The 114,272-nt window shown below is 69.9% G+C and carries 104 protein-coding genes and 4 tRNA genes (2 of these 108 cut by a window edge); 27 read left to right on the top strand and 81 right to left on the bottom strand.

Features of this window, described 5'->3' with window-relative positions; genetic code table 11:
* The 31 genes from rpsC to OHA21_RS42140 form a co-directional block, all read right to left on the bottom strand.
* Positions 1-442: the 5' portion of a 30S ribosomal protein S3 gene (gene rpsC / locus OHA21_RS42290; RefSeq protein WP_328464967.1), read on the bottom strand. It extends 416 nt beyond the left edge of the window; 442 of the gene's 858 nt are visible here — the first part of the coding sequence; its start codon is at positions 440-442; its stop codon lies beyond the left edge, outside the window.
* Entirely contained in the window at positions 442-885 is a 444-nt protein-coding gene (rplV, locus tag OHA21_RS42285; RefSeq protein ID WP_328464965.1) for a 50S ribosomal protein L22, read from the bottom strand. The genes rpsC and rplV overlap by 1 nt, the downstream gene beginning before the upstream one ends.
* A 37-nt stretch (positions 886-922) precedes the next feature.
* Positions 923-1,204: a 30S ribosomal protein S19 gene (rpsS, locus tag OHA21_RS42280; RefSeq protein WP_014440726.1), complete on the bottom strand. Its 282-nt coding sequence runs from the start codon at positions 1,202-1,204 to the stop codon at positions 923-925.
* A 12-nt stretch (positions 1,205-1,216) separates the two neighbouring features.
* A complete protein-coding gene (rplB, locus tag OHA21_RS42275) occupies positions 1,217-2,056 on the bottom strand; it encodes a 50S ribosomal protein L2 (RefSeq protein WP_328464960.1) in 840 nt (279 codons plus the stop codon).
* A gap of 14 nt (positions 2,057-2,070) precedes the next feature.
* Complete coding sequence (gene rplW, locus OHA21_RS42270) at positions 2,071-2,373, bottom strand: 50S ribosomal protein L23 (protein WP_106315557.1); 303 nt, start codon at positions 2,371-2,373, stop codon at positions 2,071-2,073.
* Positions 2,370-3,020 (bottom strand): 50S ribosomal protein L4, encoded by a 651-nt coding sequence (rplD, locus tag OHA21_RS42265; protein ID WP_328464957.1) that lies wholly within the window; start codon positions 3,018-3,020, stop codon positions 2,370-2,372. The genes rplW and rplD overlap by 4 nt, the downstream gene beginning before the upstream one ends.
* Positions 3,017-3,670, bottom strand: coding sequence for a 50S ribosomal protein L3 (gene rplC / locus OHA21_RS42260; RefSeq protein WP_328464955.1), 654 nt, complete (start codon positions 3,668-3,670; stop codon positions 3,017-3,019). The genes rplD and rplC overlap by 4 nt, the downstream gene beginning before the upstream one ends.
* A gap of 10 nt (positions 3,671-3,680) precedes the next feature.
* Positions 3,681-3,989, bottom strand: a complete 309-nt coding sequence (rpsJ, locus tag OHA21_RS42255; RefSeq protein ID WP_007073037.1) for a 30S ribosomal protein S10 — start codon at positions 3,987-3,989, stop codon at positions 3,681-3,683.
* Between the two features lie 375 nt (positions 3,990-4,364).
* Complete coding sequence (gene tuf, locus OHA21_RS42250; RefSeq protein ID WP_328464953.1) at positions 4,365-5,558, bottom strand: elongation factor Tu; 1,194 nt, start codon at positions 5,556-5,558, stop codon at positions 4,365-4,367.
* A gap of 130 nt (positions 5,559-5,688) precedes the next feature.
* The gene (fusA, locus tag OHA21_RS42245; protein ID WP_328478889.1) at positions 5,689-7,785 is read right to left on the bottom strand and encodes an elongation factor G; all 2,097 of its coding nucleotides are present in this window, start codon (positions 7,783-7,785) and stop codon (positions 5,689-5,691) included.
* 84 nt (positions 7,786-7,869) lie between these two features.
* On the bottom strand, positions 7,870-8,340 hold the full coding sequence (gene rpsG, locus OHA21_RS42240; protein ID WP_196415138.1) for a 30S ribosomal protein S7: 471 nt from the start codon (positions 8,338-8,340) through the stop codon (positions 7,870-7,872).
* A 1-nt stretch (position 8,341) separates the two neighbouring features.
* On the bottom strand, positions 8,342-8,716 hold the full coding sequence (gene rpsL, locus OHA21_RS42235; protein WP_014440718.1) for a 30S ribosomal protein S12: 375 nt from the start codon (positions 8,714-8,716) through the stop codon (positions 8,342-8,344).
* A gap of 432 nt (positions 8,717-9,148) precedes the next feature.
* On the bottom strand, positions 9,149-9,700 hold the full coding sequence (locus tag OHA21_RS42230) for a hypothetical protein (protein ID WP_328464950.1): 552 nt from the start codon (positions 9,698-9,700) through the stop codon (positions 9,149-9,151).
* Positions 9,701-9,766: 66 nt separating this feature from the next.
* Positions 9,767-10,081: a hypothetical protein gene (locus OHA21_RS42225; RefSeq protein WP_328478887.1), complete on the bottom strand. Its 315-nt coding sequence runs from the start codon at positions 10,079-10,081 to the stop codon at positions 9,767-9,769.
* A 101-nt stretch (positions 10,082-10,182) separates the two neighbouring features.
* The gene (locus OHA21_RS42220) at positions 10,183-14,073 is read right to left on the bottom strand and encodes a DNA-directed RNA polymerase subunit beta' (protein ID WP_328464948.1); all 3,891 of its coding nucleotides are present in this window, start codon (positions 14,071-14,073) and stop codon (positions 10,183-10,185) included.
* 89 nt (positions 14,074-14,162) lie between these two features.
* A complete protein-coding gene (gene rpoB, locus OHA21_RS42215; RefSeq protein ID WP_328464946.1) occupies positions 14,163-17,603 on the bottom strand; it encodes a DNA-directed RNA polymerase subunit beta in 3,441 nt (1,146 codons plus the stop codon).
* Between the two features lie 573 nt (positions 17,604-18,176).
* Positions 18,177-18,560, bottom strand: a complete 384-nt coding sequence (gene rplL, locus OHA21_RS42210) for a 50S ribosomal protein L7/L12 (protein ID WP_328464944.1) — start codon at positions 18,558-18,560, stop codon at positions 18,177-18,179.
* 54 nt (positions 18,561-18,614) lie between these two features.
* Positions 18,615-19,160, bottom strand: a complete 546-nt coding sequence (gene rplJ / locus OHA21_RS42205) for a 50S ribosomal protein L10 (protein ID WP_328464942.1) — start codon at positions 19,158-19,160, stop codon at positions 18,615-18,617.
* A 274-nt stretch (positions 19,161-19,434) separates the two neighbouring features.
* Positions 19,435-20,133 carry a hypothetical protein gene (locus OHA21_RS42200; RefSeq protein ID WP_328464940.1) on the bottom strand — a complete coding sequence of 233 codons (699 nt, stop codon included), beginning with the start codon at positions 20,131-20,133 and terminating at the stop codon, positions 19,435-19,437.
* On the bottom strand, positions 20,130-20,873 hold the full coding sequence (locus tag OHA21_RS42195; RefSeq protein ID WP_328464938.1) for an ATP-binding cassette domain-containing protein: 744 nt from the start codon (positions 20,871-20,873) through the stop codon (positions 20,130-20,132). Before OHA21_RS42195 ends, OHA21_RS42200 begins: the two co-directional genes overlap by 4 nt.
* 74 nt (positions 20,874-20,947) lie before the next feature.
* Positions 20,948-21,667: a 50S ribosomal protein L1 gene (gene rplA, locus OHA21_RS42190; RefSeq protein ID WP_328464936.1), complete on the bottom strand. Its 720-nt coding sequence runs from the start codon at positions 21,665-21,667 to the stop codon at positions 20,948-20,950.
* A 77-nt stretch (positions 21,668-21,744) separates the two neighbouring features.
* Positions 21,745-22,458 (bottom strand): transcription termination/antitermination protein NusG, encoded by a 714-nt coding sequence (gene nusG, locus OHA21_RS42185; protein ID WP_328464934.1) that lies wholly within the window; start codon positions 22,456-22,458, stop codon positions 21,745-21,747.
* Positions 22,459-22,501: 43 nt separating this feature from the next.
* The gene (gene secE / locus OHA21_RS42180; RefSeq protein WP_328464932.1) at positions 22,502-22,882 is read right to left on the bottom strand and encodes a preprotein translocase subunit SecE; all 381 of its coding nucleotides are present in this window, start codon (positions 22,880-22,882) and stop codon (positions 22,502-22,504) included.
* A gap of 107 nt (positions 22,883-22,989) precedes the next feature.
* Positions 22,990-23,062 (bottom strand) — tRNA-Trp (locus OHA21_RS42175).
* Between the two features lie 81 nt (positions 23,063-23,143).
* Positions 23,144-23,539 carry a MaoC/PaaZ C-terminal domain-containing protein gene (locus OHA21_RS42170; protein WP_328464930.1) on the bottom strand — a complete coding sequence of 132 codons (396 nt, stop codon included), beginning with the start codon at positions 23,537-23,539 and terminating at the stop codon, positions 23,144-23,146.
* Positions 23,539-23,988, bottom strand: a complete 450-nt coding sequence (locus OHA21_RS42165) for a MaoC family dehydratase N-terminal domain-containing protein (protein WP_328464928.1) — start codon at positions 23,986-23,988, stop codon at positions 23,539-23,541. The genes OHA21_RS42170 and OHA21_RS42165 overlap by 1 nt, the downstream gene beginning before the upstream one ends.
* A 72-nt stretch (positions 23,989-24,060) precedes the next feature.
* On the bottom strand, positions 24,061-24,228 hold the full coding sequence (rpmG, locus tag OHA21_RS42160; protein ID WP_014440704.1) for a 50S ribosomal protein L33: 168 nt from the start codon (positions 24,226-24,228) through the stop codon (positions 24,061-24,063).
* A 106-nt stretch (positions 24,229-24,334) separates the two neighbouring features.
* Positions 24,335-24,407, bottom strand: a tRNA-Met gene (locus OHA21_RS42155).
* A 48-nt stretch (positions 24,408-24,455) separates the two neighbouring features.
* Positions 24,456-24,528 (bottom strand) — tRNA-Thr (locus OHA21_RS42150).
* A gap of 94 nt (positions 24,529-24,622) precedes the next feature.
* Complete coding sequence (locus tag OHA21_RS42145; protein WP_328464926.1) at positions 24,623-27,151, bottom strand: putative bifunctional diguanylate cyclase/phosphodiesterase; 2,529 nt, start codon at positions 27,149-27,151, stop codon at positions 24,623-24,625.
* A gap of 59 nt (positions 27,152-27,210) precedes the next feature.
* Positions 27,211-27,351, bottom strand: a complete 141-nt coding sequence (locus OHA21_RS42140) for a hypothetical protein (RefSeq protein WP_328464924.1) — start codon at positions 27,349-27,351, stop codon at positions 27,211-27,213.
* Positions 27,352-27,606: 255 nt separating this feature from the next.
* On the opposite strand from OHA21_RS42140, the gene OHA21_RS42135 reads away from it, so the two are divergent.
* Positions 27,607-27,939 (top strand): hypothetical protein, encoded by a 333-nt coding sequence (locus OHA21_RS42135; RefSeq protein WP_328464922.1) that lies wholly within the window; start codon positions 27,607-27,609, stop codon positions 27,937-27,939.
* Here OHA21_RS42135 and OHA21_RS42130 read toward each other — a convergent pair whose 3' ends face one another.
* From OHA21_RS42130 to OHA21_RS42120, 3 genes are read right to left on the bottom strand one after another with little or no spacing between them, the layout of a single operon-like run.
* Positions 27,940-28,749, bottom strand: a complete 810-nt coding sequence (locus tag OHA21_RS42130) for a sulfurtransferase (protein WP_328464920.1) — start codon at positions 28,747-28,749, stop codon at positions 27,940-27,942.
* 16 nt (positions 28,750-28,765) lie between these two features.
* Entirely contained in the window at positions 28,766-29,053 is a 288-nt protein-coding gene (locus OHA21_RS42125) for a hypothetical protein (RefSeq protein ID WP_328464918.1), read from the bottom strand.
* 30 nt (positions 29,054-29,083) lie between these two features.
* Complete coding sequence (locus tag OHA21_RS42120; protein ID WP_328464916.1) at positions 29,084-29,575, bottom strand: YajQ family cyclic di-GMP-binding protein; 492 nt, start codon at positions 29,573-29,575, stop codon at positions 29,084-29,086.
* Positions 29,576-29,722: 147 nt separating this feature from the next.
* Here OHA21_RS42120 and OHA21_RS42115 point away from each other — a divergent pair.
* Positions 29,723-29,806: transfer RNA gene (locus OHA21_RS42115), tRNA-Tyr, on the top strand.
* A gap of 246 nt (positions 29,807-30,052) precedes the next feature.
* Entirely contained in the window at positions 30,053-31,810 is a 1,758-nt protein-coding gene (locus OHA21_RS42110; RefSeq protein WP_328464914.1) for a hypothetical protein, read from the top strand.
* Here OHA21_RS42110 and OHA21_RS42105 read toward each other — a convergent pair.
* From OHA21_RS42105 to OHA21_RS42045, 13 genes are all read right to left on the bottom strand, one after another.
* Positions 31,799-32,473: an MOSC domain-containing protein gene (locus OHA21_RS42105; RefSeq protein WP_328464912.1), complete on the bottom strand. Its 675-nt coding sequence runs from the start codon at positions 32,471-32,473 to the stop codon at positions 31,799-31,801. The genes OHA21_RS42110 and OHA21_RS42105 overlap by 12 nt on opposite strands.
* The gene (locus OHA21_RS42100; RefSeq protein ID WP_328464910.1) at positions 32,470-33,312 is read right to left on the bottom strand and encodes a GNAT family N-acetyltransferase; all 843 of its coding nucleotides are present in this window, start codon (positions 33,310-33,312) and stop codon (positions 32,470-32,472) included. The genes OHA21_RS42105 and OHA21_RS42100 overlap by 4 nt, the downstream gene beginning before the upstream one ends.
* A 39-nt stretch (positions 33,313-33,351) precedes the next feature.
* Positions 33,352-34,365: an LLM class flavin-dependent oxidoreductase gene (locus OHA21_RS42095; protein WP_328464908.1), complete on the bottom strand. Its 1,014-nt coding sequence runs from the start codon at positions 34,363-34,365 to the stop codon at positions 33,352-33,354.
* A 50-nt stretch (positions 34,366-34,415) separates the two neighbouring features.
* Positions 34,416-35,657, bottom strand: a complete 1,242-nt coding sequence (locus tag OHA21_RS42090) for an MFS transporter (protein ID WP_328464906.1) — start codon at positions 35,655-35,657, stop codon at positions 34,416-34,418.
* Positions 35,658-35,805: 148 nt separating this feature from the next.
* Complete coding sequence (gene htpX / locus OHA21_RS42085; protein ID WP_328464904.1) at positions 35,806-36,681, bottom strand: zinc metalloprotease HtpX; 876 nt, start codon at positions 36,679-36,681, stop codon at positions 35,806-35,808.
* A 488-nt stretch (positions 36,682-37,169) separates the two neighbouring features.
* Positions 37,170-38,807: an NADH-quinone oxidoreductase subunit N gene (locus tag OHA21_RS42080; RefSeq protein WP_328464902.1), complete on the bottom strand. Its 1,638-nt coding sequence runs from the start codon at positions 38,805-38,807 to the stop codon at positions 37,170-37,172.
* Positions 38,804-40,357 (bottom strand): complex I subunit 4 family protein, encoded by a 1,554-nt coding sequence (locus tag OHA21_RS42075; RefSeq protein WP_328464901.1) that lies wholly within the window; start codon positions 40,355-40,357, stop codon positions 38,804-38,806. The genes OHA21_RS42080 and OHA21_RS42075 overlap by 4 nt, the downstream gene beginning before the upstream one ends.
* The gene (locus OHA21_RS42070) at positions 40,354-42,288 is read right to left on the bottom strand and encodes an NADH-quinone oxidoreductase subunit 5 family protein (RefSeq protein WP_328464899.1); all 1,935 of its coding nucleotides are present in this window, start codon (positions 42,286-42,288) and stop codon (positions 40,354-40,356) included. The genes OHA21_RS42075 and OHA21_RS42070 overlap by 4 nt, the downstream gene beginning before the upstream one ends.
* Positions 42,285-42,602, bottom strand: a complete 318-nt coding sequence (nuoK, locus tag OHA21_RS42065; protein ID WP_328464897.1) for an NADH-quinone oxidoreductase subunit NuoK — start codon at positions 42,600-42,602, stop codon at positions 42,285-42,287. The genes OHA21_RS42070 and nuoK overlap by 4 nt, the downstream gene beginning before the upstream one ends.
* Positions 42,602-43,123 (bottom strand): NADH-quinone oxidoreductase subunit J family protein, encoded by a 522-nt coding sequence (locus OHA21_RS42060; RefSeq protein WP_328464895.1) that lies wholly within the window; start codon positions 43,121-43,123, stop codon positions 42,602-42,604. Before OHA21_RS42060 ends, nuoK begins: the two co-directional genes overlap by 1 nt.
* Positions 43,120-43,746, bottom strand: coding sequence for a NuoI/complex I 23 kDa subunit family protein (locus OHA21_RS42055; RefSeq protein WP_328464893.1), 627 nt, complete (start codon positions 43,744-43,746; stop codon positions 43,120-43,122). The genes OHA21_RS42060 and OHA21_RS42055 overlap by 4 nt, the downstream gene beginning before the upstream one ends.
* A 55-nt stretch (positions 43,747-43,801) precedes the next feature.
* Positions 43,802-44,758, bottom strand: coding sequence for an NADH-quinone oxidoreductase subunit NuoH (gene nuoH, locus OHA21_RS42050; protein WP_328464891.1), 957 nt, complete (start codon positions 44,756-44,758; stop codon positions 43,802-43,804).
* A complete protein-coding gene (locus tag OHA21_RS42045; RefSeq protein WP_328464889.1) occupies positions 44,758-45,450 on the bottom strand; it encodes an NADH-quinone oxidoreductase subunit C in 693 nt (230 codons plus the stop codon). The genes nuoH and OHA21_RS42045 overlap by 1 nt, the downstream gene beginning before the upstream one ends.
* Positions 45,451-45,597: 147 nt before the next feature.
* Here OHA21_RS42045 and OHA21_RS42040 point away from each other — a divergent pair, with 147 nt between their 5' ends.
* Together OHA21_RS42040 and OHA21_RS42035 are read left to right on the top strand one after the other, a co-directional pair.
* A complete protein-coding gene (locus OHA21_RS42040; RefSeq protein WP_442874995.1) occupies positions 45,598-46,143 on the top strand; it encodes an RNA polymerase sigma factor in 546 nt (181 codons plus the stop codon).
* Complete coding sequence (locus tag OHA21_RS42035; protein WP_328464887.1) at positions 46,140-47,114, top strand: hypothetical protein; 975 nt, start codon at positions 46,140-46,142, stop codon at positions 47,112-47,114. The genes OHA21_RS42040 and OHA21_RS42035 overlap by 4 nt, the downstream gene beginning before the upstream one ends.
* Position 47,115: 1 nt before the next feature.
* Here the strand turns inward: OHA21_RS42035 and OHA21_RS42030 are convergent, their stop codons facing one another.
* Positions 47,116-48,417: a DUF2252 domain-containing protein gene (locus tag OHA21_RS42030; RefSeq protein ID WP_328464885.1), complete on the bottom strand. Its 1,302-nt coding sequence runs from the start codon at positions 48,415-48,417 to the stop codon at positions 47,116-47,118.
* A gap of 24 nt (positions 48,418-48,441) precedes the next feature.
* Between OHA21_RS42030 and hemC the strand changes: the two genes are divergently transcribed.
* On the top strand, positions 48,442-49,362 hold the full coding sequence (gene hemC, locus OHA21_RS42025; RefSeq protein ID WP_328464883.1) for a hydroxymethylbilane synthase: 921 nt from the start codon (positions 48,442-48,444) through the stop codon (positions 49,360-49,362).
* A 381-nt stretch (positions 49,363-49,743) separates the two neighbouring features.
* Here hemC and OHA21_RS42020 read toward each other — a convergent pair whose 3' ends face one another.
* The 4 genes from OHA21_RS42020 to OHA21_RS42005 form a co-directional block, all read right to left on the bottom strand.
* Positions 49,744-50,649 (bottom strand): DUF559 domain-containing protein, encoded by a 906-nt coding sequence (locus OHA21_RS42020; protein ID WP_328464881.1) that lies wholly within the window; start codon positions 50,647-50,649, stop codon positions 49,744-49,746.
* Between the two features lie 77 nt (positions 50,650-50,726).
* Positions 50,727-51,266, bottom strand: a complete 540-nt coding sequence (locus tag OHA21_RS42015; RefSeq protein WP_328464879.1) for an NADH-quinone oxidoreductase subunit B — start codon at positions 51,264-51,266, stop codon at positions 50,727-50,729.
* Between the two features lie 737 nt (positions 51,267-52,003).
* Complete coding sequence (locus tag OHA21_RS42010) at positions 52,004-53,416, bottom strand: pyridoxal phosphate-dependent decarboxylase family protein (protein WP_328464877.1); 1,413 nt, start codon at positions 53,414-53,416, stop codon at positions 52,004-52,006.
* The gene (locus OHA21_RS42005) at positions 53,413-54,750 is read right to left on the bottom strand and encodes an MFS transporter (protein ID WP_328464875.1); all 1,338 of its coding nucleotides are present in this window, start codon (positions 54,748-54,750) and stop codon (positions 53,413-53,415) included. Before OHA21_RS42005 ends, OHA21_RS42010 begins: the two co-directional genes overlap by 4 nt.
* A 48-nt stretch (positions 54,751-54,798) precedes the next feature.
* Between OHA21_RS42005 and OHA21_RS42000 the strand changes: the two genes are divergently transcribed.
* On the top strand, positions 54,799-56,190 hold the full coding sequence (locus OHA21_RS42000; protein WP_328464873.1) for a gamma-glutamyltransferase: 1,392 nt from the start codon (positions 54,799-54,801) through the stop codon (positions 56,188-56,190).
* A 4-nt stretch (positions 56,191-56,194) separates the two neighbouring features.
* Here the strand turns inward: OHA21_RS42000 and OHA21_RS41995 are convergent, their stop codons facing one another.
* Positions 56,195-57,118, bottom strand: coding sequence for an NAD-dependent epimerase/dehydratase family protein (locus tag OHA21_RS41995; RefSeq protein WP_328464871.1), 924 nt, complete (start codon positions 57,116-57,118; stop codon positions 56,195-56,197).
* A gap of 105 nt (positions 57,119-57,223) precedes the next feature.
* Between OHA21_RS41995 and OHA21_RS41990 the strand changes: the two genes are divergently transcribed.
* Positions 57,224-57,901, top strand: a complete 678-nt coding sequence (locus OHA21_RS41990) for a TetR/AcrR family transcriptional regulator (protein ID WP_328464869.1) — start codon at positions 57,224-57,226, stop codon at positions 57,899-57,901.
* Here the strand turns inward: OHA21_RS41990 and OHA21_RS41985 are convergent.
* Positions 57,898-58,200, bottom strand: coding sequence for an MGMT family protein (locus OHA21_RS41985; protein ID WP_328464867.1), 303 nt, complete (start codon positions 58,198-58,200; stop codon positions 57,898-57,900). The genes OHA21_RS41990 and OHA21_RS41985 overlap by 4 nt on opposite strands.
* A gap of 62 nt (positions 58,201-58,262) precedes the next feature.
* Between OHA21_RS41985 and proB the strand changes: the two genes are divergently transcribed.
* Both proB and OHA21_RS41975 read left to right on the top strand, forming a co-directional pair.
* Positions 58,263-59,375 (top strand): glutamate 5-kinase, encoded by a 1,113-nt coding sequence (proB, locus tag OHA21_RS41980; RefSeq protein ID WP_328464865.1) that lies wholly within the window; start codon positions 58,263-58,265, stop codon positions 59,373-59,375.
* Positions 59,376-59,422: 47 nt separating this feature from the next.
* The gene (locus tag OHA21_RS41975; RefSeq protein WP_328464863.1) at positions 59,423-60,664 is read left to right on the top strand and encodes a glutamate-5-semialdehyde dehydrogenase; all 1,242 of its coding nucleotides are present in this window, start codon (positions 59,423-59,425) and stop codon (positions 60,662-60,664) included.
* A 6-nt stretch (positions 60,665-60,670) separates the two neighbouring features.
* On the opposite strand, the gene OHA21_RS41970 is transcribed toward OHA21_RS41975, so the two are convergent.
* The 6 genes from OHA21_RS41970 to OHA21_RS41945 form a co-directional block, all read right to left on the bottom strand.
* A complete protein-coding gene (locus OHA21_RS41970) occupies positions 60,671-61,474 on the bottom strand; it encodes a prenyltransferase/squalene oxidase repeat-containing protein (RefSeq protein ID WP_328464861.1) in 804 nt (267 codons plus the stop codon).
* 135 nt (positions 61,475-61,609) lie between these two features.
* A complete protein-coding gene (gene moeZ / locus OHA21_RS41965; protein ID WP_328464859.1) occupies positions 61,610-62,791 on the bottom strand; it encodes an adenylyltransferase/sulfurtransferase MoeZ in 1,182 nt (393 codons plus the stop codon).
* Between the two features lie 108 nt (positions 62,792-62,899).
* On the bottom strand, positions 62,900-64,285 hold the full coding sequence (locus tag OHA21_RS41960; protein WP_328464857.1) for a DUF3152 domain-containing protein: 1,386 nt from the start codon (positions 64,283-64,285) through the stop codon (positions 62,900-62,902).
* 1,882 nt (positions 64,286-66,167) lie between these two features.
* Positions 66,168-67,106 (bottom strand): DUF3152 domain-containing protein, encoded by a 939-nt coding sequence (locus OHA21_RS41955; protein ID WP_328464855.1) that lies wholly within the window; start codon positions 67,104-67,106, stop codon positions 66,168-66,170.
* A 162-nt stretch (positions 67,107-67,268) separates the two neighbouring features.
* A complete protein-coding gene (locus tag OHA21_RS41950) occupies positions 67,269-68,231 on the bottom strand; it encodes an alpha/beta hydrolase (RefSeq protein ID WP_328464853.1) in 963 nt (320 codons plus the stop codon).
* Positions 68,231-70,117, bottom strand: coding sequence for a Daple (locus tag OHA21_RS41945; RefSeq protein ID WP_328464851.1), 1,887 nt, complete (start codon positions 70,115-70,117; stop codon positions 68,231-68,233). Before OHA21_RS41945 ends, OHA21_RS41950 begins: the two co-directional genes overlap by 1 nt.
* A gap of 268 nt (positions 70,118-70,385) precedes the next feature.
* Here OHA21_RS41945 and OHA21_RS41940 point away from each other — a divergent pair, with 268 nt between their 5' ends.
* The 3 genes from OHA21_RS41940 (at position 70,386) to OHA21_RS41930 (ending at position 73,473) form a co-directional block, all read left to right on the top strand.
* Positions 70,386-71,045, top strand: coding sequence for a TetR/AcrR family transcriptional regulator (locus OHA21_RS41940; RefSeq protein WP_328464849.1), 660 nt, complete (start codon positions 70,386-70,388; stop codon positions 71,043-71,045).
* A gap of 37 nt (positions 71,046-71,082) precedes the next feature.
* On the top strand, positions 71,083-71,307 hold the full coding sequence (locus tag OHA21_RS41935) for a DUF3107 domain-containing protein (RefSeq protein WP_196419642.1): 225 nt from the start codon (positions 71,083-71,085) through the stop codon (positions 71,305-71,307).
* A gap of 246 nt (positions 71,308-71,553) precedes the next feature.
* Entirely contained in the window at positions 71,554-73,473 is a 1,920-nt protein-coding gene (locus OHA21_RS41930) for a DEAD/DEAH box helicase (RefSeq protein ID WP_328464844.1), read from the top strand.
* 280 nt (positions 73,474-73,753) lie between these two features.
* On the opposite strand, the gene OHA21_RS41925 is transcribed toward OHA21_RS41930, so the two are convergent.
* The gene (locus OHA21_RS41925) at positions 73,754-74,053 is read right to left on the bottom strand and encodes a DUF2470 domain-containing protein (protein ID WP_328464842.1); all 300 of its coding nucleotides are present in this window, start codon (positions 74,051-74,053) and stop codon (positions 73,754-73,756) included.
* A complete protein-coding gene (locus OHA21_RS41920) occupies positions 74,050-74,691 on the bottom strand; it encodes a biliverdin-producing heme oxygenase (protein WP_328464840.1) in 642 nt (213 codons plus the stop codon). Before OHA21_RS41920 ends, OHA21_RS41925 begins: the two co-directional genes overlap by 4 nt.
* Before the next feature lie 64 nt (positions 74,692-74,755).
* Between OHA21_RS41920 and OHA21_RS41915 the strand changes: the two genes are divergently transcribed.
* Positions 74,756-75,892 carry a class I SAM-dependent methyltransferase gene (locus OHA21_RS41915; RefSeq protein ID WP_328464838.1) on the top strand — a complete coding sequence of 379 codons (1,137 nt, stop codon included), beginning with the start codon at positions 74,756-74,758 and terminating at the stop codon, positions 75,890-75,892.
* Here OHA21_RS41915 and OHA21_RS41910 read toward each other — a convergent pair.
* Positions 75,889-77,016, bottom strand: coding sequence for a hypothetical protein (locus tag OHA21_RS41910; RefSeq protein ID WP_328464836.1), 1,128 nt, complete (start codon positions 77,014-77,016; stop codon positions 75,889-75,891). The two genes, OHA21_RS41915 and OHA21_RS41910, sit on opposite strands and share 4 nt — an antisense overlap.
* Positions 77,009-77,221, bottom strand: a complete 213-nt coding sequence (locus OHA21_RS41905) for a heavy-metal-associated domain-containing protein (RefSeq protein ID WP_328464834.1) — start codon at positions 77,219-77,221, stop codon at positions 77,009-77,011. The genes OHA21_RS41910 and OHA21_RS41905 overlap by 8 nt, the downstream gene beginning before the upstream one ends.
* A gap of 292 nt (positions 77,222-77,513) precedes the next feature.
* Here OHA21_RS41905 and OHA21_RS41900 point away from each other — a divergent pair, with 292 nt between their 5' ends.
* Entirely contained in the window at positions 77,514-77,969 is a 456-nt protein-coding gene (locus OHA21_RS41900; protein WP_328464832.1) for a GNAT family N-acetyltransferase, read from the top strand.
* Between the two features lie 105 nt (positions 77,970-78,074).
* Here OHA21_RS41900 and OHA21_RS41895 read toward each other — a convergent pair whose 3' ends face one another.
* Positions 78,075-80,222, bottom strand: a complete 2,148-nt coding sequence (locus OHA21_RS41895; RefSeq protein ID WP_328478883.1) for a RecQ family ATP-dependent DNA helicase — start codon at positions 80,220-80,222, stop codon at positions 78,075-78,077.
* Between the two features lie 532 nt (positions 80,223-80,754).
* On the opposite strand from OHA21_RS41895, the gene OHA21_RS41890 reads away from it, so the two are divergent.
* Positions 80,755-81,156, top strand: a complete 402-nt coding sequence (locus OHA21_RS41890) for a hypothetical protein (RefSeq protein WP_328464830.1) — start codon at positions 80,755-80,757, stop codon at positions 81,154-81,156.
* A 165-nt stretch (positions 81,157-81,321) separates the two neighbouring features.
* On the opposite strand, the gene OHA21_RS41885 is transcribed toward OHA21_RS41890, so the two are convergent.
* The 11 genes from OHA21_RS41885 to OHA21_RS41835 form a co-directional block, all read right to left on the bottom strand.
* The gene (locus OHA21_RS41885) at positions 81,322-82,047 is read right to left on the bottom strand and encodes an SDR family NAD(P)-dependent oxidoreductase (RefSeq protein ID WP_328464828.1); all 726 of its coding nucleotides are present in this window, start codon (positions 82,045-82,047) and stop codon (positions 81,322-81,324) included.
* Between the two features lie 30 nt (positions 82,048-82,077).
* Complete coding sequence (locus OHA21_RS41880) at positions 82,078-84,054, bottom strand: serine/threonine-protein kinase (protein WP_328464826.1); 1,977 nt, start codon at positions 84,052-84,054, stop codon at positions 82,078-82,080.
* A 64-nt stretch (positions 84,055-84,118) separates the two neighbouring features.
* Entirely contained in the window at positions 84,119-85,615 is a 1,497-nt protein-coding gene (locus OHA21_RS41875; protein ID WP_328464824.1) for a fused MFS/spermidine synthase, read from the bottom strand.
* Between the two features lie 51 nt (positions 85,616-85,666).
* Entirely contained in the window at positions 85,667-86,104 is a 438-nt protein-coding gene (locus tag OHA21_RS41870; protein WP_328464822.1) for a deaminase, read from the bottom strand.
* Between the two features lie 46 nt (positions 86,105-86,150).
* On the bottom strand, positions 86,151-87,155 hold the full coding sequence (locus OHA21_RS41865) for a coiled-coil domain-containing protein (protein ID WP_328464820.1): 1,005 nt from the start codon (positions 87,153-87,155) through the stop codon (positions 86,151-86,153).
* Between the two features lie 63 nt (positions 87,156-87,218).
* A complete protein-coding gene (locus tag OHA21_RS41860; RefSeq protein ID WP_328464818.1) occupies positions 87,219-87,992 on the bottom strand; it encodes an SDR family NAD(P)-dependent oxidoreductase in 774 nt (257 codons plus the stop codon).
* Between the two features lie 9 nt (positions 87,993-88,001).
* Positions 88,002-88,811 (bottom strand): inositol monophosphatase family protein, encoded by an 810-nt coding sequence (locus OHA21_RS41855; RefSeq protein WP_328464816.1) that lies wholly within the window; start codon positions 88,809-88,811, stop codon positions 88,002-88,004.
* Positions 88,804-89,256: a response regulator gene (locus OHA21_RS41850; RefSeq protein WP_328464814.1), complete on the bottom strand. Its 453-nt coding sequence runs from the start codon at positions 89,254-89,256 to the stop codon at positions 88,804-88,806. The genes OHA21_RS41855 and OHA21_RS41850 overlap by 8 nt, the downstream gene beginning before the upstream one ends.
* Positions 89,253-90,848, bottom strand: a complete 1,596-nt coding sequence (locus OHA21_RS41845) for a sensor histidine kinase (RefSeq protein ID WP_328464811.1) — start codon at positions 90,846-90,848, stop codon at positions 89,253-89,255. The genes OHA21_RS41850 and OHA21_RS41845 overlap by 4 nt, the downstream gene beginning before the upstream one ends.
* Complete coding sequence (locus OHA21_RS41840; protein ID WP_328464809.1) at positions 90,845-92,041, bottom strand: PP2C family protein-serine/threonine phosphatase; 1,197 nt, start codon at positions 92,039-92,041, stop codon at positions 90,845-90,847. The genes OHA21_RS41845 and OHA21_RS41840 overlap by 4 nt, the downstream gene beginning before the upstream one ends.
* Before the next feature lie 91 nt (positions 92,042-92,132).
* The gene (locus OHA21_RS41835; protein WP_328464807.1) at positions 92,133-92,489 is read right to left on the bottom strand and encodes a hypothetical protein; all 357 of its coding nucleotides are present in this window, start codon (positions 92,487-92,489) and stop codon (positions 92,133-92,135) included.
* Between the two features lie 75 nt (positions 92,490-92,564).
* Between OHA21_RS41835 and OHA21_RS41830 the strand changes: the two genes are divergently transcribed.
* Entirely contained in the window at positions 92,565-94,916 is a 2,352-nt protein-coding gene (locus OHA21_RS41830) for a M28 family peptidase (protein WP_328464805.1), read from the top strand.
* Positions 94,917-94,933: 17 nt separating this feature from the next.
* On the opposite strand, the gene OHA21_RS41825 is transcribed toward OHA21_RS41830, so the two are convergent.
* The 3 genes from OHA21_RS41825 to OHA21_RS41815 form a co-directional block, all read right to left on the bottom strand.
* Complete coding sequence (locus OHA21_RS41825) at positions 94,934-95,218, bottom strand: Smr/MutS family protein (protein ID WP_328464804.1); 285 nt, start codon at positions 95,216-95,218, stop codon at positions 94,934-94,936.
* 11 nt (positions 95,219-95,229) lie between these two features.
* Complete coding sequence (locus OHA21_RS41820) at positions 95,230-95,601, bottom strand: tetratricopeptide repeat protein (protein WP_328464803.1); 372 nt, start codon at positions 95,599-95,601, stop codon at positions 95,230-95,232.
* A gap of 76 nt (positions 95,602-95,677) precedes the next feature.
* Positions 95,678-95,863 (bottom strand): hypothetical protein, encoded by a 186-nt coding sequence (locus OHA21_RS41815; protein WP_328464802.1) that lies wholly within the window; start codon positions 95,861-95,863, stop codon positions 95,678-95,680.
* Positions 95,864-96,016: 153 nt separating this feature from the next.
* On the opposite strand from OHA21_RS41815, the gene OHA21_RS41810 reads away from it, so the two are divergent.
* The 7 genes from OHA21_RS41810 (at position 96,017) to OHA21_RS41780 (ending at position 105,955) form a co-directional block, all read left to right on the top strand.
* The gene (locus tag OHA21_RS41810; protein WP_328464801.1) at positions 96,017-96,754 is read left to right on the top strand and encodes a response regulator transcription factor; all 738 of its coding nucleotides are present in this window, start codon (positions 96,017-96,019) and stop codon (positions 96,752-96,754) included.
* Position 96,755: 1 nt separating this feature from the next.
* A complete protein-coding gene (locus tag OHA21_RS41805; RefSeq protein ID WP_328464800.1) occupies positions 96,756-98,324 on the top strand; it encodes a sensor histidine kinase in 1,569 nt (522 codons plus the stop codon).
* 204 nt (positions 98,325-98,528) lie between these two features.
* Complete coding sequence (locus tag OHA21_RS41800) at positions 98,529-99,593, top strand: 3-deoxy-7-phosphoheptulonate synthase (RefSeq protein ID WP_328464798.1); 1,065 nt, start codon at positions 98,529-98,531, stop codon at positions 99,591-99,593.
* 87 nt (positions 99,594-99,680) lie between these two features.
* The gene (locus OHA21_RS41795; RefSeq protein WP_328464796.1) at positions 99,681-101,741 is read left to right on the top strand and encodes a glycosyltransferase family 39 protein; all 2,061 of its coding nucleotides are present in this window, start codon (positions 99,681-99,683) and stop codon (positions 101,739-101,741) included.
* A gap of 255 nt (positions 101,742-101,996) precedes the next feature.
* Positions 101,997-103,211, top strand: coding sequence for a bifunctional glycosyltransferase family 2/GtrA family protein (locus OHA21_RS41790; protein WP_328464794.1), 1,215 nt, complete (start codon positions 101,997-101,999; stop codon positions 103,209-103,211).
* A 231-nt stretch (positions 103,212-103,442) separates the two neighbouring features.
* Positions 103,443-103,730: a DUF3040 domain-containing protein gene (locus tag OHA21_RS41785; RefSeq protein WP_328464792.1), complete on the top strand. Its 288-nt coding sequence runs from the start codon at positions 103,443-103,445 to the stop codon at positions 103,728-103,730.
* Between the two features lie 68 nt (positions 103,731-103,798).
* Positions 103,799-105,955, top strand: a complete 2,157-nt coding sequence (locus OHA21_RS41780) for an MMPL family transporter (RefSeq protein ID WP_328464790.1) — start codon at positions 103,799-103,801, stop codon at positions 105,953-105,955.
* 55 nt (positions 105,956-106,010) lie between these two features.
* Here the strand turns inward: OHA21_RS41780 and OHA21_RS41775 are convergent, their stop codons facing one another.
* Complete coding sequence (locus tag OHA21_RS41775) at positions 106,011-110,801, bottom strand: ExeM/NucH family extracellular endonuclease (protein ID WP_328464788.1); 4,791 nt, start codon at positions 110,799-110,801, stop codon at positions 106,011-106,013.
* Between the two features lie 210 nt (positions 110,802-111,011).
* A complete protein-coding gene (locus tag OHA21_RS41770) occupies positions 111,012-112,313 on the bottom strand; it encodes a hypothetical protein (protein WP_328464786.1) in 1,302 nt (433 codons plus the stop codon).
* A 12-nt stretch (positions 112,314-112,325) separates the two neighbouring features.
* Here OHA21_RS41770 and OHA21_RS41765 point away from each other — a divergent pair, with 12 nt between their 5' ends.
* From OHA21_RS41765 to OHA21_RS41755, 3 genes are all read left to right on the top strand, one after another.
* Positions 112,326-113,210 carry a hypothetical protein gene (locus OHA21_RS41765; protein ID WP_328464784.1) on the top strand — a complete coding sequence of 295 codons (885 nt, stop codon included), beginning with the start codon at positions 112,326-112,328 and terminating at the stop codon, positions 113,208-113,210.
* A gap of 99 nt (positions 113,211-113,309) precedes the next feature.
* Positions 113,310-114,098, top strand: coding sequence for an aminoglycoside N(3)-acetyltransferase (locus tag OHA21_RS41760; protein WP_328464782.1), 789 nt, complete (start codon positions 113,310-113,312; stop codon positions 114,096-114,098).
* A 137-nt stretch (positions 114,099-114,235) separates the two neighbouring features.
* Positions 114,236-114,272, top strand: partial view of a TIR-like protein FxsC gene (locus OHA21_RS41755; protein WP_328464780.1) — the 5' end (the start) only. Its footprint extends 1,190 nt past the window's final position; only the first 37 of its 1,227 coding nucleotides appear in the window; its start codon is at positions 114,236-114,238; the stop codon falls past the right edge of the window.

Here is a 114,272-nt window from a genome sequence, read left to right as displayed (position 1 = left end):
CCTTGCAGATCGGGTTCTTCATGGCCGACTGCATGGCCTTGCGCATCGCCCGGCGGAAGCTGACCCGGCTGGACAGCTGCTCGGCGACGCCCTGCGCCACGAGCTGAGCGTCCGACTCGGGGCTCTTCACCTCGAGGATGTTCAGCTGGACCTGCTTGCCGGTGAGCTTCTCGAGCTCGCCGCGGATCCGGTCGGCCTCCGCACCCTTACGGCCGATGACGATGCCCGGCCGGGCGGTGTGGATGTCGACCCGAACCCGGTCGCGGGTCCGCTCGATGTCCACCTTGGAGATGCCGGCGCGCTCAAGGCCCTTGGACATCATGCGGCGGATCTTGACGTCCTCGCCGATGTAGTCCTTGTAGAGCTTGTCCGCGAACCAGCGGCTCTTCCAGTCGGTGGAGATGCCGAGGCGGAACCCGGTGGGGTGAACCTTCTGACCCATTACTCGGCACCCTCCGTGCTCTGGGACTCGGCCTGCGGCGCCGCCTTCTTGGCGGCGGCCTTCTTCGCCGGGCGGGCCACCTGGACCGCCTCGACCGCGATGGTGATGTGACAGGTGCGCTTGCGGATCCGGTACGCACGGCCCTGCGCCCGCGGACGGAACCGCTTCAGCGTCGGACCCTCGTCGACGAACGCCTCGCTGACGAGGAGAGCGTCGGGGTCGAGCCGCTCGTTGTTCTCCGCGTTCGCGATGGCGCTGGCGAGCACCTTGTAAACCTGCTCGCTGGCGGCCTGCGGCGCGAACTGCAGGACGGTGAGCGCCTCCTTCGCGGGCAGACCGCGGACGAGGTTGACCACCCGGCGCGCCTTGTTCGGCGAGATGCGCACGTGCCGCGCAACCGCCCGCGCGCCCGGAAGCACCGGAGCGTCGCCCTTAACTGGCATCGCTGTAGCTCCTAATTCCTCTAATCCGTGTATCTGCTTAGCGACGACGGCTCTTGCGGTCGTCCTTCTCGTGACCCTTGAACGTGCGGGTCAGAGCGAACTCGCCGAGCTTGTGCCCGACCATGGCTTCGGTGATGAACACCGGGACATGCTTGCGCCCGTCGTGCACGGCGATCGTGTGCCCGAGCATGTCGGGGATGATCGTCGAGCGCCGCGACCAGGTCTTGATGACGTTCTTCGAGTTCTTCTCGTTCTGGACTTCCACCTTCTTGATCAGGTGGTCGTCGACGAACGGGCCCTTTTTCAGGCTGCGAGGCATCTTCTACTCCCGTTACCCGCGCTTGCGGGTGGCGTAGCGGCGGCGAACGATCAGCTTGTCGCTCGGCTGGCCCTTGCGACGGGTACGGCCCTCGGGCTTACCCGCCGGGTTCACCGGGTGGCGACCACCCGAGGTCTTACCCTCACCACCACCGTGCGGGTGGTCGATCGGGTTCATGGCGACACCACGGACGGTCGGGCGCTTGCCCTTCCACCGCATACGGCCGGCCTTACCCCAGTTGATGTTCGACTGCTCGGCGTTGCCGATCTCGCCGACCGTCGCGCGGCAGCGGATGTCGACGCGACGAATCTCACCGGAAGGCATACGCAGCGTGGCGTAGGCGCCCTCACGGCCGAGCAACTGGATACCGACGCCGGCCGAACGGGCCAGCTTGGCGCCACCGCCGGGACGAAGCTCCACACCGTGGACCGTCGTACCGACCGGGATGTTACGAAGGGGCAGGTTGTTGCCCGGCTTGATGTCCGCGCCGACGCCCGACTCGACCCGGTCGCCCTGCTTGAGGTCCTTCGGCGCGAGGATGTAGCGCTTCTCGCCGTCGGCGTAGTGCAGCAGAGCGATGCGGGAGGTGCGGTTCGGGTCGTACTCGATGTGAGCGACCTTGGCCGGCACGCCGTCCTTGTCGTTCCGCTTGAAGTCGATCAGCCGGTACTGCCGCTTGTGGCCACCGCCCTGGTGCCGCGTGGTGATGCGGCCGTGGACGTTGCGACCACCCTTCTTGGGCAGCGGAACCAGCAGAGACTTCTCCGGCGTCGACCGGGTGATCTCGGCGAAGTCGGCGACGCTGGAGCCACGACGGCCCGGCGTGGTCGGCTTGTACTTACGGATTGCCATGATTCACAAACCCCTTAGCTGACCGGGCCGCCGAAGGCCTCGATACGGTCACCGTCAGCCAGCTTCACCATCGCGCGCTTGGTGGCCTTGCGCTGCCCCCAGCCGGAGCGGGTGCGCTTGCGCTTGCCCTCGCGGTTCGCGGTGTTCACGGTCAGCACGCGGACGTTGAAGATCTGCTGGATCGCGATCTTGATCTGGGTCTTGTTCGCGTCCGGCCGGACCTCGAACGTGTACCAGTTCTGGTCGAGAACGCTGTAGCTCTTCTCGGAGACCACCGGGGCGACGATGATGTCGCGCGGGTCGGCGATCGTGCTCACTTGTCGCCCTCCTCGGACTTCTCGGCGGAACCGCCCAGGAACTCGTCGAGCGCAACCTTCGTGAAGACCACCTCGTCGGCGACCAGCACGTCGTAGGTGTTCAGCTGGCCGGCCTCGATGAGGTGCACGGTCGGCTCGTTGCGCAGCGACACCCAGTTCAGCTCGTCCTGGCTGTCCAGAACGACGAGAACCTTGGTGGTCTGGGCGACCTTGCGCAGCGTCGCGACGGCGGCCTTGGTCGACGGCTTCTCGCCGCTGACGAAGGACTCGACGACGAACACGCGGCCGTCCCGGGCCCGGTCCGAGAGGGCGCCACGCAGCGCGGCAGCCTTCATCTTCTTGGGGGTCCGCTGGCTGTAGTCGCGCGGCACGGGGCCGTGCACGACGCCACCACCGGTGAACTGCGGCGCGCGGATCGAGCCCTGACGGGCGCGACCGGTGCCCTTCTGCTTGTACGGCTTCTTGCCGCCGCCGGCGACCTCGCCACGAGTCTTCGCCTTGTGCGTACCCTGCCGGGCCGCGGCGAGCTGCGCCACGACGACCTGGTGCATCAGCGGGATGTTCGCCTGGACGTCGAAGACGTTGGCGGGCAGGTCGACAGAGCCGGCCTTGTTGCCCTCAGCGTTGATCACGTCAACCGAGCTCACTTGGCACCGCCCTTCTTCTTCGCCGCGGTACGGACCAGGATCAGCGCGCCCTTGGGACCGGGCACCGCACCCCTGACCAGGATCAGGTTGCGCTCGGTGTCGACCGCCTGGATGACCAGGTTCTGCACGGTGAAGCGCTTGCCACCCATGCGACCGGCCATCTTGACGCCCTTGAAGACGCGGCCGGGGGTCGCGCAGGCGCCGATCGAACCGGGCGAGCGGTGCTTGCGCTCGACACCGTGGCTGGCGCGCAGACCGTGGAAGCCGTGCCGCTTCATGACACCGGCGAAGCCCTTGCCCTTGGTCTTACCGGTGACGTCGATCGGCGTACCCGCCGCGAACGCCTCGACGGTGACTTCCTGGCCGAGCTCGTACTCGCCGGCGTCGGTGGTGCGCAGCTCCACGATGTGGCGCCGCGGCGACACACCCGCCTTGGCGAACTGGCCGCTCTCCGGCTTGTTGACCTTCCGCGGGTCGATCGCGCCGTACGCCAGCTGGACCGCGGAGTAGCCGTCCTTCTCATCGGTACGGACCTGGGTCACGACGCAAGGGCCGGCCTGCACCACGGTTACCGGGACGACCTTGTTGTTGTCCCAGACCTGGGTCATGCCGAGCTTGGCGCCCAGGATCCCCTTTACTTGCCTGTCCATTGTCCGGTCCCTACAGCTTGATCTCGATGTCGACGCCAGCCGGCAGGTCGAGGCGCATGAGCGAGTCGACCGTCTTCGGAGTCGGGTCGATGATGTCGATCAGACGCTTGTGCGTGCGCATCTCGAAGTGCTCGCGCGAGTCCTTGTACTTGTGCGGCGAACGGATCACGCAGAAACGGTTGATCTCCGTGGGCAGCGGCACCGGGCCCGCGACCTGCGCCCCGGTACGCGTCACCGTCTCGACGATCTTCCGCGCCGAGGAGTCGACGACCTCGTGGTCATAGGCCTTGAGCCGGATGCGGATCTTCTGTCCCGCCATGGTGGCTTCTGTTTCCTTCTCTCGATGCCGCTACGTGCGAAAGCGGGTGGCCTCCGCAGCCCGCAGGACCGTTGATCCTGCGTTGTCCGACCCCCGCGGTCGGGCGTGTCGCGCCTTGTCTCAGAATGCTGGGCACTCTGATTCCGCCCCAGTTGCCTGAAGCGGATCGATCGCGGGGATCTAAGGGTGTCGGGCGGCGAAGAACCACACCCGGACACCCGGCGAGGGTGGGTAACTGAACGAGCAGTGTTACCTGCCGACCGTCACCCACCCCGCGCGGACGCAACCTGACTAGTATGCCGGATTCTCTCCGGCAACGCTAATCGGGGTCACCGCGATGACGGCCGTCACAGCAATCGCTGTGACGGCCGGCTATCACTTGTTGATCTTCGTGACCGTTCCGGCGCCGACGGTGCGGCCACCCTCACGGATCGCGAACTTCAGGCCCTGCTCCATGGCGATCGGCTGGATCAGCTTCACGGACATGGAGGTCGAGTCGCCCGGCATGACCATCTCGGTGCCCTCGGGCAGCGTGACGACACCGGTGACGTCGGTGGTGCGGAAGTAGAACTGCGGCCGGTAGTTCTGGAAGAACGGGGTGTGCCGGCCACCCTCCTCCTTGGAGAGGATGTAGACCTGGCCCTCGAACTCCGTGTGCGGAGTCGTGGTGCCCGGCTTCACGACGACCATGCCGCGCTCGACGTCCTCGCGCTTGATGCCGCGGAGCAGCAGACCGACGTTCTCACCCGCGCGGGCCTCGTCGAGCAGCTTGCGGAACATCTCGATGCCGGTGCAAACGGTCTTGGTCGACTTCTCGCGGATACCGACGATCTCGACCTCCTCGTTCGGCTTGAGGATGCCGCGCTCGGCGCGACCGGTCACCACGGTGCCACGACCGGTGATCGTGAAGACGTCCTCGATCGGCATGAGGAACGGCTTCTCGGTCTCACGCTCGGGCTGCGGGATCGCGGTGTCGACCGCGTTCATCAGCTCCATGAGCTTGCCGGTCCACTCCGGGTCGCCCTCGAGCGCCTTGAGCGCCGACACGCGCACGACCGGCAGGTCGTCGCCCGGGAACTCGTAGGTGCTGAGCAGCTCGCGGACCTCGAGCTCGACGAGCTCCAGGAGCTCCTCGTCCTCGACCATGTCGCTCTTGTTCAGGGCGACGACGATGTACGGAACGCCGACCTGGCGGGCCAGGAGGACGTGCTCCTTGGTCTGCGGCATCGGGCCGTCGGTGGCGGCCACGACCAGGATCGCGCCGTCCATCTGGGCAGCACCGGTGATCATGTTCTTGATGTAGTCGGCGTGGCCGGGGCAGTCCACGTGCGCGTAGTGACGCGCCGCGGTCTGGTACTCGACGTGCGCGATCGAGATCGTGATGCCGCGGGCCTTCTCCTCCGGCGCCTTGTCGATCTCGTCGAACGGGGTGTACGGGTTCAGCTCGGGGAACTCGTCGTGCAGGACCTTCGTGATGGCCGCAGTCAGCGTCGTCTTACCGTGGTCGATGTGACCAATGGTGCCGATGTTGACGTGCGGCTTAGTCCGCTCGAACTTCGCCTTCGCCACTGGTGTCCTCCTGTGGACTGATCATTACTTTTCGCCCGGCACGCCGATAAGGCGCTCAGGACTCTGTCGACTGCTCGTGCACGTGCGGCCCTCGACGGACCGCACGTGCCTCATCGATCAAGCTCAGATGTCAGGCACCTGTCGCTTTGGCGATGATCTCCTTCGCCACGTTCTGCGGAACCTCGGCGTAGGAGTCGAACTGCATGCTGTAGCTCGCCCGGCCCGCAGTCTTCGACCGAAGGTCGCCGACGTAGCCGAACATCTCCGACAGCGGAACGAGAGCCTTGACGACGCGAGCGCCGTGGCGCTCCTCCATCGACTGGATCATGCCACGCCGGGAGTTGAGGTCGCCGATGACGTCACCCATGTTGTCCTCAGGGGTGGTGACCTCAACGGCCATCATCGGCTCCAGGAGAGCGGGGTCGGCCCGACGGGCCGCTTCCTTCATCGCCATGGAGCCGGCGATCTTGAAGGCCATCTCGGAAGAGTCGACCTCGTGGTACTGACCATCCAGGAGCGTGAACTTCACACCCACCAGCGGGTAGCCGGCGAGCACGCCGTACTGCAGGGAGTCCTGCGCGCCCGCGTCCACCGAGGGGATGAACTCCTTGGGGATCCGGCCACCGGTGACGGCGTTCACGAACTCGTAGGTCGGGCCGTCGGCGTCGAGCGGCAGCGGCTCGACCTTGACGATGACCTTCGCGTACTGACCCGAGCCACCGGTCTGCTTCTTGTGGACGTAGTCGATCTTGTCCACCGTGCCACGGATGGTCTCGCGGTACGCGACCTGCGGCTTACCGATGTTCGCCTCGACGCTGAACTCGCGGCGCATGCGGTCCACCAGGATGTCCAGGTGGAGCTCGCCCATGCCGGCGATGATCGTCTGGCCGGTCTCCTCGTCGTTGAAGACGCGGAAGGTCGGGTCCTCCTCGGCCAGGCGCTGGATCGCGGTGCCCAGCTTCTCCTGGTCCGACTTGGTCTTCGGCTCGATGGCCACCTGGATGACCGGCTCGGGGAAGGTCATCGACTCGAGGATGACCGGCTTCGCCGGGTCGCAGAGCGTGTCACCGGTCGTGGTCTGCTTCAGACCCTGGACGGCGATGATGTCGCCGGCCTGCGCGGTGTTGCGCTCCTCACGCTTGTTCGCGTGCATCTGGTAGATCTTGCCGATCCGCTCTTTGCGGTCCTTGGTGGAGTTGATCACCTGGGTACCGGTCTCGAGCGTGCCCGAGTAGACGCGGACGTACGTCAGCTTGCCGAGGTGCTTGTCGGTCTGGATCTTGAAAGCCAGCGCCGAGAAGGGCTCGTCGTTCGACGGCTTACGCAGCAGCGGGGTCTCACCGTCGGTCGCGGTGCCCTCGATGGCCGGGATGTCCAGCGGCGACGGCAGGAACTCGACGACGGCGTCCAGCATCGGCTGCACACCCTTGTTCTTGAAGGCCGAGCCACAGAGCACCGGGTTGGCCTTGCTGGCGATCGTGGCGCGCCGGATGGCGGCCCGGATCTCGTCGACCGACAGCTCCTCGCCCTCGAGGTACTTCTCCATCACGGCGTCGTCGACGTCCGCGAGGGTCTCGATGAGCTTCTCGCGCCACTCGGCCGCGGAGTCGGCGAGGTCCGCCGGGATCTCCTCGATCGCGTAGTCCTCACCCTTCTGGGTCTCCCCACGCCAGGTGAGCGCGCGCATCTCGATCAGGTCGACGACGCCGATGTGGTCACCCTCGAGCCCGATCGGGATCTGGAGGACCAGCGGGGTGGCGTTCAGCCGGTCGATCATCATCTGCACGCAGCGGAAGAAGTCGGCACCGGTCCGGTCGAGCTTGTTGACGAAGCACATCCGGGGAACGTTGTACTTGTCGGCCTGACGCCAGACGTTCTCGGTCTGCGGCTCGACGCCGGCAACACCGTCGTACACCGCGACCGCACCATCGAGCACACGCAGCGACCGCTCGACCTCGACCGTGAAGTCGACGTGGCCGGGCGTGTCGATGATCTGGATCGTGTGACCCTTCCACTCGCACTTGGTGGCGGCGGAGGTGATGGTGATACCGCGTTCCTGCTCCTGCTCCATCCAGTCCATGACGGCAGCGCCCTCGTGGACCTCACCGATCTTGTACGTGATGCCGGTGTAGAACAGGATCCGCTCAGTCGTCGTGGTCTTACCAGCGTCGATGTGCGCCATGATGCCGATGTTGCGTACCTTGGCGAGCGCGTCTGCGGCGGCCACTTCCATCCCTACTTTTCTTCGTCGTCGTCTCGTGGACCGGTACGACTGCCGTGGCCCGGCGGATGCCGGGCCCGCAGCAGGGTCTTACCAGCGGTAGTGCGCGAAGGCCTTGTTGGACTCCGCCATCTTGTGGGTGTCCTCACGCCGCTTCACCGCAGCGCCGAGGCCGTTGCTGGCGTCGAGCAGCTCGTTCTGAAGGCGCTCGATCATGGTCTTCTCGCGGCGGGCCTTGGAGTACTGGACCAGCCAGCGCAGGCCGAGAGTGGTCTGCCGCGGGGTACGGACCTCGACCGGCACCTGGTAGGTCGCGCCACCGACACGGCGGCTGCGGACCTCGAGGGTCGGCTTCACGTTGTCCATCGCGCGCTTGAGGATGACCACCGGGTCGGTGCCGCTCTTCTCGCGGCAGCCCTCGAGGGCGCCGTACACGATGCGCTCGGCGAGCTGACGCTTTCCGCCGATGAGGATCTTGTTGACCAGCTGCGTTACCAGCGGGGAGTTGTACACCGGGTCTGCGACCACAGGGTGGCGCGGAGCGGGTCCCTTACGCGGCATGTCAGCTCTTCTCCTTCTTCGCGCCGTAACGGCTGCGGGCCTGCTTGCGGTTGCGGACACCCTGGGTGTCCAGCGAACCGCGGACGATCTTGTAGCGGACGCCCGGGAGGTCCTTAACACGACCGCCACGCACGAGCACGATCGAGTGCTCCTGCAGGTTGTGGCCGACGCCCGGGATGTACGCCGTGACCTCGATCTGGCTGCTGAGCTTCACACGAGCGACCTTGCGCAGCGCAGAGTTGGGCTTCTTGGGGGTGGTGGTGTACACGCGCGTGCACACGCCGCGCCGCTGAGGACTTCCCTTCAGCGCCGGCGTCTTCGTCTTGCTCGTCTTCGCCTGGCGGCCCTTGCGGACCAGCTGCTGGATCGTGGGCACCGGGTTTCTCCGCTCCCTTCGGCCGCTTCCTGTTTACGGCCGCACCGTGTTTTTCTGCCTCTGTGTGCCGGCCCCTCCCGGATGGGAAGGTCCCGCACCCGCGGTCGGGCGTGTCGTCCGGCTCACGGTCCCGCCGCGCGTGAAGGTCACACGCATCGGGTCTTGTTCTCTCTGTGCCTGGAGTTCTCACCGAACTCCCGGCCGTCGTGCCGCAATACCCGTCGTACCTACCGATTCGGGTGCACGCACGAGTTGCCCGGGCTAGCCCGGGCACGAGGGGAAAGCGTACCCACCGCAAGCACCCAGGTCAAAACGAGGCCATGCTTCACTAATTGGCCGGGGCTCCCACGATGGACATCTCCGTATACCAGTGTACCGGGTAGCCCAGCGCGACATCGTCGCGGTGCCGGATCCCGATATCGCGCAGGCCGATCACGACACCTGCAACACCAATCCCAACAACAACGCGAGCAAACCGATTCCCGCACCGATCCCGCCGCAGATGATCCCGGCGATACCCAGGCCCCGTCCGGTGAAACGCACCCGGCCGGTCTGGCCGGAGCGGCGGATCTGCCGCAGCGCGATCACGCCGGCGGTGATCGCCCCGCCGCCGGCGAGCACGCAGAGCAGTGTGAACGCGCCGGTCACCAGCGCTCCCCAGTCCTCCCCGCCGCCGAGCAGGCCGAAGCAACCGGCCACGAACGACACCAGGATGGCGCCGATCCCGGCGACCAGTGAACCGATCGCCAGACCCGAGGTGATCGGGGGAACACGTAGCTGGGCCAGGCCGAACTCGGTCCCGCCGACCATGTCGACCCGCTCCAGCTCCCAGCTCGCGGAGGGCGGCGGCACCATCGGCGGCTGCGCGAACTGCTGGGGAGCGCCGTACGGCGGGGGGCCGAACTGCGGGGGCGGCACCTGGCCGGGATGACCGCCCGGCTGGTGCGGGGGCGGCGGGTAGGCGGTCCCCGGGTACTGGGTCATAGGGAAAGCATGTCACCCGTACGAGCCGGCGCGCAGCCCGGCCGAGGCGGCGCCGGGTGGGCGGGATCAGTCCGTGCCGGGCGCGAAGTCCTGTCCGCCGGGGACCGTGGCCAGGTGCAGCAGGCCGGCAATCACAGCCACCACCAGCGATGTCAGGGCCAGCACCAGGGCGGCCCAGGCGAGTTTGCGGCCGCGGCGCAGCCACACCGAGCCGGTCAGGTAGCCATCCGCCGCGTACGCCTCCCGGTGACTCTGCCGGGCCAGCAGCAGAGCGATCGTGGCCGGAATCACGCCGCCCAGGAAGACCGCGGTGAGCAGCCCCACCAGGCCGAGCGCGAAGACGGCACGGGCCTTCGTGGCCGGCACCGGCTCCGGATCCATCGGATGGCGGGTAGGCACCGCAGGAAGCGTCACCCGGCCATTCTAGAAAGCCCGATGGGGCGGCCGCGCCATGCGCGACCGCCCCATGTGGAGAGCAACCCTTAGCGGTACGACCCGAAGTCGAAGTCGTCCAGCGGCACAGCCTGCCCGCTGGCCGGCCCGAAGCCGTAGTCGGTCTCGGGGTACCCGGTCATCGAGTACACCTTGGCCTTGGCCTCCTCGGTCGGCTCGACCCGGATGTTGCGGTACTTGGAGATACCGGTACCGGCCGGGATGAGCTTACCGATGATGACGTTCTCCTTGAGGCCCACCAGCGAGTCGCTGCGCGAGTTGATCGCAGCGTCGGTGAGCACCCGGGTGGTCTCCTGGAAGGAGGCCGCCGAGAGCCAGGAGTCGGTCGCCAGCGAGGCCTTGGTGATACCCATCAGCACCGGACGACCGGCGGCGGGCTCGCCACCCTCGCCCACGAGCCGGCGGTTCTCCGACTCGAAGAGCGCCCGGTCGACCAGCACGCCCGGCAGGAACTCGGTCGCGCCGGAGTCGATGACCGTCACCCGCTTGAGCATCTGGCGGATGATGATCTCGATGTGCTTGTCGTGGATGAGCACACCCTGCGAGCGGTAGACCTCCTGGACCTCACTGGTCAGGTGGACCTGGACCGCGCGCGGACCCATGATGCGCAGCAGCTCGTGCGGGTCGATGGTGCCCTCGGTGAGCTTCTCGCCGACGTTGACGTGGTCGCCGTCGTGGGCGCGGAGCTTCACCCGCTTCGAGATCTTGTCGTACACGATCTCGTCGCTGCCGTCGTCCGGGATGACGATGATCTTCCGCGAGCGCTCGCCGTCCTCGATCCGGATGCGTCCGGGGGTGTCGGCGATGGGCGCCTTACCCTTCGGCACACGGGCCTCGAAGATCTCCTGGACACGCGGCAGACCCTGGGTGATGTCCTCACCCGCGACACCACCGGTGTGGAAGGTACGCATCGTCAGCTGCGTACCGGGCTCACCGATGGACTGGGCGGCGATGATGCCGACCGCCTCGCCGATGTCGACCGACTTGCCGGTCGGCAGCGAACGGCCGTAGCAGGCCGCGCAGACGCCGAGCTTCGACTCACAGGTCAGCACGCTGCGCACCCGGACGTTCTCCACGCCCGCGGCGACCAGCTTGTCGACCAGGATCGAGTTGAGGTCGTCACCACGCGACACCACACGGTTGCCGTCGGCGTCGTCGATGTTGTCGGCCAGCGTACGGGCGTGGACACCGGTCTCCGCGTGCGTGTGCACGACCAGGGTGCCGTCCGGCTCCCGCTCGCCCACCTGCATCGGGATCGCGCGCTCGGTGCCGCAGTCCTCCTCGCGGATGATGACGTCCTGCGAGACGTCCACCAGACGCCGGGTCAGGTAACCCGAGTCGGCGGTACGCAGCGCGGTGTCGGCCAGACCCTTACGGGCACCGTGCGTGGAGATGAAGTACTCCAGCACGGTCAGACCCTCGCGGTACGACGAGGTGATCGGCCGCGGGATGATCTCACCCTTGGGGTTGGCCACCAGACCACGGATCGCGGCGATCTGCCGGAGCTGGAGGAGGTTACCGCGGGCGCCGGAGTTGATCATCACCCAGAGCGGGTTCTCCTGCGGCAGCGCGGTCTCCATCTCCTTGGAGATCTCGTTGGTCGCCTTGGTCCAGATCTCGATGAGCTCGCCGCGACGTTCCTCGGCGGTCATCAGACCACGCTGGTACTGCTTGTCGATGCGGTCGGCCTCGACCTGGTAGCGGGCCAGGATCTCCGGCTTGCGCGGAGGACCGATGACGTCGCCCATGCCGATCGTCACACCGGACCAGGTGGCCCAGTGGAAGCCGGCCTCCTTGAGCGCGTCCAGGGTCGCGGCCAGGGCGACCTTGGGGAAGCGCTCGGCGAGGTCGTTGACGATCGCCGACAGCTGACCCTTGCGGATCTCGTAGTTCACGTAGCGGTAGCCCGGGGGCAGCGTCTCGTTGAAGATGACGCGGCCCAGGGTGGTCTCGACCAGGACCGGGTCGCCCTCGGTCCACTCCTCCGGCGCGACCCACGGCTCGCCCTTGGCGCCGTTGTCCACCCCGACGACCTCGCGGAGCCGGAGCTTGATCGGAGCCTGCAGGTGCAGCTCACCGTTGTCGTACGCCATCCGCGCCTCGGCGTCCGAGCTGAACACCCGGCCCTCGCCCTTGGCACCGGGCGTGAGGTGGGTCAGGTGGTACAGCCCGATGACCATGTCCTGGGTGGGCATGGTGACCGGCTTGCCGTCGGCCGGCTTGAGGATGTTGTTCGACGACAGCATCAGAATCCGGGCCTCGGCCTGAGCCTCGGCCGACAGCGGCACGTGGACCGCCATCTGGTCACCGTCGAAGTCCGCGTTGAACGCGGTGCAGACGAGCGGGTGGATCTGGATCGCCTTGCCCTCGACCAGCTGCGGCTCGAAGGCCTGGATGCCCAGACGGTGCAGGGTCGGAGCACGGTTCAGCAGAACCGGGTGCTCGCTGATGACCTCTTCCAGCACGTCCCACACGACCGGACGCTGCCGCTCGACCATCCGCTTGGCGGACTTGATGTTCTGCGCGTGGTTCAGGTCCACCAGGCGCTTCATCACGAACGGCTTGAACAGCTCCAGCGCCATCTGCTTCGGCAGGCCGCACTGGTGCAGCTTGAGCCGGGGGCCGACGACGATGACGGAACGACCGGAGTAGTCGACCCGCTTGCCGAGCAGGTTCTGCCGGAACCGGCCCTGCTTGCCCTTGAGCATGTCGGAGAGCGACTTCAGCGGGCGGTTACCCGGACCGGTGACCGGCCGGCCACGACGGCCGTTGTCGAACAGCGCGTCGACGGCCTCCTGGAGCATCCGCTTCTCGTTGTTCACGATGATCTCGGGCGCACCCAGGTCGATCAGTCGCTTGAGGCGGTTGTTCCTGTTGATGACCCGGCGGTACAGGTCGTTCAGGTCGGACGTGGCGAAGCGGCCACCGTCGAGCTGCACCATCGGGCGCAGGTCCGGCGGGATGACCGGGACGCAGTCCAGGACCATGCCGAGCGGCGAGTTGCGGGTGTTCAGGAACGCCGCGACGACCTTGAGCCGCTTGAGCGCCCGGATCTTCCGCTGGCCCTTACCGGTGCGGATGATCTCCCGAAGGTTCTCCGCCTCGGCGTCCAGGTCCATGTTCTCGAGCAGGGCCTTGATGGCTTCGGCGCCCATGCCACCGGTGAAGTACTCACCGAAGCGGTCGCGCAGCTCGCGGTAGAGCAGCTCGTCGGTGACCAGCTGCTTGCTGTCCAGCTTGCGGAAGGTGTCGAGCACCTCGTCGAGGCGGTCGATCTCGCGCTGGGCCTTGTCCCGGATCTGGCGCATCTCGCGCTCGCCGGCTTCCTTGACCTTGCGGCGCACGTCGGCCTTGGCACCCTCGGCCTCGAGCTCGGCCAGGTCCTGCTCCAGCTTGGCGGCACGCTTCTCGATCTCGGAGTCGCGTCCGTTCTCGGACTGGCGCTTCTCCGCGAAGATCTCGTTCTCGATGGTGGACATGTCACGGTGACGCGACTCGGCGTCAACGCTCGTGACCACGTACGAGGCGAAGTAGATGATCTTCTCGAGGTCCTTGGGGGCAAGGTCGAGCAGGTAACCGAGCCGGCTCGGCACACCCTTGAAGTACCAGATGTGCGTGACCGACGCGGCGAGCTCGATGTGGCCCATCCGCTCGCGGCGGACCTTGGACCGGGTCACCTCGACGCCGCAGCGCTCACAGATGATGCCCTTGAACCGGACCCGCTTGTACTTACCGCAGTAGCACTCCCAGTCCCGCTGCGGACCGAAGATCTTCTCGCAGAAGAGTCCGTCCTTCTCGGGCTTGAGGGTGCGGTAGTTGATCGTCTCGGGCTTCTTGACCTCGCCGTGCGACCACTGCCGGATGTCGTCAGCGGTAGCAAGGCCGATACGCAACTCGTCGAAGAAGTTGACGTCGAGCACTTGGTCTATCCCTCGTGTTTCGTTGCTCGGGTGAATTCAAGGCCGGCGGAGTGGTCCCCGGTGTGTGAAACACCGGGGACCACTTTCCGTCAGATCTCTTCGACGCTGCTGACGCCCTCGTTCGGGCGCCGGGACAGGTCGATGCCGAGTTCCTCCGCGGCCCGGAAGACCTCGTCGTCCGTCTCACGCATCTCCAGGGCCACACCGTCGCTGGACAGCACCTCGACGTTCAGGCACAGCGACTGCAGCTCCTTGAGGAGCACCTTGAAGGACTCCGGGATTCCCGGCTCCGGGATGTTCTCGCCCTTGACGATGGCCTCGTAGACCTTCACTCGGCCCAGGACGTCGTCGGACTTGATGGTGAGCAGCTCCTGCAGGGCGTACGCCGCCCCGTAGGCCTGCATGGCCCAGCACTCCATCTCGCCGAACCGCTGGCCACCGAACTGCGCCTTACCACCCAGCGGCTGCTGCGTGATCATCGAGTACGGGCCGGTCGACCGAGCGTGGATCTTGTCGTCGACCAGGTGGTTCAGCTTGAGGATGTAGACGTAGCCGACCGAGATCGGGTCCGGCAGAGGCTCACCGGAGCGGCCGTCGAACAGCTGCGCCTTGCCGTCGCCGTTGACCAGCCGCTTGCCGTCGCGGTTGACCAGCGTCGACTCGAGCAGGCCCTTGATCTCGTCCTCCTGGGCACCGTCGAAGACCGGGGTCGCGACGTTGCTGTCGGCGGGCGACTCGTGGGCGTCGATCGCGCGGAGCTGGCGCTTCCAGTCCTCGTTCTCGCCGTCCACCGACCAGCCGGTCTTGGCGATCCACCCGAGGTGGGTCTCCAGAACCTGGCCGATGTTCATACGCGAAGGCACACCGAGCGGGTTGAGCACGATGTCGACCGGGGTGCCGTCCTCGAGGAACGGCATGTCCTCGACCGGCAGGATCTTGGAGATGACGCCCTTGTTGCCGTGCCGGCCGGCGAGCTTGTCGCCGTCCTGGATCTTCCGCTTCTGAGCCACGTACACCCGGACCAGCTCGTTCACACCGGGGGGCAGCTCGTCGCCGTCCTCGCGGGAGAACGTCCGGACACCGATGACGGTGCCGGTCTCGCCGTGCGGAACCTTCAGCGAGGTGTCCCGGACCTCCCGGGCCTTCTCACCGAAGATCGCGCGCAGCAGCCGCTCCTCCGGGGTCAGCTCGGTCTCGCCCTTGGGCGTGACCTTGCCGACCAGGATGTCGCCCGGGACGACCTCGGCGCCGATCCGGATGATGCCCCGCTCGTCCAGGTCGGCGAGCATTTCCTCGCTGACGTTGGGGATGTCGCGGGTGATCTCCTCCGGGCCCAGCTTGGTGTCGCGGGCGTCGACCTCGTGCTCCTCGATGTGGATCGAGGTGAGGACGTCCTGCTGGACGAGGCGCTGCGACAGGATGATCGCGTCCTCGTAGTTGTGACCCTCCCAGCACATGAACGCCACGAGCAGGTTGCGCCCGAGAGCCATCTCGCCCTCGTCGGTGCAGGGCCCGTCCGCGATGACCTGGCCGGCCTCGACCCGGTCACCCTCGAAGACGATCGGCTTCTGGTTGACGCAGGAGCCGGCGTTCGAGCGGCGGAACTTGTGCAGCAGGTAGGTCCGCCGGTGGCCGTCGTCCTGGTGCACCGTCACGTAGTCGGCGCACAGATCCTCGACCACACCGCCGACCTCGGCGACGACCACGTCGCCGGCGTCGACCGCAGCGCGGTACTCCATACCGGTGCCGACCAGCGGCGACTCCGCCTTGACCAGCGGAACGGCCTGACGCTGCATGTTCGCACCCATGAGGGCACGGTTGGCGTCGTCGTGCTCGAGGAACGGGATCATCGCGGTCGCGACCGACGTCATCTGCCGCGGCGACACGTCCATGTAGTCGACCTCCGTGCCGGGCACGTAGTCGACCTCACCACCCTTCCGGCGGACCAGAACGCGGTCCTCGGCGAAGGTGTTGTCGCTGGACAGCACGGCGTTGGCCTGTGCCTTGATGAACCGGTCTTCCTCGTCAGCGGTGAGGTAGTGCACCTCGTCCGTGACCGTGCCGTTCTCGACCTTCCGGTACGGCGTCTCGATGAAGCCGAACGGGTTGACCCGCGCGAACGTCGAGAGCGCGCCGATCAGACCGATGTTCGGACCCTCGGGGGTCTCGATCGGGCACATCCGGCCGTAGTGGGACGGGTGCACGTCACGGACCTCGAAGCCGGCCCGCTCACGGCTCAGACCACCGGGGCCGAGCGCGCTCAGCCGCCGCCGGTGGGTCAGGCCCGCCAGCGGGTTGGTCTGGTCCATGAACTGCGACAGCTGCGAGGTGCCGAAGAACTCCTTGATCGCGGCCACGACGGGCCGAATGTTGATCAGGGTCTGCGGGGTGATCGCCTCGACGTCCTGGGTCGTCATCCGCTCGCGGACGACGCGCTCCATCCGGGACAGGCCCACGCGGACCTGGTTCTGGATGAGCTCGCCCACCGTACGCAGACGGCGGTTGCCGAAGTGGTCGATGTCGTCGGCCTCGTAGCCCTCCTCACCGGCGTGCAGCCGGCAGAGGTACTCCACGGTCTTGACGACGTCTTCCTCGGTCAGCGTGCCCCGGACGATCGGGACGTCGATCTCGAGCTTCTTGTTGAACTTGTACCGGCCGACCTTGGCGACGTCGTACCTCTTCGGGTTGAAGAAGAGGTTGTCGAGCAGGGTCTGCGCGTTCTCCCGGGTGGGGGGCTCTCCCGGGCGCAGCTTGCGGTAGATGTCGAGCAGGGCCTCGTCCTGCCCGGCGATGTGGTCCTTCTCCAGCGTCGTCATGAGAAGCTCGGACCAGCCGAACCGCTCACGGATCTGGTCCGCCGACCAACCGATCGCCTTGAGCAGGACGGTGACGGCCTGCCGGCGCTTGCGGTCGATGCGGACACCGACCGTGTCGCGCTTGTCGATGTCGAACTCCAGCCAGGCACCCCGGCTCGGGATGACCTTGACGCTGGTGAGGTCGCGGTCGGAGGTCTTGTCCGGCTCCTTGGTGAAGTACACGCCCGGCGAGCGGACGAGCTGGCTCACCACGACGCGCTCGGTGCCGTTGATGACGAACGTCCCCTTGGGGGTCATCATCGGGAAGTCACCCATGAACACGGTCTGGCTCTTGATCTCGCCAGTGGTGTTGTTGGTGAACTCCGCGGTCACGAACAGCGGTGCGCAGTAGGTCAGGTCCTTCTCCTTGCACTCCTCGATCGAGGCCTTGACCTCGTCGAATCGCGGAGACGAGAAGGACAGCGACATAGTGCCGGAGAAGTCCTCAATGGGACTGATCTCTTCGAGGATCTCTGCGAGGCCCGAGTGGGCGTGCGGGTCGTCCGTCGTCCGGGCCTGCCAAGCCTCATTGCCGACCAGCCAGTCGAAGGACTCCGTCTGGAGGGCGAGAAGGTTGGGGACCTCTAGCTGCTCGGTGATCCTGCCGAAAGAGACCCGGCGGGGTGCGTAAGCGCTCGACGTACGGCTGGTCTTCGCAGGGCGGGAAGCTGCCAAGATGCGTCCTTCCGAGGACCGGTGCTGCTATGCGGCTGAGTTGCTGATGCAACTGGTCTGCGTGCACTCCAATGAGCCCCCGGGAAGTTATCCACATGGATATCCCGACAGGCATCAAGACAGAAGGCAGCGCAAACTAGCAGTGTAGCCGCTCGGCTAACCGCTGTCCAGCCCGCACCCTGAGATGGCTCGCGGAACGTGTCCCCGCCGCTGCTGACCTGCGCATTCTTGGTCAGCGCCGGTGGCGGGGCCGCTCAGAAACGCGGCGACTCTCCTCGGGTGCCGGTCTGTGAGGATCGGCAATGCACCGATTACCCACAGCGTGGCTGTCGCAAGCGCGGAAACTTGCTGATGTCAGCGTGCCTGTCAGGGGACACACAGTCAAGGGCTGTGCCGCGGGTCGGACTGCGGCGGTCATCCGGCTGGCGCACCAAAGGACCTTAACGCATGAATAACGAGCTTTGGCAGGCTTTGCGGGTCCTGCGATGCGGACCTCATGACCTGCAGGAACACCGATGGCGGCGACCCCGAACGGATCGCCGCCATCGACGGAAAACGCTGTAGAGCGTTAGATCACTTGAGGGTGACCTTGGCGCCCTCGCCCTCGAGCTTGGCCTTGGCGGCCTCGGCCTTCTCCTTGTTGACACCCTCGAGGATCGCCTTGGGGGCGGCCTCGACGGCGTCCTTGGCCTCCTTGAGGCCCAGGCCGGTCAGCTCACGCACGACCTTGATGACCTGGATCTTCTTGCCGCCGTCGCTCTCCAGAACGACGTCGAAGGAGTCCTGCTCGACCGGGGCCTCGGCAGCAGCGCCGGGGGCGGCAACGCCGGCGACCGCAACCGGGGCGGCGGCCTTGACGTCGAAGACGTCCTCGAACTGCTTCACGAACTCGGAGAGCTCGATCAGGGTCATTTCCTTGAACGCGTCGAGCAGCTCGTCGGTGCTGAGCTTCGCCATGTCTGGCAACCTTTCCTAAGTACTTGCTTGACGTTTACAGGTTCGAGCGAGGCATCAGGCCTCGGCCGAACCGTCCTTCTCACGCTCAGCCCGAAGGGCGTCCACGGTGCGCACCGCCTGCGAGAGCGGCGCCTGGAACGTGGCAGCGGCCTTGCTGAGGCCGGCCTTCAGAGCGCCGGCCAGCTTGGCCAGCAGCACCTCACGGGACTCGAGGTCAGCAAGCTTGTTGACCTCGTCCGCCGTGAGAGCCTTGCCCTCGAAGACACCGCCCTTGATGACGAGAACGGGGTGGGCCTTGGCGAAGGCACGAAGGCCCTTGGCCGCCTCGACCACATCGCCCTTCACGAAGGCGAGCGCGGTAGGACCGGTGAACAGAGCGTCGAGGCCCTCGATGCCCGCGTCAGTCGCCGCACGCTTCGCGAGAGTGTTCTTCGCGACCGCGTACTTCGCCTCGGTGCCCAGCGCGCGACGGAGCTCAGTGAGCTCCTTCACGGTGAGGCCGCGGTATTCGGTCAACACGGTGGCCGTCGAGCCACGGAAGTGGTCCGTGAGCTCGGCAACGGCCGACGCCTTGTCGGCCCGGACCGGCTTGTCCGCCATGTCCCTCCTCTCTCAGTGCTCAGCCACTGGTCGAGAGGGGTCCGCACAAAGCAAAACGCCCCGGCGCAGGGGCACGGGGCGGGATCAGGCACACCCGGAGGCGCGCCACGAATCACAACCGTTCGCCCTGCGCAGGTCGCCCGCTCTCTGCGGAACCTTCGGCCGCGACGTCCGTCTGACGACGGTCGCTGCGGCGACCAGCGGTCTATGGGTGGAACTTCGAGAAGCAACAGTACGCGTACGCGCCACGGAAACCAAATCGGAGCGTCCCGGGTCACGCCCGCGCGCGGCGCAGCACGGCGTAGACGGCCAGGGCAGCCGCGCACCAGCCGATCGTCCAGCCGCTGAGCAGGACCAATGTGCCGACCGCCGGCGCTGCCTCCGCGCTCAGCTCCCGGGCGGTGGCCATCACGGGCGGGACCAGCCACGGCGCGATCGAACCGCGCAGGCCGAGCACGATCGCCAGCACCGATCCGGTCGCCAGGACCGCCACGCCCGGCAGCACGCGACGGGTGATCGCCCGGCCCGCCAGCGCGCCCAGCGACACGGCGGCCAGCAGGGCGAAGAGGTGAGCAAGGACACCCAGCAGGACGCCGGCTGTCAGCGAGGCCTCCGTGGTGCCCGGGTTCGGTCCGCGGATGGCGCCGAACGGCACCGGCGCCAGCATCGCGAGGACGCACACGACGCCGCCGAGCAGCAGAGCGGCGAGCAGGCCGGCGGCGGACTCGCGCACCGGGCCGACGCTGAGGCGGGCCAGTTGGCGCTGGATGTCCGGCTCGGCGTCCAGGATCAGCTTGGTGAGCCAGGCCAGGACCGGGAAGAGCATCACGGCCGAGTAGCCGTAGGCCGAGGCGGCCAGGGAGGCGCCGCCGCCGTAGAGGACGGAGAGGAGCACCAGCGCGGCGATCAGCGGGGCCAGGGCGCGGCCGCTGCGCACGAAGCCGGCGAGACGCATCCGGATCAGGGCGGTCATCGGGTCTCCTCGGGAGCGGCGTTCTCGCGTACACCCAAGACACGGTGACCGGAGGCACGCAGCCGGACCACCGCTTCGGCGGCCTCGTGCCGCCGGACGGCGACCTCCACGATCACCTCGTCCACCGCGTCCGGCTCGGCCGGATCCTCGTGCAGCTCACCGCCCCGGACCGTCCAGTGGATCGCACCCGGAAGGCCGGCGATCTCGCCGCGGTGGTCGCTGACCAGAACCGCTCCCCCGGCCGCCGTGACCTCGGCGACGATCTGCGGGACGAGCTGGCGGGAGGCGGCATCCAGGCCCTCCCAGGGCTCGTCGAGCACGAGCAGACCGGGTGGGGTGAGCAGAGCTTGGGCCAGGCCGACCTTCTGAGCCGTGCCCTTGGAGAGGTCACCGAGCGGGGTGTGCGTGTGCTCGGTCAGACCGAGGCGCTCGATCCAGTGGTCGGCCGCCCCGGCCGGGAGACCGCGGAGGTCGGACATCGCGCGCAGGTATCCCAGCGCGGTGAACGGCTGCGCGGCCGGGAAACGCTCCGGGACCCAGCCGACCACCGCCGGACGGTCGCGGACCGCGCCACGGGTCGGCCGCAGCACGCCGGCGGCGAGTTGCAGCAGCGTGGACTTGCCGGCGCCGTTGTGGCCGAGCACCACGACCGTCTGGCCGGGCTCGACAGCCGCGTCCACCGCCCGCAGCGTCCAGCCGGCGCGTCGGGCGTACCGAAACCAGATCCCATCGAAACGCACTGCGGAAGCCTGCCACAGAGAAGGCCCCCGGGGTTGTCCCCGGGGGCCTTCTTACGCTGATGCGAGCCGGACCGTCAGGCGTCGGCACCCTCGGCGCGGAGGTTCTTCTGCACGTTCGGGTCGACCGGGACGCCGGGGCCCATCGTGGTGGCGATGGTGACCTTCTTCAGGTACTTACCCTTGGCGGCGGACGGCTTGGCCCGCAGGATCTCGTCGAGCACGGCGGCGTAGTTGTCGACCAGCTGGTCGGCCGAGAAGGACGCCTTGCCGATGATCACGTGCAGGTTGGAGTGCTTGTCCACCCGGAAGGTGATCTTGCCGCCCTTGATCTCGTTGATCGCCTTGGTGACGTCCATGGTCACCGTGCCGGTCTTCGGGTTCGGCATGAGGCCACGCGGGCCGAGGATCCGGGCGATCCGGCCGATCTTGGCCATCTGGTCCGGCGTCGCGATCGCGGCGTCGAAGTCCAGCCAGCCGCCCTGGATCCGGGCGACGAGCTCGTCGGTGCCGACCTCGTCGGCGCCGGCCGCGACGGCCTCCTCGGCCTTCGCACCCTGGGCGAACACGATCACGCGGGCGGTCTTACCGGTGCCGTGCGGCAGGTTGACGGTGCCGCGGACCATCTGGTCGGCCTTACGGGGGTCGACACCGAGGCGCATCGCGACCTCGACGGTGGCGTCGAACTTGACCGGGTTGGTCTCCTTGGCGAGCTTGACCGCCTCGGCGGGCTCGTAGAGCTTCGACGCGTCGATCTGCTCGGCTGCCTTGCGGTAGCCCTTGCTGCGCTGTGCCATTTCTCAATTACTCCTGTGGTAGATGGCGGGGCCGCCGAATACGGCCCCTCCCACGTGAATCGCCGGCTGTCCGGCGATCAGATCTTGGTGACCTGGTTGAAGTTCAGCTCGACCGGAGTCTCCCGGCCGAAGATCGAAACCAGGACCTTGAGCTTCTGCTGGTCGGCGTTGATCTCGCTGATCGAGGCCGGCAGCGAGGCGAACGCGCCGTCGGTGACCGTGACCGAGTCGCCGACCTCGAAGTCGAGGACCTTGACCTCGGGCTTCGCCTTCTTCTCCTCGGCCTGGACGGCCGGGGCCAGCCACTTCAGCACCTCGTCGAGCGAGAGCGGAGCCGGCCGGTCGACCCGGTCGGTGGCGCCCACGAAGCCGGTCACACCGGGCGTGTTGCGCACGCACGAATACGACTCCGGGGTCAGATCCATCCGGACCAGGATGTAACCGGGGAAGACCTTGGCCTGCACCTGGTTGCGCTTGCCGTTCTTGACCTCGACCTCTTCGCGGGTCGGAACCTCGACCTGGAAGATGAAGTCCTCCATGTCGAGGCTCGTGATGCGGGTCTCGAGGTTGGTCTTGACCTTGTTCTCGTAACCGGCGTAGGAGTGCACCACGTACCAGTCGCCGGGCGCGTAGCGCAGCTTCTGCCGCAGCTCCTTGACGGGGTCGTAGTCCTCGTCAGCCTCGGGCGCCTGGGCCACGGCCGCAACGTCGACCGTCTCCACCGACTCGTCGATGTCCGGCGACGACTGCTCGTCAGCAGACTGCGCGGTCTCGTCGTCGTACTCAGGCACGCTCGCTCACTTCCAGATAAGTCTCTTCAGTTCAGGTCGCCGGCTAGCTGCCGAGCGCCCAGAGGATGCCCTTGCCGAAGGCGTAGTCCAGCGACACCACGAGGGTGGTCACCACCACGACGAAGACGATCACGACGCTGGTGTAGGTCAGCAGCTCACGGCGGGTCGGCCAGATGACCTTGCGGAGCTCGCTCACGACCTCGCGGAAGAAGCCACCGATCCGGCCGAAGACACCGGAACGCCGGCCCGACTTGCGGGCCTTCGGGCTCTCGTCCTTGGTGCGCTCAGCGACGGCGGTCCCGCCGCCACGGCTCACCAGCGCGTCGTCGGTGTCGTCATCAGGCACGTCACCGCCGGCGGCGGCGTCGGCGAGCACCTCGTCGTCGCCCGGGACGTCGTCACCGGGCCGGTCCTTCTCGGCCACTTCGCCCTACTTCCGTCGTCGGTGGTACTGATGTTCCCGTCAGCGCTCGACCGGACGCGGAATTTGTGCGAACCGCGCACCGGGCGGGCACGTCGAGGAGGATTGCGCAGGGGTGACAGGACTTGAACCTGCAGCCTGCGGTTTTGGAGACCGCTGCTCTGCCAATTGAGCTACACCCCTTTGCGAGACCTGCGTCAGTTACGACTCAGAGCCCCACGGCGCACCAGTGTACGGGTACGCCCGGCGTTCTCCCAACCCGGGCTACCGCTTCCTGACAAGCGCCTGCGCCAAGGACAGTACCTTGTCGCCGTTGCACGTGGCAGTGAGACTCAGCCGGGTGTGTCCCTCGGCGGTCACCTCCTTGACCGCCGCGGTCACGACGACCTCGGTGCCCTCGTCGGTGTCCGGCACCGGAACCGGGCGGCTGAACCGCACGCTGAACTCGACGACCGCGTCCGCCGCGCCGGCCCACGCGGTCACGGCGCGACCGACCAGGGCCATGGTGAACATGCCGTGGGCGATGACACCCGGCAGCCCGACGCCGGTGGCGATCCGGTCACTCCAGTGGATCGGGTTGAAGTCCCCCGAGGCACCCGCGTAGCGGACCAGATCCGCCCGGGTCACCCGGAAGGTCTGCGGCTCCGAAACGTCCGTCATCACGCCTCCTCGCCGCGCTGGACCAGCTTCGACCAGACCGTGACGACCGGCTCGCTGGCCTCGGTGGTCACGTCGGTGCGGGTGGTGATGAACGAGTGCCCGCCCCGGCTGGTGATCTCGTCGACCGAATTCACACAGACCAGAGTGTCGCCGGCGACGACCGGCCGGGTGTAGGCGAACTTCTGGTCGCCGTGCACGACCCGGCTGTAGTCCAGACCGAGCGCCGGGTCGGCGATGACCTGCCGGCTGGCCGCCATCGTGATCGCGACCGGGAAGGTGGGCGGGGCCACCACATCCGCGTAACCGAGCGCCCGAGCCGCCTCGGGGTCGTGATACTCCGCCTCGGTGGCGCCGATCGCCCGGGCGAACTCACGGATCTTCTCGCGGCCCACGAGGTAGGGCTCGGTGGGCGGCCAGGAGCGGCCCACAAAGGATTGGTCCAGAGGCATGCCCACAAACTACTCTGCGCCGCCCAGATCGAGATCTGGACGGCGCAGGGAAGATCTTGAGTTTTTGTACGCTCAGCGCGTTTCGCGGTGCAGGGTGTGCTTCCCGTCGCGCGGGCAGAACTTCTTCAGCTCAATGCGGTCGGGGTCGTTACGCCGGTTCTTCTTGGTGATGTAGTTCCGGTCCTTGCACTCCGTACACGCCAGGGTGATCTTCGGACGGACGTCGGTCGCCTTGGCCACGGCGGGGTGCCTTCCTGCTAACGGGGTTCTAACTGACGACGAACCAGCGTAGACGCACAGACCGTCGCTCTGCAAAGTGGGGCCCCGGGTGGGGTCTCACGAAAAGTAGCGGTGGCCGGACTTGAACCGGCGACACAGCGATTATGAGCCGCTTGCTCTGCCATCTGAGCTACACCGCCGAGCCAGGCTCAAGTTCATCGCCGGCGGGGCGGGAACGAACCCGGTAGAGCCCCCTTACGGAATCGAACCGTAGACCTTCTCCTTACCATGGAGACGCTCTGCCGACTGAGCTAAGGGGGCTTGCGCTTGCGATCACTCGCTCGCTGCAGGAGTAAGACTACACGGCCGGTCGGCGGGCGTGAAATCAGTACCCCCCTTCCCCTGAAATCGCAGGTCAGATCACTGCGCGGAGCCTTCGGACCTCACCCGTGGGAGTCGATTCCGGCTCGGTCTGGGCGCTCAACCAGGCCTCCAACCGTTCGTACGGCAAGGGGCGGCTGAACAGGTAACCCTGGCCGATCTCGCAGCCCATCTCCTCGAGCAGATCCAGGGTGAGCTCGCTCTCCACGCCCTCGGCCACCACGGTGAGACCGAACTCGCGGGAGAGACCGATCACGGCCCGGACAATCGCCAGGTCACCCGAGTCGGTCGCCATCCCCTGCACGAAGCTGTCGTCGATCTTCACCTCGTGCACCGGCCACTGCCGCAGGTACGCCAGCGACGAGGCGCCCGTCCCGAAATCGTCGACGCTGAGCCGGACGCCCAGGTCACGCAGCCGGTAAAGGGTGGGCAGAACCCGCTCGATGTCGCTGAGCATGCCCGGCTCGGAGATCTCGAAGGTCAACTGGCCGGGACCGACCCGATGCTCGGTCAGCAGCTCCTCGACCAGATCAGGGAAACGAGAATCAAGCAGCGTACGAGCGGACAGGTTGACCGCGACCGAAAGCGGCCGGTCCGCGTCCGCCCACTCGCGGCACCGGCGCAGGCCGGCGGTGAGCACCACCTCGGTGAGCCGTGCCAGTTGACCGGTGTGCTCGGCGACCGCCACGAAGTCCTCCGGCGCGACCTCGCCGTGCGCCGGGTGCACCCAGCGGGCCAGGCACTCGACGCCGAGGACGTGCCGGTCGGCGAGCGTCACCTTGGGCTGGAAGTAGACCTCGAGCTGCCCGTTGTCCAGAGCGCGCCGCAGGTCGGCGGCGATCCCGAGACGGCGGACGGCGCGGGACTCCAGGGCCGGGTGGAAGGGCTGCACACCGTACGGCAGCACCTTGGCGGCGTTGGCGGCCAGCTCGGCCCGCTGGAGCAGCGTCTCCGGGTCGGTGCCGTGGTCGGGGTAGACCGACACGCCGACCGCGGTGTCCACATCCAGGGTGAGGGAGCCGACAGCCATCGGGCCGCGCAGGCGCTCGCGCATCCGGGTGGCGATGTCGATGGTGGCCTCGATGCTCTCGGCCCGCAGGGTGACGACGAACTCGTCCCCACCGATCCGCCCGACCAGAGCGCCGGAACCCGCGATCCCGCGCAGCCGGGCGGCCACCTCGGCGAGCAGCTTGTCGCCGGCCGCGTGGCCCATCGACTCGTTGACGTTGCGCTGCCCGTCGACGTCGAAGAGCATCACCGCGACTACTTCGCCCTCGGCCCGGACGGTCGTCGACTCCGCGAGCGCGTCGACGATCCGGCGCCTGTTCGGCATACCGGTCAGACGGTCGTGGTAAGCGTCGTGGCGCAGCCGGTCGACAAGGCGGGAGTTCTCCACCGCCACCGCCACGTGCGCCGCGATCGTCTCCAGCACCTGCACGTCACTGCCTCGGAACGCGCGGCCCTCACCGATCCGGTTGACCGTTTCGAGTGTGCCGATCGTCGTCTGTCCCGAACGCAGCGGGATGACGACGGCGTCTTTCACATGCGCCGCCCGCAGCGATTCCCGCAGGTACTCAGCCTCATTGTTCTGCGGTCCGACGGCAACCGGCCGCTGCTCGCGCATCGCGAGGTCGCGAACCTCAGCCGGCACGGGCGACACGTCCAGCAGGCCCTTGTTGTCCACCTGAGCAGTGAGTAGCACCTCGGGATACCGGCCTTGCGGCGCGAGCCAGATGGTCGCGTATTCCGAACGCATCAACGCTCGCACCCGGCCGAGAAGCACATCCGGCAGACCGCTGTCCGAGCTCTCCTTCCGGATCGCCTGGGTCAGCTCGTACACATCGGCGAGCGTGCGATGTTGCCGGAAGAACCCGGCGAAGGAACGCAGCACCAGGATCAGGGCGACGACCAGGACCGCCAGCAGAAGCGCGGACCACTTCGTCGCCTCGAGCGCGATCAGGAAGAGAAGCCCGACAGCCAGGTTGATGCCGGAGATGACCAGCCCGGGCATCCCGGCTTTCAGGACATCCTGACCGGCGCGGGCACCCTGCGTGAGAGCCACCACACCGGCGACCCCGGCCAACTGCACGAGCAGTGTCACGGCTGCTGCCGTGAAGAGAATCCCCCAGGTGCCGGGACCGGCACCGCGGACCGGCGGGAAGGCCTCGATCACGAGGAGCGCCGCCGCGATGCCGGCCGCCGCCTTGGCGACGTTGAACCACATCTTCACCGGGGTGAAAGACGACGACCCCTGCACCAGGAGGATGCCGACCGTGATGACGAGCAACATCATCAACGGTGACAGGTAGAAGAGACCCAGGACCAGTGGAACCTCGGTCACCGCCACGTCGAACGAACTTCGCCGGATGACGATGTTGAAGACGGCGAGGGAGGCCACCACATAGAGAACCAGGATCAGCAGTCCGCTGAACCAGTCGTGGTACCACTGGGGGTACGCGATACCGAACGCGACGGCACAAATCAGGGCAAATAAGCCCAACGGGCTGGTGATCAGCCAGGCATACTGCGCGGACCGCCGCACTGATCGCGAACGACCGGCCATGGCGCTCCTTCGCTGATCAGCGCCTCCAAGCGAACCTCGGTGGCCGTCGCTCCTGCGATCTAGGTCCAGTGGAACTCAAGCGTCGCGTACACCGCGGCGGTCGGATCGCCGGCGTCGGCAAATCCGAGCCCCGCCAAACCCAGCAGCGCGGCGAGCGTCAGAACCATGCCGGCCATGCGGCTCGCCTTCCGTGCAGACATGATTCGCTCCTAGGGCGCGTGGGGTTCTGATCCGGTGGCACTGATGTTGCCACACCAATTGTGCGACTGGGGATGTCCAATGGCGGGTCGAACCGCCGCTGCGGCAAACAATGGCCGAACGGCTGAGTCTCAGCGACCCCGCCTACCCCAAGGATTGATGGCTTTCTGCCTGATTTAGGCGCAGAAGTGAGGGCAATTCGCACTCCGGTGTCATGCGGCCTTGACGTCAGGCTGGCTTGACGACAGCATGCCTGCATGACGATCCCGGAGGAGTTGGAGCAGCGGCACACCCTCGCCTCTGCCACCGCTCGATACAACGAGCTACGAATGCAGAACGCTGTCACTTCTGTGCGCCCGGGAACTGCGACACCCGGCCTGAATCTCGACGAGACGCTGGAAATGCTGGCGCTCAGTGAGGTGCTGGTGCGCAAAGCCAGTTATGGGCGGCAGGCGACCGTGCGCGCGGCGCGTGCGGCCGGGGCCTCCTGGACGCAGATCGGGACTGCGCTGGGCACCACGAAGCAGGCCGCCTGGGAGGCGCACCAGCGGTGGCTCGCGGATCAGGGCTGGGCCGAGACCGCGGAGTGATCAGTCGCCGAGGGCGGCTGGGCGGTCGGTGTGGCTGTACTGCGACCAGGAGCCGGAGTAGAGGCGGCCGGCGCCGAGGCCGGCGTGTTCCAGCGCGATCAGGTTGTGGCAGGCCGTGACACCGGAGCCGCAGTAGGAGATGACTTCAGAACTACCGTCGGCGCCGACCTCGGCGAAACGTTCGCGGAGCTGTTCGACGGGCAGGAAGCGGCCGTCTGCGCCGACGTTCTCCCGACAGGGCAGGTTGCGGGCGCCGGGGATGTGGCCGGGGCGCGGGTCGACCGGCTCGGTGTCGCCGCGGAAGCGGGGACGGTCGCGGGCGTCCAGCACCACGGCGGGGCCGTTCGCTGCCTCGTCCAGCGACGCCAGACGGTCGGCCGGCCAGTCGCGGGTGGTGAAGGTGGCCGCGGGGCGCACCGGGACTTCGGTGGTCAGGGCGCCGGAGTAGGCGGTCAGGCCACCGTCGAGCAGCGCGGCGTCGTGCCCGATCGATCGCAGCATCCAGACCAGCCTTGCGGCGACCACTCCGCCCGCGTCGTCGTACGCAATCACGGGGTTGTCGTCGCCGATGCCGGCCGCAGCCATCGCTGCCGCGAAAGTCCCCGGATCCGGAAGTGGATGCCGGCCCTCGGCCGGCGAGGCCGGGCGGGCCAGCGCGGTGTCCAGGTCGATGAAGACGGCGCCGGGGAGATGCCCTTCCTGGTACGCCGCACGGCCGGACCGCCCGTCCAGATACCACCGGACGTCGGCCAGGACCACGGCGTCACCCTGGGCCCGCACCCACTGCTCGTCCACCACCGGGTCGATCACCAAGGCCTCCCAGCCGTCACTCGTCGTCCCGTCTCCGGCCGCGCGGCCGGAACCGCACCACGGCGACAGCGACCAGCACCAGAGCGAACGTAGCGGTAACCGACCCGGTGCGCGCGCCGGGCAGCCGCGCGCCGACCACGAAAATCAGCAGAGCGGCCCCGAAGAGCAGGTGATAGGAGCCGGCCTCCCGAGCGGTCCGGAACGACCGCTCGAGCATGGCGGGCGCGCGGCTCGTCATCAGCATCCGCGCGCCGAACACCACCAGCGCCAGCCCGAGAACGCCGCCCAGCACCGCGGAACCCATGGGCCCAGTGTGCGGGCCGGCCGGCTCCGGTCAGCGGTAATTGGTGAACTGCAGGGCGACGCCGAAGTCCTCCTGCTTCAGCAGGGCGATCACGGCCTGCAGGTCGTCCCGCTTCTTGCCGGTGACCCGCAGCTGGTCGCCCTGGATCTGGGCCTGCACACCCTTCGGACCCTCGTCACGGATCTTCTTGCTGATCGCCTTGGCCTTGTCGGTCTCGATGCCCTCGACGACCTTGAGGTCGATCTTGTAGGTCTTGCCGGACTGGCGCGGCTCCCCCGCGTCCAGGGACTTCAGCGAGATGTTCCGCTTCACCAGCTTCTCCTTGAAGACGTCGAGCGCGGCGGTGGCCCGCTCCTCCGTCTCCGAGGTGATGGTGAACGCCTCCCCCGACTTGGCGAGAGCGGTGCCGGTGCCCCGGAAGTCGAACCGGGTGCTCAGCTCCTTCTCCGCCTGGTTGAAAGCGTTGTCGACCTCCTGCCGGTCGACCTTGCTCACGATGTCGAACGACGGGTTGGCTGCCATGATCAGACTCCTGCGGCTGGGCTTCAATCGATGTGTGCGGCGGGACTTCGCGGCCCCGCGACATGCCGACCGTACCCGGTTGCGGAGGCGGTCCGCGGTACGGCTATTCTGATGTCCGCTGCCGCGGGGAACCGCGGTGGTTGCCCAGGCGGGTTGCCCGAGCGGCCAATGGGAGCGGACTGTAAATCCGTCGCGAAAGCTACAGAGGTTCGAATCCTCTACCCGCCACCAACAGGCACGAGAGGCCCCTCACCAGCCGGTCCGGCAGGGAGGGGCCATTTTCGTGCCTTGAGGCCCGCGCCGCGGGGCAGTAAAAGTTGCGGCGAAACACTACGTTCATGTGCCCGATCACCACTATCAATCTTTGGGTTGTAGGGGGCCATGTACGTAGTCCTTGCCTGGTTCCGCCGGGGCCAGCTGTCCGAGGGCGCCGTTCGCGCTGCTCAGGACCGCTTTAGAGCAGCTGTTTCGGCGTTGGTGCCGGAGACGTACGTCAGCCGGGAGTTCGGTGGTGTGGACTGGGGCGTCACCTTCCTGCATCGCAGTGAGCACGGGGGCTACCAGTGGCCGCTGTGCGCTACCGACGGAAGTGTCACCGCGTTGTCGCTGGGTCTGCCGGTCGGCGTGGAGGTCGCCGGTGGGCCGGTCGGGCTGGCCCGGCAGCTGCTCGCCGGGGTGGACATTCACCGGGACGTGGTTCCGCCGTTCGGGCTGGTCGCTCTGGACGGGGATCAGCGGTTCGCGGTGCAGCAGGACTGGATCGGGATGTGCCGCCTGTTCACCGGGACGGCTGACGGGATCACAGCGTTCTGCAGCCGGCCCGGGCTGCTGGCGGCCTTCCTGCACGGCAGCGTGGAACCCGATCTCGACGCCTGGGGGTCCTACGCGGTGTGCGGGAACTTCGGCGGCGACTATTCGCCCGTACGGGGTGCGCGGCTGTTGCGGCCGGGCGAGCGGGTCACCGGACAGCGGCGGGCCGGTGGTGGGTGGGATCTGGTCACCGAGAACAGGTACAGCGTCGATGACGTGGTGCTGGCCGGGTACGCGGGCCAGGGACGGCCGCTCGCGGAGTCGCTGGATCTGGCCGCGGAGTCGATCGTCCACACCGCGGGCAGCATCAGCGAGTTGTTCACCGACCCGATCTCGATGGGGTTGTCCGGTGGCAAGGACTCGCGGCTCATCGCGGCGTCACTGATCGCGGCCGGGCGGCTGCCGCGGCTCTCCACCAACGAGGACACCGTGGCCGAGGGCGAGGTCGCGTGCGAGCTGGTCCGGATTCTGCGGGAGAAACGCGGGATGGAGGTGGAGCACCGGCTGTTCAAGTCGGGTGCTCCGGCCAATGTCCTGAAAAGCGGGCTGCGCGAGCGTACGGAACGGTTGCAGCGCCTGTACGACTACCAGTTCCCGGCGACGTTCCTCGTAAGGGCCGCCGTGCGGGACCGGCTCGGCGACGACGCCCCGGCGGCCCGGTTCTCCGGTGCCGCGGGTGAGCTCAGTTCGGGGTACTGGTATCCGGCCGACGGGAGCCGCACGCCGGAGGAGGAGGCGCTGGCCCGGCTGATGGGTGCGGTGTCGAAGGACCTCGTCGCGGAGAGCGCGTACGCCGCCGAACACCAACGGATCACCGGCCTGCTGGACCACGCGAAAGAGATCGGGCTGAGCGGCCTGCACCTGATCGACTACATCTACCTCGTCGAGCGGGTCCGCCGGTGGTACACGTCGGCGTACTCGATCGGCTCGGTCACCCCGTTCCTGTCGCCCGGTTTCGTCGCCGCCACGTTCGGGCTGACCGCGGAGCAGAAGCGCGAGCGGCTGCTGCACAACGGCCTGATCGCACGCCTCGTCCCGGAGTGGGCCGAGGTGCCGTTCGTCAGCGTGACCACGGGTAGGTCGACCGCTACCCGGATCTGGGAGGGCGACGGCGTGCGGGTGATCGCCGACCTGGTGGACACCGCGCAGGGGCCGATCGCCCGGTTGATCCGCCGGGATGCGGTCGAGAAAGCCCTGACCAGCGCGGTCCGCAAGGGTCGCGCCGACCAGGGCGTGCTGCGGCAGTTCACCTATCTGGCGGTGGCGTCGGAGCAGCTGGAGCCCAAGACGGTCGGGCCGGTGACCACCGCGACCTACACCCGGGTCACCGCCCCGCCCGCGGCCAAGCCGGCCAAGCCCGTCAAATCGGTGCCGTGGCTACGCCGGACCCGGCTGTGGCGGACCGCCCGCAGGTTACTGAGGTGAGCGGGCCAGGCGCTTCTCGATCTCGTCGCGCATGCCGTCCGGCAGTTCCTCAGCGTCCAGGAGCCGGGCGAGGCGGGACGAGTCGTGCATGTAGATGCCGAACGCCTCGCCGATGGTGAGGCCGTGCGCCGGGCGGTCGGTCACCTCGATGCGATCGCCGGCGCGCACCTCCCCCGGCGTCACGATGCGCAGGTAGACGCCGGTGCGGTTGGCCTCGGCGAAGCGCTTGATCCAGCGCCGCTCGCCCATCCGGTGCTGGAAGGTGGCGCACGGGATGCGGCCGAAGGTGGGCTGCAGGACCAGGTCGGCGCCGATGTGCCAGCGTTCGCCGATGACGGCGTCGTTGGCGTCGATGCCCTCGGTGGTCAGGTTCTCCCCGAACAGGCCCGGCACCAGGTCGTCCCGGCCCAGCTCGGTGGCCCACCAGGCGTAGTCCTCGATGGCGTACGCGTACACCGCCTGGTCGTCACCGCCGTGGTGCTTGATGTCCCCGATGAAGTCGCCGACCAGGCCGCTGTGCAGGCCGGTGGTCTTCGGACCGGGCGGGCGGACGGCCACCGCGTAGTCGACCGGCTGCTTGCCGATACCGGTCTTGCCCACCGGTTTGGCCGGGTTGTGCTCGGCTGACCCGACGTTGAGGGACAGGACGATTCCGCTGGTCATGACGGGAATTTCACCACCGCTCGGTCTTCGATCGGCCGGTAGCCCAGCCGGGGGTAGAGGGCATTGCTGGTCGGATTGGCCAGGTCGGTGAAGAGCACGACATCGGTCGCCCCGGCATCCAGGGCGGCCTGCGTGGCGGCTGTGGTGACTCCGGCGCCGTATCCGCGCCGACGGTGTTCGGCCGGGGTGTAGACGGTCTGGATCCGGACCATGCCGGCCTCCGGGCGCGACCGGATCGCCAGGGCGACCGGCACTCCCCCGTCCTCCCAGAGCGTGACGCCACCGGACTCCAGGCGGGCGTCGACCATGGCCTCGAGGTCGGGCGGCTGCTCACCGATGTACTCGTGGTAGGTGTCGAGCCAGTCGATCAGCAGGGCCCGGTCGGCCTCGGTGGCGGGGCGCGCTCCGCCGGTCGGCGCCGGGTCCGGCGAGATCAGACGATCCAGACGAAACAGTCGGGTACGCATACCCGCGCTCGCCTTCACCCCGGTCCGCTCCTGCCAGCCGGCGGTGAACGCGGCGACGTCACCGGCAAGCAGGTTGGCTCCGCTCAGCGGATGACCCGCGAGCGCGCCGACGGCGGCCGGAACGGCTTCCGCGGGCAGCTCGGTGAACATGACCGGGAACGGCGGAGTGTGGATCAGAGCACCGCAGACCTCGTCGGCAGGCGGGCTCCACCAGCCGAAATGGGGCGCCTGAGGTCCGTACACATGCGGGCCCTGCGACCGCAAGCCCTCGATCAGGGTGAGGAAGACGGTGTGCCGGACCGGCTCGGACCGCAGGAATCTCCCTGCGGTCGCGATGAACTGCTCGAGATCCGTGGTCAGCGTCCAGGCCATCGCCTCATCCTGTCCGCCCACGACATCGCCCGCATTCGATTAAAGACCCCACACCTTGGCGATCCGGGCCAGGCTCTCCTGCCGGGTGGCCGGGTCGTACGCCGAGCCGGCCAGGATCAACTCGTCGGCTCCGGTGCGCTGCACCAGGGCGTCGAGGCCGGCCACGACCTCCTCGGCGGTGCCCGCGTACTGGGTCCCGGGCAGCGACTCGAGCATCGCCCGGTCCAGGTCGGAGAGCTCGGCGCGGGCGGCCGTCTCCGGCGAGACCATCGGGCCGAGCCGGCCGGTACGCAGGCTCAACGCCATGATCCGGCTCGGACCGGCCAGATACTGGGCCTCCTCGGTGGTCTCGGCCGCGATCACCGAGGCGCTCACCATGGCGTGCGGTCGTGGGTAGCGGGGTGAGGGCTGGAAACCGTCCCGGTAGAGGCGCAGCGCGCCGTCCACGTCCGAGCTCATCGCGAAGTGGTACGCGTAGCAGAACGGCAGCCCGAGAGCGGCGGCGACCTGCGCCCCGTACGTCGAGGAGCCGAGCATCCACACCTCGGGGAAGGTCTCCGCGGCCGGCGTCGCCTTCAGCCGGGGCGGTTCCGGAACGCGCTCGTCGCCGAGCAGGCCGAGCAGCGTCTGCAGGTGCTCCGGGAACTGCTCGACGGTCAGATAGGGCGAGACGCCTCGCAGCGCGGCCGCGGTCGCCTGGTCGGTGCCCGGCGCCCGCCCGATGCCGAGGTCGATCCGGTCCGGGTAGAGCGCCTCCAGCAGGGCGAACTGCTCGGCGACCACGAACGGCATGTGGTTCGGCAGCATCACGCCGCCGGAGCCGACCCGGATCTGACGGGTATTGGCAGCGACGGCGCCGATCAGGACCGGCGGCGAGGTGGACGCGACGGCCGGCATGTTGTGGTGCTCGGCGACCCAGAATCGCGCGTACCCGAGCTCGTCGGCGGTCTTGGCGATCTCGATCGTGCCGCGCAACGCGTCGGCGCTGCCATGTCCCTCGCGGACGGTGGCCAGGTCGAGCACGGAGAGCGGGACGCGGTTCGGAGCGGTCATATTCGGTACAAGTCAGCTCTGCGGATACCGGATCCCGAATGTGGCAACCGTCACACCAGCTCCGCCGCTCGCTGATCGGCGCGGGCCATCGAGCCCTCCGGAAGCGCGGCGACCGCGGCCCCGATCAGCAGCACTCCGGCCGCGAAAGCGAACGCCCACGGCAGCCCGCCCGGCTGGTCGACGATCACGCCGGCCAGCGCGCCGCCGGCCGCGCTGCCGGAGACCGACACAGTCACCATCCAGGTGTACGCCTCGTTCAGCATGCCCGCCGGAGCGATCCGGCCGACCAGGTTGTTCTCCACGGTCAGCGCCGGCGCGATGGTCGCGCCGCCGAGAACCAGCGCCAGCCCGAGATAGAACGGGCTCGGCATGAACGCCAGCACCAGGAAGCTCGCCGAGACCGCGGTGAGCAGCCAGGCAAACTGGCGGGTCAGGGTCATCGCCGGGCGCCGGGTGCCGAACCAGATACCACCGACAGCGCTGCCCAGACCCCAGACACCGAGGAGTACGCCGCCGAGCGCCTCGCCGCCGCCGTGCTCCGACGCGTACGCCGGGACGATCACGCCAGCCGCGCCGAACGCGACACCGAGGGCGGTGACACAGACCAGCAGAGCCGGGAAGCCGCCGACCCGCAGCGGGCCCAGACCCTTGGCGGTGTGCTCGTCCGGGTGTGCACCGCGGTGCCGCATCACCGGCAGGCGGGCGATCCAGGCGGTGCCGACCAGGGTGGCCACCGCGGCGCTGATCAGCGCCGAGCCGGGCTGACCGGTGATCACCAGGAACGCCGAGACGAGCATCGGGCCGAGCACGAAGACCAGCTCGAACAGCGAGGTCTCGGCGGCCAGGGCGGCCGGGCGCAGGCCGTGCCGGCCACTGCCGGCCGCGGTCATGTCGGTCCAGGCGCGACGGATCGCCGCGGTCAACGGAGGGTACGTCGCGCCGGCCGCCGCGGAGGCCACGAAGATCCACTCGAGGGCGTCGGCTCCGCCCCGGCTGGCCAGCAGCAGAGCGGCCAGGGCCAGCGGGTGGAGCACGGCCGTCGCGAGCAGGATGGGAGCCGCCCCGATCCGGTCGGCCAGCCGGCCCGCGATCGGGCTCACCGCTGCCCCGGCCAGCGCGTAGACGCCGCCGGCCAGACCGGCCGCCGCATACCGCCCGGTGGTCTGCTCGACGAGCAGGAGAAGTGCGAGCGGGGTCATCCCGATGCCGAGCCGGGCCAGGATGCCGACCACCAGCAGAACCCGACCGCCCGGCATCTGCCACACGCCAAGGTACTGACGCAATGCGGTCACGGGGGAACCTCCAGCGGTAACGAGTGAAACGGCTCCCGATGCTAACGCCGGAGGTTCTGTTAACAGCCCTGAAACAGGGCCGGATGTCACGCGGCTCACCGTCCCGCCGGGGGAACGGGACGGTGAGCCGGTGGGTGCGCCCGGGGGGTCAGCGCACGCGAGGAGAGGTCAGCGAGGCCTGCTGGTGCAGGCGGCGGATCCGCTCCGCCATCGGCGGGTGCGTCGCGAACATCGACGACAGGCCACCGCCGCGGAACGGGTTGGCGATCATCAGGTGGGCGGTGCTGGTCAATTGACCGTCGGCCGGCAGCGGCGCGCGCTGCGTACCGTAATGGATCTTCTCCAAGGCACTGGCCAGGGCGAGCGGATCGCCGGTCAGCGTGGCGCCGGAGGCGTCCGCCTGGAACTCACGGTTCCGGCTGATCGCCAGCTGAATGATGGACGCGGCCAGCGGGCCGAGAATCAGCATCATCAGCGCGGCGGCCGGGTTCGGGCCGTCCTCGTCATCCGAACCGCCGAACGGCAGGAAGATCGCCAGCTGGGCGAAGATCGTGACGATGCCGGCCAGGCCCGCCGCGACACTGGAGATCAGGATGTCGCGGTTGTAGACGTGGGAGAGCTCGTGGCCAATGACACCGCGCAGCTCACGCAGGGTGAGGATGCGGGTGATTCCGACGGTCACCGCGACCGCGGCGTGCTGCGGGTTGCGTCCCGTCGCGAAAGCGTTGGGCTGCATCGACGGGGAGACGTAGAGGCGAGGCATCGGCTGCCCGGCCTCGGTCGCCAGCTCGCGGACGATCTGGTAGAGCTCGGGGAACTCGGCCTCGCTGACCGGCTGTGCGCGCATCGACCGCAGCGCGATCTTGTCGGAGTAGAAGTAGCTGACGGCGTTCGTCGCCAGCGAGATGAGCACGGCGATGATCAGGCCGGCGCTGCCACCGAGCCAGTAACCCACGGCCAGGATCAGGCCTGTGAGCAGACCCAGTAGAGCGGCGGTTTTCAGGCCATTGTGGTGGCTGTGCAACGTTCACTCCTTTGACTTGCGGGCTTGTGGCCCGCACTCAAAGGAACATTGATCAACTGCGTGTTCATCCGGGAATGCGCTGTGAGTTCGCTGTAGGTAGTTGATCAATGAATGCCGGGTGGGCGGCGTTGCTGAGCCGTGGGGGTCGGTGCGGCTGGGGCGCGGGTGGGTCGCGGCGTTGGGGCTGGCGCTTCGCGCGAGGTCATGGCCGGAGAAGTTGGTCTGGTCTGCGGGCCGCTTGGCCTAGCCGTCGCTCGGGCTGCTAGCCGTCGCTCGGGCTGGCTGTGGCGGCTTGTTTGCCTGGATGGGCTACGGCTGGGCGCGGCCAGCCGTCGGCCATGCCGGTTACCACCGCCCGAATACCTGCATGCGCTACGGCTGAGCCCCGCCAGCCGTCGGCCATGCCGGCTACCAGCGCCCGAAAACCTGCATGCGCTACGGCTGAGCCCCGCCAGCCGTCGGCCACACCGGCTGCCACTGCTGGTGGGTCAGGTCAGGCTGTTGAAGAGGAGTTGGGGGGCGAAGCCGAGCAGGACGGCGACGGCTACGGCGCCGATCAGGGCGGCGGCTACGGGGCGGGGCACCGGTAGGGCGGGGCGGGTGGGTGCGGGGACCGGGTCCGCGTGAGCGGGGGCGGTGTAGAGGAGGGCGCCTACCCGGACGTAGTAGGCCAGGGCGATCACTGCGTTGATCAGGACTACGCCGGCCAGCCAGGTCCAGTTCTCCTGGACCAGGGCTTCGACTACGAAGAGTTTGGCGAACAGGCCGGCCAGGCCCGGGGGGAGGCCGGCCAGACCGGCCAGGGCCAGCACCATGGCGGCGCCCAGCCACGGGGAGCGGCGGGCGGCGCCGCGGTAGTCGGTCAGTTCGCCGCCGTCGGCTGTGGGCGGGCGCAGCGCCACTACCACGCCGAAGGCGATGAGTTCGAGGACTACGAAGAAGGCGGCGTAGGCGAGGGCGGCCACCACTCCGGCGGCGCCGAGGGCCAGGGCGGCCAGGATGTAGCCGGCCTGGGCTACCGAGGACCAGGCGAGCAGACGGACCATCCGGGTCTGGCGGAGGGCGACCAGGTTGCCGACGGTCATGGTGAGTACGGCGAGTACGGCGACGACGATAGCGGTGTCCAGACGGGACACGATGGCGGCCAGGGCCAGGATGCCGCCGAGTTTGGAGGCGGTGGAGAGGTAGGCGGCTACCGGGACCGGGGCGCCGTCGTAGGTGGCGGGGGCCCAGGCGTGCAGCGGCACCGCGGCGACCTTGAAGGCCAGGCCGATCACCAGCAGGGCCGCACCGACTGCGGCGATTGCTTCCAGCCCGGCGGGCACAGCGCCACCGGGGAGCGCTTCCAGCCCGCCGGGCGCGGCGGCACCCGGCGCGACGGCATCCGGCGCGACGGCACCCGGCGCGACGGCACCCGGCGCGACGACACCCGGCGCGACGGCACCCGGCGCGACGACACCCGGCGCGACGGCACCCGGCGCGACGGCACCCGGCGCGGCGCCGGCGGTGGTGGGGGGCGGTGTGCCGAGGAGGGCCAGGTGGACGGCTCCGGTGGAGGCGTAGGTGAGGGCGGCGCCGAGCAGGGCGATCGCGGTGGAGACGACGCTGATCAGGAAGAACGTGACCGAGGCGGAGGCGGCGTCGGTGGTGACCCGCTCGCCGGGGGCGAAGCGGCGGAGGCCGACCAGTACGTACAGCGGGAGGGTCAGGGTCTCCAGGCCGACGATCAGGGTGATCAGGTCGCCCGCGTAGGCGACCGTGACGCCGCCGGTCATGGAGCAGGCCAGCAAGAAGCAGAACTCGCCGGCCGGTGCGACGCCCAGGCGTAGGGCCGGCGCGGAGAGGGCCAGGACGCCGGCGGTCAGGCCGGCGAAGAGCACTGCGGTCACTGCGGCCGGCCAAGTCGGCACCCAGGAACAGGCCTCGGCGCCGGCCAGGCAGAACGTGCCGGAGCGGTCGCCGGTGAGCAGCGCGCCGGCTGCGGTGGCGAGGGTGCCCAGGGCGGTGACCGCTAGGACGGCGGGGCGCCTGGCGATGAACAGGTCGGTCAGGAAGGCGAGGAGCGCGGTGGCCGCCGCGGCGTAGAGCGGGAGCAGCGCGGCGTGGTCGATGGACTGGCTGCTCACGGTGTACCTGCCAGGATTCCGAGGATCGGCGCGGACGTGTTCGCCAGCACCAGCGCCGGGGCCAGGCCGACAGCCAGGGTGAGCGCGATCAGCGGCGCCCACGCGAACCACTCGCTGCCGGTGATCGAGGGGCGCAATGCGCGTACCTCGGGGGTGGCTGGACCGTGGGTGACCTGCCGCAGCAGGCGCAGGAAGTAGGCCGCGGTGAGCGCGCCGCCGACGGCGGCGATGGCGGCCAGGGTGAGCCAGTACGGCCCGCCGACCTGGACGGCGGCGACGACGGCGAACGCCTCGCCCCAGAAGCCGGCCAAGCCGGGCAGGCCGAGTGAGGCGATCGCGGCGAAGCCGAGCAGGCCGGCCAGGCGTGGGGCGGACTCGCGAAGGCCACTCAGTTGGTTCAGCGAGCCGGTGCCGGCCCGGTCCTTGATCGTGCCGACCAGGAAGAAGAGCAGGCCGGTGATCAGGCCGTGCGCGATGTTGCCGATCAGCGCGGCCTGGATGCCGGCCTCGGTGAAGGTGGCGATGCCGAGCAGGACGAAACCCATGTGGCCGACGCTGGAGTAGGCGATCAGGCGTTTCAGTTCGAACTGACGCAGGCAGATCAGCGAGCCGAAGATGATCGCGAGGACGGCGAACAGGCCGAGGATCGGGCCGGCCGCTTCGGCGGCGTCCGGGGCCACGCCGAGCCCGACCCGGATCAGGCCGTAGGTGCCCATTTTGAGCAGCACGCCGGCCAGGATCACCGAGCCGACCGTGGGCGCCTCGGTGTGCGCGTCCGGGAGCCAGCTGTGCAGCGGCCAGAGCGGCGCCTTCACCGCGAAGGCCAGCAGCAGCAGGGTGAACGCGATCGCCTGGGTGGTCCGGCCGAGCGGGCTGGCGCCGGTCAGCTCCATCAGGTCGCCGGTGCCCGCGTCGGCGACCACGGTGACCACGCCGAGCAGCAGCAGGACTGAGCCGGCGAGGGTGTAGAGGACGAATTTGCGGGCCGCCGCGCGCCGGTTCGGGCCGCCCCAGCCGGCGATCACGGCGTACATCGGCAGCAGGACGATCTCGAAGAAGACGAAGAACAGGATCAGGTCCAGGGCCAGGAAGGTGCCGAGGATGCCGACCTCGAGGACCAGCAGCAACGCGGCCAGGCTCCGGCCGGAGCCGCCGTCCGGCACTTTCTTGATCGTGTACGCGCAGCAGAGCAGCGTGAGCAGCCCGGTCAACACCACCAACGGGTACGAGATCCCGTCCACCCCGAGGTGGAAGGAGAGCCCGAGCGCCGGCACCCAGTCGAACTGCAGATCGAGCCACGGGATCAGCGCCGGCCCGCCCGGACCGTAGGTGAACCAGCCGAACTCGGTCTCCCCGACCGGCAGGCCCAGGGTCAGCGTGAGTAGGAAGGTGACTGCGGCGAACACCGTCGCCACCACACGGGCCGAACGGTCGTCGCCACGTCGCGGCATCAGGGCGACGACGGCAGCACCGAGAGCCGGAACCAGGAGCACCGCGAGGAGGATCCCCGGCCAGACCGTGCCGGTGGTGCTGAAGGATTCGTAACTCATGCCAGGGCTCCCAACCACGCGACGGCGGCGAGCACGAGAGCGCCGGTGCAGACGGCGACGGCGGCGGCCGGCAGGGCCACCCGGTGTGCGCCGGCGAGCAGGCCGCCGAGGCGACGGGTGGAGGAGCCGGCGCCCATCACCGCGCCGTCGACCACCCGCTCGTCGGTGGCGGTGACCAGCCGGGCCAGCGCGCGGACCGGGACCACGACCAGGCGGTGCTGCACGTCGTCGAGCCGGAACCCGGCGGCGAAGAACGGCCCGGCCCGGCCCAGGGCCAGTGCCGGGTCGACGCCGGGCACCGCCCGCCAGAGCCACCACGCGGTGCCGACACCGGTCACCAGCAGCAGCATCGGCAGCGCGATCGCGACGCCCAGGTGGGGCTCCTCGAGCTCCAGGCCGGTGCGGAAGCCGGGCGCGAAGGCGGCCAGGCCGAGCAGCGCGGACGGGATGCAGAGCACCAGCAACGGGACGAGCATCAGTGAGGGCGGGTCGTGCGGCACGGCCGGCCGGTGGTAGCGCGCATCGTCGAAACCGATCTCCCAGTCCGGCCCGTCGACACCGTGGGCGCGGGAGACCCCGAAGAAGGCTCGCAGGAGGAGGCGCGTCGCGTACCACGCCGTGATGCCCACGGCGAGCAGCGCGGCCAGCCAGACCACCCACCCGGCCCAGGCCGGCACCGGCTCGCCGCCCTCGGTGGCGTGCGCGGCCGCGGTCAGCACGGTCTCCTTGGACCAGAAGCCGGCCAGCGGTGGGACGCCGGCCAGCGCGCCCAGGCCGATCACGAACGACCAGAAGGTGACCGGCATGTGCTCCCGCAGGCCGCCCATCCGGGACAGCAGGTTGGTGCCGACTGCGTGGATCACCGCGCCCGCCGCGAGGAACAGCAGCGCCTTGAACGCGGCGTGGGTGAGCAGGTGGAACAGCGCGGCGGCGGGCGAGCCGACGGCCAGCGCACCGGTCATGTAGCCGATCTGGGAGACCGTCGACCAGGCCAGCACCCGTTTCAGGTCGTCCTGGGCGGTCGCGGACAGGGCGCCGAGCAGGATGGTGATCGCGGCCAGCACGCCGAGGACGGCGAGCGCGGTCGGCGACTGCTCGAACAGCGGGTAGAGGCGGAAGACGACGTAGACGCCGGCCGCGACCATCGTCGCCGCGTGGATCAGCGCGGAGATCGGGGTGGGGCCGGCCATCGCGTCCGGCAGCCAGGTGTGCAGCGGGAACTGCGCGCTCTTGCCGGCCACCCCGGCCAGGATCAGCAGCAGCGCGGCGGTCAGCGTTCCGGCCGAGTAGTCGTGGGCCAGAACCGTGCCGAGGTACGTGCTGCCGGCGTCCGAGATCAGCACGGCGATGCCGAGCAGGAAGCCGACGTCACCCACCCGGGTGACCAGGAACGCCTTCACCGCGGCGGCCGGGGCCTCGGGCAGCCGCCGGTCGTGCCCGATCAGCAGGTAGGAGCAGGCGCCCATCACCTCCCAGCCGATCAGCAGCACGATCAGGTCGCTGGTGGTGACGACCAGGAGCATCGCGCCGGTGAAGAGGCTGATCTGGGCCGCGTACGGCGCGTAGCGCGGGTCGTCGTGCAGGTAAGCGATCGAGTAGACCTGCACGAGCAGCGCGACCACCGCGACGGCCAGCGCCACATAGGCCGCGCCGGGCCCGATCATCGTGCTGAACCGGATCGTCAGCTCGCCGAAGGCGCCCAGAGTGAGGCCGGTGTCGTAGGGATCGATGAAGGGATCGCCGGACGGTTCGGCCGGGTCCAGCGCGACCATGAACGCGAAGAGCACGGCCAGACCGGCGCCCGCGACACCGAGCGCGGCCGCCAGCCGGCGCCGCCCGGCATCGCCGTCGCCGGGCCGCAGCAGGAGACCGATCAGGCCCGCAAGCAGGGGTACGAGCGGCAGCAGCGGCCCAAGAGTGTCGACGCTCACCCGGTCACCCGCTCCTCGTCGGCGGCCAGCGGCACCTCGTCGATCGCGACGGCCCGGCGCATCCGGTAGTACTGCAGCACGATGGCGAGCCCGACACCCACCTCGGCGGCGGCCAGCACGATCACGAAGAGCGTGAAGACCCCGCCGGTGACGGCCCGCAGCGAGACGTCGGCGGTGATCAGGATCAGGTTCACCGCGTTGAGCATCAGCTCGACCGCCATCAGCACCAGGATCGCGTTGCGGCGGCGCAGCACGCCGTAGACGCCCAGGGCGAACAGGAGCGCGCCCACCACGTACGGGATGACGACGTGCATCAGGCGTGCTCCTCGTCCGCGCTCCGGGCGCCCAGGTCGGGGCGGGACAGGATGATCGCGCCGACCAGCGCGGAGAGCAGCAGGATCGAGAGCACCTCGAACGGGAGCACCCAGGCGCCGAAGATCTGCTCGCCGAGCCGTTCCGCGGTGCCGGGTTCCGGGCTCGGGTACTTCACCCAGCGGAAGGCGTCGATGAAGAGCGCGGTCAGGCCGATCCCGACGCCGCCGCCGATCAGGGCGGCCGGGAGAGCGGGACGGTCCAGGTCGGTGGAGGGGCCGATCGGGGCGCGGGTCAGCATCACCGCGAACAGCAGCAGCACGACGACCGCGCCGACGTAGACGAGCACCTGCACCCAGGCGACCAGCTCGGCGCCGAGGACCAGGTAGAGGCCGGCGATCGCGCCCAGGCTGACGACCAGGTAGAGGCCGGAGCGGACCAGGTGGCTGCTGGTGACGACGAGCGCGCCGGAACCGACTGCCACGGCGCCGAGGGCCAGCAGCAGCACGTCCGCGACGGTCACTGCTCCGGCTCCGGAGCCGGTTCGACCTCTTGCGCCGGGCGAGATGGCGTAGCCCGTACCGAGGCGGGTCTTGCGGTTTTTGCGGCTGTTGCCGCGCCCGGGCCTGCGGCCTTGCGGGCTGCGGTTGCCTCCTCCTTGGAAGGTTCGCCGAGCACGTCGTGAGCCGGCGGCGGAGGAACCGTGCGCATCCACTCGCCCAGCCGGTCCTTGTCGTGCAGCAGCGAGAGGACGTCGGTCTCCGCGTACTCGAACTCGGGGGTCCAGTGCAGCGCGTCGAACGGGCAGACCTCGATGCAGATCCCGCAATACATGCAGAGGGAGAAGTCGATGTCGAACTTGTCCAGCACGTTGCGCTGGCGGGCCCGCGCGGCGCCCGGAACGACGACCTCCTCCTTGTGCGAGTCGATGTAGATGCACCAGTCGGGACACTCACGGGCACAGAGCATGCAGACCGTGCAGTTCTCCTCGAGCAGCGCGATCACACCGCGGGAGCGCGGTGGGAGATCGGGCTCGACGTCGGGGTACTGCTGGGTGGTGGAGCGCCGGGTCATCGTCTTGAAGGTGACCGCGAGCCCGTCGAGCAGGCCCTTGCCGGGCGCGATGCGGTCGCCGTTCTCACTCACAAGCGCATATCCTGCCCGGTCATGCCGCTCGACGCGACCTCGCCCCGCCAAAGGTCTAGAGCGCGGCCTTCACTGCGGCGGTGAGGACCAGCTGAGCCAGGGCCACCGGGACCAGAATCAGCCAGCAGAGGCGCTGCAGCTGATCCTCGCGCAGACGCGGGTAGGACACCCGGAACCAGATGATCACGAAGGACAGCGCGAAGATCTTCAGCAGGGTCCACAGCCAGCCGAGCTGCTCCTCGAACGGGCCGTGCCAGCCACCCAGGAACAGCACGGTGGTCAGGGCCGCGATCACCACGATGCCCACGTACTCGGCGAGCAGGAAGAACGCGAAACGCAGGCCGGTGTACTCGGTCATGTAGCCGAAGACCAGCTCGGAATCCGCGATCGGCATGTCGAACGGGGGACGCCGGATCTCGGCCAGGCCGGCGATGAAGAAGACCAGCGCGGCCGGGGCCTGCCAGAGCAGCCACCAGGGCTGCCAGGCCTCCACGATGCCGGGCAGGCTGAGCGTGCCGGCGGCCATCGCGACGCTGGCCGCGGCCAGCACCAGCGGCAGCTCGTAACCGAGCAGCTGCGCGGCGCCGCGGACGCCGCCGAGCAGGCTGTACTTGTTGGCCGAGGCCCAGGCGGACATCAGGACGGCGACCACGCCGATGCCGAGGACGGCGAGGACCAGGAACAGGCCGATGTCCAAGCTCTGAGCGACCAGGTTCGGGCCGAGCGGGATGGTCAAAATCACCACAAGGTACGGGAAAAGCGCCACGATCGGAGCGAGGCGGAAAACCGTCCGGTCGGCGTCCCGTGGGGTGATGTCCTCCTTCTGGACGAACTTCACCCCGTCGGCGATGAGCTGTGCCCAGCCGTGGAAGGCGCCGGCGTACATCGGGCCGACGCGACCCTGCATGTGTGCCATCACCTTGTGTTCGGCCTGGCCGACGACCAGGGGCAGCACCAGGAAGCCGACCATGACGGCCGCGACCCGGATCAGCAGATCGAGCCAGAGCGGCATCAGGCGGTCTCCCCATCGGTCTTCGGGGGCCCGGCCGGGGTGGCGCGCGGGGCCCGGGCCGGCCTTGCCGGTTTCTCGGGCGGCGGCACCTTGCCTTTCAGCGGCCCCCACTCGTTCGGGTCGGGGACGCCGGGTGGGCGCATCGGGGCTCGCTTCGCGGCGCCGGCCTCCGACTCCCCCGGTTCCTTCGCGCCCGGCCACGGCTTGGCCACCCGGGAGGCGAGCACGAACTCCTTGCGCAGCGGATGCCCCTCGAACTCCGGCGGCAGCAGCAGCGGGCGCAGATCGGGGTGGCGGGAGAAGGCGATGCCGAACATCTCGTGCGTCTCGCGCTCGTGCCAGGCAGCGCCCGGATAGAGGTCCACCAGGGACTCGACCACCGGGTCCTCGCGGGACACCCGGGTGCGCAGCAGCAGCCCGTGCCGGCGGCGCGTCGACCAGAGGTGGGCGACCACGGCGAACCCGTCGTCGAGCTCGTCCACCGCCGAGAGCCAGTCGAAGAAGTCGCAGCCCAGCGCACCGGCGTCGCGGGCCGCCTCGGCGGCGAACCACCAGCGGGCCACCGGCACGTCGACCACGGCACGGGCGTGGCCGGGGCCGCCACCGGAGACCTCGGCGGTGACCGCGCCGGTGTCGGGATCGTCCGTCGCCAGCAGGGCGACCAGCCGGTCACCGACCTCTTCGGGCGTCATGGGGGTCATCCTATGGTCCGATCCGTCTACGCAACGTTCCGCCGGGGCACAGGCGTGTGGTCGATACGACGCGGACCGCGGCGAGTACGCGGGAGAATTGCCGGCGGCCGGGCGCAACCGGTCACCGGGCGTCGGCGTGTAGTCGCCGTGACAGCCCTCGCCGAGCCTGGATCGGAGACGCGGATCGCCGTGCATCACGACCCGCCGTCGTTCGATGAGGTTTACGCCGCGCACTATGCCGACCTCACTGTGCAGCTCTACGCCTACTTCGGTGACCGCCAGGAGGCGCACGACGTCGTCCAGGAGGCGTTCTACCGGGCGCTGATCAAGTGGAACAGCGTCGCCGGGTACGACGACCCGGTCGCCTGGGTCCGCCGGGTCGCGTGGAACCTGGCGGTCAGCCGGTGGCGCAAGGCGCGTACCGCGCTGAGTTTCCTCGGTAAACAGCGCCGGATCGAACCGCAGACCGCCGGGCCCGGCCCGGAACGGGTCGCCCTGGTCGCCGCGCTCGGCACGCTGCCGGACAACCAGCGCCGGGCGATGGTGCTGCACTACATGGCCGATCTGCCGCTTGCCGAGATCGCCCAGCGGGAGGGAGTCGCCATCGGAACCGTCAAATCCTGGCTGCACCGGGGGCGGGCCGCGCTCGCCGCCGAACTCGACCTCTCCGACAACGCCGGGGGTGCGCGATGACCGATCAGATCGAGGAACTCTTCGCGGACCTGCGAGCCGAGACTCTGCCCACGGTCCGTCCGCCGGGCACCGAACCGCTGCGCAAGGCCGTCCGGCGGCGTCGGGCCGTCCTGTCCGGCGCCACGGCGATCGCGGTGCTCGCGGTGGCCGGGCTGGTCGCGGTGATCCGGCCGGCGGAGAGCCCGATGCCGGCGGTGACACCGGCGTCCGAGGCGCCCACGTACTCGAGCGAGCAGCTGAAGTTGCGGGTCGCGCAGGCTCTTGACATCAGCGAACCGGACGCGCCGGGGCTCGGCGAGATCATTACCGACACCGGCTCCGGGCCCAAGCAGTTCAGCGGGGCGGTGCTCGGGGGCACCTACGACGTACGGATGGTCTGCTACGGGACCGGCTCGATGGAGGTCTCGGTGATCAGCGGCAACGTCGGCAGCGAACCGGCGGCGGTCGTGACGCCCGTGCCCTGCGAGAACACCAGGGAAACGGTCCTGACTGTGCCGGTGGTGCTGGCCCGGGCCAGCAGCACGCTGATGGTGCAGGTCGTGCCGGACGTGGCCGGGCCGGGTCGGGCCGCTTTCGGCTGGCAGGCCGAACTGGCGCAGTCCGACAAGTCCTACTGGCAGCAGCAGGCGGGCAAGGCTTTCGGCGACGATACGAGCGCGTCCATCGGCAGTGGCTCGGAGTTCCTGTCGGATGGCGGCACGGGCTACGAACAGCCTGACATCGAACCGGGTCGATATCGGGTCCGGGCGGTCTGCATCGGCTTCGGGACGGTTGAGCTCTCCGTCGGCCCGGCGGCAGGCGGCGGGTTCCCCGAGTATGCGGACGAGGTCGCGGTGAGCTGCTCGCCGGACGCACCCAGCGCTGGGTCGGTCACCTACACCGCGTCGTCGAAGGGCCTCTACTACGACGTCACGCCGGACGCCGGCGCCCGGCACCGCAGCGCGGTGGCCACGGTGCTCGAACGCTACTGACTCAAAGGCCGGGGAGGCGGCCGTTGCGGAACACGTCGACGAAGTCCTGGTGGTCCTCGCGGGCCTGGTCACCGTACCTGTGCGCGAATTCCACCAGGTGCCGGACGAAACCGGCCTCGTCCTTGTCGACCGCCGCGACGATCGCCTCCTCGGTGGAGAAATCCACCAGATCGTGGCTGGACTCGTCGTCGGCGACCGAGTGCATCCGGGCCACCGCCCGGCCCAGGTCGGCGATCACACCGGTCAGTTCCTCGGGCTCGTTCACGTCCGACCAGTCCAGGTCGGCGGCGTACGGCGAGACCTCGGCGACCAGCTGACCGACACCGTCCAGCTCGGTGAACCCCAGCCACGGGTCGGCGTGCGCCTGCAGGGCCCGCTGCGACTCGGCCGTACGGTGACCCTGGTGTTTGAAATAGCCCTTGACCCGCTCATCGTCGATCCAGCGGGCGACGGCCGGCACCTGCGCCTGCTTCATGTAGATGATCACGTCGTTCTCGAGGGCCTCGGTGTGCCCCTCCAGCAGCAGGTTGTACGACGGCAGCCCGGCCGAACCGATCCCGACGCCCTTGCGCAGCTTGATGTCCTTGATGTTGGTCGACACCGGGCGGGTCTGCTGAGGCAACGTGTCCAGGTATCGACCGAACGCCTCCCGCACCATCGCCTCAGCGGATGCGTCGACGTCGTAGACGCCGTCGCCGAGGGAGAACCGGCGCTCGTAGTCGTCGATCGTGGTCTGGCCGGCCAGCAGGTCCACCCGGGTGTTCAGCCGGGCCTCCTGCAGGACCCGGCGCAGTACGCCGTCCGCGTTCTCCAGGGTGATCGAGCCGATCGCGTCGTCCCCGCCGTGCGCGATGGCCCGCAGCTCGGTCAGATAGGAACCGGCGAACGTCGTCACCAGCGCCGAGATGTTGTCGTCGGAGAGCGCCTTCGAATACCCGATCAGGGCGACACTCGCCGCGAACCGCTTCAGGTCCCAGCTGAACGGGCCGACGTACGCCTCGTCGAAGTCGTTGACGTTGAAGACCAGGTGACCCGACGAGTTCATGTAGGTGCCGAAGTTCTCCGCGTGCAGGTCACCGTGGATCCACACCCGGCTGGTCTGCCCGTCGAGATAGCTGTCGTCACGGAAGTCGCCGGTCAGGTCGGCGTAGAAGAGCGAGGCGCTGCCCCGGTAGAAAGCGAACGGAGAAGCCGCCATCTTCCGGAATTTCCGGCGGAAGGCGGTCGGATCGAGCGCCATCAGAGCGCCGAACTCCCGGGTCAGCACGTCGATGATGAAGTCAGCACGAGACTGAGAGCCCATGGCGATCACGCTACTCTTTCCGCTATGTCCGCTTCACGCTTGCTGCGTATCGGAACCCGCTCCTCCCCCATGGCACTCGCCCAGGTCGAACGGGTCCGCCGGATGCTCGCTTCGCTCCGGCCAGAGGTGAGCGTCGAAGTCGTGCCGTTGACCACCAGCGGGGACCGGTGGCAGGGCTCGCTCGCCCAGCTGGGCGGCAAGGGAGCATTCACCAAAGAGGTGGACCAAGCGCTGCTCGACGGCCGAGCCGACCTGGCGGTGCACTGCGTCAAGGACGTGCCCGGCGACCGGCCCGCACCGGCCGGGACGGTGTTCGCCGCCTATCTGGCCCGCGATGACGTCCGCGACTGCCTGGTGCACCCCGGTGGGCGCCGGATCGAAGAACTGCCGGCGGGGGCCCGGATCGGCACTTCGGCCGTACGCCGCATCGCCCAGCTCGCGTTGCACTGGCCGCACCTGACTGCCGTGCCCATCCGCGGGAATGCCAATTCCCGCCTGGCGAAGCTGGACGCCGGTGAGTACGACGCCCTGCTGCTCGCGGTCTCCGGCCTGCACCGGATCGACCTGCCGGGGCGGATCACGCATCCCATCGACATCGACACGTTTGTGCCGGCGGTCGGCTCGGGCACGCTGGTCCTGCAATGTCGGCAGGACGACGCTGCGGCGCTGGAGATCGCTTCGGTGCTTGGCGACCGGCGGGCCGGGCTGGAGACCGAGGCGGAACGCACGATGTTGCACATCCTGCAGGGGAACTGCCAGTCGCCGATCGCTGGGTATGCCCGTACCGAGCCGGACGGGCGGATCAGTCTGCGGGCCCGGGTGATCAGCCTGGACGGCAAGACCGTGCTGGATGCGCACGAGTGGGCCGCCGACCCGGTTGTGCTGGGCACTTCGGTGGCCGCTTCGCTGCTGCGCCAGGGCGCGCGGGAGATCCTCGCGGCTTGAGATCCGGTGCGTGGTGGGCGGCTCGCTCCCACGAGCCGCCGCGCAGGCATGCATCCGGCCTCTTGAAACCCGCCTGACAGGCGGCTCGCACCCACCAGCCGCCGCCCAGACACGCATCCGGCCTCTTGAAACCCGCCTGGCAGGCGGCTCGCACCCACCAGCCGCCGCCCAGACACGCATCCGGCCTCTCGAAACCCGCCTGGTGGGCGGCTCGCGCACGCCAGCCGCCGCCCAGACACGCATCCGGCCTCTTGAAACCCGCCTGACAGGCGGCTCGCGCCCACCAGCCGCCGCTAAGGCATGGATCCGGGCGCGCGAAACACGCCTGGTGGGCGGCTCGCGCACGCCGGCCGCCGGTCGGGCATGTTTTGAGGGCGGCGGCTAGCGGCGGGGCTGGGGCTGGAGCTGTGCCATCGTGGCGATCACTGTGCGGACGGTTTCGGCCGGGCGGCGCAGCACGTCGTCCGCGGTGAACCGCAGCACCGTCCAGCCGGCCAGGCGCAGGGCGTTCAAACGTTCCACGTCGCGGCGGAACTGCTCGCGCTCCCGATGATGATCTCCGTCGTACTCCACCGCGAGCCGCAGGTCCGGCCACGCCAGGTCTACGCGCCCCACGAAACCGCCGACACCGGTTCGGACTTCGAGCTGGACCTCGGGCGGCGCCACGCCCGCATCCAGCAGAAGCAGCCGCAACCGGGTCTCCATCGGTGACTCGCTGCGCGGATCGGCCAGTGCGAGCAGCCGGGCCAGCCGCGGGACCCCCGGCCAGCGGCTCCGCTCGCGGACCATCCGCCGCAGAGCCGCCGGGTCGAGCAGGTGCCGGTGGAGCATCGCGTCCAGGATCACGAGCGCATCGGCGCGGCCGGCTCGCCGTCCAAGGTCGAACATGGTCCGCTCGCTCGTGGTCACCGGCAGCCCGGACAGCGTGGTCACGTCCCGGTCAGCGAGCCGGGTGTAGTGCGCTACGACCTTCCCGTCCCACCGCAGGTTGCGCACCCGCGGCGTGACCACGTGCACCGGTTCGGTTGCACGCAGCGTGGCGACACCCCACAGGCAGGCGGCGCTGGGGCCGCCGATCGCCGCGCCCGGTGGCAGCACCAGGGCGACTGCCGCACACCACAGCCGATGATCCAGTGTGAGGTCTCGGTGGACGTAGACATCCGGCAACAGGCGCCGCCAGGAAGCTCCGGCCAGCATCGATTTAGTGAGCAGTCCGGACGCCGCGGCATCTGATCCGCGGAACGGCACGCCGACCAGTCCGGGCGGGGTTCGTGGTGAGCTGGGCACAGCAGACAGGGTGGCGAAAACGCCCGGGTGACGCTGAGGGCCCTGTGGATAACCGGCAGGGCCTGTGGACGACCAGATCAGGAAGTGGGCGGGCTCACCAGCGGGGCGGTCAGGGTGGCCGCGTCGCGGGACAGCGGGTCAGGGCGGGGTACGCCGCCGGGGCCGGACTGTTCGGCGGCGATCTTCTCCTGCAAGCGCAGGATGCCGTGCAGCAGCGCCTCCGGCCGCGGTGGGCAGCCGGGCACGTAGACGTCCACCGGGATGATCTGGTCGACGCCCTTGGTGACCGAATACGAATCCCAGTAGGGTCCGCCGCAGTTCGAGCAGGAGCCGAACGAGATCACGTACTTCGGCTCGGGCATCTGGTCGTAGAGCCGCTTGATCGCCGGGGCCATCTTGTCGGTGACCGTGCCGGAGACGACCATCAGGTCGGCCTGGCGGGGGCCGTGCGCGAACGGGATGACGCCGAGGCGCATGAAGTCGTGCCGGCTCATGCTGGACGCGATGAACTCGATGGCGCAGCAGGCTAGGCCGAAGTTGAACACCCAGAGCGAGTAGCGGCGCCCCCAGTTCAGGACGAACCGGATGGGCTCACCGAGTACGCCAGGAAGGGCCATTCGGTCAACCTAGCCCATCGGGATGCGGCGCCATCAGGGTCATCGGCGTTCCCAGCCGCCTCGCAGACACGAACTGCGCCGGCCGGTTGCCCGTCTGAGCGGCGGCTCGTAGTAGTCAGCCGCCGCCCAGGCACGCCAAACGCCGTCCCATACCCGCCTGAGCGGCGGCTCCCGACAGCCAGCCGCCACCCAGACACGCAAACACCGCTCAACACCCGCGTGAGCGCGGCTCTCGGCGGGCGGGCAGCGCCGCGCCGACCTCTGGCGGGTCGGCCGGCGGCGGGGCGGCGGGGCGGCGGGGCGGCGGGGCGGCGGGGCGGCGGGGCGGCGGCGCGGCGGGGCGGCGGGGCGGCGGGGCGGCGGCGACATTTGGCGGGGCGGTGGGACGGCGGGACGGCGGGACGGCAGGGCGGCAGGGCGGCAGGACGGCAGGACGGCAGGACGGCAGGGCGGCGGGACGGCAGGGCGGCGGGACGGCAGGGCGGCGGGGCGGCAGGGCGGCAGGGCGGCGGGACGGCGGGGCGGCAGGGCGGCGGGACGGCGGGGCGGCAGGGCAGCAGGGCGGCAGGACGGCAGGACGGCAGGGCGGCAGGGCGGCGGGACGGCAGGGCGGCGGGACGGCAGGGCGGCAGGGCGGCAGGGCGGCGACCTCGGCGGACGCGTTCAAGCGGACGCGTTCAAGCGGACGCGGGGAAGAGTGAGTGGGCGGGACTGGGCAGTAAAGGGGGGCCGCCCGTTCAAGCAGGCCGCTGAAGCAGGCTCAGGAAGCCGGTGAGCAGGGCCTCGCGCAGGGGTGGCGGGGCGGCGTTGAGCAGGGTGTTGACCGCGGCCATCTGGGAGAAGTCGCCGCCGCCCAGGCCCAGGCCCTCGGCCAGGTTCGCGATCAGCTCCGGCGTGATCATTGATGGGGTGAGTGGGGGCAACGGCGGCAGTTCGATCGGGCCGCGGGCGCGTGCGGCGGCCGCGGCGGCGGCGAGGTCGGCCGCGAACTCGGAGGCGGTTTCGCGGACTGAGGCGGTCACGGTCAGGTGGATGGTGGGCGGCAGGTCGGCGTACGCCATCTGCGGCTGGGTGTGCCAACCCCGGGTGGCCAGTTCGTCGGCCAGCACGAACAGGTCCACCCCGTCCGACGCCAGGCAGACCACGCTCGTCTCGGGTGGCGCGTACAGGCGTACCCCATCGGTGGCTGTCACCGCATCGGCCAGGATGCGGACCGCTTCCCGGGTCTTGAGGGCGAGGTCCTGGTAGCCGGTGTCGCCGATGGTGCGCAGGGTGGCTAGCGCGGCCGCGATCGGGCCGCCCGAGCGGGTGGACGAGATCACCGGATTGATCATGGTGTAGCCGGGCCAGTCGGCGTAGGCGAAGTACTGCGGGAGCCGCAGCGTCTCGGTGCGGTGCAGCAGGATCGAGACGCCCTTCGGCGCGTACGCGTATTTGTGCAGGTCGACCGAGATGCTGGTGACGCCGGGCACGGAGAGGTCGAAGGCCGGCAGGTCCGCGCCGAGCCGCCGCAGGTAGGGCAGGACCCAGCCGCCGAAGCAGGCGTCGACGTGGAAGCGCACGCCACGCTCGGCGGCGATCGCGGCCAGGGCCGGGATCGGGTCGACCACGCCGTGCGCGTAACTGGGTGCGGAGGCCGCGACCAGCACGGTGTCCGGAGTGATTGCCGCGGCCATCGCTTCCGGGTCGGCACGCAGACCCTTGACGGGTACGACGTCGAGCTCCACCCGCAGGTAGTGCGCTGCTTTGGCGAAGGCGGCGTGTGCCGTGGACGGGACAACCAGGCGCGGGTGCGAGATGTCGGGGTGGGCGTCCCGGGCCGCTTTCACCGCGAGGATCAGTGACTCGGTGCCGCCGCTGGTGACGCTGCCGACCGTCTCGTCGTCTCCACCCAGCAGCCGGGCAGCCGCGCCGACCAGCGCGTTCTCCATCGCCAGCAGGGACGGGAAGGCGGTCGGGTCGAGGCCGTTGACCTGGGCCGAGATCGCGTACGCCGCGCGCGCCAGATCGTCCAGCCCGTCGACGGCCGGGTCGTAGACGTACGCGAACAGCCGCCCGCCGTGCGTCGGCAGGTCCGCCCCGCGCAGTTCCCGCAGCTCGGCGAGGACCTGCTCGCCCGGTACGCCCTTGTCCGGCAGCCCATCGATCATGCCCGTGACGTTATCCGCTCGTCATACCCGCGCAGAAGGACCACGGCGACACCGACCAGCAGGGCGGGTACGACGGTGAAGCCGAGCAACACGCCGAGCCGCGCCGTGTCGCTCTGTCCGGCGGCCTCGCCGGTGGCCGACGAGACGTACCCGAAGACCTGCAGCAGCAGGGCGTAGATGCCGGGGCCGAGCGCCAGGCCGAAGGTCTCGCCCGCGGTCCACAGGCCGGTGAAGACGCCGGCCTGGCGACGGCCGGTGCGCTCGGTGTCGTACGCGATGCAGTCCGGCAGCATCGCCATCGCGAACACCTGCTGGCCCGCGTAGCCGACGCCGACGAGGGCGACGATCAGGTACACCGCGACCGCCGGCAGGGCCGGGGCGGCGAGCAGGATCAGCGCGCCGGCGGCGAAGGCCAGCGACGCGATGATCAGGGAGCGCAGCTTGCCGAGCCGGTGACCGGCGGCCGTCCACAGTGGCATGACCAGCAGGGCCGGGCCGACGAACGCCGCGAACAGGAAGGTCGCGCCGGACTTCTGCTCCAGGACGTGGTCGGCGAAGTACTGCACGCCGGCGAGCATGGTGCCGATGCCGGCGGCCTGCACCACCCAGCAGATCAGCAGGGCACGGAACGGGGCGTTGCCGGACGCCACCCGCAGCTGTGCGCGGAGGCTGGGCTCGGACTCGCCGGCTGTGCGGTACCGGGCTTTGCGCGTACCAAAATAGGTGGCCAGCGTGCCCACGACGATGAGTGCGCCGACGAACGCGCCGGACCACCGGTGGCCCTCGCGGCCGCCGCCGGTCAGCTCGACCACGAGCGGTGCCAGGGCGCCGGAGACCAGGATGGCCAGCGCCAGGACGGCGACCCGCCAGGTCATCAGCCGGGTGCGCTCGTCGTAGCCGTCGGTCAGCTCGGCCGGCATCGCCACGTAGGGCACCTGGAAGAACGCGAACGCGGTCGCGGCGGCGAGGAACGCGCCGGCCACATAGGCGCCGGAGGCCGCACCGCTCGGGAACGGCGCCAGGAAGATCGCCGCGAACAGGATGGCCAGGGCGAGTCCCGCGCCGAGCAGGAATGGCCGCCGCGAGCCACTACGGTCGGAAATGCGGCCGGCGACCGGATTGACCAGAACATCCCATGCCTTCGGCAGCAGGACGAGCAGCCCCGCCACGCCGGCCGCGACACCCAACGTGTCGGTCAGATAAGGCAGAAGAAGCAAACCCGGCACTGTGCCGAAGGCGCCGGTGACCAACGAACCAAGCGCATATCCAGCCAAAACGCCGCGTGGAAGGGCACTCGTGGGAGGTACCACGGAAGAAGGACCGGCTGTCGTCATCGACGCGCATCGTAACCATGATCAGCCTGTACCGCCTACGCTCGCCGCATGAAAAGCGTTGCGGCCGGCGTCGCCGCCAGTCATCCGGCGACCGCCCGCACCGGGGTGCGCATTCTGCAGGCCGGCGGCTCCGCGGCCGACGCGGCGGTGGCCGCCGTGCTGGCCTGCTGCGTCGCCGAGACGGTCTACACCGGTCTGGGCGGCGGCGGGTTCGCCACCTACTTCGAGGCGAGCACCGGAACGGTCACCTGCCTGGACTTCTTCGTCGCGGTGCCGGGGCTCGACGGCGACCGCAAGGCCGAGCCGATGGTCTCGGTCGACGTCTTCTTCGGCGGGCTGCCACAGATCTACTCCATCGGTGGGGCCAGCGTGGCGGTGCCCGGGGTGCCGGCCGGGCTCGGCGAGGTGCACGACCGCTGGGGACGGCTGCCCTGGGCCGAGGTCGTCGCCCCGGCCGCCGGGCTGGCGCGGACCGGGGTGCTGCTTCCGGCGGCACACGCGCGCACGCTCGAATCGTGCGCGCCCGCCCTGGCGTACGGCGAAGGCGCAGCCCTGTATCAGCCGGGCGGCCGCCTCCTCCAAGGCGATGAGCTGCTCTTCCACCCCGGGCTGGCAACCGCGATGGACGCGATGGCTGTCGCGGGACCGTCCATCTTCTACACCGGAGAGTACGCCACCCTGCTGGTCGACACCGTTCGCGCAGCCGGTGGCGCTCTCGGCCCGGCCGACCTGGCGGCCTACCGCGTCTCGGAAACCGCCGTGGATCACGCGCCGCTGGCTGGGTACCGGGTGCACGGCCGCCACGATCTTAATAGGACAGTCGACACCATCGGTGCGCTGCCGTGCGATCTGTCCCGCCCGTCCCGTGCGCCCGCGGTCGCCTCCGCGCTGCGGAACAAGGGTGCGCAGCGGCTCGGCGAGACCACCAACGTCTCGGTGGTCGACCCGGACGGCAACGCGTGCGTCATCACCACGACGCTGGGGCTCGGCGCCGGAGTCTGGCTGCCCGGGCTCGGCATCAACCTCAACTCGATGCTCGGCGAGGGTGAGCTGCTGAGCGAGGACCTGTTGCCGGGGCAGCGGATGTCGTCGTACATGTGCCCGCTCGTGGTGATCGCGCCGGACGGCGGCCTGGCCGTGGCCGCCGGGTCGGCCGGCGCCTCCCGGATCCGGACCGCGCTGGTGGACACCCTGCTCGGCGTGCTGGTCGACGGGCTCAGCGTGCCGGACGCGATCGCCCGGCCGCGGTTTCACGTGGTCGAGGACACCGTGCACGCCGAAGCCGGCTGCCCGCCCGCGGAGTTGGCCGCGTTGGCGGAAGCCGGCTGGCAGGTGGTCGAGTGGCCGGAGATCAACCATTACTTCGGCGGGGTGACCGCGGTGGGCCGGGCCGGTGCGGCGGGCGATCCCCGCCGCGGCGGTGTCGGCCTGCTGCTCTGAGGGCTCACATCTTGCGTGCCGCGATCGCCTCCGCATCCTCGACGGTCTCCCGGATGCCGACCTCGATGTCGGTGGCGGTCAGGCCGAAGGTGCGCTCGGTGAGCGAGGAGTCGAGCACGAACGGGAAGTAGAACTGGTAGTCCATCTCGGCCAGCTCACGGGCGATCGGGACGACCAGGCCGGCGGTGCGCATCACGAAGCGCGGCAGCTTGCGGATCTTCGGCGCCGGCCGGCCGGTCATCTCGGCGAACCGCCCGGCGAGCTCCCGGATGGTGATCGGGGCCGGTGACGGCACGTGCCAGGCTTGGCCCCACGCCCGGTCGGCGCGGGCCAGCTCGACCAGCGTGCGGGCCATGTCACCGGTGTAGGTGAAGGTGTGCGGCAGGTCGACGTCGGCCGGGGCCCAGGCGGTGCGCCCGGCGTTCATGGCCGGCAGCAGGACCGCCGAGAAGACGCCGGCAGCTCCGGCGCCGATGTAGTCGGATCCGCGGGCCTCGACCGTACGCACCCCGCTGGCCAGGGCGTCCTGCCACATCTTGTTGCGGATCCGCCCCTTGCGGCCGGTGGCGGCCAGCGGGGTGCTCTCGATCATCCGGCCGCCGGGCTGCTGACCGTAGCCGTACAGGTTCCCGGTGATCGCGTAGACCGCGTCGTTCGCCTTGGCGGCGGCGATCATCGCGTTGTTCATCGGGAACCACTTGTCGGCCCACTCGGTGTATTTCGGGTTCGCGCAGTTGTAGATCACCTCGGCGCCGCGGGCCAGCTCGGTGAGCCGGCGGGCGTCGGCGGCGTCGCCGGCCACCCGCTCGATCAGCCGGTGCTCCGGTCCACTGCCGCTGCGCGTGACGATCCGGACGCTCTCGCCACGGTCGGCGAGGAGACGGGCGACGGACGAACCGATGGGGCCGGAACCGATGACGACGTGCATAACGACGCTCCCTTTTGTGAGCACTGCTCTCTGTTGAGAACAACAGTCGCACAACCAGGGGTCATTCTGCAAGAGCAGTGCTCTCGTTATGGCACACTGGTCCGCATGAGCGCCGCCAACCTGCGGGCCCGCGTCCGGGCCGAGATGACCGAAGAGATCAAGACGGTGGCCCGCCGGCACCTCGCCACCGACGGGGCGAACCTCTCGCTCCGGGCGGTCGCCCGCGACCTCGGCATGGCGTCCTCGGCGGTGTACCGGTATTTCGCCAGCCGGGACGAGCTGCTCACCGCGCTGATCATCGACGCGTACGACGCGGTGGGCACCTCCGCCGAGCAGGCTGCCGGGGCAGCGGCGGCACCGCTGGACAAGTGGCTGGCGGCCTGCCACGCGGTCCGCGACTGGGCCCTGGCGAACCCGCACGAGTGGGCGCTGATCTACGGCAGCCCGGTGCCGGGATACCAGGCGCCGCAGGACACGGTCGTGCCGGCGACCCGGGTGCTGCTCCTGCTCGGGGAGATCCTGGCGGACGCGTACCGGGGCGGGCACGTCACCGAACGCCCACTGACCGGCCGCTTCGCCGACGAGCTGCGACCGATCGCCGCGCAGTTCCACCCCGACGTGCCGCCGCGGGCGATCGCCGACACGCTGGCCGCGTTCTTCCAGCTCTGCGGCGCGGTCAGCTCGGAGCTGTTCGGGCAGCTCAACAAGTCGGTCGAGGAGGACCGGCGAGGCTTCTTCGAGTTCCAGATGCGCGGCGCCGCCGCGCAGGCCGGGCTCGGCTAGGGCATCCAGCCCGCCTCGGCCATCAGCACCCGGTCACCCCGCATCGGTACGCCCTCCGCGAGCAGCCGAGCCCTGGCCTCCCGTTCGTGACCGGGTGGGAGCCGGCCGCCGCCGTTGCACACCCGGTGCCACGGCACGCCACCGCCGTGCAGCGACATGATCCGGCCGATCTGTCGCGGCGAGTTCCGCCCGGAGCGTTCGGCCAGGGCGTCGGCGATCGCGCCGTACGACATCACGCGGCCCTCGGGGATGCTCTCGACCAGCGCGAGGACCTCTTCGACGTACTCCTGCGGTGTCATCAACCGCCACGATATGGGAACCGGCACGGATCGACACCAGCCTGCCGAGCACAATGGGCCTGGTGCGGGAAGTGGTTACCGGTGCGCGCCGGATCGTGGTGAAGGTGGGGTCGTCCTCACTGACCACCGCGTCGGGCGGCATCGACGAGCAACGGGTCGACGCCCTCGTCGACGTTCTGGGCAAGCTGGCCACCAACGGGCACGAGGTCGTTCTCGTCTCCAGCGGTGCGATCGCCGCCGGGCTGGCCCCGTTGCAGTTGCGCCGCCGACCGCGCGACCTCGCCACTCAACAGGCCGCCGCCTCGGTCGGCCAGGGTCTGCTGATCGGGCGGTACACGACGGGGTTCGCCCGGCACGGTCTGACCGTCGGCCAGGTGCTGCTCACCGTCGACGACGTGACCCGGCGGGCGCACTACCGCAATGCGTACCGGACGTTGCGCAAGCTGCTCGACCTGGGTGCGCTGCCGATCGTCAACGAGAACGACACGGTCGCCACCGAGGAGATCCGGTTCGGCGACAACGACCGGCTGGCCGCGCTGGTCGCCGCGCTGGTCGACGCCGATCTGCTGGTGCTGCTCTCCGATGTGGACGCCCTCTACACCGGCAATCCGACGGACCCCTCGTCGCGCCGCATCTCGTACGTGGCCGACGAATCCGATTTATCCGGCATCAGCATTGCCACACCGGGCCGGTCCGGGGTCGGCACCGGCGGCATGGTGACCAAGGTGGAGGCCGCCCGGATCGCCACCGGCTTCGGGATCCCGGTGGTGCTGACCGCCGCGCCGATGGCCGGCCCGGCGCTGGCCGGCGACGAGGTCGGCACCCTCTTCAAGGCGGCTTCGTCGCGGCCCGCGGCCCGGCTGTTCTGGCTGGCCCACGCCACCTCGCCGCGTGGCCGGCTGCACCTGGACGCCGGCGCCGTCGCAGCCGTGGTGGCCCGCCGCAAATCATTGCTCCCGGCCGGGATCACCGCGGTGGACGGGTCGTTCGCGGCCGGCGACCCGGTCGACCTGGTCGACGCCGGTTCCGGTGTGCCGGTGGCGCGGGGCCTGGTCAACTACGACGCGGTGGAATTGCCGGCATTGCTCGGCCGGTCCACGCCGGAGTTGGCTGCGGCACTCGGGCCGGGCTATGAACGAGAGGTCGTGCACCGCGACGACCTGGTGCTGCTGTAGCACTTCCCTTCCTTGACAGCTCTTCCTCCTTCGCAGAAAGGTTCGCCATGAGCGTGCTGGAGCAGGCGGCCGCCGCGCGGGTCGCCGCCATCGACCTCGCCGGAGCCACCCGGGCCGAGAAGGACAAGGCCCTGCTGCTGATGGCCGACCGGCTGGTCGAGCGCACCGACGACATCGTCGCGGCCAACGCCGTCGACATCGCCAACGCCCGGGAGAACGGGCTGTCCGATGCGATCATCGACCGGCTCACGCTCACCCCGGACCGTGTCGCCGCGATGGCCGACGGGCTGCGCCGGCTCGCCGCCCTGCCGGACCCGATCGGTGACGTGGTGCGCGGCTCCACCCTGGCCAACGGCCTGGAGTTGCGGCAGGTCCGGGTGCCGTTCGGGGTGGTCGGCATGATCTACGAGGGCCGGCCGAACGTGACCGCCGACGCCGCCGGCATCTGCCTCAAGTCCGGCAACGCGGCGCTGCTGCGCGGGTCCGGCTCGGCGTTCTCCTCGAACGCGGCGATCGTGTCGGTGCTGCGCAAGGCGGTCGCCGACGCCGGCCTGCCGGCCAACACCGTCCAGCTACTCGACGCCACCACCCGCGACTCGGTGAAGGAGCTGATGCGGGCCCGCGGCCTGGTCGACGTGCTCATCCCGCGCGGCGGCGCCTCCCTGATCAAGACGGTGGTCGAGCAGTCCACGGTCCCGGTGATCGAGACCGGCGTGGGCAACTGCCACGTCTATGTGGACTCCGCCGCCGACCTGGAGAAGGCCCTGGCGGTCACCATCAACTCGAAGACCCAGCGCTACTCGACCTGCAACACCGCGGAGTCCCTGCTGGTGCACATCGAGGTCGCCGACTCCTTCCTGCCGCTGGTGCTGGAGGAGTTCGAGGTCAAGGGCGTCACCGTGCACGGCGACGCCCGGGTGGCCGGCTACAGCGATGCGGTGGTGACCGCCACCGAAGAGGATTGGGGTACGGAGTACCTGTCCCCCGACATCTCGGTCGCGATCGTCGACTCCCTCGAGGACGCGCTGGACCACATCCGCCGTTACGGGACCGGCCACACCGAGGCGATCGTCAGCGAGTCGACCACCGCGACCCGCCGCTTCGTGGCCGGCGTCGACGCGGCAGCTGTGATGGTCAACGCCTCGACCCGCTTCACCGACGGCGGCGAGTTCGGCTTCGGCGCCGAGATCGGCATCAGCACGCAGAAACTGCACGCCCGCGGTCCGATGGGCCTGCCCGAGCTGACCTCGACGAAGTTCATCGTCACCGGCAACGGTCACACCCGCTGAGCGCGGTCACCGGCAGGCGCGCAGCGCTGTCAGGGTGGTGTTGACGTCGAAGAGCGGGCCCTCGTTGCTGTCCCAGCCGCCGTCCCGGCGCTGGGTCTGCGACAGGCGTTTCCGCGCGTTCTGCAGCAGCCAGTCGTCACCGAGATTGACCCGCCGCAGCACCGCCGCCATCGACGCCACGTCTGCCGGTGACATGTCCGGCAGACGCTCGCCCAGCACGAGCTGGACCCGGGCCGACTCGTAGAAGTACTGCTGCTGGTTGAGCAGGCCGGCGGCGTGCCAGCCGGCGGCCAGGAAGGACGGCCAGGTGCCGTCAGGCCGCAGCTGCGAGACCACCCAGGCGGCTGCGCGGGCGAGCACGTCACCGTACGACGACCTGGTCTGATACCGGTCCGCCTCCACCGCCGCCGAGGTGAGCCAGAAACCGGCCACCGACGTCAGATACAGAGTGGCCTCGGGATCGCCGGGCATGGCCCACGGTGGGGCCTGGTCGGCCAGCGCCTCGTGCTCCTGCCAGGTGCCGTCGCCGCGCTGCGCGGTGGCCAGCCAGTGCAGGGCGCGCTCGACGACGGGGCCGTGCAGGCCACCGAGATCGTCGAGCTCGTTGAGGCGGAAGCAGGTGGCGTCGATCGATGGCACCGAGCCTTCCGCCGAGGCCGGCCAGCCGCCCTCCACCATCTGCCCGGAGGCGATGCGGTCCACGATCTCGTCCGGGGCGGGCTGCCCGGCACGCAGGTAGGACAATCTGGCCCGCTCGACCGGGTCACCGTGAGCGACCACGTAACCGATCGCGGCGTCTATATCGACCACGGTGGTGACGGTACCGCTCCATCCTGTGATCCGCCGGGCCATTGCGGCTTGTTCGCGACGGTGGGGGCGATATGTATCACCCGCCCGGTGGAGCACCGAGGGGTCACCGGAGTGACCCCTCGGCATGGACGACGATCAGTACGACGGCTGGGAGGGGTCGACCGTGTTGACCCAGGAGACGATGCCACCCTGGACGTGCACGGCGTCCTTGAAGCCGGCCGTCTTCAGCGCGGCGAGCGCCTCGGCGGAGCGCACACCCGACTTGCAGTGCAGCACGATCTGCCGGTCCTGCGGGAACTTCGCCAGCGCCTCACCGGAGAGGATCTCGCCCTTGGGGATCAGGGTCGCGCCCGGGATCCGGTTGATCTCCCACTCGGCGGGCTCGCGGACGTCGACCAGGAAGATGTCCTTGCCGGAGTCCTGCCAGTCCTTCAGCTCACGGGCGGTGATGGTCGAACCGGTCACCGCTTCCTGAGCCTCGACCGAGACCGCGCCGCAGAAGTCCTCGTAGTCCTCGAGCAGGTCGGTGACGGTCGGGTTCTCCCCGCAGAGCGCGCAGTTCGGGTCCTTCCGGACCTTGATCTTGCGGTACTCCATCTCCAGGGCGTCGTAGACCATCAGGCGCCCGACCAGCGGCTCACCGATGCCGGTGATCAGCTTGATCGCCTCGTTGACCTGGATCGAACCGATCGACGCGCAGAGCACACCGAGCACGCCGCCCTCGGCGCAGCTCGGAACCATGCCGGGCGGCGGGGGCTCCGGGTAGAGGCAGCGGTAGCAGGGACCGTGCTCCTCCCAGAAGACCGAGGCCTGGCCGTCGAAGCGGTAGATCGAACCCCAGACATACGGCTTGCCGAGCAGCACCGCGGCGTCGTTGACCATGTAACGGGTCGCGAAGTTGTCGGTGCCGTCGACGATCAGGTCGTACTGGCTGAAGATCTCTTTGACGTTGTCGCGGTCCAGCGCGGTGTTGTGAATGACCACGTTGACCAGCGGGTTCACCTCGGCGATGCTCCGGGCCGCAGACTCCGCCTTGGGCGTGCCGACGTCGGAGACACCGTGGATGATCTGGCGCTGCAGGTTGGACTCGTCGACCGTGTCGAAGTCGATGATGCCGAGCGTGCCCACACCGGCCGCGGCCAGGTAGAGCAACGTCGGCGAACCGAGGCCACCCGCGCCGACGGCGAGGACCTTGGCGTTCTTCAGCCGCTTCTGCCCGTCCATCCCGACGTCGGGGATGATCAGGTGACGCGAATAGCGGCGGATCTCGTCGACGCTCAGCTCAGCGGCCGGCTCGACGAGCGGGGGCAGAGCCACAGTTCACTCCCCGGGTTCGGTGGTAAGGATCGCCGCCCATTGTTGCTCGCCGGGCGGCAACACGCCCATGACGTCGGACACGGCCCGACATGCGGGATCGCGGAATATTCAGGCCATCGGCTCGCCGGAGTACCGTTCGCCGTCGAGATAGGGCCAGGCGTTACGGGTGCAACCCTTCAAGCCGTACGTCTGCGGCATCATCACCGGCGCCTTCTCGCCCTCACCCGGGCAGGCCTCGTGCCCGTGCCCGAGCTCGTGCCCGACCTCGTGGTTGATCGCGTACCGCCGGTACTCGGCGAGGTGCCCCTCGTAGTCCGGGATGCCCTCCGCCCACCGGTCGGCGTTGATGATCACCTTGCCGGGGACCCGGCACGAGGTGAAGCCCGCGGTCTGCAGGCCGCCGGTCGCGCACATCTGCTCCGAGGTGCGGGCGGAGGCCAGGTAGATGGTGAAGTCGGCCTTTCCGGACTCCTGCGTGACCCGTCGCAGCCGTAACTGGCCGTCATGGATCCAGCTGCGTTCGTCACCCAGCGTGCGGTCGATCTCCTCGGCGAACTCGGCCGCTTTGGTGCCCTCGACCGAATCCTCCACCGCAACCTCGAAACGGTGCAGGTCGCCGTCGGTTCCGAGCATCGGGCCGCGGGTCTTGGCGTACCGGAACTCGCCTGCCTTGCCCACCTCGGCCGCCTGCGTCTCCGCAGCCTGGGCCTGCGGCGTTGCCACCGGAACGTCCGCCGGGGCCGGGCCCACCGGTTCGGCCGCGCGTTGCGCGGCCTCCCGACCAGGTGCGATGGGTTGCTCTTCGCTGCGCATCTGATGTCCGATGATCAAGACCGCGGCGACCACCATGAGGTACGCGAGAAGCACCGCCCGACGTCGACGCCGGATCGTCCGCTTGCTCGTCCCTGACGCGGCGTGCCGGGCGCCGGAGCCGCGCGAATGCGCCGGGACGTAGTCCTCTGGGTCGTCTTCGCCGTGGCCCAGCACCATCGGCAGGAACGCCGGCTCACGGTCGTCGTCGTGCTCGCCGTCAGCGCCTCGGCGGACGTCGTGCCTCTGGTCGGCGCGCTGCTCTTCCGCGCGCCGTTCCTCCGCGTGCCGGTCCTTTACATGCCGGTCTTCCGTGTGCCGGCCCTCCGCATGTCGCTGTCCGGCATGCAGGTCGTCCGCTTGCAGTTCATCTGCTTGCAGTTCTTCGGCCTTCAGTTCTTCGGCCTGAAGCTCGCTGGCCTGCAGTTCTCGGGCGTGCAGCGGTCCCGCGTGGCCTTCTCCCCCATGCAGCGCTCTTGCCTGCCGCTCTTCCGGGGGCGGTGGCACGTAGAGCCTGGCCTCGGGCAGTTCCTCGGTCACCGCCTCGGCGGGCGGGCGCTCGGTCACCTCGACCGGGACCGGGACGTAGATGTTCTCGGTGGCGTTCCGCTCCAGCAGGGCATGCGGCGGCCAGAGGTTGTCCGGAAGCTCGGCAGGCAGCCGGACGCTCTCCGGAAGCCCCACGGCGGGCCGATTCGCATTGCGGACATATCCGGCCGACGCCTCGTCATCGGCCGTGCGGTCCGGGTGGGCGGGGTCCTCAGGGTGGGTAGCCCAGCCGAACGGCTCGGGGTACCCACTGCTGCCAGCCCCAGCCATCCCGCCAGCGCCGGCCCCAGCCACGCCGCCAGGCCCAGCCACGCCGCCAGGGCCAGCCACGCTGCCAGGGCCAGCCACGCCGCCAGGCCCAGCCACACCGGGGCCGATCATGCCGTCCGCCGCCGCTGTGCCGGCCGAGGGCAGCGCGTTCTGCGGTCGCGTCGGGGCATACGGCCGCATCGCCTCGGGTGGCCCGGCAGAGGGCCGCGAGTTGAGTGCCGGACGGGCACTGATGCCGGGTCGGGTGCCGGCGGAACCCTGCGCCCGGCTGCCGACAGCCGCACCGCCGGAACGGCTTCCACGCCGGACCACGGACGAACCGGGACGCCCGGCGGCAGGGCTGGATCCGGAGCGCGGTCCGGCTCCGGCTTCCGCGTCCGCCGCGTCGGCGGGTGGCTCAGGCGCTTGGGCTGCTGCAGTCGAGGCAGCCAGCCGTTCCGCGGCCAGTTCCACAATGCCGCGGGTCAACTCAGCGGGCGGCCGGTCGGCAGCGGCTTCCGAACCGGCGTCGGCCATGGCCGGCGAGGCGGTAGCCGGCGTCGTCGTTGCCGGCGAGGCGGTAGCCGGCGTCGCCGTTGCCCGCGTGGCGGTAGCCGGCGTCGCCGTTGCCCGCGTGGCGGTAGCCGGTGTCGCCGTTGCCCGCGTGGCGGTAGCCGGCGTCGCCGTTGCCCGCGTGGCGGTAGCCGGCGTCGCCGTTGCCCGCGTGGCGGTAGTCGGTGAGGCTGCGGCCCGCCGCTTGCGTGGCTGCACCTCACCCTCGACCAGGTCATCTCCCTGACCCGACGGGGAGTCGTCCGGGCCCGGTTCGGCTCCGCGCTTCGCTGCCCGTGGCCGGCCCGCACCCTCCTCAGACGGCCCGGCTGCGCTACGACGAGCGGCCCGGGCAGCCGCCGGTTCATCAGCAGGCTGCGCCCCCGAACTGCGACGCGTGACCCGAGCGGTACCCGCCGACTCATCAGCAGGCTGCGCTACCGCGCTGCGGCGCGAGGCCCGCGCAGCAGCCGCCGACCCATCAGCAGGCTGCGCCGCGGCGCTCCGGCGGGTAGCCCGTGGGGCGGCTGGCTGCTCGTCCGGGCTTGTGAGGTCCGGTGCGGCCGCGGTCCGTCTGCGGGTGGGGCGCGTTGCGGGTGGAGGCTCTTCGGTGTTCTCCACGGCCGGGGCTCGTTTGGTGCGGCGGGCCGGTTCGGTGGCGGGCTGGATGTCTGCTTCGGCCGAGGTGGTGCGCCGCCGTGATCGGGTGGGGGTTGCGGAAGGGGCTGTGGCGGCCGGTGGCTCCGAGGCCGCTGGGGTACTGGTGCGGCGGCGCGAAGTGGGCTTGGCCGGGGTGGCTTCGGGTGGCTCGGGTGGGGTGGCGGTGGCGGTCTTGCGGGCGGCCGGCTTGGCGGTGGGTGTGCGGCTCGAGGTGGACTTCACCGCGGGGGCCTTGCCGGAGGTCGCCCTGCGAGGGGGCGCGCTGGTGGGTGGCTCGTCGGGCTCGGTGGCCCGCGGCGCGCGGGTCTGCTTGCGCGCCGGTTCCGTGGGCACGGTGATCATCGACTTCGTCGCGGTCGCCGGGAGTGTCCTGGAGGGCGGCTGCGCCTCGCCGGTGGGCACGGCTTCGGAGGCGGCGGGGCGCCGGTCAGCGCCCGAGACGCCCGGATCAGCGGGACCATTTGTCGCGTTTGCCATAGCAAGGGCAAGCCTGCCACGACTTATCGCTTGTCACAGGAGTTTCGGATTTCCGTATCGGATCAACCGGAACCCGAGGTCAGAGCCCCGGACCCGAGAAGTCGCGGTCGTTGCGGCGGGGCCAGACGTACGGCTTGCAGCCGCGCAACGTGATCGTCTGCTGCACCATCACGGGGGCCGGACCGCCCGCTTTCGGGCAGCCCTGGTGCCGGTGTCCGAGCTCGTGCCCGACCTCGTGGTTGACCACGTACCTGCGGTAGGAGGCGAGGTCGACCCGCGCCTGCAGGTAGGGACGGGCTGAGCCGCGCCAGCGGTCCAGGTTGATGATGGCTTTGCCGGAGGTACGGCACGAGGTGAACGGCACCCCGCCGATCCGGATGTTCGTGCCACCCCGGGCACACATCTGCCCGGCGGTGTCCCGGGTGGCCAGGTAGACCGTGAAGTCGGCCGGGTCGGCACCACCGACGGGCTGGAGACGCAGCCGTCCGCCACCGGTCCAGCTCCGCTTGTCGCCGAGGATCGCCCGGACCTGCGCAGCAAACGCGTTGACGTCCTCGTTGCTGCCGGCCTCGACGGCGACCCGATATCGGCGCAACGGTCCCTTGGCGCCGGCCACCGGGCCGCGCGTGGTCGCGTACTGGAACCGGCCGGAACCGTGGGTGGGCACTCGACCGGGGAGCTGCAGCAGACCGGCCTTCGGGAACGGGTCGGCGGACACCGGCGAGGGCGACGGTGACGCCGAGGCCGGACCGGATTCGAGCACCGGGAAGCTCGGCGCCGCGGCCGGAGCAGACGGACCGGCAGAGGCGGAGGGCGAGGGTCCGGAGGAGGACGGCGAGGGTCCGGAGACGGAGGCGGCTGCCGCGGGGCGGCCGGGCGGCGCGGCGGCGGTGAACTGCTGCCCGGCGAGGAAGACGAGCAGGACCAGCGCAACCGCGAGCGCGACCAGCCATGCCTGGCGCCACCGGTCACCCCGCGAGGCGGGTTCCGGTACGGGCACGGGCGCGCGAGAGATCATCGGTTCTGAGGGTGGCATATCCCGGCGAACACGCCCAGCCCGTACGGATCTTGTGCTTCACGGCACACCATGGTGGAAAGCGTGCCCCGCTGCTTAAGCCCGGCGCCCGCGTTGTGGCCGTGACCAGGCACCCGGCTCGCGCGGTAGAGCGGGAACTTTTCGTCACGCGTACTGATGAGGGTTTTCTTCATCAAGGAGACCGACGATGGCCCGCGCGACCAGCCGGGGCACCTCCATCTGCGCGACGTGACCGACGCCGGGCAGGACCAGCAGGCGGCTGTCCGGGATGGTGCGGGCGACCTGGGTCGGCACGCGGGGGTCGACCAGGCGGTCGTTGAGGCCCCCGATGACCAGCGTGGGGGCCTGGATGCGGGCGGCGAGCCGCCACTGCGAATCCGCGCCGGGCAGGTAGGCCCGCAGGAAGCTGGCGACGAGGCCGCGAAGCGTGCCGAGGTACGCCTTCGGGTAGTGGGCGACCGTGTAGCGGAGCTGGATCTCCTCCATCGCCTCGGCGCGGCGCTGCGGATGCACCTTGGTGGTGTCGCCGAAGCAGGCGGCCAGCACCTGCTCGGCCATCTGCTCGGCGGTCACCCGGGTGAGTGCCCAGGCGACCAGGCGTTCCGCGCGGGGCAACGCGAGCAGTGGCAGAACCGGGCCCTGCGCGGTGCGGCGCGGATTGAGGAACGGCATGGCCGGCGAGATCAGCGTCAGGGTGCGGACCAGGTCGGGACGCAGCGCGGCGACCCGCACCGAGATGGAACCGCCGAGCGAGTTGCCGATCAGGTGGACCGGGCCGCGGCCGGAGTGCTCCAGGTAGTCGATGACAGTGGCCGCGAAGGCCGGGATCGAATACCTCGGGATCGCGTCGCTGTAGCCGAAGCCGGGCAGGTCCAGCGCCTGCGCCTCGAAACGGCCGGCGAGCAGGCCGGCCAGATCGGTGAAGTTCTGCGAGGAGCCGCCGAGTCCGTGCACGTAGACCGCGGGTTCGGCGGCGCTGCTCAGGCTCGGGGTCTCGCGGACGTGCAGCATCGACCCGCCGACCGTGACCCGTCGGGCGGGCCAGGGCGGCGGGATATCACCTTCCGGCACCAGCGAGTCGTCGCCGGCAAGAACAGCGCCTTTCATCAAGCCAAGAGTGCCTCAACGCGCCGGTTGACCGCCGCGAGTGTGGCGCGGACCATGGCGTGCCGGTCGTCGCCGGTGACCACGGCCGAGCCGGCGAGCTGCTCGACCCAGCCGCCGCCGCAGGAGAGCAGCAGCACCACGACCGCGACCTGCATCTGGCCGAACGAGACGGCTGCGGCGTGCTCGACGAAGCAGCGGGCCGGGCCCTGCTCGTGCTGCGAGGCGGAGAGCAGCTCGTCGATCGCGCCGGCGGTGGCGGTGGCGCAGAGCCGCAGCAGGTAGCCGTCGACTGCCGGGCCGGTGGCCACGCCGGAAGCGGCACGCGTACCGGCGCGCAGCCGCACCTCCACGGTGGCGTCCGCGCCGAAGGTGTTGACGTGCACGTTCTCGATCACCACGCGGGGGCCGGGGTTGTCGCCCGGGTCCAGCGGGCGTGGGCGGCTCGCGTCGTGCGGCACCAGCGCGGCGGCCGAGACCCGGTTCTCGCGCGGCTGCGGTTTCGGGTCCTCTCGCTCTTTTCGCTCTTTCTGCTCGGCTTGCTCCGCCGGCCCGGGGCGCTCCGCCGGCCTGGGGTGCTCCGCCGGCAGAACGGCCGGAGCAGGCAGAACGGCCGGAGCAAGCGAGGCGGCCGGAGCGAGCGGGGCGGGCGGAGCAAGCGGAACGGCGGAGACCGGGGCAGTAGCCGGAGCCGCGGACACGGGGGCGGGCGCGGCCGAGACCGGCGCCGGCGGTGCGAGCGCGCCGGAGACCGGAGCGGCAGGCACGGCGGCGCGGCCCGGGCGGGTCACCTGACCGGGCACGAACGGCGGGGCCGCCGGGCTGCTGTCCCCGGGCATCGCCGCGTCCAGACCCATCCGGTCCTGGAGCAGCCGGGCCACCTGGCGGCTCACCTCGGCCGGGTCGGCGCCGTCGGCCAGGTCCAAACGGAGGCTGTGCGCGCCGGCCGGGGTGGCCCGCAGCGACGCGTCCCGGACGCCGTCGACCTCGCGCACGGCGGCCAGGATGTCCTGAACGTCGAAGCCTTCCTGGCGCTCCTGCGCCGGCAGCACGTCACCGCGGCGCAGGTGCGTCGCGATGCGCGCCAGGGCAGGCGCCTCGGCCGATGGCTCCACGGAGGGCGGCTCCGGAACTCGGGGCACGTCCGGCTGGGCCGGCACGCGCTGCGGGAGCGCCCCTTTGTTCTCGCCGGCAGCGTCGGGTTCGGCACGGCCGGGGTACGTGACGGGCGAGGCATAGGGGGCGGTAAAGCTGGACGAATCGTACGACGGGCGAGCCACCGTGGCAGCGTTGTCCGCCATTCGCTTGTCCCCCGGCGGGGCGGTCTCCACCTGCGGGAGGCCCTGCGCCAGCGTGTCGGTGACCAGCGCATGCCGGGACCGGATCGGCTCGGCGGCCGGTTGCGTCCGGGTGCTCTCCGGCGCCCACTCCGGCCGGGCGGCCGGGCCGGGCCGGGTCATCGGCACCGCGGCACGCTGGGTGACCGGGGGTGGCCCGTCCCGGTACGAGTCGTCGAGGTCCCCCTCGTACGGATACGGCGGGGCACTGCTCGGCGCGGGGCTGTGGGGCGCCGGGCCGGGGCCGGGTGAACGCCGGTGGCCGAGGATGTCGGCGAGGCGGCTGCGCTCACCGGTCCAGGGAGCGGGCGGCTCGACGTTTCCGGCCTCGATGGTTCCGCCCCTTCCGGGCTCGATGTTCCCGGAAGAGGGAATCTCGGAATTTTCCAGGTACCCCGGCGGGGCCGGGGGCGACACCGGCACGCCGGAGGAGGGAGCGGTGCCGAAGGGCCGCTCGGCCGGGAACTGCCGCCGGCCGAAGGAGCCGCCGTCAGCCGGACGCCGCCACGGCGGAATGTCCGTTCCCTGCTCTGATGCCACACTCGGGTTCACCCACGGACTTTCTCCGTTCAACCACCCGTTCATCCGTGTGCGGTCCCGCGAGTCGGCGCCGTTGCCACTCGCTGCGGCTCCGGTGTCTCCGGAATGCCCTGATTCATCCACCGCGTGCTCCTCGCTCGCCCCCGCTGAGGCTACCGTGTGGTTGCAGTGGCGATAAGTTGCAGCGTCGCGACAATTGACTGCACGACCGCGACATGCGCCGATCCGGGCAATCCGCGACGCCAAACTGCGGGGACCGACCCCCTGGAGGTTCACAGAAATGACCGCTGCGTCCGGCGGGGCACAGACCGCACGGCCCACCCGCCTGCCACGTTCCGCGCGCCGCAAGCAGCTGCTGGCCGCCGCGCAGCAGATCTTCGTCGCGCACGGCTATCACGCCGCCGCGATGGATGACATCGCGGAGCGGGCCGGGGTCTCGAAGCCCGTTCTCTACCAGCACTTCCCCGGCAAGCTGGAGCTTTACCTGGCCCTGCTCGACACGCACTGTGACGCGATAATCGCCAAGGTGCGCGGGGCCATGTTGGCGACCCCCGACAACAAGGAGCGTGTGAAGGGCGCGGTTCGCGCGTACTTCGACTTCATGGATCACGAGAGCGAAGCGTTCCGGCTGGTCTTCGAGTCGGACCTGCGCAACGACCCGCAGGTGCGCCAGCGGGTCGAGCGCGTCGAGCAGGGCTGCATCGCTGCTGTGACCGACACCATCATCTCGGACACCGGCCTGCGGCCGGATCAGGCCGAGCTGCTCGCCTCCGGCCTCGCCGGGGCAGCCGGCCAGGCCGCACAGTTCTGGCTGGCGAACGGGCGGCGTACGCCCAAAGCTGAAGCCGAATCGCTCGTAGCTGCACTGATCTGGCGCGGGATCGCCAGCTTCCCGCTGCAGGGCGGTTCAACAGCCGGTACGCCGCCGGAAATCGGGTAGCGTTTCCTGCGGTAGACGGTTTACAGAGGAGGGCTCCGTGGAGGTCAAGATCGGCGTGCAACATTCGCCGCGTGAGCTGGTGCTCGAGAGCGCACAGACCCCGGCGGAGGTCGAGCAGGCGGTGACCGAGGCGATGGCCAAGGACAGCGTCCTCTCGCTCACGGACGAGAAGGGCCGCAAGGTGATCATTCCGATCGCCAAGGTGGCCTACGTGGAGATCGCCGAGGCGTCGCACCGCCCGTTCGGCTTCACCACTCGCTGAAGTACCGGGAGGGTTCCCTGGTCACAGGGTTCCCTCCCGTAAATTTGCTCTCCGGTGCACCCGACGTTCGTCGGGTAGACTCGTCGTTGTCGCCGCCGGCGTTGATTTGTCGAGGGGTTCCGAGCTCGACTCTTCCGCCCGGCGACTGCGCGTGCGGCCCGCCTGTCTCGGCGTGTGGCCCGCGCCCATACGAGACCGCGCCCAGGACACGACGGGCGCACCACGAGAGGGCACCCGTAAAACTTCATGACCGACAATGAGCAAGCTCTAGTACCCGTAACCACACGTGCTCCGGTCCGTCCGGACAGCCCCACTTTCGCCGCTCTGGGCGTTCGCGCCGAGACCGTCGAGGCGCTGGCCAAGGCCGGCATCACCCACGCCTTCGCCATCCAGGAGTACGCGCTGCCGATCGCCCTGCGGGGCACCGACCTGATCGGCCAGGCGCCCACCGGCACCGGCAAGACCCTGGGCTTCGGCCTGCCCCTGCTGGAGCGGATCACCGCCCCGTCCGAGGGCGCCGACGGCCAGCCGCAGGCCCTGATCGTCGTTCCCACCCGTGAGCTGGGCCTCCAGGTGGCCCGCGACCTCGCCGCCGCCGGCAGCACCCGCGGCGTGCGGGTTCTGCCGATCTACGGCGGGGTGGCGTACGAGCCGCAGGTCGAGACACTCAAGAAGGGCGTCGAGATCCTGGTCGGCACCCCCGGCCGCCTGCTCGACCTGGCCAAGCAGAAGCAGCTGAAGCTCGGCTCGATCCGCGCCCTGGTCCTCGACGAGGCCGACCGGATGCTCGACCTGGGCTTCCTGGAGGACGTCGAGAAGATCCTGGCCATGCTCCCCGAGCAGCGCCAGACCATGCTCTTCTCGGCCACCATGCCGGACCCGATCGTGGCCCTGTCCCGCCGGTTCCTGCGCAACCCGGTCACGATCCACGCCGGGCACACCACCGAGAGCGCCGCCTCGCCGCTGACCAAGCAGGTCGTCTACCGCACCCACCCGCTGAACAAGCTGGAGATGGTGGCGCGCATCCTGCAGGCTCGCGAGCGCAGCCTCACGATGATCTTCACGCGGACCAAGCGGGCCGCCGACCGGGTCGCCGAGGACCTCGACTTCCGCGGCTTCGCGGTCGCTGCTGTGCACGGTGACCTGGGCCAGGGCGCCCGCGAGCGGGCTCTGCGGGCGTTCCGCACCGGCAAGATCGACGTGCTGGTCGCCACCGACGTCGCGGCCCGCGGCCTGGACGTCTCCGGCGTCACCCACGTGATCAACTACGACTGCCCGGAGGACCCGGAGACCTACACGCACCGGATCGGCCGGACCGGCCGGGCGGGTGCGACCGGTGTCGCGGTCACCTTCGTGGACTGGGAGGACATGCCGCGCTGGGTCCTCATCGACAAGTCGCTCGGGCTGAGCATGCCGGAGCCGCCGGAGACGTACCACACGAGCGCCGCGCTCTACACCGACCTGGACATCCCGACCGAGATCTCGGGCACCCTGCCGACCGCTGAGCGCAGCCGTGCCGGCCTGGCGGCCGAGGTCGAGGAGGACCTGGGCGGCGGGCGCCGGCCTGGCCGTGGCGGGCGTCCGGCCCGCGGCCGCGGGCGTGGGGGTTCGGGTCCGTCGTCCGCACCCGCTTCCGAGGGCGAGAGCGAGGGCGGCGATCGGCCCAAGCGGCAGCGTCGCCGCCGGCGTCTGGACGATGCCCCTTCCGGTACGCCGACCGAGTCCCATTCTTCGGATGCGTCTTCGGCGCCGGCCACTTCGCCGTCTTCGGCACCGGCCGCGTCGCCGTCTTCGGCACCTGCGGCGCCTGCGGAGTCGGTGGATGAGCCGGCTGCTCCGCGGGCCCGGACCCGGCGGCGGCGGACGGCCGCCACCTCGATGGTGTTCTCGGACGGGACCGCCAGTGCGGCGCCAGCCGAGGGCGCTGAGGCTCCGGCGTCTGCCTCTGCTCCGGCCTCCGCTTCGGCGGCTGCTTCCGCTCCGGCGGCTGCTTCCGCTCCGGCGGCTGCTTCCGCTCCGGCTTCTGCTTCGGCTGACGCAGCTCCGGCCGCGGACAAGGACGCTCCTCGCCGCCGTCGTCGCCGCACCAGCCGTTCCGCCGGCGAGGGTGCTGCTGAGATGGCCGGTGGCTCCGAGGCCGGCGTGGGCACCACCGCCGACGCCTGACCTGTTCGACCGCGAACGCACGGGATGCCTGGCGTCCCGTGCGTTCGGCGTTTCCGGCTCACGCCGGGCCGTCGGCGCTTTGCGGGGCGCAGCGGCGCTTCCGGGCCGTCGGCGCTTGCGGGCCGCAGCGACGCTTCCGGGCCGTCGGCGCTTGCGGGCCGCAGCGACGCTTCCGGGCCGTCGGCGCTTGCGGGCCGCAGCGACGCTTCCGGGCCGTCGGCGCTTGCGGGCCGCAGCGGCGCTTCCGGGCCGTCAGTGCTTGCGGGCCGCAGCGGCGCTTTCAGTGCCGGGGTGGCACGCCCAGCGTGGCGCAGGCCTCCTGGTACATCCGGACGACCTCGGCCCGCACCTGACGTCGCTCGGTGAGCCGCTCGCTGAACGGCACCCGCACCGGCGTCTCGATCCCGTCGACGGCCACCGCGAACTCCAGCGCCTCCGCGTCCAGCCCCGACATCCGTGCTGTGGTCGCGGCCGGCACCCCGCCGAACGCGCGCACGATCAGCACGTTGTCGTCGGCATGATCGTCGTTCATGTGCCGGGCGATCTGGGCGACCACCTCGGGCGGGAAGGGATCCGTCACGTCCAGTGCTCTCCCAGTTCGGCCAGCAGGTCGAGGTTCAGCCGGAAGGCCGCGGACGCCTCGTTCAGGAAGGCGGCCTGGTCGGCGCGGGTCCAGCGTACGGCGTTGAGGTGGTCCCGGTAGCGGGCCCGGAACAGCGGCGGGTCGACGCCCTCGAAGATGAAGAAGCGGTAGCCCTGGCGGCGCAGGCCGTACGCCTCGACGATCGATTGGCCGAGCCACTGGCCGCCGGAGAGGTCGCCGAGGTACCGGACGCTGTGGTGCGCGACATAGCCGGTGGCGCGGTCGAAGGCGGCGGCCCGGATCCGCGTGCAGTAAGTCGTCGTCGAGGGCAGCGCTGTCACCCGGCTCTGCCAGCGTGCCCCGTACAGATATCGCAGGTCGGCCTCGAGTGCCGGAATCCGGAACAGCTCGGGAAAGACGAACCGGCGCGCCACCGGGTCGGTCGCCATCGCCGAGGCGGCCAGCTCCAGCGTCTCGTAGATGAACCAGTGCTGGGCGAGCAACCCGGCATAGGCCGCGAACGGCAGCCGACCGGTCGCCAGTCCCTCGATGAACGGGCTGCGCTCGGCCGTGGCGTGCTCGTCCCGAAGGTGCTCACGCAGGCGGGACGAGAGTGTTGTGGTCTTCACGACCATCGAACGGCACCCACCCCTTCCCGCGCCCCGCCGATCAACTTAACCGCCCGGCAGAATGGATGCCATGCCAGAACCGCTCGAACAAGCACTTGCCGAGGTGCGCGAACTGCTGCTCGCGCCCGGTCTCACCCGGGCCGTGGCGGCCGGCCGGCGTCGCGGCCACGTTCCGTCGGTGACCCGCGCGCAGCTGCGGCCGGTCGCCCTCAAGCACGGGCGGAAACTGCAGATCGTCACCGATGACGGAGCGCGGCCGTACACCCGGAACGTCACACCCGGTGACGAGGCCGCGGCGGCGGTGGACGAGTTGCTGGCCGAGCCGTTCGGCAACTGGCACGTGGAGACCGAGTCGTCGACCGTACAGGTGCGGGTGACCAAGAAGGGTGACGCGCAGGTGCATCGTGGCGCGGCTGCGGCCCCGGCCGCGCCGCAGGCGCATGACCGGGCGAAACAGTGGCTGCTCGACCCGGGCGACCCGCTGTTCGAGGTGATCGGCGGCAATGCGGCGAAACGCCGTCAGATCGACGCGTTCCTGCGGGCGCTGGCGGCGACGCTGCCCGAGGATCTGCCGACGCCGCTGCGCGTCGTCGACCTGGGGTGCGGCAATGCGTACCTCACCTTCGCCGCCTACCGATACCTGGCCGGGCGCGGCGCGCAGGTCCAGGTCACGGGGGTCGATGTGCGAGAGGATCAGCGGGTACGCAACAGCGCGCTCGCCGAACGACTCGGCTGCTCCGACGACGTGACCTTCGTGGCCGGGACGATCGAGGACGCCGAGTTGCCGGTCGCTCCCGACCTGGTGCTCGCGCTGCACGCCTGTGACACGGCGACCGACCAGGCGCTGGCCCGGGCGGTCGGTTGGCAGGCCCGGTGGGTGCTGGCCGCGCCGTGCTGCCACCACGACATCGCCTCGCAGCTCAAGGGCAGTTCCGCGCCGTCGCCGTACGAGGAGGTCACCCGGCACGCCATCCTGCGGGAACGGTTCGCCGACGTGCTGACCGACTCGCTGCGGGCGGCGCTGCTGCGGCTGCACGGCTACCGGGTGGACGTGGTCGAGTTCATCGACTCCGCGCACACCCCGCGCAACCTGCTGCTGCGGGCCCGGCGCACCGGCGCGGCGCCGACCGAGGCGCAGCACGCGGAGTACGACTCGCTGACCGGTCAGTGGGGTGTGACGCCCGCGCTGGCCAAGATGCTGGGCTAGCTGACGACGACGGTCCAGGCCGCTGTGGAGACCTTTCCGGCGACCTGGAAGTCGAGGAACATCCGGTACGTGCCGGGGCTGGGCGCGGCCAGCCAGAACTTGATCTTTCCGTCGATCAGCTGGTTCTCGGGGTGCACGTGGACGTAGCCGGTGTCGCCCTGACGCAGCACGACCAGGTGGCCGAACGCGCCGAGGTAGGGCTCGACGGTGACCGGTTTGCCGGCGGTGTCGGTGACGGTCATCAGCAAGGGCTGGGTGGACTCGGTGGCGGGCGTTCCCTCGTACGCCACCCGGAAATCGGAAGTGGCTGCGGCCCGGGCCGGATCGGGCAGGGTGACCGGCGCATAGCCGCCGGCGACCGTCAGGTCGCTACCCAGCGTGGTGGCGATCTGGCTGCCGCCGAGAACAGCGGTGAAATCGGCGATCATGCGGTAGCTGCCCGGCTCGGGGAGCGTGAGGTCGATACTCCATGTGCCGTCCGCGGCCATCTCCGGGTGCAGGTGCTGGAAGCCGGTGAGATCGCGGCGGATCACGATCAGGTGCAGGGGTTTGTCGTGCACGATCGCGTAGGTGGTGACCGGCGCGCCGCCCGGGCCGTTGATGGTGAACTCGAGCTTTTGCGTCTTGTTTGCTGGGAATGTCGTGGTTGTCGGTGCCAGGGTCAGCCCGCTGGAGCTGAGGGACAGGCCTCCGACTGCGGCGCCGGCGCCCGCTCCCGGGACCGGGGCGGTGGTGCCGTGGGTGTGGGGTTGACTTTCATCCACGACTGACGCGGTGGGGGTCGGGGTGGTGGCGGCCGGGGCGGCTGTCCCGTTGTTGAGGCGGCCCAGGCCGTAGCCGGCGAAGAGAACCACGATGAGCAGGGCGCCGATCGCGGCCAGGCGGAAGGCGGCGTTGTCGGGGGCATTCGCTGCGCGGATCCCGAGTTCCTCGGCCTTTGCTTCTTCGGCCTGTGCTTCTTGGGCCTTGGCCCCTTCGGCCTTGCTTTCTCCGGCCTGTGCTCCTTCGGCCTGTGCTTCTTGGGCCTTGGCCCCCTCGGCCTTGCTTTCTTCGGCCTTGGCTTTTTCCGGGGTCTCTGGCGCTTCGGCTGCCTTGGTTGCTTCGGCGGGCGGCTGGTCAGGCATCCGCGAGCTCGTAGCCGGCCTCGTCGACGGCCGCGCGCACGGCCTCGTCGGTGAGCGGCGTCTCGCTGGTCACCGTCACGCCACCGGACGGCAGATCGACCTGCACCTCGGCCACCCCGGGCAGCGCGGAGATCTCCTCGGTCACCGCATGGACGCAGTGCGAGCAGGTCATGCCCTTCACGGTGTAGGTGCTGGTCACAGCCATGCTCGACCCCTCCGGTTGCTCGCTTCGTTCGTCCGGCTAGGACGCCAGCATACCCCCGTCCGGTATACCGTCTTCGGGACGTCTTACCCCCGGCCCAGGCGGCCTGCGGTGCCGCGCGGCAGCACGACCAAGCCGATGTGTCGGCGAGACGGCCGCATGGGAGCTCTCACTGGCTTGGAACTGCATTGGCGCATCTGCGCCCACTTGGTAAACCGGGTCTCGGCGATGCTGTCGAGCCCCTGGCTGGACCGCCTGGCCACAGCACATGACGGACAGTTGAGGAGTACCGAGGGTGACAGAGCTCGAACGCGGCGAGTACCTGCTGACCGACGACCCCCGCCGGGTCGACCTGAAGCGGGTGCACCGCTGGCTCTCCGAGGAGTCGTACTGGGCGGCCGGCCGCCCCCACGACATCGTGGCCCGGTCGATCGAAGGCTCCCTCCCTTTCACCGTCCTCCACCACGGCGAACAGGTCGCCTTCGCCCGAGCAGTAACCGACGGCGCCACGTTCGTATGGATCTGCGACGTCTTCGTCGACACCGCCCACCGCGGCCGCGGCCTGGGCACATGGCTGATCGACAGCATCGTGGAAACCTTGTCGGCGCGCGGCATCCAGCGCTTCCTGCTGGCCACGAAGGACGCCCAGGAGGTCTACCGCCGCTCCGGCTTCGCCGAACTGGAAGGCGCCCACCGCTTCATGGAGATCGACCGCCGCCCAACCCGAAACGCCATCCTCGGCAAGCCCTGACCCTCCACCGGCCGCTCCGAGCCTCCACTTGGCTGGGGCAGGCGGGCGGGCGGCTCATGGCTCATGGGCTGGTGGGCTGGTGGGCTGGTGGGCTGGTGAGGTTGGTCAGCCGGCTACGGCCAGGGCCAGCGGGAGGATGGCGGAGGCGCCGGCCTGGCGGAGGGTGCGGCCGGCCAGGGACATGGTCCAGCCGGAGTCGACCAGGTCGTCCACCAGCAGGATGGGGCCGGGGAGGTTGGGTAGTTCGACGGCTACGGATTGTGGGACGGAGAAGGCTTCGTGGAGCGTTCGGACGCGCTGGGCGCTGTTGCCTCGGTGACCGGTTTCGCTCACTCGGTGGGAGGACAGGACACCCAGAAGTGGTAGCCGGCCGACGGTGGAGATGTGTTCGGCGAGGCTGTGGACAAGTTGTGGATGACGGTGTGAACCGACTGCTACCACGGCTGCTGGGCGCTGTTTCCAAGCGTCTTCGCCGTGGGCCCAGGATTTGAGGACCTCGACCACTGCGGCGGCCAGTTCGGCGGGGATCGGGGCGTCCGGGGAGTCGGGTGAGACCACGCTGCGCAACCGGGTGCCCCAGCCGAGGTCGGAGAGGCGGCCGACGGCACGGCCGGGCTCGATCTGCTCGGTGGGGGCGATCTTGCCTTTGAGGCTGATGCCGACGGCGGCCAGGCCGGTGGGCCACATCTTCTTCGGGGCGATCTCCACGCCCGGCCGGCCCAGGAACGCGTCGGCAGCCGCCAGGGCAGCGGACGAGACGTCGGCGTCGAAGAGTGGACCGGCGCAGTTGTCGCACCGACCGCACGGGACGGCCTCGGGATCATCCAGACAACGCCGGAGGAATTCCATGCGGCAGTCGGTCGTCTGCGCGTACGCAATCATGGTCTTCTGCTCGGTCTCGCGTGCCTCGGCGACGCGTCGCAGTCGGGCCGTGTCGTAGGTCCATGGTTCGCCGGTGGCTAGCCAGCCGCCGCGCGTGCGGCGGACTGCGCCGTCGACGTCGAGGACCTTGAGCATCAGCTCGAGCCGGTTGCGGCGGAGGTCGACGAGCGGCTCGAGTGCCTGGGTGGACAGCGGGCGATCCGGGGAGAGCTGGTTGAGGACCGCGCGCACCTGATCTTCCGGTGGGAAGGCGAGGGAGGCGAAGTACCGCCAGATCGCGGCGTCCTCCGGGCCCGGCAGGAGCACCACCTCGGCGTGCTCGACCGCGCGGCCGGCCCGGCCGACCTGCTGGTAATAGGCGATCGGTGAGTTCGGCGCGCCGAGATGGACCACGAACCCGAGGTCTGGTTTGTCGAAGCCCATGCCCAGCGCAGACGTGGCCACCAGCGCTTTGATCTTGTTGTCCAGCAGGTCCTGCTCGGCAGCCCGGCGTTCGGCGTCCTCGACCTGTCCCGTGTACGACGCCACCGCGAACCCGCGGGAGCGCAGGAAATCGGCGGTCTCGGTGGCAGCGGCGACAGTCAGTGTGTAGACGATGCCGGAACCCGGCAGCCGGTCGAGATGGTCGGCGAGCCAGGCCAGCCGGTGTGCGGGGTCGGGCAGGTTCAGCGCGGCCAGCCGCAGCGAGTCGCGGTCGAGCGGGCCGCGCAGCACCAGGGCGTCACCCAACTGCTCGGCGACGTCGGCGGTCACCCGAGCGTTCGCGGTGGCGGTGGTGGCAAGCACCGGGGTGCGGGCCGGGAGGCCGCTCAGGAAGGTGCGCAAACGCCGGTAGTCCGGGCGGAAGTCGTGACCCCAGTCGGAGACGCAGTGCGCCTCGTCGACCACGAGCAGGCCGGTGCTGGAAGCCAGGCCGGGAAGCACGTTGTCGCGGAAATCGGGGTTGTTGAGCCGCTCCGGGCTGATCAGCAACACGTCGACCTCGCCGGCCCGGATCTCGTGCTCGATCTGGGTCCACTCGTCGAGGTTGGCCGAGTTGATGGTGCGGGCGCGGATGCCGGCCCGGGCTGCGGCGTCGACCTGGTTGCGCATCAGCGCGAGCAGCGGGGAGACGATGACCGTGGGGCCGGCCGGTGGTTGCCCCGGCGCCGCGGTGGCACCGCTGCGCAGCAGTGCGGTGGCCACGAAATAGACCGCCGACTTGCCCCAGCCGGTGCGCTGCACGCAGAGCACCCGCCGCCGGTCCACGGTGAGCGCCTCGATGGCCCGCCATTGATCCTCGCGGAGCACCGCCCGCTCACCGGCCAGTTTGCGGAGCACCTCTTCGGCACGCTCCCGCACGTCTGCCCGCTCGGCCGCACCTGCCGTCATCCGCGTCGCATCAGTCACCCGGCATGTCTATCAGCCCGCGGAAGATCGCCTTGAGTTATCCACAGTCCGGAGTTGTCCACAGGCTGGCGGACGAATTTGAGCGCCGGGATCGCGGATCGGCAAGGCTGCTGAGGCGAACGGGCAACCGACGTTCGCAGTCCGATCGGGATCGTTGAGAGGCGGGTGTGCCGGGATGAGTGGAATCACGGTGGTGGCGTTTCCGCGCGCTCGGCGGGTCCGGGTTTGCGGGGTGGTTCGTCCTCGTCGGCGGGGGCCGGCGCGGCGCAAGGTCCGGCCGGGGGAACCGGGGCCTCGTCCACCACCAAGCCGGGCTGGCCGGTGGCCGGCCTGGCCTGCTCCTCGGGTGGCCCCGCCTGCTCCTCGGTTGGCCCGGCCTGCTCTTCAGGTGGCCGGCAGGCTCTTCAGGTGGCCGGCAGGCTCTTCAGGCGGCCGGCAAGCTCACCTGCCTGCCAGGCGACTGCTTCCCTTGAATGCGACAAACGATGGCCGCGGGGGTGTAAGTCTCTAAGACATGACCAAAACGATCGCCGAGAAGCTGCTGATCAAGCCGAACTCGACACTTTGGCTCAACGAGCCGGCTCGCCTGCCGCTGCTCACGCCGATGCCGGAGGGGGTGCGGGAGACCGGGACCCTCGCCACCGCCGGCACCGCGGTGATTTTCGTGGAGGATGCGGCCGCGGTGCGCGATCAATTGACGAAGCACCAGGCCGATCTGGACAAGCCGGGTGCCTTCTGGATCGCCTATCCGAAGGGCAACAAGGCCGACATCAACCGGGATTCGCTGTGGCCGATCGTCGCCGATTTCGACATGCGGCCCTGTGGACAGGTGGCGATCGACGAGCGTTGGTCCGGGCTGCGATTCCGGGTCAACCGGCCGGGCGAGGGCCGGTTCACCGGCGGCGCTTCCAGCTGAGACGGCACGGCGCGGCGCGGCATGTGGCCGCGGACGCGGCTCAGCGCAAGCAGTGGCTGCGAGCAGGTGACTGCAGGCGCGGCGCGGCGTAGGCAGGTGGCTGCGGGCAAGCGGCTCACGCGGAGCGGCGTGAGGACGCCGGGCCGTGGGTGACCGCTGCGGGGCTCAGCGGCCCAGGACGGAGCCGCCGTTGACGTTGATGATTTGGCCGGTGACGAAGCTGCCGCCGGGGCCGACCAGCCAGCGGACGGCTTCGGCGATGTCGTCGGGCATGCCGGCGCGCTTCACCAGCGTGGCGTCGACCCGGCTCTGGTGGCCTTCCGGCGTCATCCGGCCGAGGAAGAACTCGCTGTCGGCGATGTAGCCGGGCGAGATCACGTTGGCCGTGATCCCCTCACCGCCGAGACGGGTGGCGAGATCCAGGGCGTACCCGTGCAGTGCCGCCTTGGCCGCGGAGTAGGGCCCGCCGCCGCCACGCTGGGCCGCGATCGAGCTGGTCAGGATGATTTTGCCGCCGGGGCGGCGGAGTCGGGGCAGCAGTGCGGTGGTCATGAGTACCGCGGTGAGCACGTTGGAGTCGAGGTTGGCCCGCCAGCGGGCGGCCACGCCGTCGAGGGTGTCCTCGTCGCCGGCGATGAACGCGCCGGCGTTGTTGATCAGCACGTCGAGTGGGCGCCCGGCAACGGCCTCGACCACGGCGGGGATCTGGGCCGGGTCGGCGACGTCCGCGGTCACGGCGCTGGCCTGCGGGCCGATCCACTTCACCGCGTCGGCGAGCACCTCGGGACGGCGGCCGACGATGATCACGTCGAAGCCTTCGCCGGCGAGCATGCCGGCCGTCGCCTTGCCGATCCCGGTTCCGCCGCCGGTGACCACTGCGAGTCTCGTCATGGGATCGACCCTATCGGCGGCCGACTGCGGTCACAGGGCCAGTGAGAAGCCGGGGGTGTCTTTCGAGGCGGGGGCGGGAGCGTGGCCGCTGGGGACCTCGGTCACCGGTTTGCGGGGCTTGCTGTCGCGCCGGGGCGTGGACCGCTTGCGCTTGGGAGCGGGTGGGGCTTCGTCGACCGTCGCGCTCACCGAGTTGTTCTTGAGGGCGCCCGGGTCGATGCTGCCCAGCACCTCGGCGCGGCAGGTCTGGTCGTTCAGGGCGAAGGAGAGGGGCAGTGGGTTCCGGTCGCGGTACTCGCCGTGCAGGGTGATCATGCGGGATCGCCCCTTGCCGGTCACCGACACGCGGCGGCCGTGTTGTTCGACCGTCTTCGGCAGGGGGGTGAGGCGCTGGGAGCCGGGATAGGTGAATTCGACGCGCCAGCCCGGGCCCTGGTCGGGGGTGGCGGACACGGTCAGCCGGGCTTCGAACTCGGAGCCGGAGTCGTGCCGGATCTCGTATCGGACGGCGCACCGTGGGCGGCGCGTGCCGCCGGCGGCTGCGGAGCCAACCGCCGGGCCGTCCGCGCCTGCTGCTGTGGTGTGGGTTCGGTCGGCGTCTTCGGCTTCGCGCAGAGCCGACCAGCCGAGCGCGGTGGCGGCCAGCAGGATGACGGTGGCGAGGGCGGCGATCGCCGGACGCCGGTGGCCGCGGGAACGGCGGTTGACGAACAGGCCGCCACCGAGTGGGCGGACGGAGCCCATCCGCAGCGCGGTTCCGATTTTGAGACCGGCACGCAGCCGGGCCTTCGCGGTTCGGGCGCGGCAGGAATGGAGAAGCTCGCGCGAGGAAGCGCCGACAGCAGCGCCGGAGGGAAGGCCACGCAGGGCGAGCGCCACGGCGGAAAAGGCTGAGCTGGGGAGGAGGAGACGCCGCAGCAGGAGGGCTGCGGCGGGCAGGCGGCGATGCGGCTCGGCCGGGGCGGAGGCGGAGGCCGGGGCGGAGGCGGAGGCCGGGGCGGAGGCGGAGGCCGGGGCGGAGGCGGAGGCCGGGGCGGAGGCGGAGGCCGGGGCGGAGGCGGAGGCCGGGGCCGGGGAGGAGGCCGGGATCGGGATCGGTACGACCGCACGCGCCACCGGGCCACCAGCGGTCCTTTCGCCCGGGCGCAGGGGTGGGATGATCGCCCGTACCCCGACGGTCGCCGCGAAAGAGCGGGCGACCTCGGCCGCCCCCGGGCGGTCCACCGGGTTCTTCGCGAGGCAGCGCATGCACAGGTCCGCGACCGCCGCCGGCAGGCCCGGGAGGTCGGGGATCGGTGCGGGGTCCGCGTACAGATGGGCGCGCAGTGCCTCCGCAGTGGTCTCCGCCGACCAGGGCAGCCGGCCGGTGAGGGCGCGGTACAGCAGGAGGCCGAGGGCGTACACGTCGGTGCCCGGCGAGACGGAGGCGCCGCCGAGCCGTTCCGGGGCGAGGTAGGCGGGGGTGCCGAGGAGGCTGCCGTCCGGGGCCGCGTCCCGCTGCCCGATCGCTGCGGAGATGCCGAAGTCGACGACTTTCGCTCCGGCGCCGGTCAGCATCACGTTGGCCGGGGTGACGTCCCGGTGCACCACGCCGCGGGCATGTGCGGTGGCCAGCGCCGACGCCACCTCGGCGGTGATCATGACGGCTTCCCGCCAGTCCAGGGAGCCTTGCCGGCTGATGCGCGCGCCGACGGACTCGCCGTCGTTGAGTTCCATGACCACGAAGGGCACGGTGAGCCGGTCCGAGATCGGCGCCTCGCCGAAGTCGTGGATTCCGGTGATGTGCGGGTGGCAGAGCCGGGCGGCCGCGAGCGCCTCCTGCCGCAGCCGGTCCCGGAAGGCCCGGTCCTCGGCGAGCCGCGGCGACAGCACCTTGACCGCGACGTCGCGCCCGAGGATCTCGTCGTAGCCGCGCCAGACCACCGACATGCCGCCGGTGCCGAGTTTCTCGATCAGGCGATAGCGCCCAGCAATACGGAAATAACCGTTTTGCTCCGTACGCCCCATGCGCCGATTCTCGCCCGCGCGGATCGCCGCCGGTGCCGCACACCGAAAACCCGCGGCTAAACCGTCAGCCGGCGAGAAGTTGGTCCACCGGCGCGTAGTCGTCGGTCAGCACCTCGGCGTCGCCCACGAACTCGTCGAGCTCAGCGCCGGACAGCAGCTTGACCGGGTTCTTCACCTCGGTGAGACGGGTCCGGACGGCGTCGAGGGGCAGCGGATCACGGGACGCGACGATGACGAAGTTCGACCCGGTCCCACCGGCGAGCGCGTCCGGCGGGGCGATCAACGCGACGTGCGGGAACGCTGCGGCGACCGTCGCGATCTCGGCCTTGATGAACCGGTTGGGCGGGTAGTCGATCACGTTCTGGGCGTACACACCGGCGGGCCGCAGCACCCGGGCGACGTCGGCCGCCATCTCGCGGGTGGCCAGGTGCCAGGGCACCACCAGATGCCCGAACGCGTCTCCCACCACCAGGTCGTAGCTCGCGGTCGGCCGCCCGGCCAGGCCGACCCGGGCGTCACCGACCTCGACCTGCAGGTCGTCGCCGGTGGTCAGGCCGAGCTTCTCCCGGTCCAGGGTGACCAGGCCGCCGTCGAGTTCGAGCACGTACTGCCGGCTTCCGGGCCGGGTGGCCCGCAGGTAGTTCGGCACGGTGAAGCCGCCACCGCCCAGGTGCAGCGCGTCGACGGGAGAGTCCGGGGATTTGAGGACGTCGGCCACCGCCGCGATCCACTGGACGTATTCGAACTCCAGGTGCAGCGGGTCGTCCAGATCGACGTACGAGTGCCGCGCCGAATTGAGCATCAGAGTGCGCCCGGTAGGCCGCTCCGGGTCCTCGACGACCGCCGCGCAGTGATACGCCGTCTCCGCGTCACAGGGTGTCGGTGAGGCCGCCCCCAGCCCGGCCCCGACCAGTCCCACCGCGACCAGGGCGGCCCGGGTTCGCGGCGATCCGGGCAGCCGAGAAGCGCGCAACCACCAGCCGAGGGCCAGCCCGGACACCGCCAGCAGCACCGCCAGGCTGAGAACGATCACACTGCTCGGCAGCGCCGCCACGAAGACGAACCCGGTGACCAGGGTCGCGGTGATCGCCCCGAGGGTGCCGATGCTGGACAGCCGGCCCACCACGGTGCCCGCCTTGCGCAGGTCGCCGAGCTGCAGTTTCACGACCATCGGCGCGATCGTGGAGAGCACCAGGGCGGGCAGGAAGACGGCCAGGGCGGCGAGCATCAGGACAGCGGGGGCGGCTCCGCCACGCAGCAGTTCCCCACCCCAGCGGACTAGCGGGAGGGTCACGGCCGTACCGATGGCGCCCAGGATCAGGGCCGGCGCGAGCAGTGCCCGCGGGTCGAACCGGTCGGCCAGGCGCCCACCGAGCCACGCGCCGTACGCGATCGCCGCCAGCGCCACCCCGATGACCGAGCTGCTGACCTGCAGGGTGACCCCGACGTACGGACCGACCAGCCGCAGCGCGACGATCTCGAGGACCAGGACGGCGCCGCTGGATCCGAACGCGAGGGCGGTCGCCAGGGCCGAGGGGAGAGGGCGCGGCGCAGTTTCCATCGCCGGGATGCTACCGGCGCTCGCTGAACCCGGACCGCATCGACAGGCCGCTCAGCGGATCAGGTGCGCGTTCGCTTCCATGGCCGGCCCGGCGAACTCCGGCAACTCGACGACCTCGATGCCCGCGCCGGTCAGCAGGGCGATGCCCTCGCAGGTGACGAAGATGTCCGGCTCGCGCCAGGCGATCACCACGCGCGGGATCCCGGCCGCGATGATCAGGCTCACACAGGTGGCGTGCGGCCGGCTGCTCCGCTTCGAGCACGGCTCCAGGGTGCTGTAGAGCGTGGCGTCGCGCAGCCGCTCGTCGCCGGCCACCTTGAGCAGGGCCGACTCCTCGGCATGCACGTACGGATCGGTGTCCCGCGAATACCCCGAGGCGATCTCCTCCCCGGAGGAGACGATCACCGCCCCGACAGCGAAGGCGGTCTCGGACCGGGGGCAGAGGTGGGTCAGTTCGACCGCACGCCGCATCCACCGCTCATCGTCCATGACCGGAAACGCTATCCCGGACCCGCCCGCCCAGGTGCGGGCGGGTTCAGAGCATCGAGACGTGTACGTGGTTGGTGTGCTCCGCGGCCGCCCCGCCGCTCGCGCTGTACGACCGCCAGCTGCCGCTCATCCAGATCTGCCGGTACCAGATGACATACATCACACCGAGCTCGTCGGCGTTCTTGACGAAGTAGGCGGCCAGCCGGTCGCCGTACGCCTTGTCCTCCCCGGTGGCCGCCGAGTTCTTGAACGTCCCGGTCGCCGACGAGAAGTCGCAGGCCCGGCCCTTGGGGTGTTCACCCGACGACCGCTGGCTCCAGCACACCGTGTACCGCTTGAAGCTGTCGGCCCGCGCCTGCTGGTAGGCGTGCAGCGTGCGCGGCGTGATGCACCCGCCGGAGGTCGGGTCCTTCACCGTGCAGGACTCCTTCGGCCAGGACCCGTCGGAGTTGCGCGGCGCCGGCTGGGCGGCCGGGGAGTTCGCCGAGATGAAGCCACCGGCCGCGCCGCCACCGACCTCGGCCAGCGCGATCTCCGCCTCGCGCTTCTTCCGGGCCATCACGTTGACCTGCCGCTTCTGCTCGACGATCTCGGCGTCCAGCGCGATCTGGGCCTGCTTGGCGGTGGCGATGTCGTCCTGGTACTCGGCGAGCGTGCCGCTGTCCACCTGGGCCAGCACGTCGAGGCTCTGCACCTTGTCGATGAAGTCGTCCGGGGAGGCGCTGTTGAGCAGCATCGTCACCGTGCTGATCCGGCCCATCTGGTACGACCGGTTCGCCACCTCGTTGACCTGCACGGTCAGCGCCTTGGCGCTCGCCTCGGACGACTTGAGGGTGAGCGCCAGCTGCTTCTGCCGCTTCTTCGAGGCGGCTAGCTTCGTCTTCGCCTGGTCGTAGCCCTTCGCGGCGGTCTCCAGCGCGGTGCGCAGCTTCTTCGAACCGCCCTCAGGGTCGTTCGGCGCCGCTGCGGCGGGGCTTCCGGGCACCATCGCGACGGCGACAGCGAGAAGCGCCAGCAGGGCGGTGAACCGGCGCGGGAGAGTGGCCGCCACGAATACCTCCAAGTCCTGAGCGCCGGTACTTTACCGTGTCGGACCTGGGTAAAGGGAGATCGTTCAGGTGGCCGAGTACCCACCGTCGACGAAGAGTGTCTGACCGGTTACCGCTTGCCCGGCGCCACTCGCCAGGAAAACCGCACATCCGGCGAAATCGCTCGGCAAACCATTGCGGCCGATCATCGTACGAGCAGCGTGCGCCGACACTTTCGTGGGATCGGTGAACACCGCCTCGGTCAGCGGCGTGTGCACCACCCCCGGGGCGACCGCGTTGCAGCAGACCCCCTGCCGCGACCAGGCCTCGGCTTGCGAGCGGGTCAGCCCGACGAGACCCGCCTTCGCCGCCCCGTAGGCGCCGCTGTTGCCGTAGGCCCGGAACGCCTGCTGCGAGACGACGTTGATGATCCGCCCCCAGCCGCGGCGGGCCATGGCCGGCCCGAACGCCTGCCCGAGCAGGAAGGGCGCGGTCAGGTTGGCGGCGAGCGTCACGTCCCAGTCGTTGTCGGTGAGCTCGTCGAGCGGCGGGCGCAGGTTCACCGCGGCCGAGTTGACCAGGATGTCGGGTTCCCCGTACCCCTCAATGATCTTTGTGGCGACGGCCTTGACGGCTGTGCGGTCCGCGAGGTCGGCGGAGATCGCGTCCGCCTCGGCGCCGTGCCCGCGCAGCTCGGCCACCACCTCGGCCATCGGCGCTTCGCGCCGGGCCACCACCACGATGCGCGCGCCGGCGCGCCCCAGCGCGACCGCCATCGCGCGCCCGATCCCGGAGCTGCCGCCGGTCACCACCGCGGTCCGCCCGCTCAACCCGAAAAGATCATCGAGGTACGAGGTCATGCTCGCACCTTAAGCGGGCGGCCCTTGCGGGAAGAGCGTGCCCTGTGCGGTGTGCCAGATCTCCTCGTTGGCGGCGACCAGCAGTCCGCGCTGGTGGTTCGTCGGCCGGTACTCGACGCCGTCCAGGTGGCGCACCACCCCGCCGGCCTCGCGGACGATCAGCGAGCCGGGCGTGTGGTCCCAGGGCAGGATCCGCCAGAACATCCCGAACTGCTGCTCGTCGGTGGCGATCGCCGGATACTCGTACCCCGCGCAGTGCTTGCCGGCGGTGAAACCGCCCAGGCCGGCGGCGTTCCTGCGCACCTCGGCGCCCAGGTCCTCGGGCAGGTATTTGTGCGAGACGACGCCGTACAGCCCCGCGGCGCCCGGATCGTCGGTCCGGGTCTTGACCCGGACCCCGTCCCGGTACGCGCCGGAGCCCGCCTCGGCGATCGTGAGGTGATCACCGACCACGTCGAGGATCCAGGCGGCCGCCTGTTCACCGTCGGTGACCAGGGCGACCATCACGCAGAACGGGGTCTTGCCGGCCGCGAAGTTGTTCGTGCCATCGACCGGGTCGACGATCCACACCGACCCGCCGGCGCCGATCCGGTCGCGCACGGCCGGGTCGGCCGCGACCGCCTCCTCGCCGACCACCACCGAGCCGGGCAGCAGCGCGGTGAGACCGCGGCTCAGTGCCCGCTCGGACTCCTGGTCGGCGATGGTGACCAGGTCACCGGGCGCCTTCTGCTGCACCTCGTCGTGGGCCAGCCGCTGGAACCGGGGCAGGACGATGGTCTGAGCTACCTCGCGGACGAGTTCGGCGACCTGATCAAGCACGCGGCGGCAACTTCACGACGCTGACGAAGAACTCGTCGATCTGGCGGATCACCGCGATGAACCGCTCGAAGTCGACCGGCTTGGTCACGTACGCGTTCGCGTGCAACTGGTAGCTGCGCAGGATGTCCTCGTCGGCCGAGGAGGTGGTGAGCACGACGACCGGGATCCGGCCCAGCTCGTCGTCCTTCTTGATCTCCTCGAGCACCTCCCGGCCGTCCCGCCGCGGCAGGTTCAGGTCGAGCAGGATCAGATCGGGGCGTACGGCGTTCGTGTACTGACCCTCGCGGCGCAGGTAGGCGAGCGCCTCCGCGCCGTCGGAGACGACGGTGAGCCGGTTGCGCACCTTGTGCTCCTCGAACGCCTCCTGCGTCATCAGGACGTCGCCCGGATCGTCCTCGACCAGCAGCACCTCGATCGGCGTCCCGTTCTCCCGGGTCACGCTCACGAGCTCATCACCTCTTCCCGTTGCTCTTCCACCGGCTCCGTGCCCGGCAGCACCGGCAGCGTGAAGTTGATCGAAGCGCCCTCGGGCACATCGACGTCGAGCCAGATCCGACCGCCATGGTATTCGACGATCTTCTTGACGATCGCCAGTCCGATGCCGGTGCCCTCGTACGCGTCCCGCGCGTGCAACCGCTGGAAGATGACGAAGACCTTGTCGGCGAACTCGGCCTCGATGCCGATGCCGTTGTCCCGGACGTTGATCCGCCATTCGCCGCCGTCCCGCTCCGCGGTGATCCGCACCACGGGCGGCACGTCCGGTCTGCGGAACTTGAGGGAGTTGCCGAGCAGGTTGACGAAGAGCGTGGTGAGCAGCGGCTCCTCACCCTCCACCGTGGGCAGTCCGGACCAGACGATCTCGGCGTCCTCCCCGGCCCGGGTCTCCAGCTGCGATTTCACGTCGCCGAGCACCTTGTTCAGGTCGACCTCGGTGAACCCGCTGGTGAGCCGGCCGATCCGGGAGAACGCCAGCAGGTCGTTGATCAACCGCTGCATGCGCTGGGCGCCGTCGACCGCGAACGCGATGTACTGGTCGGCGCGGTCGTCCATCTGGCCGGCGTAGCGCCGCTGCAGGAGCTGGCAGAAGCTGGCCACCTTGCGCAGCGGCTCCTGCAGGTCGTGCGAGGCGACGTAGGCGAACTGCTCGAGGTCGCGGTTGGACCGGGTGAGCTCCTCGGCCTGGGACTGGAGCTGCTGGTTCACCCACTCGACCTGGCCGCGCGCGCTGCGTACCTCGGCCAGCTCGCTGGCGATCTGCTGGCGCATCCGGTCCACGTCCTCGGCGAGCGCCACCAGGTCGGACGATCCGTGCGGGCTGACGATGTGCCGCTCGTAGTCACCGGCCGCCACCTGCCGGACCTGCCCCGCCAGGTCGATGATCGGCCGGTTCACCAACCGGTCGAGCAGGATCAGCAGGATCAGGCCGGCCACCATGATGATCGCCGCAGCCGCGATCTCGATCGCCACGAGCGTCTGGCTGGATTCCCGGGCGGCCTGCGCGGACTCGGCCCGCAGCACCCCGATGTGCTCCTGCATGACGGCGATCGCGGTCCGCACATCGTCGAACTCGCGGGTGTCGGCCGCCTCGACCAGCGCCTGCCCGGCGGCCGGCCCCTCGGCCCGCACAGCGGTCATCACCGGCTCCGCCACCTCGGCGCGCCACGTCGCGGTGCTGCTCATCACCGCTTCCAGGGCGGCTCGGATGTCGCCGTCCTCCGCGTTGAGCAGCCGCTCGATGCGGGCGACCTGTGCGTTTTCCTCGGCAAGCCCGTCCTGGTACGGCAGCAGGCTGGCCTCCCGCCCGGTGATGGCGAAGCCGCGGATACCGGTCTCCTGATTCACCAGCGCGGTGTTCAGGGTCTCGCCGGCGGCCCGCATCGGGGTGGCTCGGTCCAGGACATCGTCGAGCTGCCGGTTGTTCGCCGCGGCGGTGAACGCCGCCATCACACCCAACCCGCCGAGCAGCACGCCGACGGCGGTGCACAACGCAACGATCCGTCCGCGCAGCGTCCAGTCACTGACGTTGAACAGGTTCATCGGCCACCGCCCCGGGAGATCAGCAGCATCGCGACGTCGTCGGTGAGCGGGCCGCCGTTGTCCTGGTCGGCCCGGCCCACCAGCCACGCCGGAAGAGCCGGGATCGGTACGTCCCGCGCGGCCGGCTCGTCGAGCAGTTTGCAGAGCCCATCCACGTCGAGCCGCTCGCTGCCGGCACCGGTGTGGCCCTCGATCAATCCGTCGGTGTACATCAGCAGGGACCAGTCATGGCCGGTGAACTCCAACTCCGTCGCGGGTGTGGGAGCAGGACGTACCCCGAGGACGATTCCGGTACGCGCGGCGACGGGTGCCACCCTGCCCCCGGAGAGCACCACGGGGGGCGGGTGACCTGCCAGGCGTACGGTTGCACGGTTGCCCGGAAGATCGATGACCGCCGACGCGACCGTGGCGAACACCTCCCGCGCCCGCCGTTCCGACATCAGCACCTGCTCCAGCGAGGGCAGCACCTGCTCCTCCGGGACGCCGGCCAGCACCAGGGCCCGCCACGCCACCCGGAGCTCGACGCCCAGCGCGGCCTCGTCCACACCGTGTCCACAGACGTCGCCGACGATCACGTGCAGCCGGTCGTCGCCGACCTGCACCACGTCGTAGAAGTCGCCGCCGAGCAGGCCCATCGCCCGCCCGGACCGGTAGAACGGCTCGACCGCCACCTCGGTGGTCTGCATCAGCGGCTGGGGCAGCAGGCCACGCTCGAGGCGGGCCGACTCGGCCTGCCGCAGCTCCACCTCGCGCAGCAGCCGGGCGTTCTCGTCGGCCCGCTTGCGCTCCACCGCGTAACGCAGCGAGCGGATCAGCAACACGCCGTCGACCTGGCCCTTGACCAGGTAGTCCTGGGCGCCCTCGGCGACCGCCTGGACACCGAGGTGTTCGTCGGAGCGCCCGGTGAGCACACAGACCGCGGCACTGCCCGCGACCGAGAGCAGCTTGCGCAGCCCGTCGATGCCCTCCGCGTCCGGCAGGCCCAGGTCGAGCAGGATGCACTCGATGCCGGTCAGCAGGTCCTGCGCCTCCCGCAGACTGCTCGCCACGGTGAGATCGAACGGCGCCTCGGCCTCACTGAGCAGCTCGCGAACCAGGAAGGCGTCACCCTCGTCGTCCTCGACGAGCAGGATCCGCAATCTCTCCAGCTGGTTCGCCGCGTACCTGCGGGGCGCGAGCGACCGCTCCGTCATTCCGATTCCCCACTCGACGCATAGGTGACCCGCAAATCGTGTACCACTCGGCCCGGGTGCACAACTCCGGTCATCACCTCGTGACCTCGGCTCATCTCGGGCTCGAGGAGTCCGGGCCGGCATTGTCCGCCGCCACCCGCCGGGCATGATCGGCGATCACCTGGCCGAGGATGCCGTGCAGCCGCCCGCAGTCCCGGCAGTGCAGGTTCTCGTCCAGGTGGCGACCACCACACTCCACGCAGTTCCCGCGATCCTCCGGGTCCCGGTACGACGCGAGCGCGCGGCACATCGCCCGGATCACATGGTCACTCAGAGTGAATACGTCCTCGCCGAGCGCGGTGCGCACGCCGAGAACGGCCACCGGTGCGGCGTCCGGGGCCGGGTTGTACGGGGACACCGCGTCGATGAACTCCGCGATGACGGCAGCTGGGTCGAGCGGGGTAGTCACCCGGACCACGCTATGCCACACGGGAATTGATCTTCGGGGTACCCGCCGGGCCTGTCGGGCGCTTAGATGTCAACCATGCGTGACTACGCCCTGACCAGGCCGGCCCGCCGGGGTCTCGCCGCGGCCGCCGTGCTCGCCGTGCTGGCCCTGGCCGGCTTCGCCGCGGTGCGTGCCGTGCTGCCGCCGTCCGAGCGGCCGGCCTCCGCGCCGGCGACCGAGTTCAGCGCGGGCCGCGCCTTCACCGACGTGACTGCGATCGCCACCGCCCCGCATCCGGCCGGCAGCGCGGCCAACGACCGGGTCCGCGAGCACCTGGTGCAGAAGCTGAGCGGGCTCGGCCTGAGCCCGGAGGTCCAGGACACCGTCACCATCCAGGGCGGCCAGCTGTCGTCCAGCGCGGGCGGCACCGGGCTGGCCCGGGTGCAGAACGTGGTCACTCTGATTCCCGGCACCGCCTCCACCGGGCGGATCTTCCTGGTCGCGCACTACGACTCCGCGCAGGTCGGGCCGGGTGGCAACGACGACGCGGCGGGCACCGCCACGATCCTGGAGACGGCCCGTGCCCTGACCTCGGGCGACCGGCTCCGCAACGACGTGGTGCTGGTGCTGACCGACGCCGAGGAGGCCTGCCTCTGCGGGGCCAAGGCGTTCGTCGACCAGCATCCGCTCGCCCGCGACGGCGGGGTGGTGCTGAACTTCGAGGCGCGTGGCAGCAGCGGTCCGGCGATCATGTTCGAGACCTCGGACGGCAACGGGCGGCTGGTCGAGGCGTACGGGCAGGTGCCGTACCCGGTCGGCACGTCGTTCGCGGTCGAGATCTACCGGCTGCTGCCGAACGACACCGACTTCACCCCGTTCCTGGACGCCGAGCGGTTCTCCGGGATGAACTCGGCGTACATCGACGGGGCGGCGGTCTACCACGCGCCGACCGACACGCCCGAGGCGATGAACCGGGACAGCCTGCAGCACCACGGTGACAACGCGCTGGCTCTCACGCGGGAGCTCGGTGGGCTCGACCTGGCCGCTCTGGACAGCGGTGACGCCACCTACTTCCCGGCTGCCGGGTGGCTGGTGCGGTATCCGGGGGCGATGGTGTGGCCGCTGGCCGTACTGGCCCTGATCGCCGTCGCCGCGCTGGCCTGGCTGGTCCGGCGGCAGGGGCGCAGCAGCGGACGGCGGATGGTCGCGGCGGCCGGGCTCACCCTGGTCCCGATCATCGTGGCCCCGCTGCTGGCCCAGGGCCTGTGGATGCTGCTCACAGTGATCCGGCCGGAGTACGGCGGGATGCCGATCGACCCGTACCGTCCACTCTGGTACCGCCTCGCGGTGATCGCGCTCGCCGCCGCCACCGTCTTCGCCTGGTACGCCCTGCTGCGCCGCCGGATCGGCCCGGCCGCCCTGGCCGTCGCCGGGCTCGGCTGGCTGGCAGTCCTCGGCGCCGTGCTCGCCGGGTTCACCCCGGGCGGCGCGTACCTGGCCACCCTGCCCGCCCTGGCCGGCGCGATCGCCGGCCTGATCGCGATCCACGTCCCGGACAGCGTCGCGGTGGCCGTGCTCGCCGTCGGCGCCGCCGTCGCGGTCGTGATCCTGCTCCCGACGATCTGGATGCTGTTCCCCGCGCTGGGCATGCCGATGGCCGGCGTCGGCGCGTTCCTCACCGTGCTGCTCGCGCTGGCCCTGCTGCCGGTCGTCGATCTGATCCATCCGGCGGCCGGCGGTGCACGCGGGATGGAAGCGCTGCGGGCCCGCCGGCTCGGCGCTGTGCCAACCCTGACCGCCGCGCTAGCCGTGGTGGTGTGCACCGCGACCGGACTCGCCGTCGACCGGTTCGACGCCGAACACCCGTCGCTGACCCACCTGATGTACGCGCTCGACGCCGACAACGGCACCGCACGCTGGCTGAGCGAGGAGACCGATCCGCAGGAGTGGACCAGCCAGTTCGTCTCCGGCGAGCCCGCCGCGGTCACCGACTCGCTGCCGGCCTTCGGCGGCGAGGCGCTGCGCAGCGGCCCGGCGCCCGCCGCCGCCCTGCCCGCCCCGAATCTCACCCTGGTGACGGACACCCGTTCCGGTGACAGCCGGACGCTGCGGCTCCGGCTCGCGCCGCAACGGACGGCCCGGTTCGTCACCCTGCACGTGGCCGAGGGGACCGAGGTGACCGCGGCGACGATCGGGGGCCGGCCGATCACGCCGGCCGGCGCGGCCGGCGGCGGGTGGGGCTTCGGTTTCGTCTTCCACGCGCCGCCGGCTGGCGGCATCGAGGTGGATCTGACCGTACGCGGCACCGAGCCGGTCCGCTTCCGGGTGATGGACGCCAGCGACGACGTCAGCACGGTTCCCGGCTTCAAGCCCCGCCCCGCTGCGGTCGGGGTGCTCGGTTCGCACAGCAGCGAGATGGTGGCGGTCGCGAAAAGCTACTCTCTGTGATGACCTCGTCGATCGGGTCAGCGGCCGCGACCGCGCCGACCGGTAGGCGCGTCGTGCCGGAAGTGCACGAACAGCCGCCCCCAGTTGTCGCCGTCCTTCTCGACCCGGTGATAGAGCTGCTTGATCTCTTTCTGGTCGAGGAAGCGGATCACCTTCTTCTTCAGGGCGCCGCTGCCCTTGCCCGGGATGATCTCGACGAGGGACGCCTTCTTCTGGATGGCCTCGTCGATGATCCCGCGCAGGGCGCGATCGATCTCGTGCCCCTTGTTGAAGATGTCGTGCAGGTCCAGCTTCAGCTTCACGATCGTGAACCCTACGCTTCGCTGTTCTTGCCGAGCCAGGTCTCGACCCGGCGCAGGGCCTCCTGATAGTCGGGCTGATCCTTCATCGCGGCGGCCAGGCGCAGGTGCGGCAGCGCCTCACGGAACCGGCCGGCCCGCTCCAGGGTCCGGCCGAGCACGTGGTGCGCGTAGTGATCCGACGGATCATGCTCGATGAGCGCCCTGAGCTGGGTCTCCGCCCCGTTCAGCTGCGCCGAGTTGAAATACGCCCGGGCCAGCAGCTGGCGGACCGCCGTGTTGTGCGGCTCGGCCTCGACTATCGGCTCCAGCAAGCGGGCGGCGCCGAGTGGGTCGCCGGACTCGAAGAAGAAGGTGGCCCTGCGGTATTCCTCGAGAAGATCCACGTTCGCACTCCCCACGCTCGCGTCGCCGATCTCAACGCTCGCACAACAACGAGCCAACAGCGAGTGTTCCTGCCCCTCAGCGTCGGAGTAGCAGCAGAGCGAGGCCGCCGGTCAGCAGATAACCGCCGACCGCGGCCAGCAGCATCGGGCTGGCCCCTCCACCGGGGAGTTCGGAAGCGTCGGGCTGTGCCGCCGCGGGATCCGGGAACAGGGCGATGATGAGGAAGGTGAGTGCGGACAACACCGCCGGGAGTCTTCGCACCCGTACATCATGCGCCTTTTGTCGGATTTGGGCGGTATGCCACACCGGCGAAAGGCTCATGGTCATCGGCCGCCGTGCCGAATAGTCGACAGACACAGCTGGTACACAGGAAACGGAAAGCCGGCGCAGAGCGACGCCCAGCAGAGTAAGGGCATGACGATGGCGAACGCAGACTCCAGCACCGAACTCCGGCGTCCGGACGGGACCCCGGTAAGGGTGCTCGTGGTGGACGACGAGCCCACCCTCGCGGAGCTGCTCTCGATGGCGCTCCGCTACGAGGGCTGGGACGTCCGCAGTGCGGGCGACGGGATGACCGCGGTGCGCACCGCCCGCGACTTCCGGCCGGACGCCGTCGTCCTGGACATGATGCTGCCCGACATCGACGGGCTCGAGGTGCTGCGCCGGCTGCGCGGCGAGACGCCCGAGGTCCCAGTGCTCTTCCTGACCGCCAAGGACTCGGTCGAGGACCGGATCACCGGCCTGACCGCCGGTGGCGACGACTACGTGACCAAGCCGTTCAGCCTGGAAGAGGTGGTGGCCCGGCTGCGCGGTCTGATGCGCCGGATGGGGCACGCGCCGATGCGCTCCGATTCCCAGCTGGTGGTCGGCGACCTGACCCTGGACGAGGACTCGCACGAGGTACGCCGGGGCGGTGACCTGGTCACCCTGACCGCGACCGAGTTCGAGCTGCTGCGCTACCTCATGCGCAACCCGCGCCGGGTGCTGAGCAAGCCGCAGATCCTGGACCGGGTGTGGAACTACGACTTCGGTGGGCAGGCCAACGTGGTCGAGCTGTACATCTCGTACCTGCGGAAGAAGATCGACGCCGGCCGGGCGCCGATGATCCACACCATGCGCGGCGCGGGCTACGTGCTCAAGCCGGCTGACTGAGATGGGCCCTGCCGCCACGACCCGGAACCGTCCCGCCCGCTGGCGCAGCCCGGCGGGCTGGTCGCTGCGCACCCGGCTGGTCGCCATCATGATCGCCCTGCTGTCGGTGCTGGGTCTGGTGGTCGGTAGCACCGCGGAGCTGTATCTCTACGACTCGTTGCACGCCCAGATCGACGACGATTTGAAAGAGATGTCGAATCGGCTCCGGAACTTCCCGAACGGCGGCAAGGGTCTGCCCGGGCCCGGAACCCAGCCCTCGCCGTCCGAGACGAACGGCTACAAGAAGCCGCCGGGCGGTAGCCAGGAAAACTCGATCATCGTTTCGGTCGCCGCGGACGGAACCACCGAGGGCGGCATCGTCCGTTTCGCTGCCTCCGCCACGGAGGACAACAAGTTCACCGAACTCTCCGACTCCGCGATCACCACGCTGAAGAACGAGGTGCCGCAGAACGGCGAAGCCATCGATGTGGATCTCGGCGGGGACCTGCCCGAGTACCGGATCATGGCCCAGGTCAGGTCGGACGGCGAGATCCAGTACATCGGCCTGTCGTTGGAACGGGTCAACGACACCCTGCTCACCGTCGCCGGCTTCACCGGGTGCGTGATTGCCGGGTCGCTGCTGATCGCCGGCTGGGGTGGGGCGCTCATCGTCCGCCGTACCCTCAAGCCTCTTGATCGTGTCGCTGCCACCGCGACCCGCGTCTCCGAGCTCAAGCTCGACCGCGGCGAGGTGCAGCTCATGCAGCGCGTGCCCGAGGTCTACACCGACCCGCGCACCGAGGTCGGTCAGGTGGGCGCCGCGCTGAACCGCATGCTCGACCATGTCGGCAACGCGCTGGAAGCGCGGCACGCCAGCGAGATGCAGGTACGCCAATTCGTCGCCGACGCCAGCCACGAGCTGCGGACCCCGCTCGCCGCGATCCGCGGGTACGCCGAACTCAGCCGCCGCAGCCGCCAGGTCATCCCGGACGAGATCGCGCACGTGCTGACCCGAGTCGAGTCCGAGGCGAAACGGATGACCGCCCTGGTCGAGGACCTGCTGCTGCTCGCCCGCCTGGACGCCGGCCGGCCGCTGGCCCAGGACCCGGTCGACCTGACCATGCTGGCCGTGGACGCGGTCAGTGACGCGCACGCCGCCGGACCGCGCCATTTCTGGCAGCTGGATCTGCCGGACGAGCCGGTGTCGGTGATCGGCGACGGCGCCCGGCTGCACCAGGTGGTGGCGAACCTGCTGGCCAACGCGCGGACGCACACGCCGGAAGGTTCGACCGTGACCGTGAAGGTCGGCGCCGTGCCGGATGCCGCCGTGATCCAGGTGATCGACGACGGTCCGGGCATCCAGCCGGACCTGGCCCCGCGCATCTTCGAACGGTTCGCCCGGGGTGACAGCTCACGCTCGCGGGCGGCCGGCAGCACCGGCCTGGGCCTCTCGATCGTGCACGCGGTGGTCACCTCGCACCGCGGCAAGGTCGGCGTGCAGAGCCGGCCGGGGCGGACCGTCTTCACGGTGATGCTGCCCCTCGTCCCAACAGCTGAACAAAGTCCGCAAGCTTTACACCATGTGGCGTGAGGCGGCTATGCTGGCGGGCGTGTCTCAGACGTGGTCGTTTTATTGGTTTACGAGGCCGGCTCGCGCCGGTGCCTCGGCCATGACCGCATGACCTGAGACACCCCGCCAGAGCCGGCTGAGGCAGCGACGACGTCGCTGCCTTTTTGTTTGCGACGAGCAAGCCGGCTCTCGCCTCGGGCAGCGCCGGCGAAGGAGAGTAAAGCCATGACTGCCCCCGAGGTTCAGCGCGTCCGCGACCAGCGCATCGAGAAGGTCGTCCCGCTGATGAGCCCGGCGCTGCTGCACCACGAGCTGCCGCTCACCTCTGAGCTCCACGACACCGTGCTGGCCGGCCGTAAGCAGGTCGAGGACGTGCTGAACGGCCGAGATCAGCGGCTGATCACGGTCGTCGGCCCGTGTTCGGTGCACGACGTCGCGGCGGCCGGCGAGTACGCCTCGCTGCTGCAGAAGGAAGCCGAGCGGCTCAGCGACGACCTGCTGATCGTGATGCGGGTGTACTTCGAGAAGCCGCGTTCCACGGTCGGCTGGAAGGGTCTGATCATGGACCCGGCCCTGGACGGCACCGGTGACGTCGGCACCGGCCTGCGGGTCGCCCGCAAGTTGCTGCTAGAGGTGCTGGGGCGGGGTCTGCCGGTGGCGGTCGAGTTCCTCGACCCGATCACCCCGCAGTACATTGCGGACACTGTGGCGTGGGGTGCGATCGGTGCGCGTACGGTCGAGTCGCAGGTGCACCGCCAGCTCGCCTCCGGCCTGTCGATGCCGATCGGCATGAAGAACCGCCCTGACGGCAGCGTCTCCACCGCGGTCGACGCGATCCAGGCCGCCGCGGTGCCGCACGTCTTCCCGGGGATCGACTACTCCGGCACCCCGGCGATCCTGCACACCGCCGGCAACCCGGACTGCCACCTGGTGCTGCGCGGCGGTGGCGGTAAGCCGAACTACAGCGCCGAGGACGTCTCGTCGGCTCTCGCGTTGCTGCGCAAGGCGGGCGAGGTCGAGCGGCTGGTCATCGACTGCTCACACGGCAACAGCAACAAGGATCACCTGCGGCAGCCGATCGTCGCCGAGGACGTGGCCCAGCAGCTCGAGGCCGGGCAGCGCGGGATCAGCGGCGTGATGCTGGAGAGTTTCCTGCAGCCGGGCCGGCAGAACCTGGGCGGTTCGCTGGTCTACGGGCAGTCGGTGACCGACGCCTGCATGGGCTGGGACGCGACCGTCAGCGTGCTGGAGCGACTCGCCGCAGCTTCGGCGAAGCGCCGCACCGTCTGACCGGTTTGCCAGGGGCGGTCCCGGTTCACAGGGGCCGCCCAGCAGGGGCACAAGGATGCGACAGAGGGTCGGCCGATCGTTTCAGGCATGACCTTGTTGCTGCCGGAGGCGCCCACCGCCGACGACGTTCCGGCGACCCGCGACCGTTCCGAGGCACGGTGGGTCCGCCCCTCCCTGTACGCCCTCCTGCTGCTGACTGCCGTCCTCTACCTCTGGGGACTCGGCGAGTCCGGCTGGGCCAACGCGTTCTACTCCGCCGCGGCGCAGGCCGGATCGGAGAGCTGGAAGGCGTTCTTCTACGGCTCGTCCGACGCCGCCAATGCCATCACCGTCGACAAGACGCCCGCCTCGCTCTGGATCATGGCGCTCTCGGTGCGGATCTTCGGGCTCAGCTCGTGGAGCATCCTGGTCCCCCAGGCGCTGCTCGGCGTCGCCACCACCGGCCTGCTCTACGCGACCGTCCGGCGCGCGTTCGGCCCGGCCGCCGGCCTGCTCGCCGGCGCGGTCTCCGCGCTCACCCCGGTGGCCGTACTGATGTTCCGCTTCAACAACCCGGACGCCCTGCTGGTCCTGCTCATGGTGGCGGGCGCCTACGCGACCCTGCGCGCCGTCGAGAACGGCGCCACCAAGTGGATCGTGCTGGCCGGCGTCTTCCTCGGATTCGGCTTCCTCACCAAGATGCTGCAGGCCCTGCTCGTGGTGCCGGCCTTCGGCCTGGCCTACCTGATCGCCGGGCCGCCGAAGCTCGGCCGGCGCATCCTTCAGCTGCTGCTCGCCCTCGGCGCGCTGGTGGTCTCGGCCGGCTGGTACATCGCCGTCGTCGAACTCGTCCCGGAGTCGGCCCGGCCGTACATCGGCGGCTCGCAGAACAACAGCCTGCTGGAACTCACCCTGGGCTACAACGGGCTGGGCCGGCTCAACGGTGAGGAGACCGGCAGCGTCGGCTCCACCACGAGCCGGTGGGGTGAGGCGACCTGGACCCGGCTCTTCGACAGCGCGCAAGGTGGGCAGATCTCCTGGCTGCTGCCGGCCGCACTGATCGTCCTCGCCGCCGGCCTCGTGATCACGGCACGGCGTGCGCGTACCGACCTGCAACGTGCCGGACTGATCCTCTGGGGCGGCTGGCTGCTGATCACCGGACTGGTCTTCAGCTTCATGCAGGGGATCTTCCACGCCTATTACACGGTCGCACTGGCGCCGGCGGTGGGCGCGGTCGTCGCGATGGGTGCGGCACTGCTCTGGAAGCACCGCAGCAACATCTTCGCCTCGCTCACGCTGGGGGCGGCGATCGCGGTGAGTGCCTGGTGGTCGTACACGCTGCTGGGACGCAGCGCCGACTTCGTGCCCTGGCTGCGCCTTCCGGTCCTGGTGATCGGCCTGCTGGCGGCGGTCGCGGTGGTGGCGACGTTCCGCCAGGCGCAGCGGTTGGCCCTGGTGGGTGCCGCGGTCGCGCTGGGCGCGACTCTGGCAGGACCGGCGGCGTACGCGCTACAGACTGCTTCCTCGCCACACACCGGATCGATCCCGTCCGCCGGCCCGTCGGTGTCCAACGGTTCCGGGTCCGGTCCGGGCGGGGGCGGCCGCGGCGGCGCTCCGGGCGGCGGCTTCCCCGGCGGCGGAACCGGTGGCACCCGGGGCGGCGGCGCTCCCGGCGGCTTCCCCGACGGCGGAACCGGCGGGGCCAGTGGCAGCACGTTCCCGGGCGGCACCTCCCCAGGCGGCTCTTCTTCGAGCCGCGGCGGCGGGGTTCGCGGCGGCGGCATGGGCGGCCTGCTCAACGCGGCTGAGGTCAGCGACGAGATGAAGGCGCTGCTCGAGCAGGACGCCGACCAGTACACCTGGGTGGCCGCCGCGGTCGGCTCGCAGAGCGCGTCCGGCTATCAGCTGGCCACCGAAGAACCGGTGATGGCGGTCGGCGGTTTCAACGGCACCGACCCGTCACCGACTCTCGCGCAATTCCAGGAATACGTCGCGAACGGCGAGATCCACTACTTCATCGGCGGTGGCAGCTTCGCCCGCGGCGGCGGTAACGGCGGAAGCAATTACAGCTCGCAGATCAGTGAATGGGTGGCCGCCAATTTCACCGCGAAGACCGTCGGCAACACCACCGTCTACGATCTCACCGCCCCGACCACCACCACGAACTGACAACCCGGATACCCGCCGCCCCGCGTCGACAGCGCGGGGCGGCGGTGGTTTTGACGGCTGGTTAGCAGCCGGGTGCGGGGCCGACGGCGGGGTGCGCCGGGCCTGGTCGCGCAGCGTGCCGGGCGGTAGCCGCCGCAGGCGGGGTACCCGGCTGCTGCGTTTGTCCAGCCACTAGGCGTACCCACGAATTTGCCTCTAAGAATGCCCACAGCCTTCCCCTAAATGGCGCAAAGGCCGGCCACGGACCTTTGTCGCATGAGCCTTTCGACGCTGCCTTCGCAGGATGCCGGACCGCGCCCCGTCAGCGCGCCGGTTCTCGATGTGGTGATCCCGGTCTACAACGAGGAGACGGATCTGGAGCCGTGCGTGCGCCGGCTGCACGGATATCTGGCCGAGAGTTTCCCCTACCGTTTCCGGATAACGATCGCCGACAATGCCAGCGTCGACGCCACCCCGACGGTCGCGCGGATGCTGGCGGACCGGTATCCGGAGGTGGCGTCGGTGCGTCTGGCCGAGAAGGGCCGGGGCCGGGCACTGAAGCATGTGTGGTCACAATCGGACGCCGCCGTGCTGGCCTACATGGATGTAGATCTGTCGACCGACCTGGGTGCGCTACTGCCGTTGGTGGCGCCGCTGATCTCCGGGCACTCCGACCTGGCGATCGGATCCCGGCTGGCGCGCGGCTCCCGGGTGGTGCGGGGCGCGAAGCGGGAGTTCATCTCGCGCAGTTACAACCTGCTACTACGCGGCACCCTGGCGGCCCGGTTCTCCGACGCGCAGTGCGGCTTCAAGGCGATCCGCGCGGAGGTGGCCGCCCGGCTGCTGCCGGTGGTCGAGGACACCGCCTGGTTCTTCGACACCGAGATGCTGATCATCGCGGAGCGCGCCGGCCTGCGGATTCACGAGGTGCCGGTGGACTGGGTGGACGATCCGGACAGCCGGGTCGACATCGCGGCGACAGCGATGGCCGATCTCAAAGGGATCGCGCGGATCACCCGAGGCTTGAGCACAGGGCGCATTCCCCTGACTGCACTACGTGAGCAACTCGGACGGAACCCGCTCCCGGTCGACGGCGTTCCGGCCGGGCTGACCGGTCAGTTGATCCGATTTGCCGGAGTCGGCATCGCCAGCACGCTCGCCTACTTGGTGCTCTATGCCCTGCTCCGGGCTGGTTTGGGACCACAATGGGCAAATCTGACCGCGCTGCTGGTCACCGCGGTGGCGAACACCGCCGCCAACCGCCGGTTCACCTTCGGGGTACGCGGTGCCGGCGGCGCATGGCGACACCAGGCACAGGGCCTCACCGTGTTCGCTATCGGACTTGCCCTGACCAGCGGCTCACTCGCCCTGCTGCACGCGGTGACCGCGACGCCGTCCCGGCCGGCCGAACTGGCGATCCTGGTGCTCGCCAACCTGTTGGCAACCGCCATGCGGTTCCTCATGTTGCGCGCCTGGGTCTTCCGCTCCTGATCGGATTCATGTCGAATCGCGTCATCGCGTGGCGACTCCGCCCGTTGTACCCGTTGCGGGGGACCGCCCTCTCCCGCCGGGTTCGGATCGGGCGGGAAAATCGGCACACGCAGGCGTATCACAAATGCAATTCAGAGGTAACAATGGGCCTGTGATCGAGATCGCTCTCGCTCGATCCACGTGGTACGGCCAGCTTTGCTTCACCGGCGCGGCGGACCGGAGGGTGGCGACATGCTCAGCAAAGAGGACAACCGGCGACTGGCACAGCTCGAACGCCAGCTGCAACGGGACGATCCCGACTTCTGCGCGCGGATGGGTGGCGGCAATTTCAGCGTCTCCACGACCACCCGGCCTGCTCTGCCGCTGTTCATCACCGCTGCCGTGATCGCGGTCGCCGCCGTCCTGCTGGGCCTGGCCGGCTGGTGGATCGCCGCCGGCGTGGTCGCCGTCTGGGCGGCCGTCACCACCACCGCCGCGGGTTTCCGGATCCGAAAGGCCCGCAACCGGCCGCGAACCTGACGTCCCTCACCTCCGGGGCGGTCTGACCGATTGACCAGGACGGCATCGTTCCCGTCCTGGAGGATTCAGTGGCAACCCTGTTGTACCGGCTCGGCCGGTTCTCGTTCCGGCAACGCCGGTTGACCCTGGCGGTCTGGGTCACCGTGCTCGCCCTGTTCGGGATCGGGGCCGCCACCCTGTCCGGACCCACCAGCGGCGCGTTCTCGATTCCGGGCACGGAGTCGTCGCGCGCCATGGAGGTGCTCGAGGAGAAGTTCGGCGGCGGTTCGGACACGGCCTCGGCGAAGGTGGTCTTCACCTCCCCGGGCGACACCAAGCTGACCGGCGCCGAGCAGAAGGCCGCGATCGAGACCGCGATCGCGGAGCTGGCCAAGGCCCCACAGGTCGCCTCGGTGGCGAGCCCGTTCGAGACGCAGACGATCTCGCAGGACCAGCAGACCGCGTACGCCACCGTCACCTACTCGGTCGCCGCGACCGACGTGACCACCGACGCCCGCAAGGCGATGATGGCCGCGGCCGACTCCGCCAAGTCGGCCGGGCTGGGCGTCGAGTTCTCCGGTGAGGTGACGCAGACCGTCGAGCAGAGCCACGCCGCCGAGGCGATCGGCATCGTGGTGGCCGCGTTCGTCCTGATCATCACGTTCGGTTCGCTGGTCGCCGCCGGGTTGCCGCTGCTCACCGCCCTGATCGGGGTCGGCATCGGGATGCTCGGCATCCAGGTCGCCACCGGCTTCTTCGACCTGTCGTCCTCGACCTCCGCTCTGGCCACCATGCTCGGCCTGGCGGTCGGCATCGACTACGCGCTGTTCGTCGTCTCGCGGTACCGCCACGAGCTCGCCGCGGGCCACGAGCAGGAGGAAGCGGCCGGCCGGGCGGTCGGCACCGCCGGTTCCGCCGTCGTCTTCGCCGGCCTCACCGTGATCATCGCGCTGGCCGCGCTGAGCGTCACCGGCATCCCGTTCCTCACCGCGATGGGCGTCGCCGCCGCCGGCACGGTCGCCGTCGCGGTCGTGATCACGCTCAGCCTGGTCCCCGCGATCCTCGGCTTCGCCGGCCGCCGGATCCTCCCCCGCCGGCGTTCGACCGCCGGCCAGAGCCCGGCGACGGTTCCATTCGGTGAGCGCTGGGCCCGCAACGTCGTACGGCATCGCTGGCCGGCTCTGCTGGTGTCGCTCGGTCTCATCGCCGTGGTGGCGGTTCCGGCGCTCGACCTGCGCCTGGCCCTGCCCGACGACAGCACCGCCTCGGTGGAGTCCACCCAGCGCAAGGCGTACGACCAGCTCGCCGAAGGCTTCGGCGCCGGCTTCAACGGCCCGCTCGTGGTGGTCCTCCCGGCCGCCGGCGCGGAACAGGCCCAGCAGGTCATCGGCAAGATGAACGACGTCGCCATGGTCACCCCGCCGACCGTCAACCCGGCCGGCGACACCGCGATGCTGACCGTCATCCCGGCCTCCGCGCCGACCAGCGAAGCGACCAAGGACCTCGTGCACACGATTCGCGATGCCGAGATCCCCGGCCTCGCGGTGACCGGCACCACCGCCGTCAACATCGACATCTCGGAGAAGCTCACCGCCGCGCTGATCCCGTACCTCGCGATTGTTGTCGGCCTCGCGTTCGTGCTGCTCATGCTGGTCTTCCGCAGCATCCTGGTGCCACTCAAGGCGACCGTCGGCTTCCTGCTCAGCGTGGCCGCCGCGTTCGGCGCACTAGTCGCGGTCTTCCAGAACGGCCACCTCGCCGGCCTGATCGGCCTGGAGTCGACCGGCCCGATCGTCAGCGTCATGCCGATCTTCCTGATCGGGATCCTGTTCGGCCTGGCCATGGACTACGAGGTCTTCCTGGTCACGCGTACCCGCGAGGACTTCGTGCACGGCGCGGGACCGAACGACGCGATCATCAGCGGCATGAAGCACGGCGCCCGGGTGGTCACCGCAGCCGCGCTGATCATGATGAGCGTCTTCGCCGGGTTCATCCTGGCCGACGACACGATCATCAAGTCGCTCGGCTTCGCCCTGGCGTTCGGGGTCGCGGTGGACGCGTTCCTCGTACGGATGACCATCGTCCCCGCCGTGATGTCGCTGCTCGGCCGCTCGGCCTGGTGGCTGCCGCGCTGGCTGGACCGGATCCTGCCCAATGTGGACGTCGAGGGTGAGCAGTTGACCCGGCAGCTGGCTGCCGAGCCGGTCGAGGCCGCCGAGCGGGAGAAGCTGCCCGCCGCGGCATGAAACAGCAGGAAGGCCCCCGCCGAGACGGCGGGGGCCTTCACTGTTCGGGTCGGGCCTACTTGACGATCTTCGTCGTGTAGAGCTTGGTCAGGGAGGTGTTACCCGCCTTGTCCTCAGCCCGGTAGCTGATCTTCAGGGTGCCCTTCTCGACACCGGGGAGCCCGAAGGCCCACGCGCCCTTCGCGTCCGGAGCCACCGAGAACACCCCGGCCTTGGCCTTGGCGTCCCGCTCCGAGGTGGCCTTCGCCCACTTGCCGCCGGCGAAGTAGTACCACTTACCGGACCGCTCCTGGATCACCTGCGCCTCGACGGTGGCGACGCCGGCGCCGAGGTCGTAGGACGTACCGGTCACGGTCCGCCAGGAGGACGCCAGGTTCTCCTGCTTCGGCTCGGTCAGGCGCACGTCCGGACCGAAGAGGTCCATCAGCACGGTGACCACGCCCACCGTGACGGTCTTGCCGGCCCCGGCCGGGTTCACCGGGGTGACCTTGACCTGGAAGAAGCCGGGCTTGGCGTACGCGTGCGACACCGCTGCGCTGTTCGCCGGCGAGGTCGTCGTGACCCCGTCACCCCAGTTGACCTTGAGCTCGGTGGCGCCGGTCAGCCCGGTGACGGTGATATCGGTCGACTCGGTCTCCCAGATCACCTTCGGGTTGAGGGTGAACTTGCCGGCCTGAGCCGCCACCACCACGGTCGACGCGCCCTCGAACGTCGCGGCGCCGCTGTTGCCCGCCGCGTCGGTCAGGGTCACCGCGACCTGGTAGCTGCCGGCCGCGGCGTAGGCGTGCGTCGCCGTGGTCGCGCCGGCCGCCAGGGTCTGCGGCGCGCTGCCGTCGCCCCAGTTGATCACCCGGGTGGTGGTGTCCTCAGCGACGGCCTTCTGGGTGAGCGTCACCGACTGGCCCGGCCAGAGTGCCGCCGTGTTGAGGGTGTAGGTGCCGGTCGGCGCGGTGGTGTCCTCGACACCGGGGGTGCTGCGCGGCGTGGCGTCCGCGGTGACCGGCGAGTGCTCGGCGAAGTAGTTGACCAGCATGGTGAGGTCGTTGTCGCCGGTCGTCACCTTGTTCGTGCCCTTGCCCAGGGTGGCGAAGTTGTCACCGCCGGAGGCGAGGAACGAGTTCGACGTGACCCGGTACGAGCCGTCCGGGTCCATGGTGACCCCGTTCAGCTTGAGCGACGACGCGATGATCTTCGAGCCGCGCGGCTTGCTCGCGTCGTAGGAGTAGGTCAGGCCCTTCGACGAGCCCAGGTGCAGCACCGGCCGGGAGGCCCCGTCCGGCTGCCACTGCTCCTCCAGCACCTGCTTGATCTGGCTGCCCTTGAGGGTCTGGGTCACCACGTCGTTCGAGAACGGCTGGACGGCGAAGGCCTCCGAGTAGGTGACCACACCGTCCGGGGCGTAGGTCAGGTCGGCACGCAGGCCACCCGGGTTCATGAAGGCGATCTGTGCGCCACCACGACCCGCGTCGGCGGTCTGGTCGAGCTGAACGTCAGCGATGAAGTTGCCGAGCACCGACTCCGAACCACGGTCCTCAGCGCCGGCCGCGGTGTAGGCCCGCTTGATGTCGCCGGTGATCTTGCCGAGCTCCGCCTTGCCGAGCTCGGTCGCGGTCACCTTCGCCTTCGCCACGATGTCGGCGACCGCCTGGTTCGACGGGTAGCCGGTGACGTTGAGCAGCTCGGCGGTCGAGCCGGTCACCGACTTGGTGGCCGGGTCGTAGGTCAGCACCGACTTGCCCAGCTTCAGGCCGTAGTCGCCGGCCTGGATCACCGGACGGGTCTTGTCGGTTCCGGGGACCGGGACCTGGAAGGCGTACGGCTGGTGGGTGTGACCGCTGAAGATGGCGTCGATCTCGGCGCTCACCCGGGTGAAGTCGCCGAACACCGGGTCGGCCGCCAGCGCCGCCGCGGAGGTGATGTTCTCGGTCGCCGCGCCCTCGTGGGCGAGCAGCACCAGCACGTCGGCCTCACCGTTGGCCTCGTTGCCGTCGGAGAGCTGCGCCGCGAGGGTGTTGGTCTCGGCGATCGGGTCGCGGAACTCGACACCGGCGATGCCGTCCGGGCTGACCAGCGAAGCGGTCTGCTCGGTCACCACACCGATGTAGCCGACCTTGACGCCGCCCAGGGTCTGCACGTCGTAGCCGGGCAGCACCCGTTCGCCGTTCTTGTAGACGTTGGCGGCCAGGTACGGGAAGTCCGCCCGGGTCTCGACCCGGCCCAGCAGGTCGGCGAGGCCCTTGTCGAACTCGTGGTTGCCGACCGCGGAGACGGCCAGGTCACCCGCGTTCAGCACGTCGATCGTCGGGTTGTCGTTGTCGATCGCGGAGATGAACGTCGACGCGCCGATGTTGTCACCGGCCGAGATCCAGGCGGTGTTCGGGTTGGCGGCCCGCAGCTGGTCGACCATGCCGACGAGCTGGGCGGCGCCGCCGTTGCCGGTGGTCGGCGACTCGAGCCGGCCGTGGAAGTCGTTGATGCTGAGCAGCTGCAGGTCGACCGGGCCGGCAGCGCCGGTCTTCAGCCCGACCACGACGGGATCGTGGTCGCTGGACCGGTACGCGTTGTCGGAGTAGAACGGCCCGTAACCGTCGTACTGGTAGGCGAACGACTCGACCGAGTTGATGTTCCAGATGTCGACGCCGGTGACCCGCTCGGCCAGCGCCGGAGTCGCCAGCGCGTGGTCCAGCGAACCGGTCTCGCCGCCGAAGACGTACGAGTACTGGCCCGGCTTGTGCAGGTTGCTGAAGCCCTTGCCGTACAGCACCTGCAGCGGGTCCTCCTGGGAGTACGAGTTGAAGTCGCCCAGCAGGATCACCTCGTCGGTGCCGAGGCCCGCGACGAAGCCGGCCAGCGCGTTCGCCTGGCGGACCCGGTCGCCGTTGTAGGCGCCCTGCCCGTCCCCGGTGTCCACGTTGTCACCGGTCGGGGTCACCGAGGTGCTCTTCGACTTGAAGTGGTTGGCAACCACCGCGAAGTCCGTCGCACCGGCGGTGAAGATCTGCGCGATCGGCTCGCGGGCGTTGCCCCAGACCGTCTCGTCGTTCACCGACTTCGACGCGCCCTTCGGCGTCACCGCGGCCGGCTTGAAGATGATCGCGCTGGTGATGTAGTCCTGCTCGGTCGCGCCCGGCAGCTCGGCCGGCGACCGGACGTAGTCCCAGGTGCCCGCACCGTCGACCGCGTTGAGCTCGCCCACCAGCGTCTTCAGCGCCAGTTGCGGGTCGTTGTCCTCGAAGCGGACCGAGTTCTCGATCTCCATGAGCGCGATCACGTCGGCGTCCAGGGCGGTGATCGCCGAGACGATCTTCGCTTCCTGCTTCTCCTTCGCCGCCTCGTCGGTCGCGCCACGCGCCTCGCCACCGAAGTGGACGAAGTAGTTCAGCACGTTGAAGCTGGCGACGCGGATGTCGCCGCCGACGTTGTCAGGCGCTGCCGTACGCGGGTTGCTGTCCTTGAAGGTGCTCAGCTGCGCGGTCGGGGAAACCGGCTGCAGACGCCACTCGCTGAAGCCGAAGCTCAGCACGCTCGGGCCGAACGTCTCCACCACGTCGCCCACCCGGACCGGGTCGTCCTTGGTCAGGTACGGCGGGGCCAGGTTCGCCGTGGCGAGGTTGGTGGTCCGGGCGTCGTCGATCAGGATGCGGCCGGCCTTGTTGGCGGCCTTCACCTGGTTCGCGGCGTCCGTGCCGGGCCGGGCGACATCGGTCGGGATCCGGGCCGGGGTGTCACCGGCGGCCAGGATGATCTCGCCGTACCGGTTGGTGTTGTAGACGTCCGACACCGAGTAGGCGCCGACCGGAGCGACCAGCATGCCCTCGGCTGACTCACGTGCCGCGTCGTCGAGCGGCAGGGCGAGCGGAACCGGGTTGGGCAGAGCGGTGCCGGTCGCGCAGACCTGCACGTCGGCCTTGGCGCCGATGGTGATCTGGGTGAGCGCGTTGTACTCGCTGACCGTACCGGTCACCCGGACCAGGTCGCCGAGAGCGACCGTCGGGTGGTTGGCAGCGGTCGAGGTCAGGTAGACGAAGATGCCGTCGGACGCGGTGCCCGCGGCGACCGGACGGTCCGCGCCGCTGCCGGCCGTCTGGATGTAGACGCCGTTGTAGCCGCCGGTCCGGTGGTCGGCGGTGACGACACCCTCGACGGTGACCGTGGAACCGGCCAGGCCGGTGGCCGCGCCGGTGCCCTGCACCTGCGCGATCGTGTGGGTCACGTCAGTGGTGCAGCCGGTGCCCGGCTCCTCGGGCTCCTCCGGCTCCTCAACCTTGGTGTTCACGGCGCCGAAGCTGCTCGCCGCGGCCGCCTGCCAGGCGCTGCCGATCTTCTGCAGCGAGTGACCGGCCGGCGTCGCCTCGGACTCGGAGACTCCGATGTCGACACCCGTGGTGCCCGCCGCCGGGCCGTTGGTCGCGGCGAACGTACCCTCGTACGTGAGGAACTCCGCCACCGTGCCGTCCGGCTTCACCAGCGCGACCCCGTCGGGGGCGCCGTTCTGGATGCCGGAGTAGGACTGGACGACCACACCGGCGGCCGGCACCACGCCATTGAGCGTGGAGGTTCCGTAGCTCTGCCCGTTGGACCCGTTGTAGTAGACGAGCTGCCAGCCGGTCAGGTCGAACCCGACCGGCGCCTCGACCTCGACGGACTCGCCGCTGTCGGCGCCGGTGTTGTCATAGTGCAGTTCGCTGATGAACGGGCTGTCCGCTGCCGCTACGGCCGGACCGGCGAGAGTGAGACCGAGCGCGGTGGCTACGGCGGTGGCGCCCAGTGCACGCAACCCGGGACGGGTCGTCAGTGCTGAGCGGGACCGCGCGGCCGAACCCACGCTGCGTATGTATGGACGCATCGAGGTAGGTCCTCCGAACGAAGTTGATCCGCCGGAGCGTAGGTAAGCCGGATGACGATCAATTCTCGGGAAGGTAACGGAAACGCATTGGTCTTCGTAAGATCAGCCGTTTTCCGGCCATCCATTGTTCGCTTTTGTACGGTACCCGGAAATGACGACGCCACCCGGGCCTCCGCATCGGAGACCCAGGTGGCGTTCGGTGACCGTCGGTCAGGTGCCGCGGATCGTGAAGGTCGCGGAAATGGTGCCCACCGCCCGGTTGTCACCCGGCACGTACACCCGGTACGAGTAGGTGGCCTTACCCGGCGGGGTCGCGGCGAGCGTGTAGCGCCCACTGTCGCGCAGCTTGGTGGTGCTCACCTTGCGCCAGGTCTTGTCCGGGTACAGCCGGTGCAGCTGAAGGACCTTGCCCTTCTCCACGGGACTGACACTGCCGTTGATGGCGACGGTCGTGCCGGCCTTGGCCGTCTTGGCAGCCGGAACCACGCTGACCTTGTAGCGCTCGGTGCGGACGTGACCGCCGTCGGACGCGATGATCGTCATCGGGTACGGCATCGTGGGCTGATTGACCCCCGGAATCCAGGCGCATTGCAGCCACTGGGCCCGATCGGCACTGAGGGTCCGCTGATACGTCCCGTCAGCGCGTGTCCGCACCGACTGCTCAGCGCCCGGCTCCACGCAACCGTTGTCGAAGCTGAGTTTGATCAGCAGGTTGGGCCACGGCTTGCCGGTGGTGGTGTTCACCACCCGGATCTTCTGGGTGACCGACTTCCCCTTCGGCAGCGGCTCCGGGGAGAAGGTCATGTCGAGCGCCGGGCGGTTGGAACTCGTCACCTGCACGCTGGGCGTGTCGACGAGCGTCCGCGGATCGCCCTCCAGCTCGTTGGTAAAGGTCCGGTCCACGGCGTAGATGCCGATGGGCTCGATCTTTCCGCTCCAGGCGGAGGTGACCGGGATGGAACCGGTCCAAATCCCGTCCTGCTCGGTGCCTTCCGCAAGCCGCAGCAGGACAAAGCTGTTCGGCGCGGCGTTGAATTTGAGCCAGGGCGATGCCAGTTCCTGGCTCGCCAGGTATTCGCGGGGCTCGACCCCGGTCTCGTCAGTCAACCGGACCCGCACTCCCACGAACTTCGTCTGGATGCCCGAAACGGCCACCGCCGACGTCGTGAAAGTGATCGAGTGAAGTTGTGGCGGCGCGGTGTCCGCGGCCGAAGCGGCCTGAGCCGGCGCGGCGGAAATGAGCGATAGCATGAGGACGGCGGCTATCGGCGCGACGCGTGACGTACGCATGCCGGTCACTGTACGGGCCGCTGTCCTGCCGGGTCGCCCCAATGCTTGAGCTGGCCGGTTTTCGGGATACGCCGATTCCGGTTGCGGCCGGTAAGCGCGGATTCGACCCCCGCCCGGACCGCCCCTGCCTCCCGATTTAGTGCCGACAACTATCGGGTTGCACAAGTGATCTTCGATGCCTTTGGATTCTCCTCGGTGGACAGACCATCCACGAAAGAACATGGGGGAAGACCTTTGCGCACCAGGATTCGCCGCGGCCTCACCGCCGCCACCCTCGTAGCCGGCGTCATGCTGGCAGCCGCTCCGGCAGCCGGCGCGGCCGCCGCGCCGGCAGACGCTCTCTCCGGCATCGCGACCGACCTGCGTTACGGGCAGCCCGACCTGAACGGCACCCGCAACGGCAGCAACACCATCACCCTCACCAACACCGGTACCACGACCATCGAGTTCCCCAAGCTGACCTTCCCGCGCAACGACCGGGACGTCCTGCTGCACGACGTGAACTGCCGGTACCTCTCGGGCAACTCGACCCAGACCACCTGCATCACCGAGCCGCTGGCCGCCGGCGCATCGTACGAACTCGCCCTGCCCTGGCAGAGCAACGCGGCCCGCCCGTCCGGCACCGGCGAGGCCCGCCTGGAGCAGGCCTCGGACAGCAGCGGTACGCCAGTGGCCGGCACCGCCAGCACCGTGACCTGGAAGGTCTCGTCCGAGGCGGTCACCGGCACCTTCTCGATCAAGGCGACCCCGCTGACCTACGGCGAGCGCGACCGCTACGGGATCCGGCACGGGTCGACGAAGGTCACCGTCACCAACCTGAGCACCGAGACGCAGCAGTTCCCGCTGGTCACCTTCCCGGCGAGCAGCGGCGACCCGTCCTTCATGGCGTGGAAGGACTGCGTGCAGACGATCAAGCACATCGACGACATCGTCTGCGTCGAGGCGCCGCTGGCGCCCGGCGAGAAGCGCACCGCCAAGTTCTGGTTCCACTCGGCCGGCACAGTCTTCGACTTCACCGCCTCGGTCCGGGTCGACGCCGGGTCCGACGAGTACGGCACGGTGGTTCCGGGCACGGCGGCGGGCACGACCTACGCGGTCAACTCCCCCGACGACAACTGATCCGCACCACATGACGAAACGGCCGCCCGTGGGGCGGCCGTTTCCATGGGTACCGGACCTCATGGCGCCCGCCGGATGAGCGTGACATCGTGTGACCTCATGGTGACGGGCCTACAGACGCGTGCCTCCCTGGTCCGGCAGTTCCGCAGCCTCGGACTGCGTCCCGGACAGACCGTTCTGCTGCACTCGTCGCTTCGATCGCTCGGCTGGGTGTGCGGCGGCGCGCGTACCGTCGTGTTGTCTCTGTTGGACGTTCTCGGCGCCGGCGGGACCCTCGTCGTCCCGGCCTTCACGCCGGAGAATCGTGATCCGTCGCGATGGGCCGATCCGGCCATCCCGGCCGAGTGGTGGCCGGCGATCCGCCGCAGCCTGCCGCCCTACGACCCGGCGACCAGCTCCTGCCGGTCGCTCGGCCTGATCGCGGAGACCGTACGGACGTGGCCGGGCGCAGCCCGCAGCCCGCATCCGCAGACCTCGTTCGCCGCGGTGGGCGCCCGCGCCGAGTCCTTGACCGCGCGCCACGATCTCGACTGTGAGCTCGGCGAGGAGTCGCCGCTGGCCGCGCTGGAGGCGGCCGGGGCGTACGTGCTGCTCCTGGGCGTGGGGTACGACCGGTGCACCGCCCTGCATCTGGCCGAGTACCGGCTGCCCTGGCGCACACCCCGGGACAACGCCTGCGTGATGAGCACGCCGAGCGGCCGGCGCTGGGTCCGGTACGTCGGCGTCCAGTTGAGCATCGACGGCTTCGACGAGCTCGGCGCCGACTTCGAACAGCGACCCGGGGCGGTCGCGGTCGGCCCGGTAGGGGCGGCGACCGCACGATTGCTGCCACTGCCGGAGGTCGTGGGATTCGCGGTGGACTGGTTGATCAAGAACCGACGATCTTAATTTGATGCCGGATCGTAGGTATTGACAGGGATGTATCGCAGTCCGGCCCGGCGAATATACTGACGGCATGCTCGACCTGAGTGGGAATCCGCCGGCGCGGTTTGCCACCCACGGTCGCCGTCGGGCAGGAGGGTTGCTTGCGGGACAACCATGACTACTACTTCTTCCTCAGTT

It is taken from the genome of Actinoplanes sp. NBC_00393 (assembly GCF_036053395.1).
GTDB lineage: Bacteria > Actinomycetota > Actinomycetes > Mycobacteriales > Micromonosporaceae > Actinoplanes.
The sequence above is the reverse complement of the archived record's forward strand: the minus strand, read 5'-3'. Positions and strand labels throughout refer to the sequence as shown.

What these genes read in the sequence shown, in the direction of transcription:
- OHA21_RS42095 (WP_328464908.1), bottom strand. Translation starts at nt 34,365, where the DNA reads ATGACCGCTCCGAACCGCGTCCCGCTCTCCGTGCTCGACCTGGCCACC.
- rplJ (WP_328464942.1), bottom strand. Translation starts at nt 19,160, where the DNA reads ATGGCGGACAAGCCGGTCCGGGCCGACAAGGCGTCGGCCGTTGCCGAG.
- OHA21_RS41760 (WP_328464782.1), top strand. Translation starts at nt 113,310, where the DNA reads ATGGTGACGGGCCTACAGACGCGTGCCTCCCTGGTCCGGCAGTTCCGC.
- OHA21_RS41995 (WP_328464871.1), bottom strand. Translation starts at nt 57,118, where the DNA reads ATGCACGTCGTCATCGGTTCCGGCCCCATCGGTTCGTCCGTCGCCCGT.
- OHA21_RS42100 (WP_328464910.1), bottom strand. Translation starts at nt 33,312, where the DNA reads ATGGCCTGGACGCTGACCACGGATCTCGAGCAGTTCATCGCGACCGCA.
- OHA21_RS42005 (WP_328464875.1), bottom strand. Translation starts at nt 54,750, where the DNA reads ATGACGACAGCCGGTCCTTCTTCCGTGGTACCTCCCACGAGTGCCCTT.
- OHA21_RS41950 (WP_328464853.1), bottom strand. Translation starts at nt 68,231, where the DNA reads ATGAAAGGCGCTGTTCTTGCCGGCGACGACTCGCTGGTGCCGGAAGGT.
- OHA21_RS42105 (WP_328464912.1), bottom strand. Translation starts at nt 32,473, where the DNA reads ATGACCAGCGGAATCGTCCTGTCCCTCAACGTCGGGTCAGCCGAGCAC.
- OHA21_RS42030 (WP_328464885.1), bottom strand. Translation starts at nt 48,417, where the DNA reads ATGGGCTCTCAGTCTCGTGCTGACTTCATCATCGACGTGCTGACCCGG.
- rplA (WP_328464936.1), bottom strand. Translation starts at nt 21,667, where the DNA reads ATGGCACAGCGCAGCAAGGGCTACCGCAAGGCAGCCGAGCAGATCGAC.
- OHA21_RS41890 (WP_328464830.1), top strand. Translation starts at nt 80,755, where the DNA reads ATGACCAAAACGATCGCCGAGAAGCTGCTGATCAAGCCGAACTCGACA.
- OHA21_RS41870 (WP_328464822.1), bottom strand. Translation starts at nt 86,104, where the DNA reads ATGGACGATGAGCGGTGGATGCGGCGTGCGGTCGAACTGACCCACCTC.
- OHA21_RS41840 (WP_328464809.1), bottom strand. Translation starts at nt 92,041, where the DNA reads ATGACGGAGCGGTCGCTCGCGCCCCGCAGGTACGCGGCGAACCAGCTG.
- OHA21_RS41860 (WP_328464818.1), bottom strand. Translation starts at nt 87,992, where the DNA reads ATGACCTCGTACCTCGATGATCTTTTCGGGTTGAGCGGGCGGACCGCG.
- rplC (WP_328464955.1), bottom strand. Translation starts at nt 3,670, where the DNA reads ATGGACAGGCAAGTAAAGGGGATCCTGGGCGCCAAGCTCGGCATGACC.
- OHA21_RS42135 (WP_328464922.1), top strand. Translation starts at nt 27,607, where the DNA reads ATGACGATCCCGGAGGAGTTGGAGCAGCGGCACACCCTCGCCTCTGCC.
- OHA21_RS42125 (WP_328464918.1), bottom strand. Translation starts at nt 29,053, where the DNA reads ATGGGTTCCGCGGTGCTGGGCGGCGTTCTCGGGCTGGCGCTGGTGGTG.
- OHA21_RS42140 (WP_328464924.1), bottom strand. Translation starts at nt 27,351, where the DNA reads ATGTCTGCACGGAAGGCGAGCCGCATGGCCGGCATGGTTCTGACGCTC.
- rpsJ (WP_007073037.1), bottom strand. Translation starts at nt 3,989, where the DNA reads ATGGCGGGACAGAAGATCCGCATCCGGCTCAAGGCCTATGACCACGAG.
- OHA21_RS41790 (WP_328464794.1), top strand. Translation starts at nt 101,997, where the DNA reads ATGAGCCTTTCGACGCTGCCTTCGCAGGATGCCGGACCGCGCCCCGTC.
- OHA21_RS41800 (WP_328464798.1), top strand. Translation starts at nt 98,529, where the DNA reads ATGACTGCCCCCGAGGTTCAGCGCGTCCGCGACCAGCGCATCGAGAAG.
- OHA21_RS42200 (WP_328464940.1), bottom strand. Translation starts at nt 20,133, where the DNA reads ATGACCGCCCTGATCCGGATGCGTCTCGCCGGCTTCGTGCGCAGCGGC.
- OHA21_RS41805 (WP_328464800.1), top strand. Translation starts at nt 96,756, where the DNA reads ATGGGCCCTGCCGCCACGACCCGGAACCGTCCCGCCCGCTGGCGCAGC.
- OHA21_RS42045 (WP_328464889.1), bottom strand. Translation starts at nt 45,450, where the DNA reads ATGACGCCCGAAGAGGTCGGTGACCGGCTGGTCGCCCTGCTGGCGACG.
- OHA21_RS41785 (WP_328464792.1), top strand. Translation starts at nt 103,443, where the DNA reads ATGCTCAGCAAAGAGGACAACCGGCGACTGGCACAGCTCGAACGCCAG.
- OHA21_RS41990 (WP_328464869.1), top strand. Translation starts at nt 57,224, where the DNA reads ATGAGCGCCGCCAACCTGCGGGCCCGCGTCCGGGCCGAGATGACCGAA.
- OHA21_RS42000 (WP_328464873.1), top strand. Translation starts at nt 54,799, where the DNA reads ATGAAAAGCGTTGCGGCCGGCGTCGCCGCCAGTCATCCGGCGACCGCC.
- OHA21_RS41880 (WP_328464826.1), bottom strand. Translation starts at nt 84,054, where the DNA reads ATGGGGCGTACGGAGCAAAACGGTTATTTCCGTATTGCTGGGCGCTAT.
- rpsG (WP_196415138.1), bottom strand. Translation starts at nt 8,340, where the DNA reads ATGCCGCGTAAGGGACCCGCTCCGCGCCACCCTGTGGTCGCAGACCCG.
- OHA21_RS42230 (WP_328464950.1), bottom strand. Translation starts at nt 9,700, where the DNA reads ATGACCCAGTACCCGGGGACCGCCTACCCGCCGCCCCCGCACCAGCCG.
- OHA21_RS41930 (WP_328464844.1), top strand. Translation starts at nt 71,554, where the DNA reads ATGACCGACAATGAGCAAGCTCTAGTACCCGTAACCACACGTGCTCCG.
- OHA21_RS41940 (WP_328464849.1), top strand. Translation starts at nt 70,386, where the DNA reads ATGACCGCTGCGTCCGGCGGGGCACAGACCGCACGGCCCACCCGCCTG.
- OHA21_RS41920 (WP_328464840.1), bottom strand. Translation starts at nt 74,691, where the DNA reads ATGGTCGTGAAGACCACAACACTCTCGTCCCGCCTGCGTGAGCACCTT.
- OHA21_RS42225 (WP_328478887.1), bottom strand. Translation starts at nt 10,081, where the DNA reads ATGGATCCGGAGCCGGTGCCGGCCACGAAGGCCCGTGCCGTCTTCGCG.
- OHA21_RS41875 (WP_328464824.1), bottom strand. Translation starts at nt 85,615, where the DNA reads ATGGAAACTGCGCCGCGCCCTCTCCCCTCGGCCCTGGCGACCGCCCTC.
- OHA21_RS42170 (WP_328464930.1), bottom strand. Translation starts at nt 23,539, where the DNA reads ATGACGGACGTTTCGGAGCCGCAGACCTTCCGGGTGACCCGGGCGGAT.
- OHA21_RS41885 (WP_328464828.1), bottom strand. Translation starts at nt 82,047, where the DNA reads ATGACGAGACTCGCAGTGGTCACCGGCGGCGGAACCGGGATCGGCAAG.
- OHA21_RS41770 (WP_328464786.1), bottom strand. Translation starts at nt 112,313, where the DNA reads ATGTTCTTTCGTGGATGGTCTGTCCACCGAGGAGAATCCAAAGGCATC.
- OHA21_RS41975 (WP_328464863.1), top strand. Translation starts at nt 59,423, where the DNA reads ATGAGCGTGCTGGAGCAGGCGGCCGCCGCGCGGGTCGCCGCCATCGAC.
- nuoH (WP_328464891.1), bottom strand. Translation starts at nt 44,758, where the DNA reads ATGCCGCTCTGGCTCGATCTGCTGATCCGGGTCGCGGCCGTCATGGTC.
- rplV (WP_328464965.1), bottom strand. Translation starts at nt 885, where the DNA reads ATGCCAGTTAAGGGCGACGCTCCGGTGCTTCCGGGCGCGCGGGCGGTT.
- OHA21_RS41910 (WP_328464836.1), bottom strand. Translation starts at nt 77,016, where the DNA reads ATGCCTGACCAGCCGCCCGCCGAAGCAACCAAGGCAGCCGAAGCGCCA.
- OHA21_RS41775 (WP_328464788.1), bottom strand. Translation starts at nt 110,801, where the DNA reads ATGCGTCCATACATACGCAGCGTGGGTTCGGCCGCGCGGTCCCGCTCA.
- OHA21_RS42035 (WP_328464887.1), top strand. Translation starts at nt 46,140, where the DNA reads ATGACCGATCAGATCGAGGAACTCTTCGCGGACCTGCGAGCCGAGACT.
- OHA21_RS41955 (WP_328464855.1), bottom strand. Translation starts at nt 67,106, where the DNA reads ATGATCTCTCGCGCGCCCGTGCCCGTACCGGAACCCGCCTCGCGGGGT.
- OHA21_RS42010 (WP_328464877.1), bottom strand. Translation starts at nt 53,416, where the DNA reads ATGATCGATGGGCTGCCGGACAAGGGCGTACCGGGCGAGCAGGTCCTC.
- nuoK (WP_328464897.1), bottom strand. Translation starts at nt 42,602, where the DNA reads ATGCACGTCGTCATCCCGTACGTGGTGGGCGCGCTCCTGTTCGCCCTG.
- OHA21_RS41810 (WP_328464801.1), top strand. Translation starts at nt 96,017, where the DNA reads ATGACGATGGCGAACGCAGACTCCAGCACCGAACTCCGGCGTCCGGAC.
- OHA21_RS41915 (WP_328464838.1), top strand. Translation starts at nt 74,756, where the DNA reads ATGCCAGAACCGCTCGAACAAGCACTTGCCGAGGTGCGCGAACTGCTG.
- OHA21_RS41905 (WP_328464834.1), bottom strand. Translation starts at nt 77,221, where the DNA reads ATGGCTGTGACCAGCACCTACACCGTGAAGGGCATGACCTGCTCGCAC.
- OHA21_RS42145 (WP_328464926.1), bottom strand. Translation starts at nt 27,151, where the DNA reads ATGGCCGGTCGTTCGCGATCAGTGCGGCGGTCCGCGCAGTATGCCTGG.
- OHA21_RS41795 (WP_328464796.1), top strand. Translation starts at nt 99,681, where the DNA reads ATGACCTTGTTGCTGCCGGAGGCGCCCACCGCCGACGACGTTCCGGCG.
- OHA21_RS42165 (WP_328464928.1), bottom strand. Translation starts at nt 23,988, where the DNA reads ATGCCTCTGGACCAATCCTTTGTGGGCCGCTCCTGGCCGCCCACCGAG.
- rplB (WP_328464960.1), bottom strand. Translation starts at nt 2,056, where the DNA reads ATGGCAATCCGTAAGTACAAGCCGACCACGCCGGGCCGTCGTGGCTCC.
- OHA21_RS41985 (WP_328464867.1), bottom strand. Translation starts at nt 58,200, where the DNA reads ATGACACCGCAGGAGTACGTCGAAGAGGTCCTCGCGCTGGTCGAGAGC.
- rplL (WP_328464944.1), bottom strand. Translation starts at nt 18,560, where the DNA reads ATGGCGAAGCTCAGCACCGACGAGCTGCTCGACGCGTTCAAGGAAATG.
- hemC (WP_328464883.1), top strand. Translation starts at nt 48,442, where the DNA reads ATGTCCGCTTCACGCTTGCTGCGTATCGGAACCCGCTCCTCCCCCATG.
- OHA21_RS41845 (WP_328464811.1), bottom strand. Translation starts at nt 90,848, where the DNA reads ATGAACCTGTTCAACGTCAGTGACTGGACGCTGCGCGGACGGATCGTT.
- rpsS (WP_014440726.1), bottom strand. Translation starts at nt 1,204, where the DNA reads ATGCCTCGCAGCCTGAAAAAGGGCCCGTTCGTCGACGACCACCTGATC.
- OHA21_RS41830 (WP_328464805.1), top strand. Translation starts at nt 92,565, where the DNA reads ATGCGTGACTACGCCCTGACCAGGCCGGCCCGCCGGGGTCTCGCCGCG.
- OHA21_RS42015 (WP_328464879.1), bottom strand. Translation starts at nt 51,266, where the DNA reads ATGGCCCTTCCTGGCGTACTCGGTGAGCCCATCCGGTTCGTCCTGAAC.
- OHA21_RS42075 (WP_328464901.1), bottom strand. Translation starts at nt 40,357, where the DNA reads ATGAGTTACGAATCCTTCAGCACCACCGGCACGGTCTGGCCGGGGATC.
- OHA21_RS42120 (WP_328464916.1), bottom strand. Translation starts at nt 29,575, where the DNA reads ATGGCAGCCAACCCGTCGTTCGACATCGTGAGCAAGGTCGACCGGCAG.
- OHA21_RS41895 (WP_328478883.1), bottom strand. Translation starts at nt 80,222, where the DNA reads ATGACGGCAGGTGCGGCCGAGCGGGCAGACGTGCGGGAGCGTGCCGAA.